This window comes from Deinococcus detaillensis, from assembly GCF_007280555.1.
Classification (GTDB): domain Bacteria; phylum Deinococcota; class Deinococci; order Deinococcales; family Deinococcaceae; genus Deinococcus; species Deinococcus detaillensis.
This window is the reverse complement of sequence record NZ_VKDB01000012.1, coordinates 1-104,476: the sequence shown is the minus strand read 5'-3', so window position 1 is coordinate 104,476 and position 104,476 is coordinate 1. Positions and strand designations below refer to the sequence as shown.

Below are 104,476 nucleotides of genomic sequence, written 5' to 3'. Positions count from 1 at the left end.
TAGCTCAGCTGGTAGAGCACTACCTTGCCAAGGTAGATGTCGCGCGTTCGAATCGCGTCTCCCGCTCCATGTCACAAGCCGTCCCTCTAGTACTAGAGCGGGCGGCTTTTTTGTTGCTCTTCTTCCTTACTCACTGATTTTTCTCAGCGCCCAGGCCGTCAAACGCGGCAGTACGCAGCCGTACACAATAGGAAACAAAAACCCAAGTTTCAAACTCGCCTCCTGCAATGGCATGGGAAGCTGTCGATCTAATTGCTGTTGCCTGTGCTGTACAGCGTCTTGCCGAAGCAAGTGTGCTGGTGCGATCCGGTTCGAGCAGTCCAAAGTTGAGTAAGCTGAGCTCAAGTGGCAGCAGGTAGTCAGTTGGTGCGGCTACCCGTGAGAGAATAAACTAATGTCTGACCTTTCTCCCTTTGAATTCAGGATTCACAGCCGTGATGGCCGCGCCCGAACAGCCCACTTCGCCACGCCGCACGGCACCGTCCAGACACCGATGTTTATGCCAGTGGGCACGCAGGGAAGCGTGAAAGGCATCAGCGCCGACGAGCTGCTCGAAATCAAGTCGCAGATGATTTTGGGCAACACTTACCACTTGATGCTGCGGCCCGGCGCAGAGATGGTAGCGGCTCACGGCGGGCTACCTGGATTCACGGCTTATCCTGGCCCTTTCCTCACCGATTCTGGCGGCTTTCAAGTGATGAGCTTGGGACACATGCGAAAGATCACTGAGGAAGGCGTAGTCTTTAAAAGTCACCTTGATGGCTCGCCAATTCACCTGACGCCGGAGCGCAGCATTGAAGTGCAGCAGCTTCTCGGCGCAGATGTGATGATGGCTTTCGACGAATGTCCACCGTTTCCGGCTGAGGAGCGTTACATCAAAGCCAGTTTGGAGCGCACGGTGCGCTGGCTTGAGCGCTGCTTGACCTTCAAGACCCGTGACGATCAAGCGCTGTTCGCTATCGTCCAGGGGGGTATTCACCCGCATCTGCGTCAGCAAAGCTTAGACGCCACTTTGCCGTTCAGTACGCCCGGTTTCGCGATTGGTGGGCTGGCGGTGGGGGAGAGCAAAGAGGAGATGTTCCTGGCGGTGGCCTTCACGGCGCAGCGCCTGCCCGAAAACAAACCGCGTTACTTGATGGGTGTGGGTCATCCCGAGGACTTGGTGGCGGGTATCGCGCTGGGGGTGGATATGTTCGACTGCGTGTACCCCACCCGCACGGGCCGCTTTGGATACGCCCTGACCGACGATGGGCGGATCAACATGAACAGCGCTGCGCCGAGACAACAACTCATTCCCATTGACGCCGACTGCGACTGTTACGCCTGCACCCACCACACCCGCGCTTACCTTGCCCATTTGGTCAAAGCCGAGGAAATGCTCGCGCCGCGCTTACTGTCGCTGCACAATCTGCGCTACCTACATCGCTTGGTGGAGCGGGCACGGGCGGCGATTGAAGCGGGTGAGTTTCAAGCGTGGGCGACGGAGTGGGGTGAGCGCTACTTTAAGCGTCCTTCGAATGCGGACGGTTCGGCTCAGGCGCTGCCGGAATGGTTTGCCCGTGCGGTGCGTGGGGAGGGTTAGCCCGCTCAGCTTCGGCCAGCGTATTTTTCCACTGGCTCAGCACGGTGGCGATGATCACCAAACCTCCTCCTAGCAAGCCGCGCAGGCCAACACGCTCACCGATCAGCACGAAGCTAAACAGACTGGCAGTGACGGGTTCGAGCGCGTAGATGATGCTGGCCTCGGCGGCGCTGACCCAACGTTGGCCGGTGGTTTGCAGCAAGGTGGTCAGGCTGGTGGCAACGACGCCCAAATACAGCAACCCGCCCCACTGAGCGCTCGGCGGCAGCAGTTCTGCGCCGGAGAGCAGCGCCCATAGCCACGCCAACACGGTGACGCTGGCGAGCTGCACCAAAGTGAAAGGCAGTGCGGCGTGGTGCTGAGCAGTGCGGTCTAAAGTCAAAATAAAACCCGCGTAACTCACGGCGCAGACCAGCGCCCACAAATCACCCACGACCAGCGCCCCGCCTTCCCACGACAGCAGCGCTAAGCCGGTGACGGCCAAAGCCACCGCCGACCAGAGGAAAACGCTCAGCGGGCGGCGCAGAGCAATGGCTTGCCACAGCGGCACCAGCACCACACTCAGGGCCGTGATAAAAGCGGCGCGGTTGGCCGAGGTGGTTTGCAGGGCAATGGTTTGTGTGCCGTAGCCGACGATCAGCCACGCCCCGACCAGCAGCCCGTCTTTCCAGAGTGAGCGCTGAGGCGTGGTGGAGGAATTGGAACCGGCTGAAGGCGTGGGAGAGAAGCGTCGCCAAAATAATAGCAGCGGCAAGGTGGCTAGCGTGCCGATGGTAAAACGCCAGGCGATCAAGACTTGCGGCGAGAGTGTTTCGCCAAGCGTTTTGACGATGGCAAAGGTGCTGCCCCAAATGCAGGTGACGACGATGAGGAGGGCGATTCCGAGGGTATGGCGAGGCATCCGGCTGAGTCTAGCGGCTTTGGTCGGCGGCGCGTTTCTAAAGGTCTGATCGGCTGGGCATCATCTGGGTCATCTGGAAGTTTTTAGACTGGATGAATGAAGATAAAGAAGATGTTCTCCGCTTCCCTCCCGCTGTTGGCCGCCCTGTCGCTGGGTCTGGCGTCGGCTCAGACTGCTCCCGCCGTCGTAGCCGCGCCGATGTCTGCCGCCGAGGCCGCTCAGAAGGCTAGCGACCTCGCCGCCCAGGCCCGCTCCACCTTGCCCAAGGCCGATTGGAACATTGACCGCACGCCCTGGAAACAAGCCGCCGCCGCCGCCGACCAAGCGGTGAACGCCGAGCCGAACAATCCCGACTACTTGCAGCTGCGGGCCAACATCTATACCGATGTGGGTTTTTGGAAGCAGGCCGAGCGCTCGTGGGACACCTATTTGACGCTCAAGCCTGACGACAATGCGGCCCGCATCAAAGCTGCCAGCGTGCAGTACAACATGGGTTACGCCGCTTACAGCCGGGGTGATTTGGTGAGTGCGCCGATGTTCTTCGCAAAGTGCAATCAGTTGCAGCCCAGCGACGTGGCCTGCGTCATTTGGAACGCCCGCGTGGCGCTGGAAGGCGGTGACTACGCGGGTGCCACGGCGCTTTACCAGCAGGCCGCTCAGCTCGCGCCAACCGATAAGACGGTGCCTTACTTTTTGCAGATTGCCCAGAACGCGGGTAAATACGGCCCCGCCGCCACCACCGCTTTTAGCCGGGCTTATGAAGCGCTCGATAAAGGCAACAAAGCCAAGGCCCTGACGCTTTATCAGCAGGCCACCGCCGCCGCGCCTAACTTCCTGACGGCTTGGCGCGAGCAGGGGCGTTTGGCCTTGGAGCTCGGCAATTTGCCCGCCGCCACCGCCGCATACACCGCCGCCGTGACTTTGCCGGAAGCCAGCGCCGCCGACAAGTACAACCTCAGCGTCGTGCAAGAAGCCCAGCAAGTCGGCCTGCCCGCCACCCAAGCGTTTAGGGCTGCTTATACCAAGTACACCTCGGGCGACAAAGCGGGCGCGGAAGCTGGCTTTGTTCAGGCCACTCAGCTGAGTCCCAAGTACGCTAAAGCGTGGGCTTGGGCGGGCCGCCTCGCTTACGAGCGCCAAGCTTATCCGGTGGCCGCCTCGGCGTATGGACAAGCTGCCGCGCTTGATCCGAATGACAAGACCAGCGCTTATTATTTGAAGCTGGCTCAGCAAGGGAAGTAATTGGGAAATGGGGACAGCGCTCTTGGTACGGAGCGCTGTCCCCATTGTTTTCTTTTTACTTTGCCGCTGCCAAAATAGTTTGACGCTCTTCCCAGTACATCCGGCCCCGCACTTCCGATTCGGCTTGCCAGCGCTCCGGATCATGGTCTTCGCCCAAAAATTCCGAGCGGGCGCGGTCATCTTCCTCAGTGGGAAGCCAGGTTCGCACGCGGGTGTGCCACTCACCCAAGATGGCCCAGCCGATAGCACTGAGTTTGTCCGGCACGCTGGGCGAACCCAGGGTTGGGCCGACGTACAAAAATCGGGCTTCCGGCGCGGCGACTTCCGGCAAATGGTCAATCACGCTGGTCGGCCCTCGGCGCGACACCACCAAGTCGTAAGGGCCGCGCAGCATCATTGACAACACGCTCTTGCCGTCCCACACGGCGAAGGCGGCTTGGGGAACTTTTTGGCGGGCGATTTTAATAAACTCTTCCTCGCGGTCGTAGCCTGTCCACGCGGCGGCGTAGCTGCCGAAGCGGGCCGCGTCCTTGCCGTCGGCACAGCCGGCTTCCAGCACCCACATGCCGCCCGCGATCAGGTTCGACAGCAGGGCGTCGTAGATCAACTCGGGGTCGGGGCCGTCGGTGTGGCGTTTCCACGGGTGGTCATAGGTTCCCAACTCGCGGGCTATCTTGGAATACCACTCACGGGAATGCGGCTTCATCACTTTTAAGAGTTTAGCAGCCGTTTGAACTCACAGTCACTTGAACTCAGGGCTGCGTCTCGTTGGTGCTGGCCTTGAAAGGCACGGCAACGACTGGCCCCGCCGCTTGCCGCTGCGCCCAGACTTGGTCGCGGGCATTCAGGACGTGGCCGCTGCGCCGGACCTCACGAATCAGGCTAAGGTCTAAGTCGTGGATGAGCCAGTCCGGGACGTTGAAATCGCCTGCCGCCACGATCCCGCTTTCGGGCAAGCCATTGTCGGCGGGTGCGTAGATGGCGACTGCGCCCACCGCCGTTTCAATGGCGTAACTCCACGGTGCGTCGGCGAGGCAAGGTGCGTGAACAGCGTAGATCTGATTCTCCAAGGCGCGGGCCATGCCGCCTACCCGCACCCGCGTGTAGCCGTGCGCGGAGCCGCTAAAACTGGGAATCAGCAGCACTTCTATACCCGCCGCCGCTTGCTGGCGGGCAAAGTCAGGAAACTCGGCGTCATAACAGATATTGACGCCGAGCTTGCCGTACTCAGTGTCAAAGACTTTGACGCCCTCACCGCTGCCAATACTCCATTCCTCAGCTTCAAAGCGGGTCATCACCAACTTATCTTGAAAGCCGGCTTGCCCGTCCGGCCCGAAGAAGTGAGCGCGGTTGACGAAGTGGCCAGCCGCTGCCTCAACTGGAAAGCTGCCCGCCAACACATAGACGCCGTACTGACGGGCCAAGCGGGCGTGCAGCTCCAAGAAGGCTGGCAAGAAGGTTTGCAGCGGTTCCCGTTGAGCCTGAACATCGTCCCAGAGTGCGGGCGGTAGCAAGCTGATCAGTTCGAGTGAGGCGTACTCGGGAAAGATCAGCACGCCTGCTTGGCCCGCCGCGCCCCGGGCCACCCAAGCGCTGAGCCGAGCTTCGTACTCATCCCAGTGGGAGTAAGGCTGGCAGAGGTAAGCGGCGGCGGCGACACACAGGAAAGTCACTGCCAGAGTCTAGAGCAACGGTGGGCTACGGACGGCCTACGGCTTAAGGTCGGGGCTCCTTAAAAGCGGATATTTTGTTGCAACGTCGAAGCCAGATTGAGCGTGGCGAGGCAGCCCAACGCTCCGTCGTTGAAGGTGGCGTTCAGTGCAAGGGTAGCGGTGTTGGGCGTTGCAGTCCCGTTTTTTGTGACGATGGCCTTGAAGTCGCTCCACTTGGCTTTGAGCATCATGGTGCTGCTGGACACGCTGTAGCCGCTGGCCGTTTTGGTGAGGGTCAAGATGGTGTTGGGGCTGGTGCTCACCGTCTGGCTGCCGCCGCTGTCTTTGACCGTCAGGCTGAGCGTGTTGACGGTCATGGTCAGGGGACTCGCGCCCGGCGCACACGCCAAGGTCACGCCGCTAATCACGATGGGAATATCTAGGCCCGAAGGATTTTGGAGTGCGGAGGGCAAGCTGCTGGGATCGAAATCGCCAAAAGCAATCGCCGAGCTGGTAAACGGCACGGTGAAGAGTGCCTGGGCTTGCAAGCTCAGTGGCGTGGCTCCAGAAGCGCTCATCGTACCCGTCAATTGGGCATTGGCTAAGGGGATCACGCTGACTGCCGTATTGTCGGCCGCGCTCTGAATGATCGAATTGCAACCGGCCAACGTCAACGCGCCCACCAAAACCAAGCCCGCTTGATAGATTTTCACGATTTACTCCCTTTGCTCTCATCTAGAGCACGCAATTTGAGAGTAACAGTGAGTCTGTTAAAAATCTGTTAAATTTTTTGGTATCCGGCCTTACTTTTTCGGGGGTCCAATATCTTAAGGAGCCATGAAGGCATTCACATCAGAGCCCTGAAGACCGCCGCTGTTTAGTGAGACGCCTCTGCTTTTTGGCCCCGTTTGCCGCTGACCTCTTCACGTACTTCGGCCACCAGTAGAGTGCAGGCTTCTGCGCAGGGGATGCCGCCCGGCACGCCGTCAAAAAAGGTTTGGTGCAAGGTTTCGTCCGCCCACAAGCGGGTCTTGAGGCAGCCGCCGCAAATCTCGCTCGCCACCGTTTCGACTTGTTGGGGCGTGGCTTTTTGCACTTTGGCATAAATGCCAGTCTGGCGTCGGGCGGTGGCGGCCCAGGGCGTGCAGCGCAGCGCGTGGTGATGCTGGGCGTAGCTTTCTTCCACCACGGCTGGATACAAAAAGTGTAGGGCGCGGGGAAAGTCTTGCTCGGACAGTACTGCTCGCCAGCCCCGCGCCAAATTCCGCAGTGTGTGAACGGGCCGGTACTCGCCGCCCTCATCCAGCCGAACTTGGTCACGCACGCCTTCAGGAGTGACCACTGTTTTCAGGCCTTCGTTGGCCTTACCTTCGTCGAGGGCGTGACGGATTTCCACCATGCCCGCCATAGAGCGCAGCAGCACCTCGCCGATGCGCAGCGGGCCAACGCTCAGGCGCTGCCGCACGGCGTTCCAAGCGTCTTGGTGGCCGCGTTCGAGGTCGCCGCCTCTGTCGCTGGCTCCGTGCGCTTCCTCGGCGAGTTGCACGATCACTTCGGCTATCGCTGGATGGGTGCCGACGGGCTTGCTGTAATACATGGTTTGCGTCTGGCCTTCGGTTCCAGGCCGCTCAAACACCGTGACCTCTCCGGTCAGGCCGATGTCTTCGGGAATGGTTTCGAGCGTGTGCCAGCCTTCGGAAGCGAAAAACGGCACCAGTACGATGTTTTTGGCTTTGACGTGTTGCTGCCAGCCGGTAATTTTGGGTTCTTCGTCCAGAAAAAAAGCGTGGACTTCGGCAAATTTGCCGCTCTGACGCAGGCGCTCGGCGTTTTGATACACGATTTTGTTGCTGTTTTCGTTGCGGGTGGTGCCGTGTCCCAGCACGATCAAGGCCGTGTCTTCGGCATTGAGATCTGGATAGGCTTCGTGGGCGCGGGCCACGATCACTTCGCTCATGCGCGGATGCACGCCGTAGGGCAAGGTGTATCGCACCGTGCGCCCCCCGATGATGCGGGCCACACCGGACGGCGGCACCGGCCCTTGGTGGCCGAGGCCGAGTTCGCGCGGAATCACCGTTTCAGTGAAGTACCCCTCGCTAATAAACATCGGAATGACGGTGACATCGGTGTATCGCACGGTTCTGAGCACTTGGCGCAGCGACGGCTCTTCTTTCCAGTAGCCTTCCACCACCTCGTCAAACAGGCCGTGACTTCGCAGCAAGTCGGCGTAAGCGTAGACCGCCGCCGCCGATTCGGGATTGAGGTGGGAGCCGTGACCAATGAGCACCAGTGAACGCATAGTGGTAAATCTAGCGCCCAGCCGCGCTCGGCCTTGTGAGATCGGTTGTTGTTTGGGTTATTTGTCCTGCTCGGCGGGCCGTTTTTTGGGTCAGATCTTGGGCTGGATCATCCCTTGGGCGTCGCCACTCAAGTTGCCGCGGCCAAGCTGTCTGCCAGAGCGTGCAGGTAATTGCCCAGCGTTTCGGGGCGCTCCACCTGCTCGTTGGCGTGGGGGCGCAGCAGCGGCAGCGAACCGACCTGCACTGCCCAGCCCGCCACCGACAGCATCGCTTCGTCGTTGTCGCTGTCGCCAAAGGCCGTGACCCGCTCCATCGGGACGCCAAGCTGATGGGCAATGACGCTCAGGGCCGCGCCTTTGTCTGCGCCGCTGGGCGTCACCGTCAAAAAATCGGGGTAAGGCGGCTGGGCACCGGTATACACCAACTGAGCGTGCTGGCCGCGCAGAGTGTCGCGCCAGCTCGCCACTTCGGGGTGGTAAAAGCCCACTTTGATAATTTCGCTCGCCGGAGCTTCGCTGAGCGGGTAGTGTTCCCGCCGCACCAACCATTCGGGGGCAGCGACTCCGGGCGGCATGTCGACGTAAAGGGCGCTGCTGGTAAAGGCGATCACGCGGGCGTTGCCGAGCTGGTGGGCCAGCACCGACGCCAACTCTTCTTCGCTGAAGCGCAGTTCTTGATGCACCCGCCCCGCGAACTCGATGCGCCCGCCGTTGCTGGTGGCCACCGCCGCCGGTTGCGCCGCGTCCAGTACGCCGGAAGGTGGATGGTCGCGTCCGGTAACGATGGCCGTCTGAATCCCCAGACCGCGCAGCCGCCCAAGGGCCGTTTGGGTATGCTTGGGCACGCTCAGGCTGGCTTCCAGAATCAAAGTGCCGTCGAGATCGAAGGCGAGCAGTTGGGGGCGGTGTGTGGGCAAAGACATGGCTTTAAGCTAACGCAAGTGAAGGAGCTGCGGAGCAAGGCGGCGACTGCGCTTCAGATGCGTTCCGGAAAAGAGAGCACAAAAAAAGAGAAAGACCCGGGAGTCTTTCTCTTGAGCTTAAAATATTAAGCCGAGCAATGTTCTAACGAGGTGTTAGAACTTACCAGCGATTGCCGCCGCCACTGCGTGCGAAGTTACCGCCGCCGCCACTGCCGCCGCGATCACTTTCGGGAGCCGCTTTGGTGACCACGATGTTGGCGGCTTGGGGGCCACGACCATTCTTGCCGGGTTCGATATCGAACTCGACTTCATCGCCTTCATTGAGCTTGCGAAAGCCCGTCGCCTTGATGGCGCTGTAGTGCGCGAACACGTCAGGCTGACCTTCGCACTCGATGAAACCGAAACCTTTTTCCGCGTTAAACCACTTTACTCGTCCTGCAGCCATACATCTCCTTGAGTCATTCCAAGTAAAACCACACACTTGTTCGTTGATAGGTGCGGGGTCTCGACCTTTTGGCGAACTTGGAACTTCCACATTTTCACCGCTCTGACGTTCCTACATTGTGGATTACGCTACAAAGTGGGTCATTTGACCCGTACCAGATTAAAAAATCCGCCCTTCTCAGGCGGCGATAAAACCAAGATAGCGTGGTATTCAGGAGAAGTCAAATTCATGCACCGGAAAGTCGCGTGGCAGAGGGCGTTCGGACTTTACTCGACTGACCCGATTACCGCTTTTGCCAGTTCCCGCGCCACGGCTGGCCCCACCAGATCGGCTTTCTCGCCGCCGAGCAGCAGCCAGTGGCGCTCGGTCAGCGGCTCAAACAGCGGCCAGCCCCCTTGTGGGAGGGCTAACCAAGCGCCCGGCACGTCACTGACGCTGCGGCCCAGCTCAAGCGCGGCGGTGCCGAGAGCGGGTAGAACGTCCATGGCCCTCAGCACGTCTTCTAGGGTTTCGCGGCGCAGGCCCACCGGTACGCCGCTCAGTCGCCCGCCAGTGGGCGCGTAGCCGTGCGGGTCGCGGTGATGAACCGGCGGCACGAGGGTCAGGCCCCCGGCGTAGGGCCGCAAGGTCAGGCCCGCCGCCCGGAGAACCGCAGTGGTGTCGCTGGTGGCGACGTTGAGGCGCGGCAACTGCCGGTAAGCCCGCGCATGGTGCGTCACGCTGCCCAGCGCGTTTTCGGCAAGGTGCGGCCCCTCGGCTCCGGCGGCCACGATCACCTGCCCCGCCTCAAGCAGGTGCGTTTCGTGAACGACGATCTGGTGGGTGTTGGTGACGCTGAGGCGGCTGAGTTTGACGCCAGTCTGGATCGGCTGAGCTTTCACGTTCAGCATCAAATCGGCCCCCGTCCGAACGGCGCTCTGGGCGGCGCGAGTGGTCAGCGAGGCGGCGCTGTAACTCAGGGCCAGAGGATCGAGGCGGGCGAAAGGCAAGGCGTCGAAGTCTGCGAGGTCGGCGGGCAGGCCGCGCACTTCACGGCTGGGCCTGCTGCCCTCCACGCTGTTTGCCAGCAGCTCCACCAGGCCGCGCGGTAAAGTCGGCGCGTCGCTCTGGCCGGCCTTGCCCAACCCGCCGTCTTCAGGGCTGAGGTCGCCCGTGAGCAGGCGGCGCGTCCAGTCGGCCTGTGCGCGTTTGCCGGGCGGCACGTCGAGCGCCGTCCAGATGCCGGGAGCCAAAATGGTCGCGCCTTCTTCATTGGGCAGGCCGCCCTGATCGAGCAGCAGCAGCTTGAGACTGGGGCGCTCCAGCATCAAAAAATGCGCCGCCAAGCTCCCCATCCGCCCCGCACCCAGCACCACCACGTCGTAGGGCACCGGCTCAAACGTTTGGCCGACGTGCGCGTAGACGTTACCCATTTTCTCGGCTCAGTGTCTGCTGCATCTCCGAGCAGTATGGCCCGCTCTCACCGGCTGGGGGGCGGTTCTCACGTCATCCACCAACAAAATTGGTTAAGCTAGCCTTCATGCGTCTGCCCCCTGCGCTGCCCATCCTTGCCTTCGCTCTGTTGGCCGCCCCATCTGCCGCCGCCCAAAACGTGCGTATTTTGATTGCCAGCAGCGCGGCGCTGAGTGTCAACACCGCGCCCAGCACCGCCCTTTCTACGTCCACGACCCGCTGGAACATCGGGGTGCGCGGCGGCAAGCTGACCCTCGGCGGCCAAGACACCGGCAGCGAGGTACTGAGTTTGCCGCCCAATGCTGGCGGCACGCTGGAAGTCGCGGGCCACCGCTACCGGGGCGGACTGACCGTGCGGGCGGTGGGAAGCGGGGTGCAGGCCATCAACGTGGTGGACATCGAAGAGTACTTGCGCGGCGTGGTGCCTGCCGAAATGCCGCCGCTGTGGCCGCAGGCGGCGGTGCGGGCGCAGGCCATCATTGCGCGCACCTACGCGGCGGCCCGCATCAATCCGGCTGCGCCTTACGATTTGTGCTCCACCACCCAGTGCCAAGTCTACGGGGGCGTGGCCAAGGAGCACCCGCTTTCAGACGCGGCGGTGCTCTCGACCCGCGCCGAAGTGGTCAGCAGCGGCGGCAAGTTGGCCGACACTTACTTTTCGGCGGATTCCGGCGGCTACACGGCCAGCAGCTTGGAGGCCTGGGGCCGCGACATCTCTTACCTCAGGGCGCAGCCCGATCCGGCGTCGCCCAGCGCTCAAAAACCCTGGGTGATCGTCTCGGCGCTCGGCACGGTGCAGGAGGTGGCGGCCCGCTACGGCGTGCGGCTGGGCAAACTCAGCGCCCTGAGCGTCAGCAAAGCCAGCACCTCGGGCCGGGTGATGGAACTGAATCTGGTGGGTGAGCTCGGCAGCAAGACGCTGGCCGGGGCTAACGCGGGCGGCTTTTTGCGCTCGCTGGGGGCCAAGTCTTCCAAGGTGCGCCTCAGCCTAGACAGCGCGGCCCTGACGCTGACCGGCTCCGGCTCCGGGCACGGCGTGGGGCTGTCGCAGTGGGGAGCGAGGGGGATGGCCCAGAGCGGCAAAAGCGATCTGGCGCTGCTGGACTTTTACTACCCCGGCGCGAGCGTGAGTGTGCTGACCGAGAGCCAAGCCGACGCGCCAGGGCCGCAACTCGGGCCGACGTTGCCGCTCTCAGCGGCGGCGCGGCGCGGCTTTGGGCCTGCTTTGACGGCCTCTGCTGCTGAGCAGTCGAACCCAGATCCTCTCCGTGCGCCTGCGTTCAGTCCATTCGAACTGGCCAACCTGTCCAGCCCTCCGCTTTTCCCGATGTCGCTTCCGGCTGATCTGTGACCCTGTGATCCGTCAGGCCGCGCCGCTTCCCCCGCTGACACCGCGCCCGCACAGCCGCGCCGCTTCGCTGCTGGCCGGTTTGCTGGTGCTTGGCCTCGGCACGGCGCAGGCCCGCACGGTGCGGATTATTCAGGCCGACCGGCTCGAGCTGAGCAAAGTGGACGATCAAGACATCGTGGTGATCAGCGGCGACAGGGTAGAGCTGCGAATAGACGACGACGTGGTGACGGCCACCCGCGTGGAATTTAACCGCAGCCGCCGCACCCTGACGCTGATTGGGCCGGGGCGCTACGACGCGGTGGACGCCAGCGGCGCGGTGCAGCACCTCGGCGGCTCGGATTTGGTGGTCAACCTCGGCAATCAGGCGATCAGCGGCGAAGACGTGATTATCAGCGACGCTGAATTGGAGATTCGCGGTGAGATGGTGGAGCGCATTCCGGGCCAGCTCACCGCTCAGAACAGCTATTTCACGCCCTGCGCCAAGTGTGGGCGCACCCCCGACGATTACGCCTTCAGGGCCAAGCGGCTGCTGCTGTATCCCGGCGACCGACTGATTGGCTACCAGGCCACCTTGCTGCTGGCAGGTACGCCGGTGCTGTACTTGCCGATCGTGGCGCTGCCGCTCAACGACCCCTCGCGCCAGCCTAAGCTCAGCTACACCAACGACAAGGTTGATGGACGCACCTTCAAAGCAGATTTGCCGTTCGCGTTCAGCAGCAATACGCTGGGCACCACCTTCCTGCGCTACTACCAAAACCGCGCTCCGAGTTTCGGCGGCGGCGGCGAATTCACCGTCTACGCGCCGCTGCCGTACTTAGACCGCCTGAACGTCTACGGCCTGGCCGAACCCAACCCCGCCGACGCGCAGGGCAACTTCACCAGCGGTTACGCCATTGATTTCAACTTTGCCGCCAAAGGCCACGCCGACTTGGACAACACCGCGCCGGGCGGCCTGGTGTACAGCGTCTCCGGCGTCCGCAAAGCTATCGGGCTGCTCGACAGCGACCCCAACAAGGGCGTGACCGCCATCAACGCGCAGGCCGACGTAACGGTGATCAATGTCAAGGGTGTCAACAACGTCAAAATCGGTGTGACGGTGGCTGATCAGCGCGGGTTAGATCCGGCCCTGACCTTGGCCGCGCCGCTTAAGAAACCGGAAGTGGTGATCGACCCTGATCCGTATCTGGTGACGTACCGGAGCGGCAGCACCCTCAGCGCCGATTTCAAGTTCACGGTGGGCGACTACGAGGCCGCCAGCAACCCGCTCAGCCGCTCGGCGGTGCTGCAGGGCCCCAACTACGCCGCCGCCCGCCTGCAAGAAGAACACCAGATTACTTATCTGGCCCGCCCCTGGCGCAATGCGGATCTCAATATCAGTAACACCTTCACGGGCCGCTATTACCTGACTGGTCAGCGCACGGTGGATTTGAGTATCGGCGGCAGCTTGACTCAGGCGTTTGGGGTGCGGGCCTCCAGCGGCGGGTACGCGCCTCTCTACAGCGCTTACGGCACGCCGATCAACTTGCCGAGCAGCGCGGGCAGTTTCACCGTCAAATACACGTACTTGCGCCGCGAGGGAGTCAGTCCCTTTGCCTTCGACCAGATTCAGAGCAAGCTGCTTAGCGCTCCGGTGGGCTTCGCGCTCAACCTGACGCCCGCTTCCGGCGTGGCTGTCCGGCTCACGCAGGACTACGATTTGGTGTTGCCTGCCGACAAGCAGCAGCCCGCCGACCTCAACATCAGCGTGGCGCAGGAGCCGCTGCAGCTCAGCCTCGATGTCAAGCACGACTTTTTTGAAGGCCAACTGGAAAGTGTGACTGGGAGCGGTTCATTCGGCGCGTCGGCGGCTCGGGGGCTCAACGTTTCGTTTGCGGGCAGCTACGATTACCGAACCGGCCCCGCGCCTTTTACCACCACCGTCAAGGCGATTGGCGGCGTAAGAACCAACACCTTTGGGGTGTCGCTGGTGCAAGACCTCAAAAAGCGGGAGCTGCAAAGCGTGACGGTCAGCGCGGGCGCGGTGGCCACCCGTGACGCGGTTCTCAATCCGGTGACGCTGAGCCTCAGCGAAACGGTTAATTTGCAGTCGCCCAGCGTGGGCGGCACGCTGAATGTCAACTGGCGCGACTACGCTTTTTCCAGCACCCACAACCTAACCTTGCCCAAAGGCAGCGTGCAGAATCCGGGCACGCCCAATGCCTACACCAACGACACGGTGTATTTCAGCGTGGGCAATTTGCCGGGCGGATACTCGCCCAACCAGAACTCGGCCAGCACCGCGCCCAGCAGCGTGAATTGGAACCTCAAATACGGCGGCCCCTACGATCTGGGCAACACCGAGTGGACGCGCCCCAGTCTCACGGCGGCGCTCACCTCTACCCGCCCGGCTCAGCGCCTGAGCGCCCAAGTCAGTTTGGCGACGCCCGGCAGCTTGCAAAAAGACGCTTTTTATGTGCAGAGTGCCAGCCTCAGCGGCGACTGGCAATTTGGCCGCCGGGTGGCGCTCAGCGGGCTGGCCAGCTACACCCGCGCTCCGGTCTACGGCCCCAATCAGCCATTGAATGAGACCCTGAGTTTGCAGCCGCTGGCCTTCAATTTCACCTTTGGCCGCCAGGACAAACCCGACGCCTCGCTGACCGCCACCTTCCAGCAAACGCTGAGTTGGGTCAACGGGGTGCGCACCGACACCGCCCCGCTGCAACCCGTCTTGCTGCTGACCGTCGACCGCTGCTGCTGGGCTTTTCAGGCCGAGATCAATCCGGTGGCCAAGCGCTTCCGAATCGGATTGGTGATTCCGGGTGCGGGCAGCATCTCGGCGTTTGACAACACCGCCGGGGTCAGCACTTTTCCGGTCTTTAACTTGAACAAGTGAATATTTAAACAAGTGCATCAAGTCTGCTGCTCCACTTTCTCTTTCTTCTTCCTTCCGAAAGGAGCCACCATGCGCCGCTCAATGTTTTTCTTGCCGCTTCTCCTTCCCGCCGTGCTGAGCGCCTGCACCGGCACCACCGAAGACGCCGTGACCATTCGGCTGGCGGTGTTGTCGGGCACCGGCAGCGCGGCCGCGCTCAGCACCGTGGACGTCGGCAAAACGGGGGTGCAGCAAACTGCTGGCGTGCCGAACGCGGTTGACCTGGCAACTTTGCCAGGCGGCAGCAAATTGGCCCTGCTCTACACGGATCACCTTGAAACCCGCGACGCCAACTTGGCCAATCCGGTTTCGCAGCCCAATCCCACTGACGCGGCCTTTAGGCCCTGCTACGTCAAGTTGGAAGTCAGCGCCGCGCTCGACCGTTTGGCGGCGCTCTCGGACTGCGGCAATGGAGCGCTGCAACAGGTGGTGGTGTGGCGCAGCGACGGCAGCGTGTCCTTTAGCGCCACCTTGCCCGCGCCGACGCCCAGCACGCCGCTGCAAACCCGTCTGGCGGTGCAGGGCGACACGGTCTGGGCGGTGCATCCGGCGGTGGGCAGCGGCTCGGAGCTGCTGCGGGTCAGCCGCAACAGCGACGGCAGCAGCAGTCTCGCCTCGCCGGTCAGCGTGCCGACCATCAACGATCTGGCCCTTTTCAAGGGAGCGCTGTACGCGGCGGCGGCCAGTGGGGTGCAGACGCTGAGCAGCAGCGGCACCCTCACGGCGCTGCCCGCCACCACCCAGCTCAACACCCCCGCCAGCAACTTGTACAGCAGTGACCGCTTGCTGGGGGCTTGGCAAAGCGGCTCCAGCGCTCCGCTGCTGATCTGGAACGGCACCAAGACCGGCATCCCCGCTTATTTTAGCGATCTGCGCGACGTAACCTACGCGCCCGACGCCACCCTCTACAGTTTAGACGCCACCACCCTGACCCAGTTTGACAGCGCTTACGGCTTGGCAGGCAACGGCTGGCGCAACGCTCCCCTGGCCACTTTCAACAACCCCCGCGCTGTGACTTGGCTGGTGCCGATCACCGCGCCGGTCAGCCCTCCAGCTCAGCCCTGACTCCGCTCAGCTTTCGGCAGCGCCCTTACCCTGCCCAGCGTCAGGCGGCTGCCCAGTGCCGCGCCCAGCAGATCAAACCACCAATCGCTGATGCCCGCCTCGCGCCCCGGCACGAAGGCCTGGTGAACTTCATCAAAGGCCCCGAACCAAGCCGCCAGCACCCAGCCCAGCGTCCACGAACCGCTGGCGCGGGCGGCGCAAAACCCCAGCGCGGCGTAGCTGACAAAGTGAGCGGCCCAGTCGAGCGGGTGCGGCAAGGGAATGCCGATGGGGTCGGCGCGGCTGCTCAGCACCCAGATCACGGCCATCAGTGCCAGCGTGGGCAGCCACCAGAGGCGGTTGGCGGGCGGATGCGGGGCAGGGGAGAGAGGAGCCGTCACTCGCCCCGCTCCGCCGGATGCTCCACCAGCTCGATGAGGGTGCCGCCGCTCCATTTGGGGTGCAAAAAGGCCACCCGCGTTCCGGCGCGTCCGGCTTGGGGCTCTGCGCTGATAAAGACCGCGCCCAACGTCGAGAGCCGCTGCATTTCGGCTGCCAAGTCACTGACCCGGAAGGCCAGATGATGCAGGCCCGCGCCGCGCTTGGCCAAAAAAGTGGCGATGGGACTGCTCTCACGGGTGGGCATCAGCAGTTCGATCAAGCTGCCGCCGATCTCAAAGGCCCGCACCCGCACCCCCTGTCCCGGCACGTCTTCGTCTGGCCCTTCCGGGCGCAAGTTGAGCGCCAAGTAAGCCGCGCTGCCGCTGTCTAAGTCGGGCGTGGCCACCGCGATGTGGTCTAAAGTCAGGCCGCTGAGATAAGGAGCGGCGAGGGCGCTTGAAGCAGTCATCTGAGCAGTTTAGCGTCTGGGTGGTTGAGTGTCTGGGCCATGTATCTGGGCAGTTGAGCGCTGATTCCCATGCAGAGGAGCCTGCTCAGGATGCCCGGCGCTGACTTTGACCCAGCGTCCGGTTTAAGCACTGAATCTGGCCCAAATACTGAACGGGGGAGCTGGCCGCTTGCCTTTCTCCGGCCCGGCGGGTCAAACTGCTGGCGTGCTCGAACAGCCTGAAACTTCATGGCCGCCGCTCCTGAGCGTCCTCACCGAGCAGCCGCACCCCCTCAATCAACTGGCCGCGCAACTCAACCTCAGCTTGGCCCAACTTGGGGGGCAAGCGGGCGAGCTGCAACATCTGGGCGTGCCACTTGAGCGCTCGGCGGCGGGCTTGGCACTGGCGACCGGCACACCGACGGTGCAGGCGCTGCGGGCGGCGGGCTTCGCGGGCGCTTACCGCTACTTGCCGCAGGTCGGCAGCACCCAAGACGAAGTGCGGCGCTGGGCGGACGACGCGGCTGGGCCGGCTCCGGCGGGCGCGGTGGTGCTGGCCGAGCAGCAACTCGCCGGACGTGGGCGGCGCGGGCGAACCTGGGCGGCGCAGCGGCAACGGGGAAGCGCCCTGCTTTTTAGTGTGCTGCTGCGGCCTGAGCCCTCAACCGAGCTGGCGCTGTGGCCGCTGGCGGCGGGGGTGGCGCTGCGGGAAGCTTGCCTGAGCGTGTTGCCGCCCGGCTCGATTTTGCCGGGCCTCAAATGGCCCAACGACCTCATCACGCCGGATGGCCGCAAGCTGGCAGGCATTTTGCTGGAAGTGGGCGTGCGCGGCAGCGCGGCGCAGCGGGCGGTGCTGGGCATAGGGATAAACGTCACGGTGGCCCCCGAGTTGCCGGCGGCGGATTCGGGCCGCTCGGCGGCGTGCTTGGCCGATTTGCTGCCGCCGCAGACAACTTTTGCCTTCAACCGCGCCGAGCTGCTGGCCACCGTGCTGGCTTCGCTCACAGTTTGGCTCAGCGCTCCCAGGCACACCGTCTTGGCCGCGTGGCGCAGTGCCAGTTTCACGCTGGGCAAAGACGTGCGGGTGCAGACCTCCGGCGGGCCAGTCAGCGGACGGGCGCTGGACCTGAGCGATCAGGGCGAACTGCTGGTGCAAGTCGGCGCGGGCCAGATCCTGACCATCGGCGCGGGGGATGTGGAACTGATCGGTGCGCTCCGCTAGACTCGGGATCTCAGCCCCTGGTTTGAGTGCCCACCCCAAAGGAGAATCATGACCCAGCCTACTTATCCCACTTTATCCAACGTCGCCGTCTCTCAACCCGGCCTGATCCGCAGCGCCGCGCTCGTGCTCGGCGGCGCGGCGCTGGTGGCCGTCTGCGCCCAGATCAGCATTCCGATGTATCCGGTGCCGCTGACCTTGCAAACGCTGGCGGTGCTGCTGGTCGGTGCAGCGCTCGGCAGCCGCAAAGGAGTCGCCGCGATGCTGACCTACTTGGCAGCGGGCGCGGCGGGCCTTCCCGTCTTCGCGGGCGGGGGTGCGTCGCTGCTGAGCGCCAAAACCGGACACCTGACGCCCACGCTGGGCTACCTGCTCGGCTTCGTGCTGGCGGCGGGCTTGGTGGGATTGTTGGTGGAGCGCTTCGCCGCTGACCGTACCCCGCTCGGCACTGCGCTGGCGATGCTGGCGGGCAACGCGGTGATTTATATTCCGGGCTTGCTGCTGCTCGGTATCCTGACCGGCCTCAAAGGGCAAGGCCTGCTGGCGGCGGGCTTGACGCCATTTTTGCTGGGCGACGTCATCAAATTGGCGCTGGGCGCGGCGCTGCTGCCGGGCGCTTGGGCACTTTTGCGACGCCGCTGAGCTCACTCCACCTCAACGTAAATCTCCAAACTTATCCACAGGCTTATCCACAGGGCCTGTGGATAACTTGTGGATAAGGTCAGTGAGGAACTAAAACAGCCGCTTCATCAGAAAGGCTCAAAGCCGTTCCAGACGAATCAAAACCCATTTATTCGCGGCGCTGAACGTTCTCAAAAGTTATCCACAGTGAAACGGAGGGTTGTGGATAACTTTTGTTTAACGGCGCTTTTTGGCCTCCCAGTGATCGTTCAGCGGCTCCTCAGCGCTGACTCGGGCCGTCAGCTCGGCGCACCGCTTCCACGAAAGCCCGTACCAGAGCCGGGTCTTTATGACCGGGGCGAACTTCTAAAGCGCTGACTGCGTCCACCCCAGCCGGACGCAGAGCGCTGATGGCCTGCGCCACGTTGCTCGGCCCCAAACCGCCCGCCAGCCAAGCGCCCGCCGGAAATGCGGGGGCCAGCGCGGGCCAGTCGAGCGGCTGCCCGCTGCCCGGCTGCGGAGCGTCCAACATCAGCGTGATGGAGCTGCCGAGTGCGGGGACATCGATCTGACCCAAGTCGGCGGGGCGCACCACCCGCACCACCGGGTAAAAGCTCGCCAATTCTGCCCACTCAGCGCTGCTGTAGCGGTCATGAATCTGCACGGCGGACAAGCGGGTAGCGTCGGCGAGGCGCAGCACCTCTTCCGAGCTTTGATCCAAAAAGACGCCCACCCGCCCCACGCTCGGCTCCACCGCCAGCGAAATCTGCCGCGCCGCCGCCGCGTCAATGCGCCGCTTGCTGACTGGCGCAAAAATCAGTCCGATGGCGTCCGCGCCCGCCTCAGCCGCGCTTAAAGCGTCACTGAGATTGGTGGTGCCACAGATTTTGACGCGGGTGCGGGCAAAAGACATGGCGAGTAAGCTAGCACACCCGGCGGCCAAGGTGTTGGGGGCATTTGGCTCAGGCCGCGCCGAAGGCCTGGCGCAGCGACAACGCGAACACCTGAAAACTCAGGCCCGGATTGGCGTAAGCTTCCAGCGCTCCTTGTAGGGCTTCGAGGGCCGTGTCTGCCGCCGCCCGCACTGCGCCCGCCTCGGGCTGCCAAACGAAGCGCAGCGCTTCGGGATGAAGCGCTGCCGAGAAGGTTTTTTCCAGCGCGGCGGCGGCCTCAAAAGCGGGCCACAGTCCTTCCCGCACCGCGTCTGTGAGGGTGCGGGCATCGGAGAGCGCCGAACGCACCGCTTCCACATCGCTGAGCAGTCCGGCGCGGCCAGCAGCGAAGGCCAGCAGTTCGGCGTCAACCGCGCAGCCTTCTTGCTGCAAGTACTTTGCCAAATCGCTCTGCGGCGCGGGCGGCACACCGAGGCGGCTGGAGCGGCTCACTAACGTGGGCAACACCGATCGCACGTCCTCGGCCAGCAGCACGAACAGGGCGCGGTGCGGCGGTTCCTCGATCAGTTTGAGCAGGGCATTGGCGGTTTCTGCGTTGAGGTGCTCGGCACCGTCAATGATGACGACCCGCCGCCGGTAAGTGGGACGCACTTCCAAAAACTCGTAGACGTGCTGCTCGTAGTCTTTGTCGCGGTCACGCGAGGCCAGCACCGCGCCGATCGGAATGATTTTGCGCCGGGCAGCTTTGCCGGTGCTGGTGATGGTGCGCGGAGCCAGCACCAGCACGTCGGGGTGAAGGCCCAGTGCGGCGGCGCGGCACGAAGCGCACTCGCCGCACGGCGCTTCCTGAGGCCCCCGCTGAGCGCAGTTGTGCAGCGCCGCCACCACGCTGGCCAGCGCCCGCTTGCCCACCCGCGCCGGGCCGGTCAGCAGCCAAGCATTGCTCTGCGTCTGCGCGAGCGGAGGCAGCAAAGCCGCGTGCGCGTCCGGCAGGCGCGGCAAACGGGGCGGGGCGAGCGTCATGGCTGCATCCATAAGCCGCCTCTCGCCCTTTTTCTGAACATACTCATTTGCCCAAAAACAATCGAGCGCCCAGCACTTCCGGCAGGCCCGCCGCGTTCACGTCGGCCTGCACCTGAGCGATGTCGTAATCGACCCGGAACACCTGGAAGTTATTGCGGGCGCTATCGAAAATGGCGTAGCTGGCCTGCGGATTGCCGTCGCGGGGCTGGCCCACCGAGCCGGGATTCAAAATCACTCTGGCGCTGGGGGGCACCATGTAACTGCCGCCCTGCACGAAAGCCTGGTGCTTGATCCACTCGCCCACCGGCGCATTGAGGGTGGCGTAGACGGCGGGGTGGTGGGTGTGCCCGACAAAAGCCAGCCGCCCGTGCCACCCCGAAAAGGCTTCTCTCGCTGCCGTCACCGAATCGGTGTAGTCGTCCAAGCTGGTGGGGCTGCCGTGGCGGTAGCGTGCGCCGATGACCGGATCGTCCATGCCGTCGCGCCAACTGCGAATCCAGCCCAAATCGCGCTCGGAGAGGCGTTCGAGCTGCCACGCCAGCGCCTGCGACACGATACTGACCCGCATATTGAGACCGTCGGCGCGGTCGAGCAACATCTGGTCGTGGTTGCCCATCATGCACACGGCGTCGAGTGTTCTGAGCGCTTCCAGCACCTCGCGGGGATGCGGGCCGTACCCCAGCGCGTCGCCCAGATGAACAACGTGACTGAAATTACGGCCTTGAGCATCGTTTAACACGGCTTCAAGCGCGGTGTAGTTGGCATGAATATCGGAAATCAACAGCAGCCGCACGTCTGCATCATAGCGGCTGGGCAACGCAGAGATGTCCTGAGTCGCCGCTCTGTGCGCTTATCCGCGTCAGCCGCCCGCTATGCTGAGGCGTATGTCTGCTTTGGTTGTTTCGCCCAGCGAGGTTTGGAGTGATGTCTACGGGGCAGTTCACGCCCGTTTTGAAGGCCGCGTCGGCGGGCATGCTTGGCTCGTCGCCGCCGCCCCTGAAACGGCGCGGGCCACCGCCGACGCTCTGAGCGCCCTGCTCGCGGCAGAGGGCCAGCTCATCAAAGGCCACCTCGAACTGCTCATTCACGACCACCTGACGCCGTTGGAACGTACGCTGAGCGCCCAACCTTTCAGCGGCGTAGTGGTCATCGGCGCGGCTGTGGCGGCTGGCCCAGCGGTGCAGGTGGCTCAGCAGATGCAAGAAGCCGAAAGCGGCCTGAGCTATCTGGAAGGCGGCGCGTTTCCGGCGTGGCAGGCGGCTCTGGTGCTCAGCGGCGCGGGCGAGTCGGGCGAGAACGCCGCCGCGAGTGTCTGCGCCGCGCACAGCGTTGCGGTGGTGGTCTGTCCAGCGCAGCGTTTGGCTGAAGTTTTGCTGCTGTGGGCAGGCGGTCTGCCGCAGGGACTGGCCCAACTCGGCTGAGGGTAAGGCCGAGCGTTCCGCTTTTACGGTTGCTTGCTTCCGCAGCCTCTAGACTGCCCGGCGTGAGCGCCGCCCCCTTGCTGATGACCCAGTTGCCGATGATCCAGTTGCCGCCCGTCAAGCACCTGTATGTGCATGTGCCGTTTTGCCCCAGCATTTGCCCGTACTGCGATTTTCATGTGCTGACGCGCCGCAGCGGGCAAGTCGAAGCCTACCTGGCGCAGCTTGAGCGCGAGGCGGCGTATCTGGCGGCGACCTATCCCACCGATTTGGAGACGGTCTACCTCGGCGGCGGCACGCCCAGTTTTCTCAGGGACGACGAACTCGCCCAGCTGACCCAGACCATTCGCCGTCATCTGGGCTGGGGACGCTTGGAAAACACCTTGGAAGTCAATCCCGGCACCGTTTCAGCCTCCAGGGCACAGCACTGGCGCAGCCTTGGCTTTGACCGCGCTTCGGTGGGCGTCCAGAGCTTGGACGATCCGACCCTCAAATTTCTGGGCCGTCAGCACGACGCAGAGCAGGCCAGCAGCGCGGTGGAGTTGCTGGCAGCGGCGGGGTTCCGGGTCAGCGGTGATCTGATCACGGCGGTGGCGGGGCAGCCCCTAGAGCGTGACATCGCTGGACTCTTGGCGCTGGGGGTGGGGCACGTCAGCGCGTATACCCTCACCATCGAACCCGGTACGCCGTTTGCCCGCCGGGGTGTCAAGGTCAACGAGGATGACGAGCAGATGGGATTTGAGCGCACCGCCGAGCTGCTGACCGATGCGGGGCTGGAGCGCTACGAGATCAGCAATTACGCCCGCCCGGGCGAGCAGTCGCGCCACAACAGCGCTTACTGGCAAAACCGTTTTTATCTGGGGCTGGGGCCGGGCGCGGCGGGCCATTACCCCACCCAGCAGGCCGGACTGAGGGCCGAGCGGCGCACCAATCCGCACCTCCACGACTGGCTGGCCCACGACTTTGCGGCGGGGCCAGCCGCCGAATCAGAAGCGGTAGACGCCGAGGAGCACGTCACCGACGCTCTGTTCATGGGTCTGCGAACCCGTGCTGGCGTGGACTTGGCCGCCTTGTCGCTCTCCAGCGGCTTAGAGGTGACCCAGCGCTACGCAGGGCCGCTGGAGCGCAACCTCAAAGCGGGCCTGCTGACCTTGGACGGCGCGGTGCTGCGGGCCACGGCGCGGGGCTGGTGGCTGCTCAACAAAGTGCTGGGCGATTTTGTCAATGGGTAGCGGAGAGGGTGAGAGGGTCGCCCCGGCTCAGGAAGACACGCTCAGCGAGGCGTTGAGCCATTGCGAAAACTCCGGCGAGGAGCGGTCGACCGGCAGGGCCACGATTTCCGGCACCTCATAAGGGTGGTGTTCTTTGATATAGCGCTCCAGCTCCGGATAGCGCTCACCGTTGGTTTTGATGATCAGCAGGGTTTCGGGTTCCTCGGCCACTTCGTTGCCCCAACGGTAGACGGTTTGCAGACCCGGCACAATATTGACGCAGCCCGCCAAGCGGTGTTCGACCAAGCCCCGCGCCAATTCGGCTGCGCCCGCAGGCGGCACCGTGACCATCACGACTAAAGACATGGCACTGAGTTTAGAGCATCCAGCGGGCCTTTCGGTGAAGTGCCGCTCGGTGAAGCGGGGAAGGATGGAACGGAGTACGAAAAGCTTGACCCGAAAAAATTCAGCGCTACAGGCCAAGCTGTTCGCGCAGCCGCTGGGCGGTGTTGAAGCTGCCCCGGTCATACAGCACCAACCGCACTTCCAATTCAGGAACCTCGTCCAGATAAGCCGCGATGGTTTGGAGAGCGACTTGGCACGCTAGCCCCAGCGGATAGCCGTAAACGCCGGTGCTGATGGCCGGAAACGACACGCTGGCGCAGCTCGCCCGCGTGGCCAGTTGTAGTGAGGCGCGGTACGCCCCGGCCAGCAATTCCGCTTCACCGCTCTCGCCGCCGCGCCAGATGGGGCCGACGGCGTGAATGATGTGCTGCACGCCCCGACTGCTCAGCTCGAAGGCCGGCGTGATGACGGCGCTGCCGGTGGGCGTGCCGCCGATGGCCCGAATGGAGTGCAACAACCCCGGCCCCGCCGCCCGGTGAATCACCCCGTCCACGCCGCCGCCGCCGATGAGTTGCGCGTTGGCCGCCGTGACGAGGGCGCAGGTGCGCTGGGCAGCGATGTCGCCCTGAATGAGTTGAAGTGGCATGGCGGCAGGATAAAGCAGCGGCGGGATTAGAGGCGACCCCAAACGTCCGGACGCGCTAACGTGTCAGGCAAGTCTCGACAGCCCAATTGGAACAAGCTGAAGCGTCACCGGAGGAAGAAAATATGCGTGTACTGCGCGGGGTTGGTATCGTGGTGTTGGTTTTGTTTTTGCTGGTGGCGGGAGCGCTGATTTATTTCAACAGCGTCACCAACCCGGTTTTATCGGGGGCGCTCAAGTTGCCGGGCCTCAAGGGGCCAGTGACGGTGACCCGTGACCGCTGGGGCGTGCCGCACATCGTGGCTGAGCAGTCGGACGCCGACGCCGTCGAAGCACTGGGGTTCGTTCACGCCCAAGACCGCCTGTGGCAAATGGAATTTCAGCGCCGCGTGGCGCAGGGGCGGCTGAGCGAGGTGCTGGGCGAGGCCGCGCTGGATCAGGATAAATTTCTGCGAACCTGGGGCTTTTACCGCGCCGCCCAGAGCATCATTCCGGCCCTCTCGCCGCGCAGCCGGGAAATGATCAGTGCCTACACCCGGGGCGTCAACGCGGGCATCGCTCAGAACCGCTTGCCGCCGGAGTTCCGCATTCTGGGTTTTAAGCCCGAACCCTGGACCGATACCGACAGCGTGGCGTGGAGCAAGCTGCTGGCCTACGACCTCGGCGGCAACTGGGAAGATGAGTTGCTGGGCCAGCAGATCACGCAAAAACTCGGCCCTGACGCGCTCGGCTCGGTGTTGCCGCCGTACCCGAAAGGTGCGCCGACCATTCTCAGCGCGGAGGAACTGGGAACGGGAGCGCGGCGCGGCTCTGTGCCTCTGCTCGCGGCCCGCTTGCCCGCAACCACTGTCCGTGCTTTGCAAGCCCAACTCGCCGCCGCCCGCTCGCTGGGGTTTGTGAATGCCCCGGGCAAAGGCAGCAACGATTGGGTCATCGGCGGCAGCCGCACCGCCAGCGGCAAACCGATTCTGGCCGACGACCCGCATCTGGGCCTGAGTGCGCCGATGCTGTGGTACTTGGCCGACATTAAAGGGCCGACTCTCCACAGCATCGGGGCCAGCTTGCCGGGACTGCCCGCCATCGTGATTGGCCGCAATGACCGCCTCGCTTGGGGCGTCACCAACGTCAATCCCGACGTGCAAGATCTTTACATTGAACCCGAGGGGGCCAAACTCACCACCCGCACCGAGGTCATTAAAGTCAAGGGCAAGCCGGATGTGGAGTTCCCGGTGGCCGAAAGCGTTCACGGCCCAATCATCTCCGGTGTCAGCGGTGACGCGGCGGCGGTTGGCCCGCGTGTGGCCCTCAAGTGGACGGCCCTCGCGCCGGGCGACACCACCCTGGACGCCTTTTTGGGCCTGAACTACGCCCGCAATTGGACGGATTTCACCGAAGCCCTCAAATTCTACGTGGCTCCCAGTCAGAACTTCGTATATGCCGACGTGGACGGCAATACAGGGTACTACGCTCCCGGCAAGATTCCGATTCGGCAATCACCGAGCAGCAACTGGGACGGCAGTTTGCCCACCCTCGGCGACGGCCAGCACGAGTGGACGGGTTACATTCCCTTTGAAGCCTTGCCGCACACCTTCAACCCCGCCGACAACTTGGTGGTGACGGCCAACAACAAAGTCGTGCCGGACAGCTATCCTTATTTCCTCGCCAATGACCGCAACTGGGCCGAGCCTTACCGCGCCGAGCGCATCACCGAGTTGCTGAGTGCCAAAGACAAACTCACGGTGGCCGACGTGAAAGCGGTGCAAAACGACACCGTGAGTCTGGTGTGGCGCGACCTCAAGCCGTACTTGCTGACGGCCAAGCCGGACGGCGATCTGAGTAGCCAAGCTTTAGAGCGTCTGAGAGATTGGGACGGCAACGAGCGGGCCGACGCCGTGCCGCCGCTGATTTTCGAGGCGTGGCTGATGCAACTGCAAAAGCTCAGTCAAGACGAGCTCGGCAACACCACACCCGTCAACAGCTTGGCGGTGCTGAACGCCCTCAAATCGGGCAGCAAGTTGTGCGCGGTGAATGGGCAGGGCGACTGCAACGCTTGGCTGACCTCCACCCTCAAAGCCGCCGTGACCGACCTCAGCGCCCGCCTCGGCTCCAATCCTGACGGCTGGATCTACGGCAAGTTGCACCAGATGACCAACAACCATCAGGCCTTTGGCGGCGTCAAAGCGATTGGCTGGCTGTTTAACCGCGCCGCGCCTTCGTCTGGCGGCACCAATACCGTGGACGTGGGCCGCCCCAACCCCGGCACTTACCGGCAGACCCACGCGCCGAGTTACCGCCAGATTATCGACCTGTCCGACCTCAACAAAAGCGTGTTCGTCGGCACGCTGGGGCAGGGCGGCAACCCGGTTGGCCCGCACTACGCCGATCAATTGCGGCTGTGGCAGCGCGGCGAGTACATTCCCATGAGCAGCGATCCTACCGATTGGGGCCGCACGCGGGTGCTGAAGCTCTCGGGCGAATAAGCGTCCTTCCCACGCCCAAAGAGCTGACCAGATGGGCAATTCTTCCGACTGCTTTTTCGCCGCGCTTGTTTATACTCCTCTGCATGACTGCTCAAAATGCCGCCGAACCCCGTTACGCCGAACTCGTGCAGGAAGCGGCGACCTGCCTTAAGGCCCACGCTGGCCCCATCGTGATTCTGGCCCACATCGACCCGGACGGAGACGCGCTGGGTAGCTGTCTGGGCCTTCAGCGGGCGCTCAGGTCGCTCGGCAAGGACGCTCAGACCTACATGCAGGTGCCGCGTTACCTGACCTTTTTGCCCCAGGAAGGTGAAGTGCTGCCTCAGCTTGAAACGTGGCCGGAAAACGCTCTGGCTGCCGTGCTGGACGTCGACAACACCGACACGGCGCGGGTGGCTGGAGCCGACATCAGCGCCTTTGAGGGGCCAGTCGTCAACATCGACCACCACGGCACCAACCGCCGCAAGGCCGCTGTCAGCGTGGTCGATCCCTCGCAGGCGGCGGCGGCCATGATGGTCAAAGACGTGGTGGACGCGCTGGGTGCGGCGTGGAGTGCCGACATCGCCACGCCGCTGCTGCTCGGCACCAGCACCGACACCGGCTCGTTCCGGTTTTCCAATACAACCCCGCAGGTGCTGCGAACCGCCGCCGACTTGGTGGAGCGCGGCGCGGCCCTCCCGTGGATCAATGACCAGATGGCCCGCAACCCGCCCCGTTATTACTCTCTGCTGCGCGAAGTGCTCGATCAGATGGCCTTTTCACTGGACGGTTTGGTCGTGTCCTCGCACGTCGACGAAGCCGCATTGAAGCGCACCGGCTCAGCTTGGGAAGACGTGGAGTCGTATGTCAACACCATCCGCAACGCCGACGGCACCGAGTTGGCGGTGATGTACAAAGATTACGGTGAACGGGTCAAGGTGTCGCTGCGCTCCAGGGGACTGGTCAGCGCCCAGAATATCGCGGTGGTGCTGGGCGGTGGCGGTCACGTCGCGGCGGCTGGAGCTTCGGTGGCCGCTCCCTACGCCGAAACGGTGGCCCGCTTTGAAGCGGCGGCGGACGCCGAGTTGCGGCGGGTGGGCCTGCGCTGAGAGCGAAAATACCGAACCGGTTCTGGCTTACGGCGGGCGCTTTGGCGGGTCTGGCGTGGCTGGTGACCGAAACCCACTGGCTGCGGGTGGTGCGCCTGCGCTTGGAGTTGCCGTTCTCTTCGGGCCGCTCCGTGCGGGTGGTGCAGCTCAGCGACCTACATGGCCGCGCCCGTTTTCTGAATGGGAGCATCGCCGCCACAGTCAATGCCCTGAAACCGGATGTGGTGTGCATCACCGGCGATCTGGTCAGCCACCAGAGCGACTTGCCGCGTGTGCTGGCCGAGTTGCGGCGGATTGAGTGCGCCCGCATTTACTTTGTGCAGGGCAACTGGGAGCGTGAGACGCTTTCAGGCTTTCGCAAACGCCTGCTGAGCCAGTCGGAAAGCGCCGCTCTGCTCACCGCCGTTTCCAGCGTGGCGCGGGTGCTGCTCAATGCGGGCGAGAGCATTACGGTTGGCGGTCTGCACCTGCGAATCTACGGCTACGACAACAGTGCCTGCGGCCTTGAGCGTCCCGACTGCTTTTCCGGCAAGGCGGATGTGCGGCTGCTGCTGGCCCACTCTCCCCAGATCATCGAAAGCGTGCGGCGTGGCGCGGTACCTTTCGATCTGCTATTGACCGGACACACCCACGGTGGACAGATTCGGCTGTTCGGCCTGACGGTGGCACGGGGGCGGCGCTGGCACACCGGAGCACGGCGCGAACCCGGTAACGGTTTGTTTTACGTTTCACGCGGGCTGGGCACTACACGGCTGCCGCTGCGGCTGGGCAGTCCGCCGGAAGTGCTGTGCGCGGACTTGGTGGGCTGCCAACCTCATTTACATCGGCCACCCTATTTTCTAAACTTAGAATAGGCTTATCATGAAACTGAAAGCTTTCTTAATATGGGTTTTGTTTGTTCTTAGTCTGATAAGTTTTCTTTTTTCAGCACTCTTTGCCGCAATGGCCTGCTTATCTGCTGGACAAGGTTCAGGTAAAATAGCTGAAGCCCAATGTAATGAAACCTCGAACGTGGTTGCTGGCTCGGTAGTTGTCTTTCTGGTATGCGCTGTCAGCTTGTGGAATATCTATATAACAAGGTCTCTGCGTCACAGATCAGACTCTAAAGACGACCAAAACGTCTAAACCCTCAATCCCAGTCCCACTTGCGCCAGTCGGCTGGCTTGGCAATGCTGCCCTTCCCCTTTTTGGCCTTTGGATCAGGCGCGTAAGGATCGGGGAACCACTCGTAAGCCCCGGCCAGCGCCGCTTCCAGCCGTTTGAGGAGGGCCGCCCGCAAATCTTTTTCCTCACTCTCGCTGAGCGGCTTGGGCTTGGCGGGCTTGCTTTTGCTGACCTTTCGTTTGGGCGCGGCTTCTGGTTGAGGGTCGGGCGGCTGGTGGGCAAAGCCGCGCTTGATCTCGGTGAGCAGTTGCTCCAGGCCTTCCAGATAAGGAGCGCGGGCTTTTTTGACGGCTCCCTTGCGCAGCGCTTCCGGCACGATCACGGGGGTGTAGCGCTCGGCGGCGGCGTCGAGCAGAGCGGCGCGTTTGGCTTGGCGGGCGGCTTTGGCGACCTCGGCGCGTTCGCGGGCCTGCATGGCGCGGTGCTGGGCCAGCAAAAAAGTTTCCTCGCGCTCGGCTTCCTCCACCCGCGTTTCCAAGTACAGCTTGACCGGCGGCAAGCGTCGGCGGCCCATCTTGAGGCCGTTGGGACGGGTCTGGTCGTGATCGCCCAGAAATTCGGCGATCAGGCGCGGTGTCCAGCCCCGGTCTTTGAGGTCTTGGGTGGCCAGAAAGCCGCTTGGGTTGAGCGCCGAGCCCTTGTTCGTGGCTGCTGGCATATTTGCCGTGCCCTGAGCCGAAAAGTGTGCCACCTCCCCAGCTTAAGCCTGCTCGCCGCCGCCGAACTTAAGCGATTCTTCCCATTCACGCCGCAGCAGATCGAGCCGCACGCTGGCGTAACGCTTGCCCTGCCACAGCCGCGCTTCGCGCACGCGGGCGCACTCGGCGTAACCGACCCGCGTTGCAGCGCGAATCATCCGGGCGTTGCCGCTCCAGGTGCTGAGGGTCAGCACGTGCGCCCCAGTTTCCTGAAAAGTCAGGGCCGTCCAGTCGCGCAGCGCCCGCGTGCCGAAGCCGCCGCCCCAGTGCTGCGGATCGTAAATGAGGATGCCCAGTTCCCACCAGCCGCCGCTGCTGGGCGCTTCGGGTGTGCGGGTCACCAAGCCCACCGCTTGCTCACCTACAAAAATCAGGCGTTCGTGGTGGCTTTGGTCGGCTTCTCCGTCTTCCGCTTCTTCTCTGTGTCCGTCCGGCGCTGGCAGCAAATACGGCGCGTCCCACTGCCGCCACTCGGCTGCTGGGTCGGTCAGCCACAACGAAAGCAGCAGCGCTTCGCGGGCGGTTTGGGGACGTAGGGTCAGGGGCAAGGGGGTTGATGGTGGACGGGCCATTGCTGTTAGCTTGCCACAGCCTGCTACCCTGAGCGGTATGACCGCGCGGCAGCATGTGATGTGGCAAAGCCTGGATGAGCAAAAGCTGGGCTTGGAACACCTGCTGACCGGCCAGGGCTGGGCCAGCGGAACAGTGATCGGTAAAGCGCCAGAAGGCCCGTTTACCCTGCGTTACCGCCTTGAGGTCGACGGCAAAGGCTCCTTGGTGGCCGCCGTGCTGAGGCTCTCGGGTCAGGCCTCGCTGACCCTGACCCGCAGCGCCTCGGGGAGGTGGCACGGCAACGGCGGCGAGGAACTGAGCGACTTGAGCGGCTGCACCGACCTCGACCTCAATGTCACGCCCTACACCAACACGCTGGCGTTGCGCCGCCTCGATTTGCATCCCGGCGAAGCGGGAGAAATTCTGGCCGTGGTGGTCGAGGTGCCCAGCCTGACCCGCCGCGTGACCCGTCAGCGCTACACCCGCCTCGGCCCGCACACCTACCGCTACGAAAACCTCGGCGCAGGCTTTAGCACCGAACTGAAGGTAGACGACGATCTGCTGGTGCGCGAGTATCCGGGCCTGTTCGTACAAATCTGAAAGCAGGGCTGTCGGGTATATGTATTAAGTGGTGGCAAAAAGAAAAAGCAGAGCCTTCGCCCTGCCTCCTTTGCCCCATTTAAGTTTAGAATCCGCCGCCCAAGGCTTGGCCGTTGACCGTTCCTGCGCCGCTCTCGAAAGCCATGTCGCTGACCAAAAGGGTGCCTTCGCGCTTAAGCATTCCGGCCTGAATCATGCCGTCGAGGTTTTGAACCGCTTCGGGAGCGAGGTTGGTCAGCAGTTCGCGTAGGGCCGCTTCGGGAGCCTTAAACTGGGCCTGCAACTTGGCGAGGCCCAGCGCGGCCAGCGGGGAAGCGCTCAGCATTTCCACGTTCTCGCTGCTGAGTTCGGCGGCTCCGGGCAATTCGGCCTTGCCCGTCAGTACAATCTCGCCGCTGGGCTGCGTCAAGCTGACGCGGTCGACCGACAGTACCGGCTGGGATTTGAGCAGCGCCACCGCGTCGTCCAGCATCGCCTTTTGCTGGGCGTCGCTGACATCGGGGGTTTGGTTGGGGTTGGCCTGACTTTGCTTGCCGAGTTCGCTGAAGGTCTTGGCAAGTCGCGAGAGCGGCTCGCGGCTGAGGTGATTCATGCTGAGGTGAAGCTGGACATTTTTGTAGTTTTGCGCGGAGCTGCCCGGCATCTCGAGAGCCAGTTGTCCGATGTCGTAAAGCAGGGCCGCATTGTAAAAGCCGCCGTCCAGCGTACTTTTGCCGCCTGCTTTGAGGTCGCTGAGCGTGAAGTTGCCTTTGGCCTCGCCCGACGTGCTGCTGTAGGTCAGGCTTTTGAGGGTCATGGTCTGGTCGCCCACGCCCAGCAGGTCGTCGGCGTTTTGCTTGCGGGTGGTGCCGCTGCCGCTCAGGCCGCTGAAGGTCAGGTTGCCTTCCGGCGAGGTGACTTTGAATTCGGGCCAGTCTATCCGGCTACTAGCGCTCAGGCCGTTGCTCACGTCGCCGGTCAGCGGCTGCCAAGTGATCGCCGCGCCCTGATCGCTGAATTGGCCCTTAGGCACCTCGAAATGGGTATTGGTGCTGCCGTCGAGACCCACCACCGTGCGAATGACGGGCTGCTGGCCGCCGAGGGCTTCTTCTACTTTTTTCTGCAAAGCGGCATCGGCAAACTTGACTTCGGTATCGATCAGGGCGTTGCCCACTGTTTTGAAGCCCGGCAGCGGCCCATGCTGAATGCGGTTGGTGATGATGATCGGCACGCTGCCCGCCTCACCTTCTTTGCCCAGCATCACGTTGAGCACCTGCGTGCTGGACAGGAAGCCGCGCTGATAAGTGCTGCTGGTCACGCGGGCGTAGCCGCTGGCGTTGACCTGCGCTTTGAGGGTGCTGGCCAAGTCTTCTTGGGTCTGCACGGTTTGGCTTCCGGTGTAGGCGGTGGCTCCGGCGAGTGCGCCCAGCACCACCAGCAGGCCAATCCCGAGGGCAGGCAAACCGGAGCGGCGGGGGCTGTCTTTGAGACGAGTCATACATTTAATGTAGCGCTTAGCCAAAGCCGGATGATAGGTACTTTAGGATGACAAAACGGGAGTAAGCAACTTGGCTGATCGAGGTGCAAGTCCAGTCGTTCAAGAATAGAAGGCGCTAAGCTGCCTGAAATCAGTGCCGAGTTGGTCAGCCGTCTGATCGCTGGTCAGTTCCCGCAGTGGGCCAGCTTGCCGGTAAAGCCAGTAGAGGTGAGCGGCTGGGACAACCGAACCTTCCGGCTGGGCGAGCGGATGAGTGTCAGACTGCCCAGCGCCGAGGGGTACACGCCGCAAGTCGCCAAAGAGCAGCGCTGGCTGCCGTTCCTTGCGCCACTCTTGCCGCTGCCGATTCCGACGCCGCTGGGATTGGGCGCTCCTGCTGAAGGCTATCCTTGGCCCTGGTCGGTCTACGGCTGGCTGGAAGGGGAGAGCGCGGTGAGTGCGCCTATCTCCGATTTGGCGCGTGTGGCCTGGCAAATGGCCCATTTTCTGAACGTCCTGCAAAGCCTTGATGCCGAGAGCGGGCCAAGATTCGGGCCGCACAGCTTTTACCGGGGCGGCCCACTGACGAACTACGACGCCGAGACCCGTCACGCCATCGGTATTTTGGGCGCTGAAATAGACGCTGCCGCCGCCCTCGCGGTGTGGGAGGCGGCAGTGTCTGCCACGTGGCACGGCCCGCCGGTCTGGTTTCACGGCGACGTGAGCGCTGGCAATGTGCTGATTGACGGAGGCCAGCTCAGCGCCGTCATCGACTTCGGCTGCGCGGGCGTGGGTGATCCGGCCTGTGACACGGTGATTGCATGGACGCTGTTTGAGGGCGAGAGTCGCCAAGCCTTCGTGAACGCCCTCGCGGCAGATGCGGCGACTTGGGCGCGGGGACGCGGCTGGGCGCTGTGGAAGGCGCTGATTGTGCTGGAAGAGCACTGCGCCTCAGACGCGGTGAAGGCGGCTGAGGCGCGGCGGGTGCTGGGCGAGGTGCTGAGAGGGGAAGTGGTGAGTGGGAGTGGGTGAATGCCGTGAGGCTGTAAAAGTGGTGGTGCTTAGAGCATTCGTCACAAAAGAAGCTCTTTTGTGACCGACCAGAGGGAGTGGAATGCTCTAGGCTTCTGCCGTTCCCAAATACGCGCTCGTCACCGCCGGATCGTCGGCGAGTTGCTGGGCGGGGCCGCTGAGCTTCACGTCTCCCGTTTCCAGAACATACCCGTGATCGCTGCACGCCAAAGCCGCCCGCGCATTTTGCTCGACCAGCAGTACGGTGACGCCGCCCTCGCGCAGCGACTCCACGATCTTGAAAATCTCGCGCACGATGATGGGGGCCAGGCCCAGAGACGGCTCGTCCAGCATCAAGAGTTTGGGTGAGGTCATCAGCGCCCGCCCGATCGCCAGCATCTGCTGCTCGCCGCCCGATAAGGTTCCGGCCAGTTGCTTGCGGCGCTCCAAGAGTCGCGGAAAGCGGACGTACACACCGTCGAGGTCGGCCTTGACGTGGCTGCGGTTGCGGCGGGAAAACGAGCCGAGGAGCAGGTTGTCGGCCACCGTCATCGAGCCGAACAGTTCGCGCTTCTCCGGCACCATCACCAGCCCCCGGCTGACCCGCTCTTCCACGCTGACCCCGCGCAGAGACTCACCCTGATACGCCGCCTCGCCGCGAGACGGCAGCACGCCCGCCAACGCCGAGAGCAGGGTGGTTTTGCCCGCACCGTTGGGGCCGATCACGCTGACGATCTGGCCCGCGTCCACATCCAACGAAACACCGTGAAGGGCTTCCACCCGGCCATAATTGACGTGCAAATCTTGAACAGAAAGGAGGCTCACGCCGCGCCGCCCAAGTAAGCCTCGCGCACGGCGGGGTGCTGCTGAATTTCTCTGGGTGTGCCCTCGGCCAGCTTCTCGCCGTAATTCATGACCACCAAGCGGTCAACCACGTTCATCACCAAATCCATGTCATGCTCCACGATCAAAATGGTGACGCCCTCACCCTGCAACTTGCGCAGCAGCGCCGAGAGTTCACGCTTTTCGCCCACCCGCAGGCCCGCCGCCGGTTCGTCGAGCAGCAGTAACGTCGGGTCGGCCACCAGCGCCCGAGCGATTTCGAGGATGCGCTGCTGGCCCAGCGGCAAATTGCCCGCCAGTTCAAACACGTTGCCGAGGCCCACCCGCCCGAGTTGCTCGGCGGCGGCGTGTTGCAGGGCCGCTTCCTCACTGCGCTCCAAGTGCAAGAGGCTGCGGGTCATTCCGGCGTGGGCGCGGGTATAGCCGCCCATCATGGCGTTGCCGAGCAGCGTCATCTCCGGAAACAGCCGGACGTGCTGAAAGGTGCGGGCCATGCCCAAGCGGGCGATCTGGCGCGAGGCGAAGCGCGAGATGTCTTTGCCGTGCAGGGTGACTTTGCCGGACGTCGGTGGCAGTACCCCGGAAATCACGTTGAAGAGGGTGGATTTGCCTGCGCCGTTGGGGCCGATCAGGCCCAGAATCTCGCCGCTACGCAGGCTAAACGACACCTCGTTGACGGCTTTGAGGCCGCCGAAGTGCTTGGAGACACCTTCCAGCTTGAGCAGTTCTTCACCGGAAGCGGGTTTGACGTGCAGGGGGAGGCGCTCGGTTCCCGGCATCAGGGTTTGAGAAGGCTTGGGAAGAATGCGTTCCAGCAGCGGCCACAGCCCCTCGCGGGCCACCTGAAGCATCAAAATGACCAGGATGCCGAACACGGGGGTCACGAAGTCGCCGGACTGGCCCAGCAGTTTGGGCAGGAGGTTTTGCAACTGGTCGCGCAGCAAAGTAATCAGCCCCGCGCCCAGAATCGCTCCGCCCACCGAGCCGGAACCGCCCACCACGGCCATGAACAGAAATTCGATGCCCTGCGAGAGCCCGAACGGCGTGGGGTTGATAAAGCCCTGCCCGTGCGCGTAGAGCCAGCCCGCCACCGCCGCCAGCACCGCCGAGAGCAGGAAGGTCTGCACCCGCAGGGCGTAGGTGTTGACGCCGAAGCTCTCGGCCACCGTGACGCCGCCCCTCAGCGCTCGCATGGCCCGTCCGGTGCGGCTTTGCAGCAGGTTCTGCGTGACCCAGGCGCACAGCGCCAGCACCGCCCAGACCAGCCAGTAAAAGCGGTTGGGGGTGTTGAGGTCGAGGCCGAACAGCGAGATCGGCGGCACCCCGGTCAGGCCGGTAAAGCCGCCCGCGAACGGCGCGTTGCCGAAGGTGTAGTACAGGCTCAGGCCCCAGGCAATCGTCGCCAGCGGCAGAAAGTGGCCCTGCATCCGCAGCGTGATGGCCCCCAGAATCAGCGCCACCACCCCTGTAACCGTTACCGCCGCGAATAGAGTCAGCCAGGGCGAGAGGCCGAATCTGAGGCACAGCACGGCGCTGGTGTACGCCCCGACGCCCATGAAGGCCGCCTGCCCGAAGCTGGTGCTGCCTGCCACGCCGGTCAGCAGCACCAGCCCCAGCGCCACCAGCGCGTAGATGCCGACGTTGCCGAGCAGGGTCAGGTAAAAGGTGGGCAGCAAGAAGGGCAGCACGGCGATGACTGCGAAGAAGGCTAAGGCCAGCCAAGTTCTCGCGCCGAACTTCATTCCTCTTCCTCAGCGTGGCGGGTGGTGAGCGAGCGCCACAGCAGCACCGGCAAAATCAGCCCGAACACAATCACTTCCTTCCAGGCGCTGAAGCTGAACGAGGCGAAGCTCTCCAGCAGGCCCACCAACAGTGCGCCGAGCGCCGCCACCGGATACGACACCAAGCCGCCGACGATGGCCCCCACGAAGCCCTTGAGGCCGATCAGAAAGCCGCTGTCGTAACTCAGCGGGGTGGAGGGGCCGATCAGCAGGCCGCTGAGCGCTCCGATGGTGGCGGCCAGCGTGAAGCTGACGTAGCCTGCCCGCACCGGACTGATCCCGCTGAGCCTCGCGCCCAGCCGGTTGACGGCGGTGGCCCTGAGCGCTTTGCCTGCCAGGGTGCGGTCAAAGAAGAAATACAGGGCCAGCATCAACGCGGCGCTGACCAAAATAGTCACGAGGCTCTGGGCGCTGAGCTGCACCTGTCCCAGCGTGACCTGGCCCTCGGCAAAGGCGGGTGTGCGCGAGCCTTCCGCCCCGAAAAAGGCCAATCCCAGCCCGCTGAGCACCAAGTGCAGGCTGACGGCGGCGATCAGCAGAACGAGCGTGCTGGCTTCCCGCAGCGGCATGAAGGCCAGCCGGTAGCTCAGCGGCCCCAGCGGCACGACCAGCAGCAGGGTCAGCAGCACTTGCAGCGGCAGCGCCAGCTTGAGCGGTGCCAGCCAGGTCAGCAGCGCCCACAGGCCCGCACCGATGGCAACCGCAGAGAGCAGCACCAGTCCGGCCCGCCTCGCTTGGCCCTGCCGAACTTGCGAAATGCCTTCCACCACCGCGCTGATCGCCAGCAGCGCCAGCACCAGCCACAGCGTGCCGGGAACCTTGCCGAGTTGCAAGCTGGCCAGCGTCAGCGCTCCGAACGAAACGAACTCGCCCTGAGCCACGAAGATGACCCGCGTGACGGCGAAGACCAGCACCAGTGCGAGGCTGAGCAGGGCGTAGACCGCGCCGTTGGTCAGGCCGTCGGCAGCGAGAACGGGGAAGATGGCGGGGTCAAAGATCTGGGCTAAGTCCAAGGGGGTGGCCTCCAGTGTGAGTTTGGGGAAGAAGGGCAAGTTTGCTGGCGCTCACCACCCCCTAAAGAGAGAGGGGGCAAAAGCTAAAAAAAGAGGGGGTGAGTTGGGCGAAGCGGTTGCCCTTCCTTCCCCCTCCAAAATTCAAAAAAGACGGCCCGAAAGCCGCCTCTTTTTTGACATCCAATTACTTCAGCAGTTTCCAAGTGCCGTCTTGCACGACGACCATCACGCGGGAGCGGGCGTCGAGGCCGAGGTGATCGGTGGCCGACATGTTGAAGATGCCGTGCGCCCCGATGACGTTGCGGGTGCCTTCGATGGCGGTGCGGAGCGCCTCGCGGAACTCGGGCGTGCCGGGTTTGGCAGCTTTGAGCGCTTTGGGAATGGCCTTTTGCAAAATCAGGCCGGCGTCGTACATATGCCCCCCGAAGGTGCTGACTGAGCCTTTGCCGTAGACCGCTTCGTACTGGTTGACGTAGCTCAGGCCGACTTTCTTGTTGGGGTTGGTGTCGGGGAGTTGGTCGGCCACCAAAATCGGGCCGGCGGGCAAGATCGCGCCTTCCACATCCTTGCCGCCCACGCGCAGGAAGTCAGGGTTGGCGACGCCGTGCGTTTGGTAGATTTTGCCGGTAAAGCCCCGGTCACGCAGCGCTTTTTGCGGCAGCACGCCCGGCACGCCCGAAGCGCCGATCAATACGGCGTCGGGTTTGGCTGCCGATACCTTGAGCGCCTGCGCCGTGACGCTGGTGTCGGTGCGGTTGTAGCGCTCGGAGGCCACAATTTTGATGCCCTTGGCAGCGGCGTTTTTCTGGAGTTCGGCAAACCAGCCTTCGCCGTAAGCGTCGTTGAAGCCGATGTATCCCACCGTCTTGACCCCGTTTTTGGCCATGTGATCCACGATGGCGGCGGCCATGATCGCGTCGGTCTGCGGCGTTTTAAAGACCCAACTGCGCTTGTCGTCCACCGGCTTGATGATGCTCTCGGAGGCCGCGAGGCTGATCATCGGCACTTTGGCCTGCGCCACCACGTCGATCATGGCGAGGCTGGCGGGCGTGGTGGTCGTGCCGATAATCAAATCGACTTTGTTGTCCTGAATCAGCTTGCGGACATCGGTAACGGCGGTGGTGGTGTCGGAGGCGTCGTCGAGGATGATGTAAGTGACGTCTTGCCCGGCGATTTTCTTGGGCAGCAGGGCCACCGTGTTCTTTTCGGGAATGCCCAAGCTGGCGGCGGGGCCGGTGGCGCTGATAATCACGCCGATGCGGATTTCGGCGCTGGCACTGGTCAAAAGAAGGGCGGTCAGGGAAAACAGTAGGGTGCGTTTCATGAATCTCCTTGCGGGTAAGCGCGGCCAAGGTGAGTGTGCCCGCCGCTGAACTGTGGATGAAGGAAGTATAACCTAACGGGTGTTAGTTTGGGCCGCCTTTACCGCAAAATCAGCTCTCCGTCTTTGACGCCCACCGTCACCGCGCCGCCGCCCTTCAAGCGCCCGAACAGCAGCTCGTCAGCCAGCGGGCGCTTGAGCTTGTCCTCAATCACGCGGGCCAGCGGACGAGCGCCCATTGCCGGGTCGTAGCCGAGCTTGGCGATCAGGGCGCGGGCGGCGGGTGTGACGCTCAGGGTGACGCTGCGCTCCGCAAGTTGGGCGTCCAACTCGGCCAGGAACTTGTCCACCACCTGCGTCATCACCGTTTCTGAGAGCGCGGCAAAGGGAATCACCGCGTCGAGGCGGTTGCGGAACTCCGGCGCGAAGCTGCGTTTGACCGCTTCCATCAGCTCACCCTCGCGGCCCGTGCGCCCGAACCCCAACGCGGGCCGCGAGGCGTCGGCGGCTCCGGCGTTGGTGGTAAACAGCACCATCAAACCGCGCCCGTCGATCTTCTTGCCCGCGTGGTCGGTCAGGGTGCCGTGATCGAGCAGTTGCAAAAACAGGTTGTAAACGTCGGGGTGGGCCTTTTCAATTTCGTCGAGCAGCAACACGGCGTGCGGCTGCTTGGCAATCGCGTCGGTGAGCAGGCCGCCCTGATCAAAGCCCACATAGCCGGGAGGCGCACCGATGAGTCGTGCCACCGTATGCGCCTCCTGATACTCGCTCATGTCGAACCGCAGCAGTTCCACGCCCAGCCGCTCAGCGAGGGCGCGGGCCAGTTCGGTTTTGCCCACCCCGGTTGGTCCTGCGAACAAAAAGGCTCCCTGCGGTTTGCGCGGATCACGCAGGCCAGCGCGGGCCAGCTTGACGGCGCTGGCAATGGCTTTCACGGCGGCGTCTTGGCCGTAGACGCGAGCGCTCAGATCGGTTTCCAACGTCGCCAATGACTGCACTTCCTCGGCCTTGACTTGTCCCACCGGCACACGGGCGATGCGGGCCACCGTCGCCTCGATGTCAGCCTCACTGATCTCGCCGCCCTCGCCGCGCACCGAGCGGGCTGCCCCCGCCTCGTCGATCACGTCAATGGCCTTGTCGGGCAAAAAGCGGTCGCGGATATAGCGGGCCGAGAGCTTCACGGCGGCGTCTAGTGCGGCGTCGCTGTAACTGACTTTGTGGTGTTCGGCGTAGCGGCTTTGCAGCCCCCGCAAAATGTCTAGCGCGTCGGCCTCGCTCGGCTCCGGCACATCCACCACACCGAAGCGCCGCCACAAGGCACGGTCTTTTTCGAGGTGGCGCAACTCCTGCGGCGTGGTCGCGCCCAGCACCCGTAGGCTCCCACGCGCCAGCGCGGGCTTGAGCAAGTTGGCCGCGTCCATGCTGCCGCCCTCGGTGGCTCCGGCCCCGACCAGCGTGTGGAGTTCGTCGATAAACAGCACGGTATTCTGGCCTTCCAGCGCCCTCAGCACGGCCTTGAGGCGCTGCTCGAAGTCGCCCCGGTAGCGGGTTCCGGCGATCAGTGCGCCCATGTCCAAGGCGTAGATGCGGGCCCCTTTGAGGAAGCCTGGAGCCTTGCCGCTCACCACATGCTGTGCCAACCCCTCGGCCAGCGCGGTTTTGCCCACGCCCGGCTCGCCCACCAGCACCGGATTGTTTTTGCTGCGGCGGGCCAGAATGTGCAGCATTCTCGTCAGCTCGTTCTCGCGGCCAATCACCGGGTCAAGCTCTCCGTCCTCGGCCTGCTGGGTCAGGTCAGCGGTGTAAGCGGCCAGCGGGTCTTGAACCGTCTCAGCTTCGGGGGCCATTCCGTCTATCCCCGCGATTTCCTTCTCCCCGTTGCCGCCGTGACTCACGTACTCCAAGAGCGCCAGACGGGTCACGCCCTGAGCTTCCAACGCGGCGCGGGCGAAGCTGTCGGGCTGCTCCATCAGTTCCACCAGTACTAGGTCGCCGGTCACGTCCTGATTGCCCTTGCCGCTGGCGTGGCGCTGCAAGATGGCGTCTTGCACCACTTCCTGCACCGTGAACGTCAGCTCGGGGGCTTCATCGACAGTCTCAAAAGTCGCCAGCACTTCATTCAAATCGGCTTTGAGACGCTCCAAGTCGGTGCCGCTGGCGCTCAGCGCGTTTCTGGCGTCGGGGTCGTCGGTCAGGGCATACAGCAGGTGCTCAAGCGTGACGTATTCGTGGCTGCGCTCAGCGGCGAGGTCAGCGGCGCGTTGGAGGGTGTTGCGGAAGGGTTGGGCAAGCATGGGGTGTCCTCGGGGGCGCTGTGAATAAAGTTTGGAGAGAAGAAAAGTGAAGCTGCTTTACGCGCTCGGCTCCGGCTCGGCCACCACCCGCAGCGGATAGCCTTCGCTGCGGGCGTGCTCTATGACCTGCGCCACTTTGGTTTCGGCCACTTCGCGGGTATACACCCCGGCCACGCCCTGCCCCTTGCGGTGAACGGCCAGCATGATCATCTCGGCGTCGCTGTCCGACTTGCGGAAATAGCGGCCCAGCACCATCACCACGAATTCCATCGGCGTGTAATCGTCGTTGAGCAGCAGCACCCGGTACAGGCGCGGGCGGGTAATTTGGGTGCGCTCCAGGGTTTGGGTATTGGACTGGTCGTTGAAACGGGGATCGGCGGGCGTGCGGCGGGTCATTGCCTGCATGCTACCCCCCTGCGCGGCTGGGCAATGGCATCAGCACAACGTATCGGGCCAGCAAACTGACCGGGCCATCTGACTGAGCTGTCTGACCAGGCCGTGAGAAGTTATCCCCCCTCCCTTGACCCTCTGCGTCAGGCTCGCGTCAGTGCCCCGCGTCACACTGCGGACATGAAAAAGACCCTGATCTCCGCCGTCACCCTCGGCCTTTCGCTTGGTCTCCTGAGCGCTCCCGCCCACGCCGCGCCCAAGATCAGTGCCCAGAGCATCATCGTCAACCCGCTTCCGGCCTCGCTCTCGGTGCAGGTCTGGACGGACCGCGACACCTCCGGCTCGAAGGTGCCCAACTACAAGGTCAACGACAAGATTCGCATCTACACCCGCGTCAGCAGCGACGCGTACGTGTACCTCTTCAACGTTGACCCCAACGGCAAAGTGGACATGATTTTGCCCAACCGCTTTGCCAGCGGCGCGAACTTCGTCAAGGCCAACACCGTCAAGGCGTTCCCGGCCGCCGGCGATCAGTTCACCTTCGACATCGCCGCGCCCTACGGCCTCAACAAAGTCTTGGCGCTGGCCAGCTTGACCCCGCTCAACACCTCCTCGATTGCCAGCTTCAGTGACAGCCAGAGCAACTTTGCCGTGAGCAACGTGCAGGGCCAGCAGCAGCTCGCCCAGGCGCTGAGCATCGTGGTCAACCCGGTTCAGAACCCGATTCCCCAGAACAGCTGGATCAGTGACGTGGCGTACTACAACGTGGCCTACGGCTCCACCGGCAACGCGGCTCCGGTCTACAACTCGCCCGTCGTGACGCTGCCGGCTTGGAACACCCAGCCCGTCTGGCGCACCCAGTTCGAGAGCCAGCAGACCACCGCTCAGATCTACATCCAGTACGCCAACGAACTGCAAAGCAAGGGCTACCGCTTGGTCAACCGTGACGAGCGCGGCAACACCGTCAACGCCCGCTTTCAAGGCGACGACAGCGCCCAGCTGATCATCAGCGTGCGCGGCGGCAAGTTCGACGTGCAGATTATTCGCCGCTGAATTAAGCTCAAAGGTAAAGGTGGCCTCCCCAACTTGTGGGAGGCCACCTTTACCTTTGGCGGGTGCTTAGCCCTTGGTCATTTTGATCGCGGCGCACACCGGCACGACGCTGGGATCGCTGGCGTAGTGGACGTTGATGTAAGCGCCCATGTCACCGGCGATCTTGGTCATGTCGGCGCTCAGCATCACCGTGGCGCTTCCGGCGGCGTCAGCGGTGAAGTTGGGGAACCCGACGCTGACGGGGCCGTTAGACGCACACGGATTAGTGCTCGAATCCGGGCCGAAGGCGTGGTAGTGGGCAATGTAGGCTTTGCCGGGCGTCAGGCCGCTGAGGGTCAGGGTGGTTTTGCTCATGCCGGCGCTATCGGCCATGACGGCCGCCGTGCCCATCGCCGACGGATCCGCTGCCACTGCGTTGTGCTTGAAGGTGTAGGTGGTGGGCTTGGCCATCATCATGGCGCACGATCCCAGCATCGACATGGCCGCCATTCCCAAAATAACTTTGCTTGCTTTCATCATAATCTCCTTGTCTTCTCTGAATCTCGGTGCATTTGACGCCCGCTGTTAGCGGTTGGTCACAGTGATGGTCCCGCTCATGCCTTCATGGTACGAGCAGTAAAACAAATACGTGCCCGCCTGTTTGAAGGTAAAACTGTAGGTATCGCCGTGGTGCAGGTCTCCGGATTGAGGGCCGGCGGCGGTGGTGGATTTGACGTTGTGGGTAATCTGGCCGTCGTGCGTCCAGGTCACGGTGTCGCCCACCTTGATACTGAGGGTAGGCGGGCGAAAGGCATTGTCGATGATGCTGATCTTTTGCAAGCTGACCGGCGCGGGCGCGGCCTTTGCATTCACGGGCGCGGCCTTGCCATTCAGTACGGCGACCTTGAGTACGGCGGCGCACAGCGGCACGCTGGCCGGGTCACTCGCCAGGTGGACATTGACATACGCGCCCGCGTTGCCGGCCAGCACATTCGGCGCGGCGCTCAGCTTGACGCTGGCCCGCCCCTGCGCGTCAGCTTTGAAGGCGGGAAATCCCAACGTCACCGGGCCGTCAGAGTCGCACGCCGAGGCCCCGGGTTGAGCGCCCAGCGCGTGATAGTGGGCCATGTAAGCGGTCTGGGGCGTCAGGCCGCTGAGACTCAGCAGCGATTCGGTGCGCCCAGATGCCAGTGTCTGCACCGTCAGTTGACCGGCAGCCTGAGGCTCAAGGGTGGGGGGCAGATTGTGACGGAACGGATAAACGGCGGCGGGCGCGGCCAGCGAGAAGCCCAGATTCAGGGCGGCACAACCAACGAGGATACGGGCAAATAACCTGGGCAGCATAGGAGTGACCTCAGTGAGTAATACGCCTGATTGTACTCGCTTGGATGTCGGGGCCAAAAAATAAAGCTTGTCTCAAGGACTCGGCAAAAGCCCCACCACCCGTCCTGCCTCCAACTTCAAATGGTGCGTCATTCCTACCGGGGCGTCCTCCTCGCGGTGGGCGATCACCAGCAGGTGGGTGCCGCCCGCCATCATCTCGCCGAGCAGGGCCAGCACCTCTTTTCGGGCGGCGACGTCCAGAAAGTCCAGCCCCTCGTCGACGATCAGGAGTTTGGGGCGGTGAATCAGCGCCCGGCCCAGCAGCAGCCGCCGGAGTTGGCCCTGCGACAGCGTTTCGGCGGAGCGGCTGAGCAGGTCGGCGGCTCCGAGGCGCTCGGCCAATCCTTCGACCTGCTCCTGCTGCTCGGCGCTCAGCGGGTGGGTAAACCCCTCGGTGCCGCCAAAAGCCGAGCCGATGACTTCTCTGCCGCTCCAGTCGCGGCGCTGGCGAATGGCGAGTTCGGCTCCCAGCAGGCCGATGTGCTGCTGGCGCTCGCTGAGCAGATCGCGTCTCAGGAAAGGTCGGCTGACCCGGCCTCCGAGCGCCGGGTGAAATTCTCCGGCCACCAAACGGGCCAGGGTGCTTTTGCCGCAGCCGTTTTCGCCGGTCACCAGCCAGTGCTGTCCTTCGCGCCACGTCCAAGTGATGGGGCCGAGGGCGTGGTGGCCGTTGCGGTAGACCTCAGCCTGTTCGAGTTGCACCAGAACACGGCCCTTTTCTTGGGCGGGCGCAGTCAATTCAAAGGCGGCGGGTCGGCTGGGCAAGGCAGGCGGCGGCGCGTCCACAATCAGTTTTCCGGCGGCGATGTGGGCGTGTTTCCAGGCCAACTGGGGCGCTTCTTCAGGGCGGTGCGTGACCAGCACCACCGCCACCCCCTGCGCCGCCACGCTCTCCAGCACGCCGCGCAGTTCCCTGCGGGCCGTGACGCTCAGGCCGTCGGTGAATTCGTCGAGCAGCAGGGCAGCGGGGCGCGGCATCAGGGCGCGGCCCAGCAGAGCGCGGCGGCGCTGACCGTGACTGAGTGTTCTAAAATCGCGCTCCAGCAATGCTTGTAAGCCGACTTGCGCCGAGACTTCGGCCAGCCGCGCCGCCGCTTCGGGGGAAGCCTCCCACAGCCTGAGGGTGTCGCCGCTGTAACCGGAGAGCAGCACGTCGGCCACCGTCTGCACCCAGTCGCGGGTCAGGTAAAAGGCTTCTTGCTCCGGCGAAACGAGGGCCAGCGCTTTCATGGCCCGCACCGCCGACGTTCGTGGCTGACCGCCCAGAAAATAGCTGCGCTTGCCCTGCGTGGGCGACAACTCGCCGCGCAGCAACTTAAGAAAAGTGCTTTTGCCGCCGCCGTTCGGGCCGGAAATGAGCCACGCCTCACCGGGTCTGAGGCTAAACGTCACGTTTTGCAGCGGCGGCACCCCGCGTCCGGTGGAGACACCGATCAACTCGGCCAGCGGCTGTTCTGGACGGGCCTCGGCCCGCTGCGCCGTCATTTGGCCGCCACCGTGAGCTGCACCGTCACCCGGTCAAGGGCGCGGACACCGTCAGGCAGCACCAGGCTGGGCTGTGCGCTGAAGGTGCCGGGTCGGTAGACGACGCTGGCGGTCACGCTACTGATGCGGGCCAGCGTCTCGGCGGGGCCGATCAGCCGCACGGTGGACGGCTCGACGTTGGACGAAAGCACGCTCAGATTGCTCGGCACCCCGCTGAGCCTGACCGGCACGCTGCGAATCGGCAAATTGCCGCTGTCGATCCGGTCCACCGTGATGCTCGAAGGTGTCAGGCGCACGTCCACCGTTTTGCCTTTGGCGTCCAGCGCCAACAAACGGGCCTCGGTCTGGTTGCCCTGCGAGAGCGTCACCGGCTCGGTAATCACCCGCTCGACGGTGCCGACCACCTGACTCGGCCCGCTGACCGTGACCTGGCGCGGCGCGAGAACGTACCTCGGCACGCTGTCGCTGGGCGGCGCGGTGACACTGAGGATCACCGGCTGGGTGCGGCTCAGCTCGGCGTCGATGCGGCCCTGCGCCACCGTCGGCGCGACCTTGAGGCTGCGGGTGGCGTCGGGGCCGACCACCCGCACGGTGCGGCTGAATTCGCCGTCGGGCAAGTCGGTGATGTCCACGAACGCCTGAATATCGCTGGCATTCAGGGCCGCGAGGCGCTGGCGGCTACCGCTGAGGGTCACGATCACGCTGGCCGGATTCAGGCCGCTGACCGCCCGTTTTTCGCTGCCCCCGGTGGTGTCGCGCACGTCGACGGCCACACTAAAATTTTGCTGAATGCTGGCGCGGCGGTCTTCGGTGGCCACGAACCACAGCGCAAAGGCCAGCAGCAGCGCCAGAAACTTCTGCGGCAAGTTGTGCAGCAGGCGCTGCCACCAGTAGCGCACGAAGTGGGAAACCCGGTTCACACTCAGGGCAGGGCGGCTCACGGCGTTCTCCATTTCATTCGTACACCAACTCGCGCAGGCGGTCGCGCAGTTCCGCGCCGGTCAAATCAGCGCTCAGCCGCCCACCAGTCGCCAGCCGGATGCTGCCGCGCTCCTCGCTGACCACCAGCACCACCGCGTCGGTGAGTTCCGATAGACCAATCGCGGCGCGGTGGCGGGTACCGTAGCGCCGGTAGATGCCGTCGCTGGCCTGGAGGGGAAAGAGGCAGGCGGCGGCCAGCACCCGGCCTGACTGCACGATCATGCCGCCGTCGTGCAGCGGGGCGTTGCGGGCAAACAGCGCCTCGATAAAGGGAGCGCTGATCTGGGCGTCAAGCTTAACCCCGGTGGCGGCGTACTCGCCCAGCGGCGTGCGGCGCTCGATAGCGATGAGCGCTCCGGTTTTGCGCTCGGCCATCCGCTCCATCGCCCGCGAGATGTCTTGCAGCGCCGCGCCGCTGGCTCCCACGTCGCGCACGCGGGTGCGCCCGATCTGCTCCAAAGCCGCCCGCAACTCGGGCTGAAACACCACCACCAGCGCAAACAGGCCCACTGGAGCGATGCGCCCGAGGAGCGAGTTGAGCGCCGTGAGCTGCAAGAAATTGGACACGGCCCACGCCAGCACAAAGACCAGCACGCCGCGCAGCACGTTGACGGCGCGGGTGCCGCTGAGCAGCATGTACCCCTGATAAAACAGCGTCGCCACCAGCACGATGTCCAGCAAGTCTTTGAGAGATGTGGTGAGTAGCACAGTCAGAACCCCTACACCGCCACTATACGGGGCGGCCCTCTGAGAAGGTTGGCAAAGGGGCCGGGTAGGAGCAGTTAGCGGCCTTGTATACCTAGCGGCCCTGCATATACAGCAGCGCTTCCGGCAAAGCGTTTTGCCACGTCACCCAGTTGTGGCCGCTGGGGTATTCGCGGTACTGATGGCGAATATTCAGGTCTTGCAGCGCGGCGGCCATCCGGCGGTTGGGCGAGAGCAGCCATTCCAGCGTGCCGGTATCGAGGCTGAGCTGGAGGTCTGTCGGCGGCCTGAGCTGGAGTTGCTCGCGCAGCCACTCGCCCGCCGACGTGGTGTCAATGGTGCTGCCTTGCCTGCCATCTGGCGCGGCAATGAAGGCCCCGCTGTGACTGATGACTTTGCTGAACACGTCGGGGTGCTGCCAGGCGGTGTAAAGGCTGATCAGGCCGCCCAGCGACGCGCCCCACAGCCCGCGCCCAGCGGCCTCGCGGCTGACCGAAAAGCGCTGCTCGACTTGCTCCAGCACTTCGCTCTGCAAAAAGTCGAAGTAGCGCTCATTCAGGTAATACTCGGCGTTGCGGTCGAGCGGCTCCACGAAAACTAGGATGGCCGGATCAATCAAGTCTCGTACCAGCGCTCTATCCAGCAGTTCGCTCAGCTTGCCGGTGCGGTAAAACGCCACGCCGTCTTGGATGTAGTACACCGGATAGCTGCGGGCCGCGTCATAGCCCGGCGGGGTGTAGACGTAGCCCCGGCGCTTGCCCGAAAAGACCCGGCCTTCCCAGGCCATCCGGTGCGCTTCGCCGCGCTGGGCAGGGTTGTTGGTCGCGTCACCTTGCCACAGCCAGTGGCGCGGGTACTCGCCCACTTCGGCGGCGCGGGGGTAATTCCACCACGGATTGAGCGACTTTTGCGAATTGTCGGGATCGGCAAACGGTTGGCCTGCCGCGTCCAGCCAAGCGTATTCCACCCATGCGCCGCGCGGCAGCGTCAGGGTGATGGGTTGGCCGCCCACCACCGGCAGCGGCGGCTGCTTGAGCCAGTCGGTGAAATCGCCCAGCAGCGCGGTTGCGCCTGTGGGCGGGGTGAAGGTGACGTGGGTGCCTGCAACGGAAACGGCCATAAAGGGGAGTCTAGAGCAGTCAGCTGTCTTTGACAGAAGTTTGACGGGCTTTTGATGCCTGCTGGACTAAGTTCAGGGCGTCCGGGAATCCTTGGTTCCAGCCGCCCTTCTTGCCGATTAGAGGAGACTTTATGCAGCAGCAACGCTCTGAGAACATCAACATTTCCCGCCAGGCCCTCTTTTCTTTGGTGGGTGCGCTGACTGGCTATCCCAACCCCGACGACTCCAATGAGCCGCGTGGCCCTTGGGGGCCAGTCATCCGGCAGGCGCGGGACAAACTCCACGTGATGGGGTTGCAACCGGAGCCTTGGCGGGCTGTGACGCTCAATCCGCAGCCGCTCCCGCCGCGGTGGGCCGCCGCCTCCGCGCTGGCCGAGGTGATACTTGACCGGGTGGATCACTTGGAGATGCTGGCGGCCGCTTTGCCCAAGGAGGCCGGGGCCAGTCTGCGGGCCTACGGCAGCGACATGATCCGGCGTTTCGTGGACGACTACTGCGGCAACGGCATCATCGTCATTCATCTTCCCAAGCACGGGCCTTTTCCGCCCGGCGGCGATGAACCCCAGCCGATTGGCCCCCTAGAATTGCTGGTGGTGGGCATGAAATTTACCGGCGCGGCTGAGCTTTCAGGTGATGTGAGCGCCGCCGGAGAAAAACTGATTGAGGTGGGCTTACAGCGGATGCAGGGGCAAGGCTGAGCAGACTGCTCTAAACTTCCTTGTCCGGCATCCGAATGTGATCGACCTGTGCGCCGTAGCGCAGCAAAATGGTTTTGAGGCGCTGCACCGCCGCACTGGCTTTCTCGCGGTCCTGGGGCAAAAAGGCCAGCGTCACCTGCCCGTCTATGCCGGAGCGAGGCTCCAGAACCCGGACTTGCAGCGGCACGGCAAAAGCCGGATCCTGCGTGATGTCGCGCAGCACGCGGGCAAAGCGCATCTCGTCCATGTCTTCAAGGGTGAACTGAATGCCCAGCACTTCTTGTTCCGGAACGCGGTGGTAAGGCGCGGGGATTTGGTCGTCGCTCATGGGTGCAGGCTAGCAAAAAGCGCTCAGCGCTTAAACTAAACAGTATGACCCTCCTCGTCACCGCCCAAGTTCAAGACCTGCTGACGCGGGAGCGCACCTTGCTGGCCGACCTGCAAGCCTTTTTAGAGTTGCAAGGTGCCCCGAGCGCCGCCACCGAGCAGGCCCGCCAGAGTGTTCGCAACCTCGACGAAGCCTTTTTGCTGGTGGTGGTGGGCGAGTTCAACGCGGGCAAGAGCAGTTTCATCAATGCCCTCTTGGGCGATCAGGTGCTGCCCGAAGGCGTGACGCCCACCACCGACCGGATTTATGTGCTGCTGCACGGCGAGAAAAGGGACGGACTGGAAGGCCAGATGGAAGCCACCAGTGATCCGTTCGTCAGCCGTCTGCGGGTGCCGCTGAGCGTGCTCGAAGGCGTGGCGCTGGTCGATACCCCCGGCACCAACGCCATCATCCGCCAGCATCAGGCGCTCACCGAAGGCTTCTTGCCCCGCGCCGATCTGGTGTTGTTTCTGACCAGCGCTGACCGGCCTTTCACCGAGTCGGAGCGGCAATTTCTGGAACTGGTGAGGCGCTGGGGCCGCAGCGTCATCATGGTGGTCAACAAAGCCGATCTGCTTGAAACTGCTGAGGCCCGTGAGCAGGTTCGCGCTTTTGTGGAAAGTGGAGCGCGGGCCACGCTGGGCCTGACGCCGCCGACCTTTTTGGTCTCAGCGAGAGCCGAGCAGCGCGGCGGCGACGCCGGATTCGCTGCCCTGCGCGAGGTGCTCAAGATGCGCTTATCCGAAACCGAGCGCACCCGCCTCAAGCTGGCTTCGCCGCTGGGGGTGGCCGCCGAACTGCTGGGTGCGGAGAATGTCCGCTCTGCCGAAGCCCGCCGCGCCCTCAAAATTGATCTGTCCACCCTGACCCGCTTGGAGGAGCAGCGCGAGCGTCATCACGGCAGCATGCAGGCCGAACTCGACGGGCAGCTCAACCGGATGAACTGCTTGTTGGGCGAATTTGAGGTGCGGGCCGACAAGTTCATCGACAAAGCCCTGCGAATCGGCAACGTGCGCCAGCTGGTCAACGCCCGCGAGCTGGAGGCCACCTTTAAGCGAGAGGCGGTGGCCGATTTGCCGGAAGCCATCGAAAAGCAGTTCGGCAGCATGATCGACCGCTTCGTGGAAAGCAATCTGCACTTTTGGGAAGACGTGCAGGCCGACTTGACGCGCCGCCAAGTCGAGCAGCCGTCCGAGACAGGGCAAAATCTGAACCGCCCCCGCTTTTCGTATGACCGCGCCGCGCTGGTCGAGGGCATTTCTGGCAGCGCTCAGCGCCACTTGGCCGAGGGCACCCAGGAAGCCCTGATGCGCCAGCTCTCGCAGGACGCCGAGGACGCCCTGAAAGGCGTGATCGGCTTCGGCGCGGGCGGAGTGGCGATCGGCACCGTCACGGCGCTGGCCCTCGGCGGAGCGCTGGCCGACTTTACCGGCGTGCTGGCCTTCCTGACCGTTGGGAGCCTCGGGCTGTTCGTGCTGCCCCAAAAGCGGCTGGCGGCTCTGCGGCAACTCCGCACCCGCCTGGCCGCTCTGCGCGAGAGTTTAGACAGCATCGTGCGGCGCGAGTACCAGCGCGAGCAGGAACGCGCCGACGCCCGCTTGAGTGACGCCACCTTGCCGTTTACCCAGTTTACCCAGCAGGAGCAAAGCCGCCTCACGCGGGCCGAGCAGCGCAGCGGTGAGTTGCAGGCAAGATTAGAGCAACTCAAAAATGAAGTTCAGCAGTTTCCAATCTGATGAGCCGCTGCATTTTGACTACAAAAAGTAAAATGCAATGAATCCACCGGGTTTTTGGTGAAGTTGTAAGGCGAAAGTGAGATCGGGCATTCTACATTAAAGCCACGCTGAGCCGCGCCGGATGCTGTGAAGAAGGCGGGCAAGAGGAGGCTTTTTCCTTGAAACGTTCCCTTACCGCTCTCGCCTTGATTGTGCCGCTGCTCTGTCAAGCGGCGCAGGCCCGTTCATACGCTGATATTCGCAGCAGCGGCACGCTCCGGCTGGCCACCAGCGTCGATTTCGAGCCGTTTAATTATTTGAAGGGCAACACATTCGCCGGATTTGAAGTTGACCTGGGCGAAATGATTGCCAAGCAACTGAGGCTGAAAGTGGTCTGGGTCAAAGGCGATTTTGATTCGCTGCTCAAAAACTTTAAAGATTATGACTTGGTGATCGCTTCGCATGCCATCACTTCGACCCGCGCCAAACTGGTGGATTTTACTCAGCCGCATTACTGCACTGGCGGTGTGTCGCTGGCGCAGCCGGGCGGCCCCCTGACCAGCAAGGCGATGGCAGGCCAACTGCTGGGAGCCGAATCGGGCAGCACCTACATGGGCTTTATTCAAAAGTTGCCGTTTGAAAAGCAGCTCAAAGTCTACGGCTCGTCGCAGGCCGCCATTCAGGCAGTGGCCACGGGTCAGGTCAGCGCCACTGTGACCGACAAATTCGCCGCCTTAAAAGCGCTCCGAACCTACAACAAAGCCAACTTGCAAATGGGTGATCTGTTGTGGCGAGAGAGCATCGGCATGGCCGTGCAAAAAGGCAATTCGGAGCTGCGCCAAGCCGTCAACGGCGCACTGGCCACGCTGCTCAAAAACGGTGAGTACGACGCGCTGTCCAAAAGTTACTTCGGCCAAGACGTGCGCTGCTGAAATGGGGTTTGAGGCTCAGAAAAAGGGAAGGTTGAGGGCGCGTTACAATTCGTATTGAAACAGGCAACGAACAAAACCAATAAGCAAAAGCCCCAGCACTTGGCTGGGGCTTTTTAGTGAGAGCGGGGGTTTAGCGCTTGGGGGTGATGGTGATGGTGCCGCCCTGCGACACGTTGTAGTTGTTGACGAAGGTGTTGTAACCCGGCGCGATCAGCACGATTTCGTGTCCACCGCGCGGCAAGTTGAGGTCGAGGCCGCCGTTTTGAATGGTGCCGACTTGGCGTCCGTCCACGAAGATCAGTGCGCCGTTGACGCTGCTGCGGATATTGACCGGCGCAGTGTTGCTCACAGGCGGGGCGGGCGTCACGACGGTGTTGAATTCCACGTTGACGTTGGTGGTGGCGTTGGCGCGTACCGTGATGGTGGCGCTGTAATCGCGGTAGCCGGGGGCGGTGATCCGCAGCGGGTAGTTGCCGGGACGAATGGCGCTGAAAGTCTGGTTGGCGTCACCGAGACGCTGACCGTTCAGGTAAACGACCGCGCCGGAGACGTTGGTGCCGACAAAGACGTTGCCGGTTTGGCTTTGCTGCTGCGAGGCGACGTTGTAAAACGCGGTGTCGCTGACCCAGCTGTTTTGAGGAATCGGGCTGACCACGATGCTCAGGGCCTGAGCGAGCTGCTGCTGGCCTTTGGCATTCACGTCGGCAAACGAGTCCTGCTGGCTGGAGAACTTGCTGAGGTCGCCGAGGTTGAGTTCGGTTTTGCTGGCCAGCACCAGCACTTTGTTCAGGCCCACCGGGCCGGCGATGTCAAAGGTAAACTGATCGCCCGCTGCGGGGAAGGTCTTGACGACGTTGGCCTTGACGAAGTTCGCGCCGTTGGCGTAGCGGTTGGGGAGAAGCTGATCGACCTTGCCGGTGCCGTCCACGTTAAACAGGTAAACGTAGGCGTCCTGGCTGGAGCGGACGTTGAGGGTGATCTTCTCGTCGATTTTGTAATTGGGGATTTGGGTGCCGTCGGGGTTCTTGTCCGTCCAGACCGAGACGCTGAGGTCAGGCTGAACCGGGTTGACGATAATGCTCTGGGCGCTGATCTTGGGTGCCGCCATAGCGCTGCTGAGCAGCAGAGCGGCGGGCAATACGAGTAGTTTTTTCATTGGAGCCTCCTGAAAAGAAGCCTAAACTGCAAAAGGTGACGTCCCATGAGGGCGAGAGGAGAAACCCTTTACCAAGGTTCAGGCTTGCATCAGCTTTGCAGAGCGTGATGGGTGTGAGAAACAAAAAAACACGCGCTGAGTTTTGTATCAGCGCGTGCGTTGGTTGGGGCACATGGATTCGAACCATGATCACCACTTCCAAAGAGTGGTGTCCTGCCGTTGGACGATGCCCCATCACCTCTTCCCGCTTGGTGCTTGGCCGGGGAAGCATAGAACGGGGGAAAGTATACCAGCGGGGCGGGGCGTTGGTCAAGTGAGGCGGCAGCGGCAAAAGGCGAGGAACTTCGCAGCGCCTGCACGCACTGAGGCGCTGGCGCTCGGCCCAAAAAAACCCAGCTCAATCCGGTTAAGGAGAGCTGGACTTTTTGAGCTGAAGGGTGCTTAGCGGCGGCGGCGAGCCGGTTGTGGCCCCACACGCCCGCCACCCACGTCGCTTCTGGCCATATCACTTCTGCCCGCGTCATTTCGGGGTGTGGCATTGCGGCTATCAGCAGGGCGGCTCTGGCGCTGGCCACCGCCGCCCTGCCCGCTTTGACCGCCCTGGCTTCCTGCGCCGCCGCTGCGGGCCTGTGTCTGCCCACCGCCGCTCCTTTGACCGCCTTGCTGGCTCCTGCCGCGTCCACCTTGAGCGGGGCGGGGCTGCTCCAACTTGCCTTCGACTTTGGCGTGGTAATCAAAGCCTTCCAGGTTACGGCGGGTCAGGGTGCGCTTGGTGAAGCGCTCGATGCTGCGGATCTCGTCTTCTTCCTGTGGGCTGACCAGGGTAAAGGCGGTGCCGCTCTTGCCGGCGCGGGCGGTGCGGCCAGCCCGGTGGACGTAGTCCTCGGCGGCCACTGGCACGTCGAAGTTCACTACGTGGCCCAGCGAATCGATGTCGATGCCGCGTGCGGCGATGTCGGTAGCGACCAGCACCCGGTATTTGCCGCTCTTGAAGCCCGAGAGCGCTTCGGTGCGGGCATTTTGCGAGCGGTTGCCGTGAATGCGCTCGGCGCTGATTCCGGCGTTGACCAGTTGCTCGGCCAGGCGGTTGGCGCGGTGCTTGGTGCGGGTAAACACCAGCACGCTGTCCATGTTGACCTCGGCGTCGGCCAGCAGGCCAATCAGCAGCTTGGACTTGAGTTCGCCGTGAACCGGAAACAGCGCCTCGGCGATCTTGTCGTTGGTGCGGCCCTGGTGCTTGACGCCCACACGCACCGGGTTGTGCTGAAACTCGCCGGCCAACTTGAGGATGCTGTCGGGCATGGTGGCCGAGAACAGCAAGGTCTGACGCTTGTCGGGCAACACGCGCAGCACCCGGCGGATGTCAGGCAAGAAGCCCAGGTCGAGCATTCTGTCAGCTTCGTCGAGCACCAGCACTTCGAGGGCGCTGAAATTGATATTGCCCTGCCCGATGTGGTCGAGCAGGCGGCCCGGCGTGGCGATCACGATGTCGGTGCCGGCCCGCAGCGCTTTTTGCTGGGGCCCCTGCGACACGCCGCCGAAAATGCTGACGACCTTGAGGTGGGTGTTGGCGATCAGGACGCGGGCGACTTCTTCGATTTGCGCGGCCAGTTCGCGGGTGGGAGCCAGCACTAGAGCGCGGGTGCCGCGTGCCCGCTGGGTCAGCAGGCGCTCGATCACCGGCAGCAAAAAGGCCACGGTCTTGCCGGAACCCGTCGCGGCGGTGCCCAGCACGTCCTTGCCCATGCGGGCGGGCGGCAGAGCCAAGCCCTGAATCTCGGTGGGGACGGTGTACTTCAGTGCGTCAATGGCCTCGCGCAGCGGCGCGGGCAGCTGCATCTCCTGAAAGGTGAAGGAAACGGCGGTGCTGGGTGCAGCGGCATCATTGGTGGGGCGGGGCGCGTCTAAAACAGTCATTTGAACCTCACGAACAGAAACCCGCCCTGCGGCGGTGAATTGTTCGGTTTATGTGAAAGCGGCAAAATTTCGCCAGCCCTGCGGCGAAGGGGGTGTGCCATATGGTCAACACGGTGAACGCGGGACGTTCATCTGGCCGCAGTGTTGTGTGAGGGGTACAAAAATAAATCAGGGCAGCGGCCCACTTGCAAAAGAGTCTAGCGCATCTCGGGGCACAGTTTCGGCCTGCTACTCAGGCAGGAACACCCCAGCACAGCACGCCAGTTCTTTAAGCTGATCGGCCTAGCTTGCACCGCCGGGGCAGCGGTGTTAAACTGTCTAGGCTTCCGAAGTTCGCTGGTGGCGACCGAGAAGTACAGGCGGGGGTTCTTAGCTCAGTTGGTAGAGCATCGGTCTCCAAAACCGAGGGTCGTAGGTTCAAGTCCTGCAGGGCCCGCCACAAAAGTAAAATGCCCCGCTGCGTGCGGGGTTTTTTCGGTTATGAGCTGGATGCTACCGCTCTTCCAGTGCTTTGACCCGTTCTTCGAGTGAGGCTACTTTGCGCAGTAGCGCCGCCAGCAGCAGGGCGTAGTGGTCATACAGTTTGGGGCGCTCCATCTTGAGATCGCCCGCCATCCAGCCCGACAGCAATCTCTCGGCCCCGGCCAGCACTTCGTCGTCGCTGACGGCGCTGGCGCTTCTGCCCTGCAAGATTTCTTTGGCAAAATTGAGTTCACGTTCTTCCATCCCCCCAGTGTGCCACCGAGTAATGGGGTTGAGGGCAGGGGATCTCAGCACTTTTCTTCATTCGGGCCGCTTAGACTGTGAAGTATGACCAGCAGCAGCAACAACGGCCCCCTTCCCGCTCAGCACGGCCAGTTCCGGGTCGCCAGCTTACCCACCGGCCCCCTCCAGGAAAACGCCGTTCTGGTGTGGGACGCGGCCAGCGCCGAGGGCTTTTTGATCGATCCGGGCGATGAGGCCAGCAAAATTTTGGCGTGGGTGATGCGTCACGGCGTCAAGGTGCGGGCCATTTTGCTGACCCACGCGCATTTCGACCACATCGGGGCGGTGCAGCCGCTCAGGGAAGCGCTGAATGTGCCGGTGTGGCTGCACGAGGCCGATCTGCCGATTTACCGCGCCGGAGCGCAGAGCGCCGAGCGCTGGAATCTGCCGTTCGTGCAGCCCGCCGACCCCGAACACTTTATGGAGCAGGGGCAGGTCTTTAAGGCGGGCAAACTCGAACTGATTGCCCGCGAGCTGCCGGGCCACGCGCCGGGGCATGTGGTGCTGCTGGGCGAGGGGCTGGCCATCGTGGGCGACACGCTGTTTCAGGGCGGCATCGGGCGCACCGATTTGCCGGGCGGCAGCCACCCCCAACTGATGCAGGGCATCAAAGCAGAGCTGCTCAGCTTGCCGGAGGGCACTGCCATTTACCCGGGTCACGGCGGCAGCAGCAGCATCGGGGCCGAGAAAGCCAGCAATCCGTTTTTGCTTTGAGATCGGGTGTGGGAAAAGAAAGGTGAGGCCACTTGTCTTCCATTTGGTCGGCCCACCGGGGAGTGGCAAGCGAACCATCGGCTTGGTGCTGGCTGAACTGACCGGCGCGGTTCTCCTCGACAATCACCTGTTCAATGACGCGGTGTTTAGGCCTTACGGCGCAGACGGACTGCGGCCCATTCCCGATGAGATTCACGCGCTGGCGGCGCAAGTTCGCAAGCTGGGGCTGGAAGCGGCCTGCCTCGCGCCCCCGGACGTAAGCCATATTTTCACGAGCTATCTGACGACTCGTCCGTCAGGGCCAGCGGCCATTCAGGCCAGGCGTGACTTGGTGGCGGTGAGATCAGCCATCTATGTTCCTGTCTGGCTGGAGTGCAACCTGAGCGAACTGGAACGCCGGATGACCCTCCCTGAACGGTTGGAACGAGCGAAGATGCGCGATGTGGCGATGCTCCGCGCTACGCTCTCCTCAGCCGACCTCCTTCCCCCGCCGCCTGACGCGCTGGTGCTGTATACTTCCGCCTTTCAACCCGCAGAATCCGCCCGGCAAATCGTGGAATTTGCCCACCGCCAAGCCCAAGCTGACAGCCCCCTGACCTAAGCTGCCAGAATAAAGGGCGTGAGCCATGTGGTGGTCATTGAAGACGAGAGCACCGTTCAGGGCGTGCTGAAATTTCACTTGGAGCGGGCCGGACTGCGGGTATCGGCGTTTGGCACCGTGGAAGACGCCCTGCCTAGCCTTACTGCCGCCGACGCCCTGGTGCTCGACTGGATGTTGCCCGGTGAGAGCGGCCTGAGTTTTTTGCGGCGGCTGCGGGCGGATCAGGAACTCAAAAAGCTGCCGGTGCTGATGCTCACCGCCCGCGCCGCCGAGGCCGAGCGGGTCGAGGGCTTAGAAACGGGAGCCGACGATTACCTCACCAAGCCGTTCTCGGCCGCCGAGCTGGTGGCGCGGGTGCGGGCGCTGCTGCGGCGCACCCAAGCCGAAATGCCGCAGGTCATCGCGCTGGGGCCGCTCAGCATCGACGTGCCCGCCGCCGAAGCCAAGAAAGACGGCGCGGCACTCAACCTGACCCGCCGCGAGTTCGATCTGCTGACTTTTTTGGCGCTCAACGCTGGGCGGGTCTACTCGCGCACCGAACTGCTCGATAGGGTCTGGGGCGCGGACTTTTTGGGTGGTGAGCGCACGGTGGATCAGCACATCACCCAGTTGCGTGCCCACCTCGGCGACGATCCGGCCAGCCCCAGGTTTCTGGAAACGGTGCGCGGCAAGGGCTACCGGATGCGGACATGGACGCCCTGAGCGCCGGGCGCTCGCCGGACGCCCTTCCTGAGTCTGATGCCTGGCAGGACGCCTTGCCGCAGGCGGTGGTGCGCTTCGAGGAAGGCCGAATCACCCACCTGAACGCCGCCGCCGCCCGGCTGTGGGGGGTCAGTAACCAGAAAGCGGCGGGGCGCACGCTGCTCGAAGTGCTGCGCCGCCACACCCTCGAAGCGCTGGCCGAGCGCGGCGGCGAACTCGAACTCGACGTAGCGGGCCGCACCCTGCGCTGCGTGGCGGTGCCGGGTGCATTGATTGTCGAAGACGTCACCGACCACCGCCGCCGCGAAGCCGAGTTGCGCGAAGCCACCGCCATCTTGTCGCACGAGTTCCGCACCCCCGTAACCGGCCTGCGCGGGGTGTTGGAAGCGCTGGAATACGCCATGCCCACCGAGATGCAGCAGAGCTTTGTCAAACAGGGCCTGCAAGAAGTCGAGCGCCTTGCCCGCTTGGTCGAAGACTTGGCGGTGGGTTTCAGGCCGACCCGCGCCCGCACCGTGCCGCTCAGCGAGGTCTTTTTGCGGGCCGAGCGGCTGCTGCTCCCCGAACTCAGCGCCCACGCGGCCCAACTCAGCTTCGGCGATGACCATCTGGTGCGGGCCGACCCCGACAAGCTGCTGCAAATTCTGCTCAACCTCACCGAAAATGCCCTCAAGTACGGGCCGCGCGGCGCGGCCATCGAGGTGCGGGCGGCGGCGCGGGGAAGCTGGGTGGAAGTCTCGGTCAGCGACGAAGGTGAGGCGCTCAGCAGCACCGAGCATCTGTTTCAGGCCCATACACGCGGCGATCACGCGCCGGGCCTCGGCAGCGGCATGGGGCTTTATATCGTCCGCAGCATCGTGCAGGGCTGGGGCGGTCAGGCCTGGGCCGAGCGCCGGGAAGGGCGCAACGCCTTCGTGTTCACCTTGCCGGGCGTGGCGGGCTTGGTCTGATAAGAATTCCGGTCAATCAGTTATGAAATAACTGTTGACCCGACTGGAGGGAGTAGGAAAAAATACGGATTCCAGAATGGAGTTGGCTTTCGGTACTTTTCCGAAAGAGAACAGAATGGCCGGAATCCGTATGAGCGGGAGTAACGCCCGAGCCGCAAGCAGACAAAGCCCTGACATCCGCCTCTTACGGTCAAGGGGATTAAAGTAGGGTCTCTAAGGAGCCGGTATGCGTGAAGTGTTGGAACAAGATTTGCAAAAAGTGCTGCGTGACGCCCTCGAAATGCTCAGTACGGTAGAGCGGATGCTGCCGATTGCCGCTGACGTGCTGCTGCACCAAAATGTCAAACGCCTTCCCGAAATTCGCTCGATTGACCGCGAAGTCGACGCGCTGGAAACCCAGATCGAAGCCGAGTGCCTGCGGATTATCGCCCTGCACCAGCCGGTCGCCCGCGATCTGCGCTTGGTGGCGCTTGTCCTCAAGAGCTTATCGGATATCGAGCGGATGGGCGACTACGCCGTTCACGTGGCCGCCGACAGCGCGGAACTGGCGCAGGCCGCGCCCCTCAAGCGCTACGTCAACTTGGGCCGGATGCTGGAGCGCCTGCAAGAAATGAGCGTGCATCTGCGCACGGCCATCACCGAGCGAGACGTGAAGAAGGCCAACGAAACCTTGCAGATGGACGATGAAGTCGACGACCTCTACGAGCAGACCCAGCGTGAACTCGTCACCTACATGCTCGAAGACCCGCGCAACATCTCCAAGAGCTTGACCCTGATGCGTGTGGGCCGCAGCTTGGAGCGCATCGGCGACCACATGGAAAACGTGGCCGAGCGCCTGAATTACTGGATCACCGGCCAGCGCGAAACGCAGATGCGTGACTGAAGGACTGGGGAGCGGAGATAGGGGAGTGGTCAGTGGTTGAACAGCTTTTGGCGCTGTTTCCACTGACCACTTCCTACTTCCCACCAACCACTCCCTCTGACCCGAATTCCGCTTCAATCGCTCCCCAGCCTGCCTGCTAAGCTGCGGCCATGACGCCCGTTTCACCGCCTGTTCCCGCGCCGTCCTCCCGCCTCGACGCCCTGAGTCTGGGGGCCATCTGCATCACTATTTTGTTTTGGGCTTCGGCGTTCGCGGGCATTCGGGCGGGTTTACAGGTCTTCTCGCCGGGCCACCTGACGCTCTACCGCTTTCTGGTGGCCTCAGCCGTGCTGCTCGTCTACGCACTCATTACCCGAATCCCGCTGCCCAGCCGCGCCGACGCGCTACGAATTTTTGGGCTGTCATTTTGCGGCATCACGCTGTATCACGCGCTGCTCAATTACGGCGAACAGAGCGTGCCCGCCGGAACCGCCAGCCTCATTATCGCGGCGGGGCCAGTCATCACGGCGCTGATCGCTACCCGCTTTGCCGCAGAAAAGCTGACTCTGCTCGGCTGGCTCGGCACCTTCATCAGCTTGGCGGGCGTGCTGCTGATCGTCTTGGGCGGCGGGCAGGGCGTGTCGTTTACCGGCGGCGCGATTTTGATTTTGCTGGCCGCGCTGTTTACCAGCATTTACTTCGTGTTCCAGCGGCCCATTCTCGGGCGCATGAAGCCGCTAAATTTCACGGTTTGGAGTTTGCTGCTGGGCACGCTGCCGATGCTGATTTTCCTGCCGGGCTTCGCGGGCGAGTGGCGGGCCGCGCCGCTGAGCGCTCACTTGGCGGTCATTTATTTGGGGATTTTTCCCTCGGCGCTGGCGTACCTGACATGGACATTTGCGCTTTCGCGGGTGAGTGCCAGCGCCACCACCAGTTTCTTATTTGTCAGTCCGGTGCTGGCCACCCTGATCGCTTGGCTGTGGCTGGGCGAGGTGCCGGGAGGAATTTCGCTGATCGGCGGCGCGGTGGCGCTTATCGGGGTGCTGTTGGTCAACACTTTGGGCCGCCCCGCGCCTGCCCGCATCCAGTCTGATCCAATCGCACAACCTGACTCAACCGCCCAGCCCAGCGCTGAAACCCGCAGGCTTTCATGACCCCGCTGTCTGACCAACCGCTGCCCAATCAACCGTTACCTGAGCCAGCAGCCCCTCATCCACCCGCTGAGCTGCCGCAAGTTGATGTCAGGGGCAGCGTCTCCGGCACGGCGGCCATCGAACTTCAGGATGTGAGCTTGCGCCTCGGCGGGCGCGAGGTGCTCAGCGGCGTCAATCTGGAGGTGCGGCGCGGCGAGTTCTTGGCAATCATCGGGCCTTCGGGCGGCGGCAAAAGCACGCTGCTGAGAATCGTCTCAGGGCTGCTCCGCGCCGATTCGGGAGAAGTGGCGGTGCGCGGGCGGCCCGCCTACGTCTTTCAAGACGACCGCTTGTTGCCGTGGCGCTCGGCCCTCAGAAACGTCTCGCTGCCGTGTGAACTCGGCTCGGGTGGGGTGCTGACCCCCGGCGAGGCGCTGAAGTTGGTGGGCATGGCGGCTTACGGCGATTACCTGCCAGCCCAGCTCTCCGGCGGCATGCGGGCGCGGGTGGGGCTGGCCCGCGCTCTGGCGCAGTCGGGCGACATTTTGCTGCTCGACGAGCCGTTCGCCGCTCTCGACGCTCTGGTGCGCGAGCGCTTCAACGACGAGCTGCGCCATCTGCACGAAAAAACTGGCCAGACCACCTTGATGGTCACGCACTCGATTCGTGAAGCGGTGCTGCTGGCCGATAGGGTGGCGGTGCTGCGCGGCGGCAAAATCGTGGCGCTGCTCGAAACGCGCGGTCAGGGGCGGCTGAGCGCTTACACTGAGGGTACCGAAGCGCAGTTGCGCTCACTCCTCGGCAGCGGGGACAGCACCCACAACTGGTCGCCGCCGCCAGCAGAGCGCAGCAAATCCGAATGGTTGCCGGTCTTGGCGCTGGCGCTGGGCCTGCTGATCTGGCAAGCGCTGGCGGTGCGAATCGACGCCGATTACCTGCTGCCCACCCCGCTGAGGGTCTGGCAGGTGTTCTGGCAAAACCGCGCCGATCTGCTCTCGCAACTCGGCTACACCGCCGCAGTGGCCTTGCTGGGAGCACTGCTGGGCAGCGCTTTCGGCGTGCTGATCGGCTACCCGATGGCGCGTCTCCGGTGGCTGGAGCGCTTTTTGAGCCCGCTGCTGATCGCCAGCCAGAGCACCCCGACGGTGGTGCTGGCTCCGGTGCTGCTGCTGTGGCTGGGCTTCGGGATTTTGCCGGGCATTCTGGTGAGCGCCCTGACCGCTTTCTATCCAGTGCTGGTGTCGACTCTGGTCGGCGTGCGCGAAGTCGACCGCACTTACCAAGAACTCTTCAGCACCCTGCGGGCCACGCCGCTTCAGCGCTTGCTGCACCTCGAACTTCCCGGGGCTCTGCCAGTGCTGCTCGGCGGGCTGCGCTTGTCGCTGAGTCTGGCGCTGATCGGCGCGGTGGTCTGGGAATTTACCAGCAACCAGCGCGGGCTGGGCTTTGCCATCAATCAGGCGCGGCAGTCGTACCAAACGCCCAGAGTCTTTGCGGCGATTGCCCTACTGGTGCTGCTGGGCGTGGCCCTCTACAGCGTGGTGGCGTGGCTGGAGAGGCGCGAACAGCGGCGGCGCGGGCGCTGAGCTGAGCAATGGGATCGGGCTGAGCACTGACCTTGGCAATGGAGCATAGCAAAAAGCAGCCGGAAGAAAAATCTCTTTCCGGCTGCTGGCTTATTGATCGGTTGTTCAGAAGCTGCTGTTGTAAGCGACGCCCACCACCGGCACATTGAAGCTGGTCAGAACCTTGTCGCCGGAAGTCAGGGTCACCAGGCTGTCGGCGTTGACTGCCACGCTGAGGTCGCTGCGGGCCACCGAGACGGCCAGCACCGCGTAATTGCCGTCTTGCGAAACGCCAGTCAGGGCGATGCTGGTGCCTTCGGGCAAACCGCTGGCACTCAGGGCAAGGTCGCTGGGAATGGTGCCGCCGAGTTCAGAAACCGGCACTGTCAGGGTCATCCAATCGGACTCGGTGTACAGCGGGCTGTAGGAAGCGCCGCTGATGGGGGCGGGCATGGTCGAAGCAAAAGCGGTACTGGCGGGCACGAAGCTCAGGGCGGCGGTCAGGGTCAGGACGCTCAAAATGGACTTAGGCATGGTGGTTCTCCTTTGAAGGGATGATTGAGGGTAAGGGGTTTGTTCGGCTGGCTTGCGTTGGGCGGCTTTACTCCGTCCTTGAACAAAGAATGCGACGCTGCGTTGCAGGCTGAGCGCAGAACAAATGGAGATTGTGTGCAGCCCCAGTTGCTGTGCTGAAACGCCCCAAACCCGCTTCCTGACGCGCTCCTGACTGCAAACACAGCCCAGCGCCTTCACCATTTCTGCGAAAAATAAAAGGCGTCTCAAGGCCGCTTCCCGCGCCGCTGTGCGTGCGCTATACTTCGGGCCGCTTGTGGGCCGGGATGGCGGAATCGGTAGACGCACTCGACTTAAAATCGAACGCTTCACGGCATACGGGTTCAAGTCCCGTTCTCGGCACCAAGCAGGAAGCCTAAACCTCGTCTCGTGGCGGGGTTTTTCGTTTGGTGTCCGGCGGGCCTCGCTCCGTTTTTGAAGCGGCGCGAAGTGGCCAGCAGAGCAGCGCGGATCAAATGTGGGGCCTGCGGAGACGGTGCGACAAAGCCAGGCAAAAAAATGAGGCCTGCTCTCGTAAAAGGGTGATCGTGGAGCATTCCAAAGCGCGGGGCTTCATGCTGGACGATTTGACGATGACATGTTGTCCTCAGGCCGCATATTGGGGGCCCCTGACTCGGTGAAGGGGCCTGTAACAAAAGAAGAAGTTTGGCAAAACAGGTTTGCGCTAAAACAAAGTGCATGTCCCCGCTCCACCCCATCCTCGCCGATCTCCTGCTGCTGGCTCTGGCTGCGCTGCTCCTGCGGAGTGGAGCACGCCAACTGCATTACCGAGACGCTCCTTACCTGTTCCGGAGGCGTCGACTGCTGTGGGGAGCACTGAGTTTGCTCTTTCACGGAGTGGCCCTCATCGGTGTCATGGCCCTGCTGATCGAGCTCTACTCGCCGGTCTGGTGGCTGGCGATTCTGATAGGCAGTGTTCCGGTTCTGCTGATTTTCGTTTACGCCCTTCGGGTCATAAGCAATCCGAGGCGAATGGCCATGCTCAACAAACGCCACTGGAAGGGGCCTGAGCTCGTTCCCTGAGGTTTAACTTTCTGGCCCGTATACCGCTCCGCTGAAATACAGGCCGTGCGCCGGAACATTGGCGGCGGCCCGTGAACGCTGGCGCGAGGCCAGCACCGCCTGCACCTGCTCGGCGCTGAGTTGGCCTGCACCGACTTTGAGCAGCGTGCCGACGAGGCCGCGCACCATATGGCGCAAAAAGCTCTCGCCCGCCACTTCAAATTCAAGCAGCTCGCCCCGCTGGATCATGTCCAAGCGGCGCAGCTCCCGCACAGTCTGGCGCTCTTCTTGGGTGGCAAACGCAGCAAAGTCGTGCTGACCAATCAGCAGCGCGGCGGCCCGGCGCACGGCGGCCAAATCGAGCTCCGCCGGATGGTGCAGCGCCCGGCCTTCCCAGAGTGGGCGGCGCTGCGGCGTGTTGAGCACACGGTAGACATACCGGCGCTCGGTGCAGGTAAAGCGGGCGTGGAAGTGAGGCGGTGCGGGCGATATCTCGGTCACGGCCAAGTCGGCGGGCAGGTGAGCATTCAGGGCGCGGGCGAGCTGGGCGGGTTTAGGCTTTAAGCTCCCCAGCCGCAGATCAAGGTGGGCCGTCATCGCCTCGGCGTGAACGCCCGCGTCGGTGCGGCCCGCTGCCACCGGGCGAAAAGCGTCCTCGGGAGCGCCCAGCAGCGGCCCGAACGCTTGCCACAGTGTATCTTGCACGCTGCGGGCGCTGGGCTGCGATTGCCAGCCGACAAAGCCCGCGCCGTGCCAGCTCAGCGTCACTCGCCAGCGCTCAAAGTCCTGCGGTGGGCGGTGCCTTCTCCGGTCATTGGTCTCAGCCTGCATCACATTCACCAAACACCCGCCGATTTTAGCGACAATACGGGTCTGTGTTGGGAGAAACCGTGTCGAGACCGCGCAAAAAAAGTCACCCCGTATGGGGTTTGGTGTGTGCCAGCTTGCTGTTGTGTTGGAACGCACAAGCAGCGGGTACCTATACCGTCCAGGCAGGCGACAACCTGACCCTAATCGCCAAGCGCACCGGCCTCAGCGTGGGGCAACTGCGGGCGGCCAATCCGCAAATCCGTGATCTCAATGCGGTGCAGGCCGGAAAAAGCATTCGCCTGCCTGACGCCCACAAAGTGGCCACCAGCCACCGCGTCAGGAGCGGTGAAACGCTGAGCAGCGTCGCCGCCCGCTACCGGCTCAGCTTGTCTCAGTTGGTGCGGGCCAACGCTGGCCTGAGCGCCGGTAGGCCGCTCCTGGCCGGAAAAGTGCTGTACATTCCGGCCCGCCGGGTGGTTGTCGCGGCAGCCAAAGCCAGAGGCCCAAGTCCCCAGGCCGTCATCAAAACCGCCAGCTTGCGTCCGCTGGCTCCTGCTTCCGGTTCCCGCAGTTGGAACTGGCCGGTGCAAGGCTGGGTCAGCAGCGGCTACGGCGAGCGCAACATCGACGGCGACCAGGAAATGCACTACGGTGTGGACATCGTGGTTCCCGAAGGCACATTGGTGCGGGCTGCCCGGGGAGGCCGGGTGACCGAGTCGCGGGCCGACTTCGCCCGTGGCTGGGGCTGGACGATCATCGTGGATCACGGTGACGGTTGGAAAACCCGTTACGCCCACCTCAGCCGTAATCTGGCCCGCGTGGGCGACAGCGTGGTGCGCGGCCAGGTCATCGGGCGCAGCGGCGACACTGGGCGCTCCACCGGGCCGCACCTGCATTTCGGCACCTATTTGTGGGACGTGCCCAAAAACCCGCTGAGCTTGCTGTAGGAAGGCAAGAAGCCGATTGAGCAGGGAGTGAATGCAGGTTTTATCGTTCGCCACTCCCGCACCGCCGCATCACGCCTTGCTGGATTGACAGCTCCGAGTGGTCAATCTCCGCTTCAACCGTGCCGTTTGATGCTGCATGCACCTGAGCGCGGGCGTAAACTGACGGACATGAACAGTTCGTTCCTTGCCCCCGCCTTTGAGGTCACCGACCTCGGCTTGGTTGATTACCAAGCGGCGTGGGACATTCAAAAGCAGCACCATGCGCGGGTGGCTTCCGGTGGGCGGCCCACCTTGCTGCTGGCCGAGCACCCCGCCGTGCTGACGCTGGGCCGCAAAGCCCAGGCCGGTGAAAACATCGTCGTGACCCGTGAGTATCTGGCGGCGCAGGACATCGGCGTTCACGAGATCGAGCGCGGCGGCGACGTGACCTATCACGGGCCGGGCCAACTGGTGATCTACGCCATTTTTCCAGTGGGCCGTAAAGTCCGCGATTTTTTGCGGCTCTTGGAAGAGGCGACTTTGCTGGCTCTGGCGGCGCTGAACCTGCACGATACCCGCCCCAATCCGGGTTACGCGGGCATCTACGTGCCTGACCGCGAAGTCAACGGCCTGATGCGCCACCAAAAAATCGCCAGCATCGGCGTGGCGATCAAGCGGCACGTGGCGCTGCACGGCGTGGGCCTGAATATCAGCACCAACCTGGATCACTTCGACTTGATCGTGCCGTGCGGGTTGACCGACACCCAGATGACCAGCTTAGAACGCGAGTATCAGTTGCGCGAGATGGGTCAAGCCCCCAGTATGAGCGCCGTCAAACAAGCGGTCGCTGAGGCGTTTGCTCAAACGTTCAAAGACTATGATTGGACGCTGCCCGTATTGCCGTTTCAGAGCATTCAAACCCAAACAATTCCAAGCGTTGGAGGCCCCGCATGACCCGAGAAAACAAGGCTCAAGAACCCAAGTTCATCAAAAACGGCATCTACCGCAAAGACAGCACCCCTGTGCGCGATCAGAAACCAGCGTGGCTCAAAGTCCGCATTCCGACCGGCGAAACCTTCAAAGAAGTGCGCTCTATCGTCAAGGAACACCGCTTGCACACCGTCTGCGAGGAGGCCATGTGCCCCAATATCGGTGAGTGCTGGAGCCGGGGCACGGCCACCTTCATGCTGATGGGCCATATCTGCACGCGGGGCTGCCGCTTTTGCGCCGTTGACACCGGCAATCCGATGGGCAAACTTGACCTCGACGAACCGGCGGGCGTGGCCGACAGCGTGCGGCTGATGGGCCTCAAGTACGTGGTACTGACCTCGGTTGACCGCGACGATTTGCCTGACGGCGGCGCGTACCATTTTGCCAAAACTGTGACGGCCATCAAAAAAGTCAACCCCGGAACCCGCGTGGAATCGCTGACACCCGACTTCAGCGGCAACACTGCCTGTGTGGACTTGGTGCTGGACAGCGGCGTGGACGTGTATGCCCAGAACATCGAAACGGTGCGCCGCCTGACCCACCCGGTCCGCGACATTCGCGCCAGCTACGACCAGACCCTGAAAGTGCTCAAGCACGCCAAGGCCAGCCGACCCGACGTGATCACCAAAACCAGCGTGATGCTGGGCCTCGGTGAAACCCGTGAAGAAGTGATCGAAACCATGCGCGATCTGCGGGCCGCCGACGTGGACGTGGTGACGTTCGGCCAGTACCTGCGCCCCACCATGCATCATCTGGTGGTTGAGCGCTACGTGACGCCCGAGGAGTTCGACGAATTCCGCGAGATCGGCCTGTCGCTGGGCTTTCTGGAAGTGGTGTCGGGGCCACTGGTCCGCAGCAGCTACAAAGCCGAGCAGATCGTGATGAACCGCCCCCGCGCCATGCCCGCGCACCTGAGCCACCTCAACGCCGAAGACGGATTGAGCCTGCTGTAAGACTTCGTTCCCACTGCCTCAGCGTCGAGCGTGGATTTGCTCAAACGTGCTGGGGCTTTTTCGTTGTTGCCAGGCCGCCATAATCCTGGCCGCGTTATCCTCCGGCGCTCCCAGCGAATCCACTTCAAAGTCGTAACCGCTGAAAGTATGTACCCGCTCATAATCTTCGCGGGCGTCACCGATGCGGCGGTCTCCCCGTGCCCGTTCGCGGCGCTCCAGCTCCGGCAAGGGGCAATGCACGCCCACAAAAAATACGTCGAAAGGGGCAAGCAGCCGCGCCAGATCGTCCAACGTGTCTTTTGTTTCCAGCACGTAGTCGGCGATCAGGTGGTTGCCCGCAGCAGCGAAGGCGGCCAGCGAGCGGTGGTAGCCGTCAAAGAGTTTGGGACGCTGCCGCGACCACTCGAAAGCCTCCACGCCGGGCCACTTTGCGATGACGCCCTCGCCAAACAGCAGCAAATCGAGCGCGAAATATAAAAACGGCTGCGGCAATTGGGCTTGCAGGTGTCGGCAGAGTGTGGACTTTCCAGCACTGGACGCTCCGTTGAGCAAGATGATTTGGGCGGGTTGCTGAGCCATTGGTGTTCAGTATGCTGCCCTCACAGCCAGCCGAGGCGCGGCGTGAAAGCGGGGCGCGGTGCGGGCGCGGCGTTCTGGCCGAGGCCACTGAGTTCGTGCAGCAGCCAGGTGTCCACCTTCGGCAGGCCCAGCGCCAGCGGCAGGCAGAAGTTTCTCGCGGCCTGCGCCGCCGCCGAGGTGGTGGCGAGCAGGCGAGTTTGCAGTTCGGTCAGCCTGACGGTGTGCTGGCCGCGTGCCCAACGCTGACGGCTTGAGCGCTCCTCGGTGCGGGTGATCAGGCTGTGGGCCGCGCTCAGACCGTCCTCGATCCCGTGATTCATGCCGCGTGAGCCGACGGGTGACTGCGCGTGGGCGGCGTCGCCGATCAGCATGACCGGGCCGCTGGAACGCTGGGCCGCCACGCGGTGCTGCACTTCAAAGGTGGACTGGCCCAATACCTCCAGCACCCGCGTGCCCTCTGGCAACTCGCTGAGGAGTTCAGGCGAGGTCGCCAGGATGTGATGCAGGCCGTTGCCGTAGCAAAAGGCCAGCAGCGCTCCGCCGCGCCGCGTGAAGACCTGGGCCTCCTCATGGCCGTACGCCCAGTCCAGGCGCACATCGGCCAGCGCCCACTGGCCCGGCAACGTGTGGCCGACAAAGGGAATGCCCAGCGTCTGCCGAACGAAGCTGCGAACGCCGTCGGCAGCGATCAGGTGGGGAGCGGTGAAGATTTCTGCGCCCGCCGCGCCTCCGATAATCCCGCTGGCCTGCCCGCCGGCGACTTCAAGCTGGGTCAGGGTGCGCCCGCGCTCCACCTGCACGCCGTACCCGTTCAGGGCCTGTTCCATCAAGCGCTCGGTTTCGCTCTGGTGCAGCGTCAGCAAGAAGTTGTGCTTGACCGGCAACTTGCGGTAATCCAGTTTGAGGCGGCGTTCACCCAGATGCACGTTGAGCGCGCCGACCCGCTGCCCCGCCGCCACCAGCTCGGCGCTGACCCCAAACGAATCGAGCAGCCCCAGCGTCCGGCTGTTGATGCCGATGGCGCGGGAATGGGCGCTGCGCTGAGCGTGGTGGTCGATGATCCGTACGTCCCGCCCAGCGCGGGCCAGGCCGAGCGCGGCGGCGAGTCCAGCCGGGCCAGCGCCGACAACCAGAATGGGAGCAGAGGGCAAAACGGACATAGAACCTCCCGTTCACGGCAGTAGAGAAGCTGTGAAGCGTGGGTGTTGGAAACGTGAGGGGGCGGAGAAGTTCGGCGCGGGGGTCTGTCTGTCCGCGAGGTCTGAAAGGTTATATGCACGCTCGGTCAGTCCAGATGTCACCTGAGCTTGGGTAAATCCCTACGGAGCTCACCATTTGGGCGGCCCACCATTCAGAAAGGACGGAACTGGGAGAAACACTCAATCTGGCGGCGTTTGGCAGCGTGGCGGTCGAGCCAGCCACTGAAGAGGAGCGCCGCTTCATATGCCTGCGCTAAGCTGCCCAGACTGAGTTTGGTAAGGAGAAAGCGCGTGGCAAACAACCGTTGGCGACTGAAGTTGAGCACTGGGGCAATGTTGGCTGGCGTGCTGGGCGCGTCTTTGAGTTTGGCCGTCAGCGGGCCAATCCAGCAATCCGCAGTCCGGCAAACCCCAGTCCGGCAAGCCGCAGTCCAGCGGCCCGCCACCAAGCATCCGCCGCTCGGGCGTGCACGGCCCACCCCGCTGCTGAGCCGTGCCAGGGCTCCTTTCGTGATCGAGCTCCGGCTTAGGGGCAAGGCGCTGACCGCTACCCAGCAAGCCACCTTGCAGGCCGCTGCCAACCGGGTGGCCGGACTCATCACCTCCAATTACCAGCCGGTCATGCTCGACCTGCCCGCCAACGATTGCGACAAAGGTTTTCCCACCATAAAGGAGCGGCTGAACCACTTCGTCGCCTACATCACGGTCAAGGATTTGGGCGACGACGTGTACGGTGACTCCGCGCCTTGCTCGCTGCACGACAAGACCTATTTACCGATCTACGGTGCGGTGGATCTCAATTCACGCGGCCTGAGCGACCTCGCCGAGCCGGAACTGCGCGACACCATCATCCACGAGCTGCTGCACGCCCTCGGCGTCGGCACCCTCTGGACGGTGGATGAGCGGGTGTCACTGAGCGGCGAGAGCGACAACAAAAACTTGATTGCTAAGCGCAGCGGCAAGTGGTATTACACCGCTCCACGCGCCTTGGCCGCTTATCAAGCGCTCGGCGGCAAGGGCAAGGGCATCTTGCTCGACCCCGATCAGGGCCACTGGGCGGGCGAAGTGGTGTGCTCCGAAATTCTGTCGGGCAGCGCGGGCGACGTGACCGACCGGGTCAACCCCATTAGCGCCCTCACGCTGGGAGCGCTGGCTGATCTGGGCTACAGCGTCAATCCCAAGCTGGCCGACAAATACGCCCTGCCCAAGGGCCGCTGCCCACTGAATTGACGCTCAGTAGTGTGGGAGCTGGCAGAAATTTTTAGCCGAAGATATCCGCTTGACAAAAATAATTTTTACCATCAGAATGTTTTTACAGTCTTCATTTTTACTTTTCAGCTCTTCATAACCGCGAGGAAGCCGCTTCAGTCGGCTTTGTCCGGTTTCGCCTTTCTTGTATCGGCAACATTCAGGAGGCCCCACTTGACGCAAGCGCTGGTTTCCCGTTCATTCGTTTCTGGCGGTGCACTGGGCCGCATTCGGCTTCAGGCCGACAACCTTTCGCCCAGCTTGCGGCGGGTGGCCGACCACGTCCTGCAAGACGCCGAGAACGTGGTGCATCAGACCATCACCGAGCTGGCGACCAATGTGGGGGTGGGCGAGGCGACCATCACCCGGCTGTGCCGCAAACTGGACTTTGCCGGATTTCACGCTTTCAAAATCGCGCTGGCCGCCGACGTGCTGGGCCGTGAGAGCAAGGCCATGCCGCAGGAAGGCGGCCCCAGGGGACAGGCCACCGCCCTGGCCCGGCAGACTGCCCAGACCCTCGACGACACCGCCCAACTGCTTGACCCTGCCGTGCTGGAGCAGGTGGCCGAGCGCCTCGCCCGCGCTCCCAGAGTCGATCTCACCGGACAGGGCAACAGCGGCCTGCTGGCGATTTACTTCGCTCACCGCTTAATGCGAATCGGCGTCACGGCGGTGGTCCACACCGATCCTCACCTGGCAGCGGTGGCCATCAGCAGCCTTCCCAGGGGCGGCGTGGTTATCGGCCTGAGCAGTTCCGGCAGCACCATCGACACCGTGCAGCACCTGAGGCTGGCGCAGTCGCAGGGTCATTTCACGCTGGCGATCACCCACCGCGCCCGAAGTCCGGTTACGCGCTACGCCAGCGCGGTGCTGTTTACCTCCACCCAGGAAGACCCGCTCAGCGACAGCGTGCTGGGCACCCTGACCTCGCAGGCGCTGGTGCTGGAAATGCTTTACCGCTCCCTCTTAGACCGCCGCCCCGAAGCCCACGCCATGCTGCGCGTGACCGCCGAATCGGTGGTGGAAAAAAAGTACTGAACTGACGCCTCACCTTTCCCCGTTTTTTTCCGGCCCCATTCGGGCCAGTTCATAAGGAGACACCATGAAGACCAAGACCAAGACCGCTGCCCGCTTGCTGACCCTCGGCCTGAGCCTCGCCCTCGGCACCGCCGCTGCCCAATCGCCTGTCGAAGTGCAGTTCTGGACCTGGTATCTCAGCCCCAAATTCGACGGCTACATCAAAGACACCATCACCGCCTTCGAAAAAGCCAACCCCAACATCACGGTCAAGTGGTTTGACAAGCAGGACACCATGGTGCAGGACTTTATTTCCAGCGTGAACATGGGCAGCGCCCCCGACGTGGTCAACCTCAACATCGACGAAACCTCCAAGGCCGCCCAAAACAGCTTCCTCAAGCCGGTGGACACCCTGACGCCGATGAGTACCCTCAAGTCGGTGTATTACCCGCAGACGCTGGCCAACTTCACCATCGGCGGCAAAGTCTACGGCTACCCCTGGTACGGCTCGCTCAACGAAGGCGTGCTGCTCTACAATCCCGATTTGATGACCAAAGCGGGCGTCAAAGCGCCGCGCAACATGACTGAGCTGCTCAGCATGGTCAAGACCATCAAAGACAAAACCGGCGCTTACGCCTGGGTTCCGGCACTCAAAGATCCGGGCGGCGCGTCGTTCCTGGGCTACTTTTTCTCGGACGGCCTGCCGATTTACGACGCCAGCGGCAAAGCGGCGTTCAACAGCGCGGCGCACGTGGCTCTGCTGCAAAAATACGTCGATCTGTTCAAGGGCGGTTATTTCCCCGAAGACGGGCTGCGTAAAGAAGCCTTCCAACTCGCCACCGAGCTGTACGCCCAAAACAAAGTCGCCATGATCGTGGGCGGGCCGCAGGCGCTCAACCGCATCAAAGACACCAACCCCAGCTTGTACGCCAAAACAGTCGTGACCACTGCGCCGCTGGGCAAGGCCCAGGTGCAGACCGGCACCAGCATGGGCCTGGTGATTCCCAACGCCAGCAAACATCCCGCCGAGGCCGCCAAACTCGCCGCCTTCTTTACCAACAACGCCAACCAGATCGCCTTTGCCAAGATCGTGCCGATTGTGCCGACCACCGCCGCCGCCAAAAATGACGCTTACTTCAAGAAGGTCAGCACCGATCCGATTGCCAAGGCGACCAGCCTGGTCGGCGCGTCGGGCCAGTACATCAACCCCGGCTTCAAGGCTCCTGGCAACAGCGACGACCTCTACAAGAACTTCAGTGACAACATCGAAGCGGCCCTGCTCGGCAAGAAAACGCCCAAAGCGGCTCTGGACGACTCGGTAACGTACTGGAACGCCAACATGAAGAAATAAGCTCTGCCGACTTGGTGAAAAGCCCACCGCCTCCCCTAGGTCAGGTGGGCTTTCTCGGCAATTGAAATGAGGTGGTTTGATGACCGTATCCCGACGCCATAAAGCGCCCACCAAATCCAAATACTCACTGCGCGACACCTTGATGTCTTACGCCTTTCTGGCTCCGGCCCTGATTTTGCTGGCGCTGTTTACCTTTTACCCGCTGGCTTACGGCAGTTATCTCGGCTTCACCGAATACGGCGGGGCACGCTTCGGACAGGGCCTGCCGCCCAAGTGGATCGGCCTGGACAACTTCCGCACCTTGATTGCCGACCCTCTGTTTCTCAAGTCGATGGTCAACAGCGTCAAATACCTGATTATCGTTCCGGTGCTGCAACTCGCCTCGCTCGCGGTGGCGGTGCTGGTCAATAAAAACCTGCCCGGCATGGCTTTTTTCCGGGCGGCTTACTACGTGCCGGTGGTTACAAGCATTTCGCTGGCCGCCGTGATGTGGGACTGGATTTACAACAAAGACGGCACCCTCAACTGGATTTTGACCAACGCCCATCTGATTGCCAAAGACAGCACCTTCGGCTGGCTCAACAACGAGCTGACCGCCTTCTGGGCCGTGATGCTGGTCACCTTTTGGCGCGGCTTCGGCTACTACATGGTGCTGTATCTGGCGGGTCTGCAAGGCATTCCTGAAGAACTGGAAGAAGCTGCCGTGCTGGACGGCGCGGGCGCTTGGAAGCGTTTTTGGAGCATCACAGTACCGCTGATGAAGCCCACCATCTTGTTGTGCAGCTTGCTCTCGACCATTGCTGCCCTGCGGGTGCTGGAAGAAGTGCTGGTGTTGACCAACGGCGGGCCGCTCAACAGCACTTACACGGCGCTGATGTACGTCTACTCCAAAGCGTTTCAGGGCTTTAACTTCGATTACGGCCTAGCCAGTGCGGCGGGTCTGGTGGTGGCGGCGGTGGCCTTGCTGCTCTCGGTTATCAATTTCCGGGTCTTCCGCGACGACACAGGAGGCGGCAAATGAGTCTCGTCCAGCAGGGCGCTCCCGCACGCGCCACGTTTTCCCCCCGCAAAAACCGCAAGTGGGGCCGCTTGGTGGTGCGCTACGCCGTCTTGATCGCCGTTCTCTTGTTCGCGGTGTTTCCTTTTTTGTGGACGCTAGCGATTGCCGTTACCGACAAGCACGGTGGCGGCAGCATCTATGATTTTCCGGCCAGCCTCTTTCCCAGAGCGGTGACCTTGCGCAACTTCGTGGAAGTCTATAACCAGTTCAGCCTCGGTAAATACATCTGGAACAGCGTCTCGATTACTGGCCTGACCGTGATCGGCACTTTGCTGGTCTCGGCGTTGGCGGCTTATCCGTTGGCCCGCTTCAAGTTTCCGGGCCGCGACATTATTTTCGCGGTGATTATCGCCACGCTGGTGCTGCCCGGCGAAACGACCTTCATCGTCAATATCCTGACCCTCAACAGGTTGGGGCTGCTGGGCACCCACTTGGGCGTGGTGCTTCCCACCATTGCCGGAGCCTTCGGCATTTTCCTGATGCGTCAGGCCTTTTTGGGCATTCCGCAGGCGCTGATCGAGGCCGCCCGCATTGACGGAGCCAAAGAGCTGACCATCCTGACCCGCATCATGTTGCCGCTGACCAAGCCTTCGCTGGCGGCGCTGGGCATTTTTACCTTGGTGGGCGCGTGGAACGCCTACTTCTGGCCGATGCTGGTGCTGTCTTCAGCCCCCGACAAAGCGCCGCTGAGCGTGGCGGTGCTGCGGCTCAAGGGGCAATTCAACTACGACCCGTTCAACATCGCCGCCGGTTCGCTGATTATGATGGTGCCGGTGCTGCTGGTCTTTTTGGCGGCCCAGAAGCTGTTTATGCGCGGGATGGAAGGCGCGGTCAAGTAGGGGGAGGAGCCAACTCTTCCAACAAATGATGAATCACCTTTCACAAGCCCCTCGCAAGGAGAACCCCCACTGTGCCCCACTTCTCGGCCCGTACCCTCATCACCGATTTGCCCGGCCCCGATCTCACCCCTGAGCAGGGCCGCTTTCTTGAGCGCTCCGGCTTCGGCGGCGTGTGCTTGTTTGCCCGCAACTTTTCGTCGCTCCAGCGCACCGCGAGGCTCGTCGCCGATATTCGTCAGGCGCTGGGCCACGACGCGCTGATCGCCACCGACCAGGAAGGCGGAGCAGTGCTGCGGCGCTTGGACGTGCCAATGCCGCCGACGCCGCAAGCCTTGGGCGTTATCGGCAGCGAGGCGGCGGCGTTTGAAGCGGGGGCCGTCGCTGCACGCGGCCTGCTCGAACTCGGCATCAACTGGAACTTTGCGCCGAGCTTAGACGTCAACATCAACCCGCTTAATCCGGTGATCGGCGAGCGGGCGTTCGGCGCTGATCCGAGCGAGGTGGCCCGCTTGGGCGTGGCGTGGGCACTGGGCAGCGAAAGCGCGGGGGTGATGAGCGCCGTCAAACACTTTCCTGGTCACGGCGATACCGCTGTGGACAGCCATTTGGGTCTGCCAATCGTCGACAAGTCTCGCTCTGAGTTGGAGCAGACCGAGTGGCTGCCCTTCAAGGCGGCGGTGGCGGCGGGCGTGGGCAGCATCATGACCGCCCACATTGTCTATCCGGCACTCGACGCTCTGGAGCCTGCCACCCTGTCGCGCCCAGTGCTGACCGGTTTACTGCGGGAAGAATGGGGCTACGGCGGCGTGATCGTCACTGACGCCAGCGATATGCAGGCGATCACCGACCACCATCCGCACGGGCAGGCGGCTCCTTTGGCCCTGGTCGCCGGAGCGGACGCGGTGCTCAACTGCGGTCACGGCGACCTTGCCACCCACACCGAACACGCGCAGGCGATAGAGCGGGCACTTGAACGCGGCGAACTTTCACAGGAGCGGGTGGCGCAGGCGGTGTCCAGACTTTCGGTGGCGGCCCTCCGTTTTCCCGGCCAGCCCCGCCCTTACACAGCTGAGCAGCGCCGCACCGACGAAAGCAGCGTGGCGAATTGGGCGCGGCAAGCGCTGGAGTGGGTCGGCACGCCGCCGCGCCTCGATCCCAGTCAGCCGGTGCTGCTGTTGGTGCCGAGTGCGGCAGAAGTGGGCGGCCCTTACGGCGACTCGCTGAGCGGTGAAGCGCTGGCGGGGTCGTTGCGAACGGTCTTTCCGCACCTGTGGGTCGCTCTCCTCGATGAAGACTCGCATTTTGCCCTCAGCTTACTTTCCCGCTTTCCGAACGCTCCGGTGCTGCTGGCGACGACGGGGCGCTGGACCTTGCCAAACGTGCTGAGGCAACTGGCTGCAGAACTGCAAAACCGCCCCGCTCTCCATCTGGCCCTCTGGAACCCCGAACATGTGGCGGCGCTGGGGTTGCCTGCCGTCATCACCCACGGGTTCAGGCCCGCCAACTTGCAAGCGTTGGCGGCGGCGTTGGTGGGCGGCTGAGGTTGTTGAAGCTTAGCGGGTCTGAATGTTGCGAACGGCGTCGCCGCCGCTGATCGTCACGGTGGCCTCGCCGCTGCTGATGACATTGTCGACGGTCAAAGTGGCCTTCAGCGTGTAAGTCCCGGCCACCAGATTTTTGATCCGGTAAGTCACACTCTGAATAGGCGGCGCGTCCTTGCCGGTCGTGGTCGCGGTGCCTGCCAGCGCGTCGCCGAGGAAGGCGTCTACCCGGAGGCTGTAGGGCACGAAGGGCACTGGGACGATTCCGCCGCCGTAGGCAGACGCCGCTTGAACAGCAGCGCCTACATTGAGCAGTCGGCCACCGGTTACCGTTTCGGCGGTCGCGGTCAGGATGCCCCTGATCTGTTTGACCTTCAGATCGGGCCGCAGGGCGCGGAGCAGCGCCGCCGCGCCGCTGACTTGCGGGGCCGCTTCGCTGGTGCCCGCCCGCAGGGTGTAGCGGCCCTGAGCGGTGGTGGCCAGCGTCAAGATGTCGTACTCACTGCTCTGGTAGCAGTTGGGCGTGCCGCTGCCCGCGTTGCCGCCGGGAGCCACCAGGTCGAGCCCCTTCTGACCTGCGGCGGGCCGGGCGCTGTAACACGCCAGAGCGTCGGTTTTGGCGAGTGCTCCGATGGCCATCACGTTGGGGTCGCTGGCGGGGTAGTACAGACCCTGATTGGGCGTATTGCCCGCGGCGGCAATGAGCAGCACGTCGGCAGCAGCAGCGTCAGCAACCGCTTTGGAAAGGGCCGGATCAGTGCTGGCTCCCACCAGACCGAGGCTCATGTTGATGACTTTGGCTCCCTGCGCGACAGCGTACTTAACCCCGGCGGTCAGGCTGGCTGTCGTTGCACCTGAGTTCGCGCCGCTGGCTCCAAAGACCTTGACTGGCAAGATGGTTTTGCCGCTCCAGGTCAGGGCCGCGATGCCTTTGCCGTTGTTGGTGGCCGCTCCAATCAGGCCCGCGCTGGAAGTGCCGTGCCCGGCTTCGCTGCCCTGCGTAAGGTCGCTGGGGTCGCTGTCTTCGCCGCTGCAATTGGTGTTGCCCTGCGCGTCGGTCACAAGTGACGAGCAAAAGTCGCGGCCCGGCAGCAAGCGGCCCGCCAAGTCTTCGTGAGCGGTGTCTACACCGGTATCCAGCACCGCTGTGAGTGCGCCGACGGGCGTTTTGCCGAGGGCTTCGAGCTTGTCCCAGCCGCCCTGGGCGTTGATGCGGGTCAGGTAATCCTGGTCATACAGTGCGCCACCAACGCTGATACCCGCGTTGATCGGATAGCCGGGGTCGTTGGGTGCGCTCAGCGCTTGGTAGCGGTAATTGGGCTGCGCCGCGAGGCCGCTGGCCGCCAGCGTGGCAGCAAATTCAGCGTCCGTTTGTCCGGCGGGCGTGTAGGCAACTGTCAAGCCTGCGCTCGGCAAGCTCTGGGTACGCACACCCGACAACGCCGAAAGCGCGGCTGGACTCAGGCTTTGGGCGCTGAGATTTTGGGCAGTCAGCAGCACTTGGCCGCCGACGTGCGGCGCACTCCAGTTCATCCCTTGAACGCTGAGCGGCGTGACGCCACCAGCTCCCGGCGCAAACACCTTGCCGCTGAGGGTATACACGCTGTCGACGGGCGGCGAGGGCGGCGTGCAAGCACTCAGGAGAACCAAGCCACAGCCCAGCAGGGCAAAAGCGCGGGGAAGCTGTTTCATGTCGTCATTTTGCCGGATTGAAACTGATCTTGCTTGAGGGCTGAAGTCGAGTTCGTCTCAGCCGACTTGCCGCTGCACTTCAAAGGCCGCCGCGCCCGCTGCCACTGCCAAATTCAGGCTGCGGCCCCCACCAGGCTGCGGCAATTTGAGTTTGGGGAGGGCGTCGCGCAGCCACACCGGCAAGCCGCGCGATTCCGGCCCGAACAACAAGTAATCGCCCCGCACAAACTGGGCGTCGCTGTAAATGTCAGTGGCGTGGGTGGAAAAAGCCCAGACCCTTGCCGCGCTGCTCAGGGTATTTTGAAAGGCCGTCCAGGAATCGTGCTGGTGCAGCGTCACGCCTTCCAGGTAATCCATCACGGCGCGGGCAAACTCGCGGTCTTGGAGGTGGAAGCCGTAGGGCCTGATCAGGTGCAGCTCGGCCCCCAGCACCGCGCAGGTGCGGGCCACGTTGCCGACATTGCCGGCTTTTTCGGGTGAATACAGCACCACATGGCAAAGTGATACCGGGAGCTGAGGATTTTCAGTCATAGCCGAACCAAAAGGATGGTGGCGCGGGCCTGAATGTGGTCGGGCGCGAGGCCTTCGGAGGTCTTGAAACTCACGCCCACCTCGCTGGAATCGAGCCCCAGCAGCTTGGCGATTCGCTGAGCGATTTCAGTGCGTTTGCTGCCGAGTTTGGGGGTATCCAAGGTAATGACCAAGGCGGCGTTGGCGGGTGCGTAGCCGCGTTCGCGCACCAACTCAAGGCAGCGCCGCAAGATGTCTGCCGAATTCAGGCCCGCCCACTTTGGGTCGGTATCAGGAAAATACTGGCCGATGTCGCCCAGCGCGAGGCCGGAGAGTAGGGCGTCGGAGAGGGTGTGCAGGGCCGCGTCGCCGTCGCTGTGGGCCACTGGGCCGCGCTCAGCGCCAGTAATTTCGACGCCGCCGAGAATCAGAGGCCTTCCAGCAGCGAGGCGGTGGGCGTCTTCTCCGTAGCCGATTCGGTAGGGGAGCGGTTGTGCTGACATAGACAGGAGTTTAGCCGGCCTGACTCTTTAGCCGGAGCCGCCCGCCAACTTCAGCAGTTCCACATACACCTTGGCCGTCGCCGCAGCGTCTTCCAGGGCGTTGTGGGCGGCGTACTCGATGCCGAAATGCTCGGTGAGTTGGCTGAGCGGTGTGCCGATTTGATGCGGCAACGCTCCGGCGTGAATCAGAAACTGGGCGCTGAGTTTGGTGTCCACGTAGCCGCTTCTGAAGACTTTGCGTAAATCTGGCAGCAGCGGGCGCAAGAAGCCCAAATCGAAGTTGAAATTGTGGCCGCCAAGCATCACCCGCCCCACTTCGGCGGCGTATTCACGCACGGCGGCGGCCACCGCTTCGGGCGGCTGGGCGGCGGCGTCGTGGGCCTCCAGATCAATGCCGTTGACCTCCATCGCGCCCGCTTCCACCTCGTAGTGATCGTGCTTGACCAGCAGGTGCAGCGGGCGGCTGATCTGACCGTCCAGGCCAAGTGTCACCAAGCCGATGGTCAGCAGCGGGTGGCGCTTGGGGTCGCGGCCTCCGGTTTCGGTATCCAGAAAAATGATCGGCTGGCGCAGCGGAAAAGGGGTCATGGCGTTTCTTCTCCAAAAGCTGCCCCAGCCAAATAAAGCGCGTGGGCGCTGACGCCTTCGGGCCAGTCGGCAGCGAAGATCAGCGTTTCAAAGCGCTCACGGTCGGCGGCGTAAAGGGCGCGTTGCACGTCTTCCAATCCCGCTTGATCGCCCGCCATCACGGTGAGAAAGTGGCTGGCAGCGTCGCGGGACGCTCTGGCGCGGGCGGCTCCGGCTTCAGTTTTGCGGGCGGCGTCCACTAAGCGGCGCAGGGTGGCCGACTTTCCGCTGGGCTGGGCCTGCAGCCACTCCCAGTGGCGCGGCAACAGGTTGACTTCTTGTACGGCGGCCTGCGGATCGGGGGCGGGCGGGGCGGCTCCAGCCAATATCTGAGCGGCGCTGCCCTGAAAATTAAAATCCACCTGCGCTCCGGTCTGGTCATCAAAAATCAAGATGGGCAAGGCCCGTTCAGAAGAATCCAAGTGCCGCTTGACCTGCTCCAAGACTTCTGGCAGCGGCGCGGTGATCAGGCGCTCCTGTCCGAGAAAGGCGGTGTAGGTCTGCTCACGGACAGCAGTTTCATTCACAGCGGCCTCACTTTGGCATTGACCATCTGGGTGCGGCGGCGCACCAAGGGGTGGGGGTCTTGTTGCAGGAGCCTTAAGACTTCCGGCGGCAGGGTGGGGTGAGCCGCCAGCGAGAGCCGCACGCCGTAATCGGGGTCGGCGGCGAGGCTGGCGAGCACTTCGGCGGGCAAATCGGGGTGCTGGGCCACCGCCGCCCGCAGTTGCCATTCGCCTCTGGCGGCCAGTTGGCGCAGCCGGGTTTCGCTCAGCGCGGCGCGGCCTGCCACCGCCCACTGCGCCTGCGGGTCGCTGTGACGCATGGCCAGTTCTTGAATCCACTCGGGAGCGGCGTCCACGGCGGCGAGGCGGGCCAAGCTGCGGCCCGTCCAGCGCTGAATATGCTGCATTTGGGCCAGCCTGAGAAGTGGCAGCGCTGGGTTGGCAATCACCGCTTCGGGAAAGTCGGCGGCGAGGCTGCCCAGCACTTCGGCGGGCGTGTTGGGATGGCGGGCCGCCGCTTCGCGGACGTGGGGCGGGCCGCTGCGGGCAAGGCGGGTGAGTTCCTTGGCAGTGGCGCTGGGCGCGGGCAGGCCGGTTTGAAGATCGGGCGCGGTCATGGCCTTATTCTGAACGCCCCGCGTTGTCCAGTGTGAGCGGAAGGGACACCAAGTCCAGCCAGCGCCCGAATGTGTACCCGACCCGCAACGGCTTCAGCAGGGCGCGGCCCACTTGGCCGCCGCATGCCGCTCCGCCGACATAGACGCTGTTCGAGTCGCTAGCCAGAGTAAGTTTATGTATGTTCCCCTTGAGCTTTGACACCCCGCCTAAGGGTCAGCTCAGGCGGGGTGTTTATTGGGCGGTGCAAGTTTGCAACGCTCAACTACTCAGCTTGTTTGGAGTACGACCACCTGAGCTGGTGGGATGTTCAACTGTGCCGCTTTCTCGCTGGGTGTCACGAAGTAAAACGCCAGTGCCAGCAGCAAATACACCGCGATCAGCATCACGCCTTCAAACCAGGTCGCCTCGCCGTCTTTGGTGACAGTCGTGACGATCAGCGCCACTGCCACAATCGCCACCAGTTCCAGCGGACTGGAAAACACCAAGTTCATCGGCTTGCCGATCAAATACGAAATAATCACCAGCAGCGGCGCGGTAAACAATGCCACTTGAATGGTCGCGCCTATGGCGATATTGATGGCCAGCCCAATTTTGCCTTGCCGCGCAAAGTAACTGCCCGCGATGTACTCGGCAAAGTTGCCTACCACCGCCAAAACAATAATGCCCAGAAAAAACGGACTGAGGCCCAGCGCGGCGCTGCTGGCGTCCAGCGCACCGGAGAGCATCTCGGATTCCAGCGCGATGATGGCCGTTGCGCCCAGCAGCACTGCCGCCGCTTTCCAAGTCGGCCAGAGCGTGCCTTGATGCTCCTCTTCTTCCAGCGCAAACACGTCTTTGTGCGTCACCAGCGTATAAACCAAGTTCAGGCCGTAGACCAAGATCAGCACCACCGCCACGCCCAAACTCAGATATTCGTCTAAGTTGTTGCGGGCGGCGGCGCTTCCGGCTTCAAAGGCAGGCAGGCGCTCGGTCAGGTCAAACAGGGCGGGTAGCAGCAAGGCCACCACCACCAAAAACAGCATCGAATTGAGCTGCCCAGCGTTCTCGCCGCTGAATTTCTGGCGGCTGCGGCCAAAGCTGCCGATCAAGATGGCCAGCCCCAGCCCCAGCAGCCCGTTGCCGATGATGCTGCCGGTGATTTGCGCTTTCACCACAGCGGTGTTGCCCGCCAGCAGCACGAAAATGGCAATAATCAACTCGGCGAGGTTGCCAAAGGTGACGTTGAGCAGCCCGCCGATGGTCTGTCCCGCGCGGGCGGCGACCTGTTCGGTCGCCTTCCTGAGCCAGTCGGCCAGCGGAATAATCGCTACCGTGGACGCGCCGAACACCCACAGCGGCGGCGCGTGAAAGACGTATTCCAGCAGCAGACTGATCGGGATAAAGGCCAGCAAGAGATTCATAGCGCTGACAATAGGGGATGGACAGGGGCGGCGCAGCAGATTAAAGGGTTGCTATCTGGCCGCCCGGCAACTCGCCTGACTTTCCAGCCACTGGGTTGCGGCGATCAGCGTGGGGTCGCCCGCTTCCCCGAAGTGGCTCCATTCCGCCGTGACCACGTCGGGCGCGATTGGCCCCTCGTACTGATGGCCCTGCCGGTCTACGCTGACGCCCTCGGTGAGCCGAATGCTCGCGCCATCGGGGAGGCGGATTCCAGCATTGCCGGTTGGCACCCCATAAGTGGCCGCGCCAAAAAAGCGGGTCAGCGGGCGTCCGTGAAAGGCCACCACCAACCCTTCCGCCGCGCTGGCGGTGAAGCTGCCCTGCAAGACGGCAACCGGCGGGTTCTTGACTTTCAGGGTGACGGGGTGGGGGAGCGCAAAGATCAAGCCCAGATCACGCGGGCGGCCCGCCACCACTGCCTTGACCTGGCCCTCTTTGTAAATGACTTGCTGGCTGAGTGCCGCTTGCCGCTGAGGCCAGTACGTCATGACAGAGCCGTCGCCCAGTAAGGGGCCAAGCGCCAGCATCATCGCGCCGGTGTTGCCGCCCTCATCTCGCCGCAAATCAAGAATCCAGCCGCACCGGGCCGTCTGGTCAGCGCTCTTGAGCTGCGCTTGGGCCTGCGCCGCGTACTTGATCTGCAAGGTTGGACTTGCCCACGGCATGTTGGAATACAGCTCCAGCGTTCCCAGATGGTTCGGCAGCGCCCGCCCCACCGCTGGCACAGGTGAGGTGTTGGGTTGAAGGGGCCAAGTGGCTGTATGGGTAGTTCGCTCGCCGCTATGCCGCCAGGTCAGGTGGCGTGACACGCTGCCGTTGTTCTGGTACGAGACGATCAGATCGCCCGCCCGCAACCCAGCTTGGGCTGCCCGACTGCCCGCGAACACGGAAGAAACCCGGTGCAGCCCGTCAAGCGTCGCCACCGCCAAATATCCGGCGTCGGGTTTGCCCAGATTGTTGAGCAGCAACCCTTCATCGGTGGGAGTCTGAAAAGCGCTGTGGTGGTCGCCGAGTTCACGAATGACTTCCCGCAAAAAGGGGTAGAGCTGGGCGGTGGTCGTGGTGGTCTGGGCCAATCGCTGCGCCTCGGCCTGAGTCTTGGGCCAGTCCACCCGGCTGCTGTAGAGCGCGTGGGTTTGAATGTAGGTCAGCGCTTTGCTCAGGTAGAGAGCGTTGGTCAGATTGAGTGGGGGAGAGTTGAGGGCGGGCGGCTGGCTCTGGGCCGCTCCCAAACCACTCAGCACCATTCCCAGCAACAGCCCCCGCCAAACCAAGCGCTTTTTCATACCCATCACGCTAGGCCGGGAACCACAAGCCCACCTGAAATTTGGCCTGAGAGGACTCCCCCTTTCTCTCCCGCCTCCCTGCTCTAGAATCTTCCTTGATGCCTGCCCAAACCCGAACCCTCGCCAGCGGCCTGACTGTGGCCTTTGAGCGCCGCGCCACCCCCGGTTTTTCCTTCCATTTGCGCCTGCCGCTGGGCAGCGCCCACGACCCCGCAGGGCAGGAAGGCACGGCGGGCTTGGTGGAAGAATGGCTTTACAAAGGTGCGGGCGCGTTCAGCGCTCGGCAATTTCAAGACGCCCTGGACGACCTCGGTGTGCGGCGCGGCGGCGGGATAGACGCCGAGGCAACCTACTTTTCGGGTAGCGGCCTGAATGAAGACCTCGCCGGAGCGCTGCGCCTGTACGCTGATCTGCTGCGCCGCCCCCACCTTCCCGCAGGCGAGTTGCCGGTGCTGCTCGATCTCGCCCGCCAGGATCTGGAAAGTTCGCAGGACAACCCCGCTGAGCGCCTGGGCCTGGAAGCGCGGCGAATGGTCTTTGGAACAAGCGGCTACGCCCACCCCACCAGCGGCACGGCGCAGGGCCTCAGTCAGATCACCCCCGACACTGCCCGCGCCTTTTGGCAGCGCTACGGCGCGGACGGCAGCATCCTGAGCGTGGTGGCCGACACGCAGGCCGAAGCAGTCTTTGATCTGGCCGCCGAATTGTTCGGAGACTGGCAAACAGCAGACACCCAGCCAGTACCGCTGACGCCGATTCTGGGTACCACCTCGCACCTCAAAGGCGACAGCCAGCAGACCCACTTCACCTTCACCGGACGGGGCATTTCGCCGCTCTCGCCGGACTGGTTGGCTTGGCACCTCTCGCTCACCGCTTTGTCGGGCGGGAGCGCCAGCCGCCTGTTTCAAGCAGTGCGCGAAGACCGGGGGCTGGCCTACAGTGTCCACGCTGGCCCGCAGGTGGTGGGCGGGGTAGGCCTCATCAGCGGCTACGCGGCCAGCACTCCCCAACGCGCTCCCGAAACGCTGAGCGTGATGCTCGGCGAACTGCGCCGCTGGCAAGCCGGACTGACGGGGGCCGAGTTTGACCGCGCCAAAAACGCCTTGATGGCCAGCACGGTTTTCGGCTCCGAGAGCATCCGTGCTCGCAGCGGCGGGATGGCCCGCGACTTGGCCGTTTTCGGGCGGGTGCGCGAGGCCAGCGAAATGAGAACCGAAATTGCCGAGTTGACTTTGGAGCGTGTCAATACCTTTCTAGCGGGTTACGACTTGGGCGAACTCAGTTTGGCGTCGCTCGGCCCGGTGCCTTTGTCACTCAAAACGGAGGCGGCCCATGTCTGATCCCACGACTCAAGCGGGCCTCAAGCCCACCAAGCATGTGTTGAGCAGCGGCCTGACCGTGTTGCTGGAACGCGATCCCGACGCCCAAACGTTAGCGATGGGCTACTTCGTGGGCACTGGAGCCAGAGACGAGCGGCCCGCCGAGCTGGGCGCGTCGCACTTTTTGGAACACCTGATGTTCAAAGGCTCCGAATCCGTCAGCGCCCTCGATCTCAACACCCGCTTGGACGCGCTGGGCGGGCAGGCCAACGCCTTTACCAGCGAGGAAGCTACCGTGTATCACGCGGCCAGCTTGCCCGAACAAGCCGGCGAGCTGCTCAGCGCCCTCAGTGTGCTGCTGACGCCGGCCCTGCGCCCTGAGGAAGTCGGCACCGAGCGCGGAGTGATTTTGGAAGAAATCGAGATGTACGCCGATCAGCCCGACTCGCGCCTCATGGACATCCTGAACGCCGAATACTGGGGTGAGCATCCGCTGGGCCACTTGGTGCTGGGCACGGCGCAAACGGTCAGCGCTTTGACGCCCGAGGTGCTGCGCCGCAACTTTGCCGAGCGCTACGCTGCGCCGAATATCACGCTGGCGGTCTGCGGCCAATTTGACGAGCAGGCTGTGCTGGACGCCGCCGAGCAAGTCTGTGCCGAGTGGCCCCGCCATTCGTTCGAGCGGCAAATCACGCCCCACGTTCCTCAAAGCGGCCTGAGCGTGACGCCTGACGCCGAGCTCAGCCGCGCTCAGGTGGCGCTGGCCGCACCGGGCCTCAGCAACGCCGACCCGCTGCGCGAAGCGGCCCACGTGCTGACCGAGATCATCGGCGGCGAAAACGGGCGGCTCTACTGGGCCTTGGTGGACACCGGCCTGTGTGACAGCGCCGACCTTTCACACGCCGAGTACGACGGCGCGGGCATGTTTGTGGGCGGCTTTTCCTGCGACCCGCCGCGCACCCAAGAAGTTCTGGACGCTTACCGCGCCGTGCTGGGTGAAGTGCAAAATGGCGGCATCACCGACCTCGAAGTGCGCCGGGCTGCCCGCAAAATCGCGGTGGGGGCGCTGCTGAGAAGTGGCACGCCGCAGGGCCGTTTGTTTAGCCTCGGCATGGATTATCTGGCACGCGGCGAACTCATCAGCGCCTCGGAGAGCGTGCGCCGTTACGCCGACGTGACGCCAGGGCAAGTCCGCGCCGTGCTAGAGCGCAGGCCGTTTGATGTATTGCGGGTGGCGGTGCTGGGGCCGGTTGGGGAATTGGTCTAGGGGCTTACTCATCCAGCCAAGGAAAGCCCCAAGGATCGTCGGCGCACAGAGCGTCCACCCGCGCCGCATCGTGAAGCCGCACGGGTAGGGGGAAGTCGGCGGGTGTGACCGGTATGCACAGGAGCGGCGTAACGGGATTGGGATTGACCCAGTGCGGTTCCAAGACCGTTCCCAGCTCCGGCCAGTCGTAGGCAGGCATCTGCTCAAAGCCGGCGCTGGGCAATACATAGACAAAACCGGATGTTAGCGGTTCGTGCCCGGTGGTAGTGCTGAGTTCACGCAGCGAAAACGACAGGAAATAAACTGTCGGCGACCAATCTGCCGCTTCTTTGAATTGCAGCGCCAGATTGAGGATTCGCTTGACTTTTCCCCGGTCTTTGAGCGCGTACATCATGGCCCAAATCCCATCAGAAGCTGCAAACACGCCCGTGCGTTTGCTGAACTCATCTGGACTGAAATCAAAGGGCGTGCGCGGCTCAAATTGAGTGATGTCGCCCTGCTGTGAGCCGTGCAGCAAGTATCCCTGCTCTGCCAACCACTGCAAAAACAGCCATCGCGGAACATGTTCCGGCAACAGCGCCATGTCACACGCCGCCCAAGCTTTTGCAAAGGCTTCGCGGGTCGCTGCCGATGACTCACTATCTGGGGCTTCCAGCATCCAGGGGCGCATACGCCCAATTTAGCCTAGCCGTGCACGGCTTTGTGCGAGTTGAAGCTTGCTAATTCGGAGCCCACTCCCCCAGCAAATACGCCAGCCGCGTCTGCGCTCCTTCCTGACTTCCGTATACGCTCCGCAGCAGTTCGCCGCCCGGCGCGAAGGCCAGCCAGTGCGGCGTGCCCTCGGTGTGCCAGAACTCGGCCACCGAGCCGTCCAAATCCAGCGCGACGGGAAACGGCAACTTGGCGTAGTCACGGGCAAATCTAAGCAACTGCGGCTCAACCTGCTCACGCGCATACAAGCGGTGGCCCCGGCTGGTGTGAATCGCCAGCAGGTTCACCGAATTCCCAAACTCAGCGTGCAGACGCCGCATAAACGGAATGCCCCGCGACACGCAGGCTGGGCATTCCAAGTTAAAAAACTGCACCAGTCCGGGCCGCGTCCACTCGGTAGGGTCGGGTACGGCGTTCAGATGCACAAATTCGGTGGGAGCAGGCCAGCGCACAGAAGCAGTATCCCACGCGCTAGCATGCTCAGCATGTTACGTTCCCTGCTCGCGTTGTCGGCGCTGCTGCTCATTCCAACTTCTCTGGCGACCAGTGTGGCCGAAGTCAAGAAAAAAGGTGTGCTGGTGCTCGGCACCGATCCCACCTTTCAGCCGTTTGAATTCAAGGGCGAAGACGGCAGCATTCAGGGCTTCGACATCGACATTGCCAAAGCGGTGGCCAAAGATTTGGGCGTCAAACTCCAGATTCAGGCGGTGGGCTTCGGCGCACTGATGCCGCAGTCGGTCACCTCGGGGCGGGTGGACATGGCCATGAGCGCCATTACCATCACATCTGAGCGGGCCAAAGTGGTGAGTTTCAGTTCGCCGTATTACCGAAGTGCCCAAGTCTTTATCGTCAAGGCCGGCAATCCGAGTAAGTTCGCTTGGCCTGCCGACGTCAAAAACATCAACATCGGGGTGCAGGCCACCACCACCGGCCAATTCGCGGCCAACGATACCCTCAAGCCCAAGGGAGCCAATCTCAAGGTCTATGACGACTTCGCGGCGGGCCTCGCTGACGTGCAGGCGGGCCGAATCGTGGCGCTGATCGGCGACGCGCCCACAGTCACCGACCTTAAAAGGCGCTTGCCCGGCCAGTTTGATCAAGCCGGCAAAGCGCTGGTGGCCGAAGATTACGGCGCTGTGTTCAAGAAAGGAAGCGACCTCGCCGCCGCCGCCGACAAGACCTTGGCCCGCATGAAAAAAAGCGGCGAATATCAAAAGCTGCTCGACAAGTGGATTGTCCAAAAGTGATTTGAGCCGCGCTCTGAGGATTCCTCACCCGCAAGGCTGCTAGATTGACGACCGATGTGGTTTCGTGTCTTTTTGCTGCTGGCTCTCGCGGGTCTGGCGGCGCTCATTTCTCCGGCTGTGCCCGCACTGCTCAAGTACGGCGCTGTTCCTTCGACTCCTGTGCGCCCGGTCAACGTGCTGCTGGCGGGCGTGACTCCCAACTACGATGAAGCGTCTCCGGTCTGGCCCTATCCGGCCAAATCAGAAGACTACACTGGACTGACCGACACCATCATTCTGGCGCAGCTGCGGGCGAGCGGCGAGGTGGAGCTGCTCAGTATTCCCCGTGACACCTGGGTCAACATTCCTTCTGTTGGGGGCAGTCAGGCGGGCTACGGCAAAATCAACGCCGCCAACCGGCGCGGCGGCCCCGAAGTGCTGGTTCAAGCGGTGCAAAACCTGACTGGCCTGCCGGTAGACGGTTACGCCCTGCTGAGCCTCAACGCCCTGCGCGACCTGACCAACGCTTCCGGCGGCGTTGATGTGAATGTGCCGGAACGGATGCAGTACGACGACAACGCCGGAAAGCTGCATGTGGATTTGCAGCCGGGAATGCAGCACCTCAGTGGCCCGCAGGTCGAAGGCTTTTTGCGCTTTCGCCACGACAATCTGGGCGATATTGGCCGCGTGACCCGCCAGCAGCTTTATTTGCAGTCGCTCAGCCAAAAGCTGACGAGTCCGCTCAACGTCTGGCGCTGGCCCAGCGTGATCGGGGCGCTTGACCGCAACACCAAAGCGGGCCTGAGCCGCGAGGTGATTTCGCACACGCTCGGCGCACTGCTCTCCGGCCCCAAAATCAACACCCACACCTTACCCGGCGATTTTGGCCCGTCAGGAACGTGGACGGCCAACCGCAGCGAGATTCGCGCCCTCATTTCCAAGTCGTTTAGTGATCCCAGCGACCCCAGAAGCCGCAGCGTGGCGATTGCCAATATCGACGCTCCAGCAGGCGCGGCCCGCGCCCTCCAAGACAAATTGGCGGCGGCGGGTTACAGCAACGTCTGGATCGTGAATTTGCAGCGCGGTCAAGCGCCGACCACCTTCATCGCAGGCGCGGCGGGCGCGGCGCTCAGCGGCCTCAGGGCGGATCTGGGTTATGGTCAGGTACAGGCGGCAGGCGGCGCGGCGGGCGCGGATCTCACGATTTTGCTGGGCAGCGACACGCCGGTGCCGAACTGAGGGAAGGTAAGAACCGCCGCCTCTGCCTCAAACTGGCAGCTCGTACAGCGCCACATCGTACCCGTGCACCACTTTGCGCCCGCGCACTTCAAAGCCAAATCGCTCGTAAATGGCCCGCAGTTTGGGACGGTTCCAAGTGGTGTCCAGCCGCAGGAAGGTGCAGCCCTCCGCTTTCGCTTCGCTAACTGCCGCTTCCAGCATTCGCCGCGCCAACCCTTGCCCCTGAAACTCAGGTGGCACGCCGAGCTTGTGGAGGTAAAGCGCTTCTCCCTCCGGCGCATCGGGCCAAAAGTCGGGGTCGGCGGCCAGCAGCACCATGGTGGCCGCCGCTTGGCCGCCCAGCCAGCCGAGGCGAAAGCCAGCAGGCGGATACTGCGCTGCCAAGCGCTCCACCGTCATGGCGGAGTGCGGCCAGAGGGCTTCGCCGCGTGCTTGCAAGTCGCGGGCGGCAGCTTCCAGAATGCCGGCGCACAGCGGGAGTTCAGTCAGTTGAGCGGGCCGGACAGTCCAACCGAGCATGCTGAAGTGTAGAGCAAACCAGCCGCTTCAGTTCCGTCCGCACCTTGCTTATGTTCCCAGCGGCGGAGGAGCCTCGATCCCCGTGGCCCACAGCGCCGCGCCGCGCCGTTCCAGCCGTACACGCGGCAGCGGAGCGCGGGCCTTGCCGAACACCGCTTCACCCGAGCGCAGCGGATCGAAGACGCTGAAATGGCAGGGGCAACCGAGCCGGGGCATATTGTCCGGCGGGCGGTAACTGAAGCTGAAGGCCAGCACTTCGGGGTCTTTGACCAGGTTGACGGTGCAGCCCAAATGGGTACAGATTCGGCTGAAGGCGGCGTAGTGCTGCCCGTCCACTTCCAAGCTGCCCAGCGTGGCGGCGGGCAAGCGCAGCAGGATGCAGGGCCGCTTATCGTAGCTAAATGCTTGCTGCCCCCACTCGCCGCTGAGCGCCGTCAGCGCCGCCACGCGCACGGCTGTTCCCGTCACAAAGTCAGGCGCACTGGGCTTTTCTTTGCCAAACGTGATGCGGCTGGCGTAGTAGCCCATGTAGCCGAAGACGCCCACCGTCGCCCCGACCGGCAGCAGCCACCATTTTTCTAAAAGCTGACGGCGGGTGGGCATCAGCGAAGCTGCCCTTCGGCCCCGCTCACTTCTGCCAGCCTTCCAACTTGCTCACCAGCGCTTCCAACTCTGCGCCCTTGATGTTGGGATAAGCCGGCATAGCTCCCTTGCCATTTTGAATGACCGATTTCAGCTCGGCCCTGCTGAGGCGGCTTTCGTGCAAGTTGGGGCCGAGGCCGCCGCGCCCGCCCGCGCCGTGACAACTGGCGCAGTTGGCCGCGTAGATTCGTGAAGCCGGGTCGGTTTGGGCCGTGCTGGCCCGCAGGGTGGCGATCAAATCGTCGGCTTCGCGTCCGGTGGGATCTAAGCTCTGGTAGCGCTCCAGCGCGGTGAGGGCCAGCTTGGACTCGCCAAAATTGTTGAACGCGTAGCCGAGCAGCAACTGGCTTTCGGGGTCGCTCGGCGCGAGTTGAGCGGCAGTGCGAACCAGCAAAAAGGCCTGCGAGGCTTGCTGCTCGTTGGTCGGGGCGCTGCGGCCTTGTCCGGTCAGCAGCATGATGCCCAGCCGCCGCAGCGCTTTGGGCTGCTTGGGATTGAGCCGCAGCGCACTGGCGTAAGCGGCGCTGGCTTGGTCGTATTGTCCGGCAGTAAAGGCCGCGTCGCCCCACGCCAGATAAGCGGCTTGGGTTTGGCCGCGCTGCGCCTGCGCCTGCAAGCTCGGCAAGCTCAGGGCACTTTTGATGGCTGTTCCTTCGCCGCTGTCGAGCGCGGCCAGTTGCCACTGCGGCACGAAGCTGAGTGCGCCCACGCCCACCACCGCTGCGGCCAGCACCACGCCGGTCAAAGCCGGCGCGAATACGCTGCCGGATTTGGGTGCGGGCGGTAAGCCGTCAAGGGCACGCAGGCTGCGGGCGGCGCGGTTTTCCAAGTCTGGGCGGCGGGCTTCATCCTTCAGGTCAATCAGTTCAGCCGTCAAAGCGTCGCGCTCACCTTCCAGACGCAGGCGCTCGGCAGCGTTGGGGTCAGCGGCGTTGCGGGCCCGCAGCGGCGAGATCACTGCCAGCAACGCGGCCAGTCCCAGCAAGACCAACAGCACGATCAGCAAAGTGTTCACGACTCGCCCCGCTGCTGCTCACGGCCAGTTTGGACTTGGGCGCGGATTTCGGCCAGATAGGGGTCTTCGGGTTCGTCGGCGTTGAGGGCGGGGTCAGCCGCCGTTTTGACGGGAGCACCCGCGCCGCGCCGCTGACCGACCAAATAGCCCGTCAGCGCCCCGCCGCCCAGCAGCAGCGCCAGAGAAGGCAAAAGCCACAGCAGTTTTCCGGCAAAATCATTGGACGGCCTGAGCAGCACCCGCTGGCCGTAGCGCTCGCGAAAATAATCGTAAATCTGCGCGTCCGTCTGTCCAGCTTGTGTCTGGGCACTGATTTCTGAGAGCATCTGCTTGCTGATGTCGTTGCCGCTCTCGGTGATCGGCAGCACGTCGCGGCAAATTGGGCAGCGAATGCTGTTGCCGACGCGTGAAACTTGGCTTTGCTGCGCGGGGGTCAGCGGAGCGGCCAGCGCAGACGAAGTGAGCAGGAAGGCGGTCAGTAGGCGCTTGAGGGCCGACATTAGAACGTCACTCCGATGCTTTGCAGGCCTGCCGAGAGCCGCTCACGGGTCAGGCCGCCCCGGTCAACCGACTTGATCAACCCGTCCGTGCCGATAAAAAAGGTTTCCGGCACACCAGTAATGCCGTAATTGATCGACGTTTTGAGGTCGCTGTCGAGCAAGTTGGGGTAGGCCAAGCCGTAATCGGCAATGAACTTGCGCATCCGCGTTTTGTCGGGGTCTTGAAACAGGACGCCCACCACGTTGAGGCCAGCCGCGCTCTGCTTTTCGCTGGCTTCGCGCAGCAGCGGCGCTTCGTCGCGGCACGGCACGCACCACGAGGCCCAGAAATTGAGCACCAGCGGCTTGCCTTTGAGCTGCTCCAAGCTTACCGTGCCGCCGTCCAGCGTTTTGAGGACGAATGTTGGGGCGGCCTTGCCCAGCAGCGGATCGCCCACGCCGCTCGAAGCGTCTTTGGGCCGCAGCAGCGCTACGCCCAGCGCGGCCACCAGCGCAAAGGCAATGCCCGGAGCGATAAAGCGCCGCCAAGCGGGAGGAGTGGAGTTGAGTTTGGTCATGAAGCTCCTTGAACGTGGCAGGTGGTGAGTGGGAAGGGCAATCGCTGGCGCTCACTTCATTTCTCTCTCCGCTCCTGCCACTGAGAGAGGCGCTAAAAAGCGGAGTCCTTGTCTTTCTTAGGAGCGTGGAGTGAGCAAAGCGAATATCTTTCCCCGCTCCTCAGTCCGCCGCCACTGCCCCGCCCGTCACCTTGCGCACAGCGGGCCGCGCCGGAGACAGCAAGGTGACGCCCGCGCCCAGCACGATAATCAAAGTGCCGACCCAGATCCACGACACCAGCGGTGATTTGATGAGGCGGATGCTGGCCCATTTGCCATTTTTGTCGATGTTGGTGGTCACGAGGTAGGTGTCACCCAGCACGCTGTAGCGCACGGCGGGGGTGGGAAACGGGGTGCCGGGGTCTTGGGCATAGACGTTCATGCGCGGCGCAAAACTCTGGCCGTTGACCCGAATCTGGGTGATGGAGCTGGAGCCGTAGTCATACTTGGCCTCGCGCAGGCTTTCAAGCCGCAGTGTGTCGCCCAGCACTTGTTTGTCTTGGCCGAGGTTGAGGGTGGTTTCGCCGCTCTCTTTGTACGCCCCCGAAAAGGCCAAGCCCAGCGCCAGCACCACCAAACCGAGGTGAGCGGTATACGCTCCGTAGCGGCGCGGCTGCTCGCTGAGCAGGGCCGTGAGGCTGCCGCGCTGTCTGGCCGCCCGGAGGGTCAGGGTGGCGAGTCCGGCGACGTTGTAAGCGCACAGGGCCAGCGTCAGCAGCACCGCCACGCTCCGGACGCCCAGTACGGCGGCGATGATGGCCGCCAACACCCCCGTTCCAACCGGGAGCCGCAGGGCCATCAGCAAGCTCTCGCCGTCAGCCCGACGCCAGGGCAGCAGCGGCCCGACGCCCATCAGCAGCAGCAAACCGAGGCCAATCGGCACGCTGAAGGTATTGAAAAACGGTGCGCCGATGCTGCTCTTGCGGCCCGTCACGGCTTCCACGATCACCGGAAACAGGGTGCCGAGCAGCACCACGGCGCTGAACACCAAAAACAGCCAGTTGCCCGCCAGAAACGCAGCTTCGCGGCTGAGCGGTGCGGGCGCTTCACCCAGGTCGCGCAGCTTGGGAGTGCGCCAGGCAGTCAGGGCCACGCCGCCGATCAGCAGCAATGCCAGAAAACCCAGAAACACAGGGCCGACTGGCCCGCCCGCGAAGGCGTGGACACTCTGCACGATGCCGCTGCGGTTCAGGAAGGTGCCCAACACGGTGGAGGTGTAGGCCAGCACAATGAGCCAGATGTTCCAGCCGCGCAGCAGATTGCGTTTTTCCTGAATCTGGATGCTGTGCAAAAAAGCGGTGGTCAGCAGCCAGGGAATGAAGCTGGCATTCTCGACCGGATCCCAGGCCCAGTAGCCGCCCCAGCCCAATGTTTCGTAGCTCCACCAACCGCCCGCCACAATCGCGGCGGTCAAAAAGACCCAAGCCATCAGCGTCCAGCGGCGGGTCACGCTCAGCCAGTGATCTGAGAGCCGCCCAGTAATGAGCGCGGCCACCGCATAGGCGAACGGCACGCTCAAGCCCACGAAGCCCAAATACAGCAAGACCGGGTGAACGGCCATCATCCAGTGGTTTTGCAGCGCCGGATTCGGCCCCTGCCCCTGCAATGGAATCTGTGCCAGCGGAGTGAACGGTGAAGCCACTCCTGCCACCACGCCCACGAAAAACAGCAGCGAAACGAACATCGCTCCCAGTGCCCAAGGCCGCAGAGCGTCGCGCCGCAGCGTTAGGCTGAGAATAAAAGCGTAGCCCGCCAGCAGCCAGGCCCACAGCAAGATGGAGCCTTCCAGCGCTCCCCACAGCGAGGTGATCTTGACCCAGGTCGGTGAGGTCGTCATCGAGTGCTCGGCCACGTAGCGCACCGAGAAGTCGTCGCGCAGCAGAGCCGAGAGCAGCGCCAGAATCGCCAAACTGACGAAGGCGAACACCGCCCAAACGCTGCGGCGGGCCGCTTCGGTGCTGCGCGGGTCGCTTCGCAGGCCGCCCAGCACCGAGAGCCACAGCCCCGCCAGCGTAAAGGCCAGCGCCAGCAGCATGGCGACTTGGCCCAGCGCGGCCAGAGGACTGGACTGAAATGAAATCAGATTCAGCATGATCGTGGCTGCTCCTTACTGCCCTTCGGCGTTGGCGTCTTTGGCATTTTTCAGCATGTCTTTGAGTTCGCTCTGGCTACGCGGGATGCGGTACTCCTCGCTGTGCTTGACGATCAGTTCGTTGGCGTGAAAGACATTCTGGGCATTGAAGGTGCCGCGCACCACCACGCCCTGATTTTCCTTGAACAAGTCCGACACCGCGCCCTGATACACCACCGGAAACGTCGCGCTGCCGTCGGTGACGTTGAAATTCAGGTCGAGCGAATTGCGGTCATACTTCACGGCCCTGACGAGGCCGCCGATTCTGACGGTGTGGCCCTGCAAGCTGGCGGCTTGGGCCTTGTACTCGGTGGGCGTCACAAAATATTCGATGCTCTGAGCGAGGTTGCCGAAGATGATGTACGTCAGCAAGCCGGCGAGGGCCACGCCCGCCAGCACATACGGCAGCGGGTTTTTCCTGCGCCTTCTGGCCTGCGGGAGTTGAGGAGACGAGGGCGCACTCACAGTTCCCGCTCTTCTTGCCGCAGCCGCCACCAGACCCAGCCCAGATAGCCGATCAAAATGACGAACGTAACGACGTAAGTAATGAGGACGTAGCCCGAATACTTATCCACGGCGCACCTCGCTCTGGCCCAGCGGTTGGTTCAGGGGCGGCAATTCAAATTCGCGCTCTTCGCGGCGCTCCTGTTTGGCTGCCAAGATGCCGCGCACCCGCAGCAAGTAAACGTAAAGCAAGGTAAAGGCGAGCGTCATGACGGTCAGGGCGATGCCGTACACCGGAGCCGCGCCCCACTGCATTCCGCCGAGCAACTTGAGGGTCTGGGTCTGGTGAACCCCGCGCCACCACTCCACCGCCATGTAATTGACCGGAATATAGAGCGTGCCGACCACGCCGATCACCGCCGAAACGCGGGCGCGGCGCTCGGGGTCGTCGATCAGGCCGCGCACCAGCAGATAAGCGCCGTAGACCACCAGCGAGAGGGCGGTGGTGGTCAGCCGGGCGTCCCACACCCAGTAGGTGCCCCAGGTCGGCTTGGCCCACAGCATGCCGCCCACGATGGTCGCTACCGTGAACAGCACTCCGATTTCACCGCTGCTCATGGCGAGGCGGTCGTAGCGGCGCTGGCGGGTGATGAGGTACAGCAGCCCAAACAACCCGGTGCCGCCGTAAGCGAGGTAGCTCAGCCAAGCGGTCGGCACATGCACGAACATCAGCCGCACGAGGAGGCCCTGATTGACGTCGGCGGGTGCGGTGAGACTCAGCCACAGGCCGGCCAGCACACTGAGGGCCGTCACTGCGCCGAGAATGGGGGTGAGACGGTCTTTTTTCGAGCCTGTTTTGCTGAACGTGGTCACACTGGTCATTGTGTCTCCAAACGGGCGGAGCGAAGGTAAGAGAAGGCGGCAAAAAGGCCGAGGGGAGCGGGCAATTCCAGCTTGGAGAAGCTCGCCCTGAAGAGAGCTTAAGCATGACGTTTTGGTGGCGCTTGGGCAAGTGCGAGTGTCCCCCGGTTGCCGCCCCTTTGGCGCTCCACGGGCTGCATTTTCCTCAAAGCTTTCATCAGAATGAAATCAGAAAATGATAGAGGCCAGTTCACGTTTGTGAGCGAAATGACGTGGCAAGATAAGGTCTTCAGCGCTTTTAACGGGCCCAGTTTCGCCATCGGAGCGGGGTGTTCGTCCAAAGAGATCCGCCAAAGCCGGTTGGCCGGTGGCGGTGCGGATGGGTAGAAATGGGAGGTCAGTTTGAGTCATCGCTTAATACCCGCAGTGTGTGTCAGTGCCGGCTTGGCCGTCATTTCGGGATGCACGCCGACCATCAACGCGGCCAATGTGACCACCGAAGGTGTCGAAGTGACGACCAGCAGCGCCGATGCGGTCAATACCACTTACGGCTTCATCGGCAAATGGATGATCGACCCTGACGGCCAACCGGCCCGCTGGCTGGGCTACCAACTGGACGATCACAACTTGCGCGAGCCGGTCAATGTCATCTTGGTCGATAAAGTCGCCAAGACGCCGCAGGAAGCCGCCTCGCGCCTCGTGAGCGCGATGCAGGCGGCAGGCTACGGCCCAAAAGGAGGCCACAGCGTCGGCTACAAGGGCCTCATCCTGGGCCAGCTGTACGGCCAGCAACCCGGCGGAAAAGACGAGGCCTTCAGCGACGGCGCGTGGTGGCAATCCAATAACCACGGACGGGTCTTTGGCCCCGCGCCGATAGACAGCGGCGGATATCTCTGGACAGCCGCGTTTAGCCGTGAAGACTTTGAATTGATTTCATCCATGCACCACCCCTACAACTCCTTTAAGGTGGCCCGCGACGACCTCAGCGCCAAGTTGAGCGCTGCAGGCACTTTCAAGCGGCTGGACACGCTGAAGCTGGACAATGCCCTCAATACCCCCACCCTGACCACCGATGACCACGACGGCGGCGCAGCGGTGTTGGTGGCCGACAAATAAGCACAGTGCGGCCCCGTGTGCTCCAGCCGTGTTTGCTCCGGCTCTGCTTACTCCACCGCGAACGGAAACAGCAACGTGCAGACAATCAAAGTGCCTATGTCAAAGGCGGTGAGGAAGCTCAGCCATCCGGCCACTTCCCCTGACCAGCCGCCGTCTAGGAGCAAACTGGTGGATTTGACGGTGGCCAGCACCACCGGAACCAGCAGCGGAAAAGCGAGGGCGGGCAGCAGCGCCTCGCGGGCCCGCAAATTGACCGTGATGGCAGCGTAAAAAGTGCTGCTGGCCGACAAACCCGTCACGCCCAGCACAGCGGTGAGCAGCAGCGCGGGCCAGGGCAAGGCCTGACCGCCGCCCGCCGCCCCGAACAGCAGCAGGCCCAGCGGCACAATCACGGCCGCCAGCACCAGCAGTTGCAGCCAAGTGCCCAGCCATTTGCCCAAATACAGTGCGCCGTGCGGCCCCGGATAAAGGGTCAGTTGCTCCAAGGCTCCGGCTTCTTGCTCCTGGGCAAACGCCCGACCCGAAGCGATGGCCGACGACAGCGCCAGTGAGGCCCACACCGCTCCGGCGGCGGCGGGGCGCAGGCGGGCGTCATCCGGCCCGAGGGCGAGGCCCAAAACGAGCAGCACCAGCGCGGCGTAAAACAGCGTCGCCAGCAAAGTGTCGCGGGTGCGTCCGGCGAGGCGGGCGTCTTTGCGGGCAATTGTCAGGATGTGCTGCCAGCCTTCGTTCACGGGCTGTCCGTCAGGCTTCCAGCGCTCAGATGCAGGGCGCGGCCCGTGACCTGCGCGGCGAGGTCGGGTTCGTGGGCGGCCAGCAGCAGGGTCTGTCCTCTGCCGGTGACCTCGGCCAAAACTTCGAGCGCCAGATACCTGCCCGCCGCATCCAAGTTGGCAAACGGTTCGTCGACCAAAGTCAATGGGCGGGCCAGCAGCGACAGGCGGGCCAGATTCAGGCGCTTCCGCATCCCCGCCGACAAAAAACGGACTCGGCGCTCGGCGGCTTTCTCTAAGCCGACTCGCCTGAGTGCCGCGCCGGTATCACCGCTGAGCCGGTGCATCTGAAGGGCAAAGTCCAGATTCTCGGCCGCTGTCAGATCGGGGTAGGTGCCGCCTTCGACCGGCATCAGATGCACGTGGTCGCGTACCGAACGCGAGTCGCGTAGGTCGTAGCCGTGAACGCGCCCCTCGCCACGGGTCAGCCGCAAGCTGGAGGCCAGCAGCCGCAGCAAGGTGGTTTTGCCCGCGCCGTTTTCGCCCAGCAAGGTGACGCCCTCGCCCGCCGCGATGTCCAAATCCACGCCGCGCAAAATCACCTCGCGGCCCAGTCTCAGCCAAGCCCCGCGCAGCTGCACGGCGTATTCGGCGGCGGGCGTGCTCAGAGGCGCATCCATTCGGGCATCACTGAAAAAGCCCAGCTCGCCAGCAAGGTAAAGCGGCCCGTGACCATCAGCAGGCCCACCGCAATCAGGATTACGCCGCCGACCTTCTCAAAAATTCCGGCGTACTTGTTTAAGCGCCGCAAGTTGAGCCGCTCCCACAGCAGCGCCGAGAGGAGAAACGGCACGGCGAGGCCCAAAGTGTAGACCAGCAGCAGGCCCACACCTTGCCCGAGGCTCTGGGTGCTGGCGGCCAGTCCCAAAATGCTGCCCAGCACCGGCCCGAGGCAAGGGCTCCAGCCGAAGGCGAACGCCGCGCCGAGAGCGACGGGCCCATATTGATCGGCGGCGCTGAGTTCGCGGGTGTCGCGCATCATGAACGGCAGCCGAATCACGCCCAGCATCACCAGCCCGAAGAAAACAATCAGCACGCCCGATAAGCGCGATAAGGTAAAGCGGTAAGCGTCCAGCAGCGAGCCGAGGCCGCTGGCGGTGGCCCCCAGCGCCACGAACACCAAGCCGAAGCCCAAAATAAACCCCAGCGCCCGTGGGAGCGGCGCTTTGCCGCCGATGACGCCCAAATAACTCGGCACCAGCGGCAGCACGCACGGCGACAAAAACGAAATCAGCCCCGCCACGAAAGCGATGGTGAGGCTGGGGGCGCTGATATTCATGGTCTGAGTTTAGCGCCGTAAGGCAGGGCGGGCGTCCTGAGGTCTACAGCTTGGCCGCCGCCGTAAAGTCCCCTTCCCAAGCGTTCAGCACCCGCCCCCCGCGCACCAGCAGCACCGTCGGATACGCGCTGACCTTGAGGGCGCGGGCAAAAGCGGTGGCGTCGGGGCCGCGCCAAACGCTCAGCCCTTTGGGAGCGGGCGAGGCGACCTCCTCGGCATTGACGGCGTGAACCGGCAAGCCTGCTTGCAACACCGCGCTCCAAAGGTCGCCGAGGTCGCCGCAGTCGTGCGAGTACAGCACCACCAATTCGCGCTCGTCCTCGTCGTCACGGCTCTGTGCCCACGGGTGAGCGGGCAACGCGTCGCCGAGGCGCACCACCGCGCCCGCCGAAGTCAAACTGCCTGCGCCCAGGGCGAGCAGCAAGGTGAGCAGGGGGGCTGTGCGGTTCATGCCCTGCATCTTGACGCGTGCGGGTGGCAAATGGATGAAAAGGCGGGTTGTTTTACTTTGCCGAACTTGCTGCTCGCCGGGCGCGGAAGCTGCCGATTTCTTGCAAGCTCAGGCCCAGCACGTTGAGGGCGTAGAGCACCACCAAGAAAATCAGCACGCCGCTGGCGCTCAGCGGGCCGGGCAAATACGGCAGCGTCAGCCAGCCGCGTGCAGTGAGCAGGTTGCCGATGGCCGCCGCCCAGCCGAGCAGCAGCACCGCGCCCCACGCGCCGTCGAGTAAAGCGCTGCCGGGCAGCAGCAGGGCCAGCAGCCGGAAGAGGGCGGGGCGTCCGGCGCGGCCGGAGGGATCAGATGAGGGGGTCAGCAGCCACACCACGCCCAGCGCGTAGGCCAGCAGCAGCAGCGCGACCCAAACAGCTTGCAGCGGCGTGCTGAGCTGAGTGGGCGTGGCCATCAGAGCGCTCCAAGGATTGAGAAGTAAGGCGCGGAGTTGCCCGGCCAAGCTGCCGCCGAGGGCACGCACCAAACTGCGCTGATCGGGGTAGCACAGCCTCGGCGCGGCGCGGTACTCCCTTTGAAAAGCCGCTTCGGGGGCGCTGGGTTGCAGGCCCAAGTTGTAAGCGGGCGCGAGCAAATCCGGAGCCGCCGAGAGTGAGGCTTGCCATAGTCCTCGGGCTTGGGCGTTGTCGTCTCTGTTTTCGGCCAAGACGCCCAAGTTGTTTTGAGCGCAGGGCAGCGGCGAAGTGCCCACCTCGTAGCTGCTGCGGGCCGCCGCGTCATCACCGTCGAGTTGAGAAGACAAGCCGCGCAGCAGGGCCGTGTCGCGGCTGGGCGTGAGTTCCAGCTCATCGAGGCCGCCGTAAAACCAAGCGCCGCCGTAAGTGCCGATATTGAGTGCGGGCGCTTGCAAGCGGGTTTCGGCGCGGGCCGCCCAAGTCCAAGCCGAGAGGCTCAGCAGCAAAGCCGAGAGCAGTGAGAGCATCACCAGCTTTTCGCCAAACCCCCCGTAAGCCACCACGCTGCGCCGGAGCCGCGACAGCGGACGCTTCAGCCAACTGCCCCAGCGTCCGCCCAACTCGGCGGTGTCTTGGCCCTGCACCCGCCAAGCGCGGGCGGCGAGCGTCAGGTAAGCGGCCAGCCAGCTCAGCAGCAGCGCGAAAGCGCTGACGCGGGCGGCGTCGCGCAAGGTCAGCACCGCGTCTGCGCCGAGGTTATACAGCGTGCCGGTGCTGAGCGTCCGGGCAAAGGCCCGCCACTCCTCGGCCTCGCCGCTGCGGTTTTGAGCATCGAGCAGCGCGGCGTAGCGGGTGTATAAGCTCAGCGAGCCTTCAAAGCGCGGTGAAGTCTGGCGCAGGTAGCGAATCCACACGTCGGCGCGTTCGAGTTTGTTTTGGCTCAGCAGCGTTTCCAACTCGCCGAGCGGGTCGCCGTAAGCGTTCAGGGCGGCGCGGCTCACCGGCAAAGCCGGGTCGTAGCCGCGTGCCGCGTAGTCGCGGGCCGCGCGGCTGAGCAGCAAATTGGCCGCCGCAGGCGAGTTGAGCGCTTCCATCTGGGCGGCGAGTTGCAGAGAGGCTGGAAAAGCCAGCGGCAAACTGGCCGCCCGCTGGGTTTCACTCAGGGCCGTGAAGCGGTCGCCGCGTTGCCGAGCCAGCGCGGCGCGGCGCAGGGCCAAAAATGGATTGGTGGGGTCTTGGAGGGCGGCCTGCGCGACCTGGCTGTCCGGCGTGAGCGCGGCGGCGCGGCGCAGCCAACCGGTGACCCGCGCGTCCGGCACCAGCACCACCCGCTCCTGAATTTGCCCGCCGACGACGCTGTAAGTGTCCTGCGCTCCGCTCGGCCCCGCCGTGACCCGCAGCACGCCGCCGCTGGCGTCTACGGCGCTCAGCATGTTGGAGAAATCAAGGCGGGTGGTGGCCACGCCCAAAGCGTCGAACCCGTAGAGCGAAGGCCCGACGCCCAGCCAAGTGGTTTCGCCCTGCGTGACCGGGCCGCTGAGGTCGCCCAGCGCCTCGGGATAGATCAGTACTGTCAGGGTTTTGCCACCTTCCTCAAAGGTGAGGCTTCGCCCGTTCAGTACGGCGGCGGCTTGGCTCATGCTGCCCAATGTGAGCAGCAAGCCCAGCGCTGCGCTTGTCCAGCGCCCCGCCTTCACGCCGGTTTTTTTCCGAGCTTGCCATCTTCGATCAGCAGTTGCACCGACCTGACCGCCATCCCCAGGCCGCCCGCGACCAGCGCCAAGGTGCCCCCCAGCCAGAATGAAGCGGCCACGCTGATCGGCAACACCACCGCCGACATGAAGGGAATGGCGTTGAGGCCAACTCTTTTTTGGATGGTGGCTTTATAAAGCGGCATCACGATGAGGGAAAGCAGCACCATCAGCAGTAGGGTTTTGGGCGCGACGATCAGCAGTGCACCCAGCATCGGGGCAATGCCGCCGCCGCCGTTGAAGCGGAAAAACACCGGATAGCAGTGGCCGATAATCACCAGAAACATGGCCGCCCATTCCCACCCCGGTGCAAAATGCAGTGCCAGATAAGCTGCCAGCACGCCTTTGAGGATGTCCAGCACCGAAATAGTCACTGCTGGAACGAGGCCGTATTGCCTAAACATCCCGCTGCCGCCGGGCATGTCGCGCCCGCGTACATCGTCGCCGCGCAGGTGCGAGTAAATTACACCGAAGACCACCGAGCCGAGCAGATAAGCCGACAGCAGCACCAAAAAGACAGTCACGCGGGCATTCTAATACGAACGCAAACCTCAGCCGCAGCCCGAGGCGGCGGGCAGGCATCCTACAAGCCTATAAAACCGCAAAGATAAAAAGTGCTCCCCTTTCCGAGATAGGAGCGGGATTTGATCAAAGTCGGGCCAAAGCGGGGGCTGAGGCGCGTAAACTCTCAAAGTGTGAACCGATCATCCAGTTGAGAGAAATTTGTGTAAAAACGAAATTACCTTTCGCTAATTAGCTTAAAACGAACCGATTCGCTTTCTGGACTGAACTGACTTGCATTGCCCTACCGCTTCACTCAAGATGAAGGGGAACTTGAACACCTTAAGTGCGTGACCGCTTTTTGAAAGCTAAAAATGCGGCGCTTTTTGATTCGAGTTTTCATTTTGAAGTTTTTACCGCTCTGACCCTAACCGTGCTGATGCACGTTTTCAATGGAGGACACCGCCGTGACTGCTGCTCTGCGCTATATCATTACCCGTCCGTGCTTATCTGAAGGCACACTGACGGTGGCCAAATACCTCCGGGCTCTCTTTTCTGCTGACTTGGCTGGGCAAACGCTGCACCTGACTGACGAACAAGAGCGCGATTATCCAGTTCAGATGAGCGAAAACGCCAAAAAATTGACGGGCCTGAGCTCGCTCTATCACGACCACAACCTCGATGTGAATGACGTGCTGATGCTCTCGCCGGTCAGTGAAGGCCGCTACCGCGTAAGCTGCGTGATCAAGCCGCACACCGACCGCCTCAATACGGCCCTGGCGGCCAAGCCCGACCCGGCCCCGCGCCGCGTGGTCATCAATGCCACACCGCACGTCCGCGAAGTCCGCATGGAGCGCTCCCAGCCCAGCGCGGCTCAGGCGGCGGTCACTGAGAGCCGCAGGCCGGATCAAAGCAAAGAAGAGCAGCGCTCAGGCAAGACAACAGACCTGCCTGAAAACAAAGCAGTGCAAGTTCACGCCGAGTCTCTTCACACTGAGCCCGCACGCCGCGATTCGGGGGTGAAAGTGGGTGTGGGCCGCTACGCGGGGCCGTCCGGTGAACCTCAGGCCAGCAGCCAAACGCCCTCCGAGAGGGCAGCTGAACCCAAACGCTCCGAAACCAAACGTCCAGAGCCGCTGCGCCCAAGCGCTTCGGGCGCGGCCCCCAAGTTGGCGTCTTCCGCCGCGCCCGAGTTGGCGGCTTTAGAGACGCTGGCCGATCAGCTCGGTGAGCTGGCCCGCCTGACTGGCTACCAAGTCGAGTACCTCGGCGGCGCGGAAGCTGGCCCGGTGCGGCTCAGGGCCGATCTGGGCTCACACGGCTACGACGTGGTGCTGGCCCTCAGCGAAGCCGAGCAGCAGCATCCGGCTTTCCAGCAAAGCACTTACCGCGCCCTGCTGACCTGGGAAAAAGACCTGTCCACCGCCGCGCCGCGCTTTACCCGTGAAGCCCTTGGCGCACTCCTCGAACATGCCCGCCTCGCGCCGCTGACTCCCATCGATTTGCGCGGTTACTGGAACACCTCCAGCTTTGATCTCGATAGCGTGGCCAGCCTCGCCGAGTTGGTCAGCGCCCATCTGGTGCAGCGCGGCACTTTTAGCTACGTGCTGGGCACCTTGGCGCAGCAGCCTGCCCACAGCATCGTCGATCCGTCCCGCTTGGCTGAGCGCCTCGGCAGCGGAGTCAACACCGCCGAGCTGCGCTCGATTCTGGAGACGCTGTGCCGCGCTCCCTTTATGGCTTTGCTGCCGCTGCCGGGCGGTCAGTTTTACCTGCGCTCCGACGTGCCGACGCTGCTCGCTGAACTGTCGGAGTACGCGCAGGGAGTGTCCAAGCGGCTTTCGCCCAGCCGCGCTAGGGCTTAAGCCCACCACCTCTGACAAAGAAAAACTTAGGCTTTGCAGCGCAGATTTTCGCCAAAATATTTGGTGCTCAGCTGCGCGTAGCGGCCATCTTGCATGGACTTTGCCAGTGCGCCGTTGAGGGCCAGTCTCAAGCTGTTGTCGCCGTCGGACAGCATCGCGCCAATTGGAATGCTCCACTGTACTGGGCCGTAGAGAAAGCCAGCTTTGGGATAAAGTTTCATCATAATCGGCCCCGACACCTTATAGCTTAGTGTGGCGTCCACCTTGCCGGTGGCAATGGCATAGATCAGGTCGTTGACCGTGGCAAATACTACGGCTTTTTTGGGAAACGGTAGTTTTTGGACAAAAGACTGAATGGTGCTGCCAGAAAGTACCCCAACAGTCTTATTTTCTAAATCAAAGCGGGTCTGAATGGCCGGGTCACGTGACACCACCGACATCCCAGCGCACAAAAAGGGACGGGTAAAACCCACTTGATTTTCGCGGGTGCTGGTAATCTCTAAGCCGCCAATCGCGGCGTCAACGCGGCCTTCTTTCAAATCGTTGGCGATGGTATCGAGCAACATGGGCGAAAAGTCGGTTTTCAGTCCTAAATCGTTAGCCAGCATGGTGATGAGTTCTGTTTCAAAACCGGTATAGCCGTCCGTTGTCTTGTAGCTGAAGGGTGGTAATTCGAGGCTATTGACGTGCAAGACGCCCTCTTTTTTGATGTCTTTGAGCGTGCGGGCTTGGGCCAGCGGAAGAATCATCAAACTGCACAGTGAAAGAAGTAAACTGGAACGGAAGAGCGTAGACATAGTGTTCTCCTTTTATGAGATCCGGTTACCAGTAGAGGAACCGGAGTTGAAGACAATCGAACAAGTGTTCATCTGTCTCAGAACAACTGAGACTTGAGAGGGCGCTTCTCTTGGGGCATTTGTCAAAAAAGAAGCTCTTTTTGGTGGACTAACTGGAGCGAAACAAAAAACGTATCTGATTAGCGGCTTGTAGAAGGTCAGCAGCGCAAGGACATCAAGACGTCGACGGGATCCTGACCCCGCAGACGGGCGGTTTCCACGGTGGAC

105 protein-coding genes and 3 tRNA genes are annotated in these 104,476 nt (G+C 63.2%); 43 read left to right on the top strand and 65 right to left on the bottom strand.

The window, feature by feature from the left end; all coding sequences use genetic code 11:
• Positions 1 to 394: 394 nt before the first annotated feature.
• Positions 395 to 1,582, top strand: a complete 1,188-nt coding sequence (gene tgt, locus FNU79_RS11800) for a tRNA guanosine(34) transglycosylase Tgt (RefSeq protein ID WP_143721030.1) — start codon at positions 395 to 397, stop codon at positions 1,580 to 1,582.
• On the opposite strand, the gene FNU79_RS11795 is transcribed toward tgt, so the two are convergent.
• The gene (locus tag FNU79_RS11795; protein ID WP_143721029.1) at positions 1,503 to 2,483 is read right to left on the bottom strand and encodes a DMT family transporter; all 981 of its coding nucleotides are present in this window, start codon (positions 2,481 to 2,483) and stop codon (positions 1,503 to 1,505) included. The genes tgt and FNU79_RS11795 overlap by 80 nt on opposite strands.
• 96 nt (positions 2,484 to 2,579) lie before the next feature.
• Here FNU79_RS11795 and FNU79_RS11790 point away from each other — a divergent pair, with 96 nt between their 5' ends.
• Positions 2,580 to 3,725 (top strand): tetratricopeptide repeat protein, encoded by a 1,146-nt coding sequence (locus FNU79_RS11790; RefSeq protein ID WP_225430036.1) that lies wholly within the window; start codon positions 2,580 to 2,582, stop codon positions 3,723 to 3,725.
• A 55-nt stretch (positions 3,726 to 3,780) separates the two neighbouring features.
• Here the strand turns inward: FNU79_RS11790 and FNU79_RS11785 are convergent, their stop codons facing one another.
• From FNU79_RS11785 to FNU79_RS11755, 7 genes are all read right to left on the bottom strand, one after another.
• A complete protein-coding gene (locus FNU79_RS11785; RefSeq protein WP_143721028.1) occupies positions 3,781 to 4,431 on the bottom strand; it encodes a class I SAM-dependent methyltransferase in 651 nt (216 codons plus the stop codon).
• A 46-nt stretch (positions 4,432 to 4,477) separates the two neighbouring features.
• Positions 4,478 to 5,398, bottom strand: coding sequence for a carbon-nitrogen hydrolase family protein (locus FNU79_RS11780; protein WP_143721027.1), 921 nt, complete (start codon positions 5,396 to 5,398; stop codon positions 4,478 to 4,480).
• Between the two features lie 59 nt (positions 5,399 to 5,457).
• On the bottom strand, positions 5,458 to 6,090 hold the full coding sequence (locus tag FNU79_RS11775; protein ID WP_143721026.1) for a hypothetical protein: 633 nt from the start codon (positions 6,088 to 6,090) through the stop codon (positions 5,458 to 5,460).
• Between the two features lie 164 nt (positions 6,091 to 6,254).
• Entirely contained in the window at positions 6,255 to 7,676 is a 1,422-nt protein-coding gene (locus FNU79_RS11770; RefSeq protein WP_143721025.1) for a DR2241 family protein, read from the bottom strand.
• A 128-nt stretch (positions 7,677 to 7,804) separates the two neighbouring features.
• Complete coding sequence (locus tag FNU79_RS11765; RefSeq protein ID WP_143721024.1) at positions 7,805 to 8,599, bottom strand: HAD hydrolase family protein; 795 nt, start codon at positions 8,597 to 8,599, stop codon at positions 7,805 to 7,807.
• 160 nt (positions 8,600 to 8,759) lie between these two features.
• Entirely contained in the window at positions 8,760 to 9,044 is a 285-nt protein-coding gene (locus tag FNU79_RS11760; protein WP_124870906.1) for a cold-shock protein, read from the bottom strand.
• A gap of 266 nt (positions 9,045 to 9,310) precedes the next feature.
• Complete coding sequence (locus FNU79_RS11755; RefSeq protein WP_143721023.1) at positions 9,311 to 10,456, bottom strand: FAD-dependent oxidoreductase; 1,146 nt, start codon at positions 10,454 to 10,456, stop codon at positions 9,311 to 9,313.
• 107 nt (positions 10,457 to 10,563) lie between these two features.
• Here FNU79_RS11755 and FNU79_RS11750 point away from each other — a divergent pair, with 107 nt between their 5' ends.
• The 3 genes from FNU79_RS11750 (at position 10,564) to FNU79_RS11740 (ending at position 15,823) form a co-directional block, all read left to right on the top strand.
• On the top strand, positions 10,564 to 11,847 hold the full coding sequence (locus tag FNU79_RS11750) for a SpoIID/LytB domain-containing protein (RefSeq protein WP_143721022.1): 1,284 nt from the start codon (positions 10,564 to 10,566) through the stop codon (positions 11,845 to 11,847).
• Between the two features lie 4 nt (positions 11,848 to 11,851).
• A complete protein-coding gene (locus tag FNU79_RS11745; protein WP_143721021.1) occupies positions 11,852 to 14,719 on the top strand; it encodes an LPS-assembly protein LptD in 2,868 nt (955 codons plus the stop codon).
• Positions 14,720 to 14,788: 69 nt separating this feature from the next.
• Positions 14,789 to 15,823: a hypothetical protein gene (locus FNU79_RS11740; RefSeq protein WP_143721020.1), complete on the top strand. Its 1,035-nt coding sequence runs from the start codon at positions 14,789 to 14,791 to the stop codon at positions 15,821 to 15,823.
• On the opposite strand, the gene FNU79_RS11735 is transcribed toward FNU79_RS11740, so the two are convergent.
• Together FNU79_RS11735 and FNU79_RS11730 are read right to left on the bottom strand one after the other, a co-directional pair.
• A complete protein-coding gene (locus FNU79_RS11735) occupies positions 15,814 to 16,203 on the bottom strand; it encodes a VanZ family protein (RefSeq protein ID WP_318636146.1) in 390 nt (129 codons plus the stop codon). The two genes, FNU79_RS11740 and FNU79_RS11735, sit on opposite strands and share 10 nt — an antisense overlap.
• Positions 16,200 to 16,652, bottom strand: coding sequence for a VOC family protein (locus FNU79_RS11730; protein WP_143721018.1), 453 nt, complete (start codon positions 16,650 to 16,652; stop codon positions 16,200 to 16,202). Before FNU79_RS11730 ends, FNU79_RS11735 begins: the two co-directional genes overlap by 4 nt.
• Positions 16,653 to 16,857: 205 nt before the next feature.
• Between FNU79_RS11730 and FNU79_RS11725 the strand changes: the two genes are divergently transcribed.
• Positions 16,858 to 17,853, top strand: a complete 996-nt coding sequence (locus FNU79_RS11725; protein ID WP_143721017.1) for a biotin--[acetyl-CoA-carboxylase] ligase — start codon at positions 16,858 to 16,860, stop codon at positions 17,851 to 17,853.
• 48 nt (positions 17,854 to 17,901) lie between these two features.
• On the top strand, positions 17,902 to 18,492 hold the full coding sequence (locus tag FNU79_RS11720; RefSeq protein ID WP_143721016.1) for a biotin transporter BioY: 591 nt from the start codon (positions 17,902 to 17,904) through the stop codon (positions 18,490 to 18,492).
• A gap of 259 nt (positions 18,493 to 18,751) precedes the next feature.
• Here FNU79_RS11720 and FNU79_RS11715 read toward each other — a convergent pair whose 3' ends face one another.
• The 3 genes from FNU79_RS11715 to FNU79_RS11705 are packed head-to-tail and all read right to left on the bottom strand — an operon-like array spanning position 18,752 to position 21,180.
• Complete coding sequence (locus FNU79_RS11715; RefSeq protein WP_143721015.1) at positions 18,752 to 19,384, bottom strand: phosphoribosylanthranilate isomerase; 633 nt, start codon at positions 19,382 to 19,384, stop codon at positions 18,752 to 18,754.
• Between the two features lie 49 nt (positions 19,385 to 19,433).
• Positions 19,434 to 20,387, bottom strand: a complete 954-nt coding sequence (locus FNU79_RS11710) for a DNA polymerase III (protein ID WP_143721014.1) — start codon at positions 20,385 to 20,387, stop codon at positions 19,434 to 19,436.
• 43 nt (positions 20,388 to 20,430) lie between these two features.
• Complete coding sequence (locus tag FNU79_RS11705; RefSeq protein WP_143721013.1) at positions 20,431 to 21,180, bottom strand: metallophosphoesterase family protein; 750 nt, start codon at positions 21,178 to 21,180, stop codon at positions 20,431 to 20,433.
• 91 nt (positions 21,181 to 21,271) lie between these two features.
• Between FNU79_RS11705 and FNU79_RS11700 the strand changes: the two genes are divergently transcribed.
• Both FNU79_RS11700 and hemW read left to right on the top strand, forming a co-directional pair.
• Positions 21,272 to 21,808, top strand: coding sequence for a hypothetical protein (locus tag FNU79_RS11700; RefSeq protein WP_185974693.1), 537 nt, complete (start codon positions 21,272 to 21,274; stop codon positions 21,806 to 21,808).
• An 83-nt stretch (positions 21,809 to 21,891) separates the two neighbouring features.
• Positions 21,892 to 23,040 (top strand): radical SAM family heme chaperone HemW, encoded by a 1,149-nt coding sequence (gene hemW / locus FNU79_RS11695; protein WP_143721041.1) that lies wholly within the window; start codon positions 21,892 to 21,894, stop codon positions 23,038 to 23,040.
• A gap of 27 nt (positions 23,041 to 23,067) precedes the next feature.
• On the opposite strand, the gene cutA is transcribed toward hemW, so the two are convergent.
• A complete protein-coding gene (gene cutA / locus FNU79_RS11690; RefSeq protein ID WP_124870939.1) occupies positions 23,068 to 23,385 on the bottom strand; it encodes a divalent-cation tolerance protein CutA in 318 nt (105 codons plus the stop codon).
• A 106-nt stretch (positions 23,386 to 23,491) separates the two neighbouring features.
• Positions 23,492 to 24,010: a macro domain-containing protein gene (locus FNU79_RS11685; protein ID WP_143721012.1), complete on the bottom strand. Its 519-nt coding sequence runs from the start codon at positions 24,008 to 24,010 to the stop codon at positions 23,492 to 23,494.
• A 122-nt stretch (positions 24,011 to 24,132) separates the two neighbouring features.
• Here FNU79_RS11685 and FNU79_RS11680 point away from each other — a divergent pair, with 122 nt between their 5' ends.
• The 3 genes from FNU79_RS11680 to FNU79_RS11670 all read left to right on the top strand — a co-directional run bounded on the left by FNU79_RS11680 (position 24,133) and on the right by FNU79_RS11670 (position 28,429).
• Positions 24,133 to 26,487 (top strand): penicillin acylase family protein, encoded by a 2,355-nt coding sequence (locus FNU79_RS11680; RefSeq protein ID WP_143721011.1) that lies wholly within the window; start codon positions 24,133 to 24,135, stop codon positions 26,485 to 26,487.
• 83 nt (positions 26,488 to 26,570) lie between these two features.
• Positions 26,571 to 27,575 carry a DHH family phosphoesterase gene (locus tag FNU79_RS11675; RefSeq protein ID WP_143721010.1) on the top strand — a complete coding sequence of 335 codons (1,005 nt, stop codon included), beginning with the start codon at positions 26,571 to 26,573 and terminating at the stop codon, positions 27,573 to 27,575.
• A 62-nt stretch (positions 27,576 to 27,637) separates the two neighbouring features.
• Complete coding sequence (locus tag FNU79_RS11670) at positions 27,638 to 28,429, top strand: metallophosphoesterase (protein WP_185974692.1); 792 nt, start codon at positions 27,638 to 27,640, stop codon at positions 28,427 to 28,429.
• Positions 28,430 to 28,704: 275 nt separating this feature from the next.
• Here FNU79_RS11670 and FNU79_RS11665 read toward each other — a convergent pair whose 3' ends face one another.
• Positions 28,705 to 29,397, bottom strand: a complete 693-nt coding sequence (locus FNU79_RS11665; protein ID WP_143721040.1) for a hypothetical protein — start codon at positions 29,395 to 29,397, stop codon at positions 28,705 to 28,707.
• A gap of 42 nt (positions 29,398 to 29,439) precedes the next feature.
• Entirely contained in the window at positions 29,440 to 30,009 is a 570-nt protein-coding gene (locus FNU79_RS11660) for a GNAT family N-acetyltransferase (RefSeq protein ID WP_143721008.1), read from the bottom strand.
• Positions 30,010 to 30,046: 37 nt separating this feature from the next.
• Here FNU79_RS11660 and FNU79_RS11655 point away from each other — a divergent pair, with 37 nt between their 5' ends.
• Complete coding sequence (locus FNU79_RS11655; RefSeq protein WP_143721007.1) at positions 30,047 to 30,589, top strand: putative glycolipid-binding domain-containing protein; 543 nt, start codon at positions 30,047 to 30,049, stop codon at positions 30,587 to 30,589.
• Between the two features lie 85 nt (positions 30,590 to 30,674).
• Here the strand turns inward: FNU79_RS11655 and FNU79_RS11650 are convergent, their stop codons facing one another.
• Positions 30,675 to 32,066, bottom strand: coding sequence for a YdgA family protein (locus tag FNU79_RS11650; protein ID WP_143721006.1), 1,392 nt, complete (start codon positions 32,064 to 32,066; stop codon positions 30,675 to 30,677).
• A 141-nt stretch (positions 32,067 to 32,207) separates the two neighbouring features.
• Between FNU79_RS11650 and FNU79_RS11645 the strand changes: the two genes are divergently transcribed.
• Complete coding sequence (locus FNU79_RS11645) at positions 32,208 to 33,077, top strand: aminoglycoside phosphotransferase family protein (protein ID WP_225430035.1); 870 nt, start codon at positions 32,208 to 32,210, stop codon at positions 33,075 to 33,077.
• A gap of 87 nt (positions 33,078 to 33,164) precedes the next feature.
• Here the strand turns inward: FNU79_RS11645 and FNU79_RS11640 are convergent, their stop codons facing one another.
• The 6 genes from FNU79_RS11640 to clpS all read right to left on the bottom strand — a co-directional run bounded on the left by FNU79_RS11640 (position 33,165) and on the right by clpS (position 40,704).
• The gene (locus tag FNU79_RS11640; RefSeq protein WP_124870966.1) at positions 33,165 to 33,881 is read right to left on the bottom strand and encodes an ABC transporter ATP-binding protein; all 717 of its coding nucleotides are present in this window, start codon (positions 33,879 to 33,881) and stop codon (positions 33,165 to 33,167) included.
• Positions 33,878 to 35,641 carry a branched-chain amino acid ABC transporter ATP-binding protein/permease gene (locus FNU79_RS11635; protein WP_143721004.1) on the bottom strand — a complete coding sequence of 588 codons (1,764 nt, stop codon included), beginning with the start codon at positions 35,639 to 35,641 and terminating at the stop codon, positions 33,878 to 33,880. The genes FNU79_RS11640 and FNU79_RS11635 overlap by 4 nt, the downstream gene beginning before the upstream one ends.
• Complete coding sequence (locus FNU79_RS11630; protein WP_225430034.1) at positions 35,638 to 36,693, bottom strand: branched-chain amino acid ABC transporter permease; 1,056 nt, start codon at positions 36,691 to 36,693, stop codon at positions 35,638 to 35,640. Before FNU79_RS11630 ends, FNU79_RS11635 begins: the two co-directional genes overlap by 4 nt.
• Before the next feature lie 184 nt (positions 36,694 to 36,877).
• Entirely contained in the window at positions 36,878 to 38,017 is a 1,140-nt protein-coding gene (locus tag FNU79_RS11625; RefSeq protein WP_143721003.1) for an ABC transporter substrate-binding protein, read from the bottom strand.
• 98 nt (positions 38,018 to 38,115) lie between these two features.
• Positions 38,116 to 40,308, bottom strand: coding sequence for an AAA family ATPase (locus FNU79_RS11620; RefSeq protein WP_143721002.1), 2,193 nt, complete (start codon positions 40,306 to 40,308; stop codon positions 38,116 to 38,118).
• Positions 40,309 to 40,365: 57 nt separating this feature from the next.
• Positions 40,366 to 40,704 carry an ATP-dependent Clp protease adapter ClpS gene (clpS, locus tag FNU79_RS11615; RefSeq protein WP_164473455.1) on the bottom strand — a complete coding sequence of 113 codons (339 nt, stop codon included), beginning with the start codon at positions 40,702 to 40,704 and terminating at the stop codon, positions 40,366 to 40,368.
• Positions 40,705 to 40,878: 174 nt separating this feature from the next.
• On the opposite strand from clpS, the gene FNU79_RS11610 reads away from it, so the two are divergent.
• A complete protein-coding gene (locus FNU79_RS11610; protein WP_143721001.1) occupies positions 40,879 to 41,751 on the top strand; it encodes a DUF4384 domain-containing protein in 873 nt (290 codons plus the stop codon).
• A gap of 66 nt (positions 41,752 to 41,817) precedes the next feature.
• On the opposite strand, the gene FNU79_RS11605 is transcribed toward FNU79_RS11610, so the two are convergent.
• The 6 genes from FNU79_RS11605 to FNU79_RS11580 form a co-directional block, all read right to left on the bottom strand.
• Positions 41,818 to 42,270 carry a CHRD domain-containing protein gene (locus FNU79_RS11605; protein WP_143721000.1) on the bottom strand — a complete coding sequence of 151 codons (453 nt, stop codon included), beginning with the start codon at positions 42,268 to 42,270 and terminating at the stop codon, positions 41,818 to 41,820.
• A 45-nt stretch (positions 42,271 to 42,315) separates the two neighbouring features.
• Positions 42,316 to 43,074: a cupredoxin domain-containing protein gene (locus FNU79_RS11600; RefSeq protein WP_143720999.1), complete on the bottom strand. Its 759-nt coding sequence runs from the start codon at positions 43,072 to 43,074 to the stop codon at positions 42,316 to 42,318.
• Positions 43,075 to 43,146: 72 nt separating this feature from the next.
• Positions 43,147 to 44,598: an ATP-binding cassette domain-containing protein gene (locus FNU79_RS11595; RefSeq protein WP_143720998.1), complete on the bottom strand. Its 1,452-nt coding sequence runs from the start codon at positions 44,596 to 44,598 to the stop codon at positions 43,147 to 43,149.
• Positions 44,595 to 45,539, bottom strand: coding sequence for a CdaR family protein (locus tag FNU79_RS11590; protein ID WP_185974691.1), 945 nt, complete (start codon positions 45,537 to 45,539; stop codon positions 44,595 to 44,597). The genes FNU79_RS11595 and FNU79_RS11590 overlap by 4 nt, the downstream gene beginning before the upstream one ends.
• 13 nt (positions 45,540 to 45,552) lie before the next feature.
• The gene (gene cdaA / locus FNU79_RS11585) at positions 45,553 to 46,287 is read right to left on the bottom strand and encodes a diadenylate cyclase CdaA (RefSeq protein ID WP_225430033.1); all 735 of its coding nucleotides are present in this window, start codon (positions 46,285 to 46,287) and stop codon (positions 45,553 to 45,555) included.
• Between the two features lie 91 nt (positions 46,288 to 46,378).
• Complete coding sequence (locus tag FNU79_RS11580) at positions 46,379 to 47,404, bottom strand: alpha/beta hydrolase (protein WP_143720995.1); 1,026 nt, start codon at positions 47,402 to 47,404, stop codon at positions 46,379 to 46,381.
• Positions 47,405 to 47,535: 131 nt separating this feature from the next.
• Between FNU79_RS11580 and FNU79_RS11575 the strand changes: the two genes are divergently transcribed.
• Complete coding sequence (locus tag FNU79_RS11575) at positions 47,536 to 48,102, top strand: hypothetical protein (protein WP_143720994.1); 567 nt, start codon at positions 47,536 to 47,538, stop codon at positions 48,100 to 48,102.
• A 10-nt stretch (positions 48,103 to 48,112) separates the two neighbouring features.
• On the opposite strand, the gene FNU79_RS11570 is transcribed toward FNU79_RS11575, so the two are convergent.
• Entirely contained in the window at positions 48,113 to 48,430 is a 318-nt protein-coding gene (locus FNU79_RS11570) for a hypothetical protein (protein WP_143720993.1), read from the bottom strand.
• Between the two features lie 44 nt (positions 48,431 to 48,474).
• Between FNU79_RS11570 and FNU79_RS11565 the strand changes: the two genes are divergently transcribed.
• Both FNU79_RS11565 and FNU79_RS11560 read left to right on the top strand, forming a co-directional pair.
• Positions 48,475 to 50,205 carry a dynamin family protein gene (locus FNU79_RS11565; RefSeq protein ID WP_143720992.1) on the top strand — a complete coding sequence of 577 codons (1,731 nt, stop codon included), beginning with the start codon at positions 48,475 to 48,477 and terminating at the stop codon, positions 50,203 to 50,205.
• 158 nt (positions 50,206 to 50,363) lie between these two features.
• Positions 50,364 to 51,116: an ABC transporter substrate-binding protein gene (locus FNU79_RS11560; RefSeq protein ID WP_143720991.1), complete on the top strand. Its 753-nt coding sequence runs from the start codon at positions 50,364 to 50,366 to the stop codon at positions 51,114 to 51,116.
• Between the two features lie 130 nt (positions 51,117 to 51,246).
• Here the strand turns inward: FNU79_RS11560 and FNU79_RS11555 are convergent, their stop codons facing one another.
• From FNU79_RS11555 to FNU79_RS11545, 3 genes are all read right to left on the bottom strand, one after another.
• A complete protein-coding gene (locus FNU79_RS11555; protein ID WP_143720990.1) occupies positions 51,247 to 52,272 on the bottom strand; it encodes a DUF4384 domain-containing protein in 1,026 nt (341 codons plus the stop codon).
• Between the two features lie 160 nt (positions 52,273 to 52,432).
• Positions 52,433 to 52,506, bottom strand: a tRNA-Gln gene (locus FNU79_RS11550).
• A gap of 207 nt (positions 52,507 to 52,713) precedes the next feature.
• A complete protein-coding gene (locus FNU79_RS11545) occupies positions 52,714 to 54,189 on the bottom strand; it encodes a DEAD/DEAH box helicase (protein WP_225430032.1) in 1,476 nt (491 codons plus the stop codon).
• A gap of 363 nt (positions 54,190 to 54,552) precedes the next feature.
• On the opposite strand from FNU79_RS11545, the gene FNU79_RS11540 reads away from it, so the two are divergent.
• Positions 54,553 to 54,628: transfer RNA gene (locus tag FNU79_RS11540), tRNA-Trp, on the top strand.
• A 53-nt stretch (positions 54,629 to 54,681) separates the two neighbouring features.
• Here the strand turns inward: FNU79_RS11540 and FNU79_RS11535 are convergent.
• Complete coding sequence (locus FNU79_RS11535; protein ID WP_143720989.1) at positions 54,682 to 54,915, bottom strand: hypothetical protein; 234 nt, start codon at positions 54,913 to 54,915, stop codon at positions 54,682 to 54,684.
• A gap of 84 nt (positions 54,916 to 54,999) precedes the next feature.
• Here FNU79_RS11535 and FNU79_RS11530 point away from each other — a divergent pair, with 84 nt between their 5' ends.
• From FNU79_RS11530 to FNU79_RS11500, 7 genes are all read left to right on the top strand, one after another.
• On the top strand, positions 55,000 to 55,668 hold the full coding sequence (locus FNU79_RS11530) for an MBL fold metallo-hydrolase (protein WP_124871018.1): 669 nt from the start codon (positions 55,000 to 55,002) through the stop codon (positions 55,666 to 55,668).
• A gap of 22 nt (positions 55,669 to 55,690) precedes the next feature.
• A complete protein-coding gene (locus FNU79_RS11525; protein ID WP_225430031.1) occupies positions 55,691 to 56,269 on the top strand; it encodes an AAA family ATPase in 579 nt (192 codons plus the stop codon).
• 18 nt (positions 56,270 to 56,287) lie between these two features.
• Positions 56,288 to 56,971: a winged helix-turn-helix domain-containing protein gene (locus FNU79_RS11520; protein WP_143720988.1), complete on the top strand. Its 684-nt coding sequence runs from the start codon at positions 56,288 to 56,290 to the stop codon at positions 56,969 to 56,971.
• Positions 56,959 to 57,921: a sensor histidine kinase gene (locus FNU79_RS11515; RefSeq protein ID WP_143720987.1), complete on the top strand. Its 963-nt coding sequence runs from the start codon at positions 56,959 to 56,961 to the stop codon at positions 57,919 to 57,921. The genes FNU79_RS11520 and FNU79_RS11515 overlap by 13 nt, the downstream gene beginning before the upstream one ends.
• 226 nt (positions 57,922 to 58,147) lie before the next feature.
• The gene (gene phoU, locus FNU79_RS11510; RefSeq protein ID WP_143720986.1) at positions 58,148 to 58,804 is read left to right on the top strand and encodes a phosphate signaling complex protein PhoU; all 657 of its coding nucleotides are present in this window, start codon (positions 58,148 to 58,150) and stop codon (positions 58,802 to 58,804) included.
• 149 nt (positions 58,805 to 58,953) lie between these two features.
• Positions 58,954 to 59,937 (top strand): DMT family transporter, encoded by a 984-nt coding sequence (locus FNU79_RS11505; RefSeq protein WP_143720985.1) that lies wholly within the window; start codon positions 58,954 to 58,956, stop codon positions 59,935 to 59,937.
• Positions 59,934 to 61,502: an ABC transporter permease subunit gene (locus FNU79_RS11500; RefSeq protein ID WP_143720984.1), complete on the top strand. Its 1,569-nt coding sequence runs from the start codon at positions 59,934 to 59,936 to the stop codon at positions 61,500 to 61,502. The genes FNU79_RS11505 and FNU79_RS11500 overlap by 4 nt, the downstream gene beginning before the upstream one ends.
• 105 nt (positions 61,503 to 61,607) lie before the next feature.
• On the opposite strand, the gene FNU79_RS11495 is transcribed toward FNU79_RS11500, so the two are convergent.
• Positions 61,608 to 62,015 carry a hypothetical protein gene (locus tag FNU79_RS11495; RefSeq protein WP_143720983.1) on the bottom strand — a complete coding sequence of 136 codons (408 nt, stop codon included), beginning with the start codon at positions 62,013 to 62,015 and terminating at the stop codon, positions 61,608 to 61,610.
• Positions 62,016 to 62,314: 299 nt separating this feature from the next.
• Here FNU79_RS11495 and FNU79_RS11490 point away from each other — a divergent pair.
• A tRNA-Leu gene (locus tag FNU79_RS11490) sits at positions 62,315 to 62,399 on the top strand.
• A gap of 333 nt (positions 62,400 to 62,732) precedes the next feature.
• Positions 62,733 to 63,077: a hypothetical protein gene (locus FNU79_RS11485; protein ID WP_143720982.1), complete on the top strand. Its 345-nt coding sequence runs from the start codon at positions 62,733 to 62,735 to the stop codon at positions 63,075 to 63,077.
• 3 nt (positions 63,078 to 63,080) lie between these two features.
• On the opposite strand, the gene truA is transcribed toward FNU79_RS11485, so the two are convergent.
• Complete coding sequence (truA, locus tag FNU79_RS11480) at positions 63,081 to 63,887, bottom strand: tRNA pseudouridine(38-40) synthase TruA (protein WP_143721036.1); 807 nt, start codon at positions 63,885 to 63,887, stop codon at positions 63,081 to 63,083.
• A 59-nt stretch (positions 63,888 to 63,946) separates the two neighbouring features.
• Between truA and FNU79_RS11475 the strand changes: the two genes are divergently transcribed.
• The 3 genes from FNU79_RS11475 (at position 63,947) to lipA (ending at position 66,735) form a co-directional block, all read left to right on the top strand.
• Positions 63,947 to 64,813 carry a peptidoglycan DD-metalloendopeptidase family protein gene (locus FNU79_RS11475; protein ID WP_225430030.1) on the top strand — a complete coding sequence of 289 codons (867 nt, stop codon included), beginning with the start codon at positions 63,947 to 63,949 and terminating at the stop codon, positions 64,811 to 64,813.
• Between the two features lie 168 nt (positions 64,814 to 64,981).
• Positions 64,982 to 65,746 (top strand): lipoyl(octanoyl) transferase LipB, encoded by a 765-nt coding sequence (gene lipB / locus FNU79_RS11470; RefSeq protein WP_143720981.1) that lies wholly within the window; start codon positions 64,982 to 64,984, stop codon positions 65,744 to 65,746.
• Positions 65,743 to 66,735 (top strand): lipoyl synthase, encoded by a 993-nt coding sequence (lipA, locus tag FNU79_RS11465; RefSeq protein ID WP_143720980.1) that lies wholly within the window; start codon positions 65,743 to 65,745, stop codon positions 66,733 to 66,735. Before lipB ends, lipA begins: the two co-directional genes overlap by 4 nt.
• 18 nt (positions 66,736 to 66,753) lie before the next feature.
• Here the strand turns inward: lipA and FNU79_RS11460 are convergent, their stop codons facing one another.
• Positions 66,754 to 67,314, bottom strand: coding sequence for a chloramphenicol phosphotransferase CPT family protein (locus FNU79_RS11460; RefSeq protein ID WP_143720979.1), 561 nt, complete (start codon positions 67,312 to 67,314; stop codon positions 66,754 to 66,756).
• A 20-nt stretch (positions 67,315 to 67,334) separates the two neighbouring features.
• Entirely contained in the window at positions 67,335 to 68,474 is a 1,140-nt protein-coding gene (locus FNU79_RS11455) for an FAD-dependent oxidoreductase (RefSeq protein ID WP_143720978.1), read from the bottom strand.
• Between the two features lie 330 nt (positions 68,475 to 68,804).
• Here FNU79_RS11455 and FNU79_RS11450 point away from each other — a divergent pair, with 330 nt between their 5' ends.
• The 6 genes from FNU79_RS11450 (at position 68,805) to FNU79_RS11425 (ending at position 75,569) form a co-directional block, all read left to right on the top strand.
• Positions 68,805 to 69,743: a hypothetical protein gene (locus FNU79_RS11450; protein ID WP_143720977.1), complete on the top strand. Its 939-nt coding sequence runs from the start codon at positions 68,805 to 68,807 to the stop codon at positions 69,741 to 69,743.
• Positions 69,744 to 69,935: 192 nt separating this feature from the next.
• The gene (locus FNU79_RS11445) at positions 69,936 to 70,799 is read left to right on the top strand and encodes a MurR/RpiR family transcriptional regulator (protein WP_143720976.1); all 864 of its coding nucleotides are present in this window, start codon (positions 69,936 to 69,938) and stop codon (positions 70,797 to 70,799) included.
• Positions 70,800 to 70,863: 64 nt separating this feature from the next.
• Positions 70,864 to 72,129, top strand: a complete 1,266-nt coding sequence (locus FNU79_RS11440) for an ABC transporter substrate-binding protein (protein WP_143720975.1) — start codon at positions 70,864 to 70,866, stop codon at positions 72,127 to 72,129.
• Between the two features lie 79 nt (positions 72,130 to 72,208).
• Entirely contained in the window at positions 72,209 to 73,150 is a 942-nt protein-coding gene (locus tag FNU79_RS11435) for a carbohydrate ABC transporter permease (RefSeq protein WP_143720974.1), read from the top strand.
• Positions 73,147 to 74,028, top strand: coding sequence for a carbohydrate ABC transporter permease (locus FNU79_RS11430; protein WP_143720973.1), 882 nt, complete (start codon positions 73,147 to 73,149; stop codon positions 74,026 to 74,028). Before FNU79_RS11435 ends, FNU79_RS11430 begins: the two co-directional genes overlap by 4 nt.
• A 71-nt stretch (positions 74,029 to 74,099) precedes the next feature.
• On the top strand, positions 74,100 to 75,569 hold the full coding sequence (locus FNU79_RS11425; RefSeq protein ID WP_143720972.1) for a glycoside hydrolase family 3 N-terminal domain-containing protein: 1,470 nt from the start codon (positions 74,100 to 74,102) through the stop codon (positions 75,567 to 75,569).
• A gap of 12 nt (positions 75,570 to 75,581) precedes the next feature.
• On the opposite strand, the gene FNU79_RS11420 is transcribed toward FNU79_RS11425, so the two are convergent.
• The 8 genes from FNU79_RS11420 to FNU79_RS11385 form a co-directional block, all read right to left on the bottom strand.
• Positions 75,582 to 77,261 (bottom strand): S8 family peptidase, encoded by a 1,680-nt coding sequence (locus tag FNU79_RS11420; protein WP_318636144.1) that lies wholly within the window; start codon positions 77,259 to 77,261, stop codon positions 75,582 to 75,584.
• Positions 77,262 to 77,318: 57 nt separating this feature from the next.
• Complete coding sequence (locus FNU79_RS11415; RefSeq protein WP_143720971.1) at positions 77,319 to 77,792, bottom strand: tRNA (cytidine(34)-2'-O)-methyltransferase; 474 nt, start codon at positions 77,790 to 77,792, stop codon at positions 77,319 to 77,321.
• Entirely contained in the window at positions 77,789 to 78,274 is a 486-nt protein-coding gene (gene ispF, locus FNU79_RS11410; RefSeq protein ID WP_143720970.1) for a 2-C-methyl-D-erythritol 2,4-cyclodiphosphate synthase, read from the bottom strand. The genes FNU79_RS11415 and ispF overlap by 4 nt, the downstream gene beginning before the upstream one ends.
• A 27-nt stretch (positions 78,275 to 78,301) precedes the next feature.
• Complete coding sequence (locus FNU79_RS11405; protein WP_143720969.1) at positions 78,302 to 78,862, bottom strand: 3'-5' exonuclease; 561 nt, start codon at positions 78,860 to 78,862, stop codon at positions 78,302 to 78,304.
• Positions 78,859 to 79,428: a DUF2239 family protein gene (locus FNU79_RS11400; RefSeq protein ID WP_143720968.1), complete on the bottom strand. Its 570-nt coding sequence runs from the start codon at positions 79,426 to 79,428 to the stop codon at positions 78,859 to 78,861. The genes FNU79_RS11405 and FNU79_RS11400 overlap by 4 nt, the downstream gene beginning before the upstream one ends.
• Positions 79,425 to 80,024 (bottom strand): hypothetical protein, encoded by a 600-nt coding sequence (locus FNU79_RS11395; RefSeq protein WP_143720967.1) that lies wholly within the window; start codon positions 80,022 to 80,024, stop codon positions 79,425 to 79,427. Before FNU79_RS11395 ends, FNU79_RS11400 begins: the two co-directional genes overlap by 4 nt.
• Positions 80,025 to 80,291: 267 nt before the next feature.
• Positions 80,292 to 81,425 (bottom strand): calcium/proton exchanger, encoded by a 1,134-nt coding sequence (cax, locus tag FNU79_RS11390; RefSeq protein WP_143720966.1) that lies wholly within the window; start codon positions 81,423 to 81,425, stop codon positions 80,292 to 80,294.
• A 51-nt stretch (positions 81,426 to 81,476) separates the two neighbouring features.
• A complete protein-coding gene (locus FNU79_RS11385) occupies positions 81,477 to 82,751 on the bottom strand; it encodes a S41 family peptidase (RefSeq protein ID WP_185974690.1) in 1,275 nt (424 codons plus the stop codon).
• Positions 82,752 to 82,849: 98 nt separating this feature from the next.
• Between FNU79_RS11385 and FNU79_RS11380 the strand changes: the two genes are divergently transcribed.
• Entirely contained in the window at positions 82,850 to 84,091 is a 1,242-nt protein-coding gene (locus FNU79_RS11380) for a M16 family metallopeptidase (protein WP_143720964.1), read from the top strand.
• Positions 84,084 to 85,337: a M16 family metallopeptidase gene (locus tag FNU79_RS11375; RefSeq protein WP_143720963.1), complete on the top strand. Its 1,254-nt coding sequence runs from the start codon at positions 84,084 to 84,086 to the stop codon at positions 85,335 to 85,337. The genes FNU79_RS11380 and FNU79_RS11375 overlap by 8 nt, the downstream gene beginning before the upstream one ends.
• Positions 85,338 to 85,341: 4 nt before the next feature.
• On the opposite strand, the gene FNU79_RS11370 is transcribed toward FNU79_RS11375, so the two are convergent.
• Both FNU79_RS11370 and FNU79_RS11365 read right to left on the bottom strand, forming a co-directional pair.
• The gene (locus FNU79_RS11370) at positions 85,342 to 86,007 is read right to left on the bottom strand and encodes a hypothetical protein (RefSeq protein ID WP_225430029.1); all 666 of its coding nucleotides are present in this window, start codon (positions 86,005 to 86,007) and stop codon (positions 85,342 to 85,344) included.
• Positions 86,008 to 86,056: 49 nt separating this feature from the next.
• Positions 86,057 to 86,500, bottom strand: a complete 444-nt coding sequence (locus tag FNU79_RS11365) for a peroxiredoxin family protein (protein ID WP_143720962.1) — start codon at positions 86,498 to 86,500, stop codon at positions 86,057 to 86,059.
• A 33-nt stretch (positions 86,501 to 86,533) separates the two neighbouring features.
• Here FNU79_RS11365 and FNU79_RS11360 point away from each other — a divergent pair, with 33 nt between their 5' ends.
• Both FNU79_RS11360 and FNU79_RS11355 read left to right on the top strand, forming a co-directional pair.
• Positions 86,534 to 87,295 (top strand): ABC transporter substrate-binding protein, encoded by a 762-nt coding sequence (locus FNU79_RS11360; RefSeq protein WP_124871102.1) that lies wholly within the window; start codon positions 86,534 to 86,536, stop codon positions 87,293 to 87,295.
• Positions 87,296 to 87,349: 54 nt separating this feature from the next.
• Positions 87,350 to 88,513 (top strand): LCP family protein, encoded by a 1,164-nt coding sequence (locus FNU79_RS11355; RefSeq protein ID WP_143720961.1) that lies wholly within the window; start codon positions 87,350 to 87,352, stop codon positions 88,511 to 88,513.
• A gap of 27 nt (positions 88,514 to 88,540) precedes the next feature.
• On the opposite strand, the gene FNU79_RS11350 is transcribed toward FNU79_RS11355, so the two are convergent.
• The 9 genes from FNU79_RS11350 to ccsA form a co-directional block, all read right to left on the bottom strand.
• Positions 88,541 to 89,032: a GNAT family N-acetyltransferase gene (locus FNU79_RS11350; RefSeq protein WP_143720960.1), complete on the bottom strand. Its 492-nt coding sequence runs from the start codon at positions 89,030 to 89,032 to the stop codon at positions 88,541 to 88,543.
• Between the two features lie 48 nt (positions 89,033 to 89,080).
• Complete coding sequence (locus FNU79_RS11345; protein ID WP_143720959.1) at positions 89,081 to 89,635, bottom strand: QcrA and Rieske domain-containing protein; 555 nt, start codon at positions 89,633 to 89,635, stop codon at positions 89,081 to 89,083.
• 25 nt (positions 89,636 to 89,660) lie between these two features.
• A complete protein-coding gene (locus FNU79_RS11340) occupies positions 89,661 to 90,689 on the bottom strand; it encodes a c-type cytochrome (protein ID WP_225430028.1) in 1,029 nt (342 codons plus the stop codon).
• On the bottom strand, positions 90,686 to 91,189 hold the full coding sequence (locus tag FNU79_RS11335; RefSeq protein ID WP_143720958.1) for a cytochrome c-type biogenesis protein: 504 nt from the start codon (positions 91,187 to 91,189) through the stop codon (positions 90,686 to 90,688). Before FNU79_RS11335 ends, FNU79_RS11340 begins: the two co-directional genes overlap by 4 nt.
• On the bottom strand, positions 91,189 to 91,746 hold the full coding sequence (locus FNU79_RS11330) for a TlpA disulfide reductase family protein (protein ID WP_143720957.1): 558 nt from the start codon (positions 91,744 to 91,746) through the stop codon (positions 91,189 to 91,191). Before FNU79_RS11330 ends, FNU79_RS11335 begins: the two co-directional genes overlap by 1 nt.
• 160 nt (positions 91,747 to 91,906) lie before the next feature.
• A complete protein-coding gene (locus FNU79_RS11325) occupies positions 91,907 to 93,877 on the bottom strand; it encodes a heme lyase CcmF/NrfE family subunit (RefSeq protein ID WP_143720956.1) in 1,971 nt (656 codons plus the stop codon).
• Between the two features lie 15 nt (positions 93,878 to 93,892).
• Positions 93,893 to 94,381: a cytochrome c maturation protein CcmE gene (ccmE, locus tag FNU79_RS11320; protein ID WP_143720955.1), complete on the bottom strand. Its 489-nt coding sequence runs from the start codon at positions 94,379 to 94,381 to the stop codon at positions 93,893 to 93,895.
• Positions 94,378 to 94,491, bottom strand: a complete 114-nt coding sequence (ccmD, locus tag FNU79_RS11315; protein WP_124871125.1) for a heme exporter protein CcmD — start codon at positions 94,489 to 94,491, stop codon at positions 94,378 to 94,380. Before ccmD ends, ccmE begins: the two co-directional genes overlap by 4 nt.
• Positions 94,484 to 95,242: a cytochrome c biogenesis protein CcsA gene (gene ccsA / locus FNU79_RS11310; protein WP_143720954.1), complete on the bottom strand. Its 759-nt coding sequence runs from the start codon at positions 95,240 to 95,242 to the stop codon at positions 94,484 to 94,486. The genes ccmD and ccsA overlap by 8 nt, the downstream gene beginning before the upstream one ends.
• 381 nt (positions 95,243 to 95,623) lie before the next feature.
• On the opposite strand from ccsA, the gene FNU79_RS11305 reads away from it, so the two are divergent.
• Entirely contained in the window at positions 95,624 to 96,337 is a 714-nt protein-coding gene (locus tag FNU79_RS11305; RefSeq protein ID WP_143720953.1) for a hypothetical protein, read from the top strand.
• A gap of 47 nt (positions 96,338 to 96,384) precedes the next feature.
• Here the strand turns inward: FNU79_RS11305 and FNU79_RS11300 are convergent, their stop codons facing one another.
• From FNU79_RS11300 to FNU79_RS11275, 6 genes are read right to left on the bottom strand one after another with little or no spacing between them, the layout of a single operon-like run.
• On the bottom strand, positions 96,385 to 97,071 hold the full coding sequence (locus tag FNU79_RS11300; RefSeq protein ID WP_124871134.1) for a heme exporter protein CcmB: 687 nt from the start codon (positions 97,069 to 97,071) through the stop codon (positions 96,385 to 96,387).
• Positions 97,068 to 97,730 carry a heme ABC exporter ATP-binding protein CcmA gene (gene ccmA / locus FNU79_RS11295; protein WP_143720952.1) on the bottom strand — a complete coding sequence of 221 codons (663 nt, stop codon included), beginning with the start codon at positions 97,728 to 97,730 and terminating at the stop codon, positions 97,068 to 97,070. Before ccmA ends, FNU79_RS11300 begins: the two co-directional genes overlap by 4 nt.
• A complete protein-coding gene (locus FNU79_RS11290; RefSeq protein WP_143720951.1) occupies positions 97,715 to 98,389 on the bottom strand; it encodes a cytochrome c biogenesis CcdA family protein in 675 nt (224 codons plus the stop codon). Before FNU79_RS11290 ends, ccmA begins: the two co-directional genes overlap by 16 nt.
• A gap of 43 nt (positions 98,390 to 98,432) precedes the next feature.
• Positions 98,433 to 98,849, bottom strand: coding sequence for a penicillin-binding protein (locus FNU79_RS11285; protein ID WP_124873096.1), 417 nt, complete (start codon positions 98,847 to 98,849; stop codon positions 98,433 to 98,435).
• Between the two features lie 43 nt (positions 98,850 to 98,892).
• Complete coding sequence (locus FNU79_RS11280) at positions 98,893 to 100,935, bottom strand: hypothetical protein (protein ID WP_225430027.1); 2,043 nt, start codon at positions 100,933 to 100,935, stop codon at positions 98,893 to 98,895.
• A 53-nt stretch (positions 100,936 to 100,988) separates the two neighbouring features.
• On the bottom strand, positions 100,989 to 101,570 hold the full coding sequence (locus tag FNU79_RS11275) for a glycerol-3-phosphate acyltransferase (RefSeq protein WP_143720950.1): 582 nt from the start codon (positions 101,568 to 101,570) through the stop codon (positions 100,989 to 100,991).
• A 444-nt stretch (positions 101,571 to 102,014) separates the two neighbouring features.
• Here FNU79_RS11275 and FNU79_RS11270 point away from each other — a divergent pair, with 444 nt between their 5' ends.
• On the top strand, positions 102,015 to 103,412 hold the full coding sequence (locus tag FNU79_RS11270; RefSeq protein WP_143720949.1) for a hypothetical protein: 1,398 nt from the start codon (positions 102,015 to 102,017) through the stop codon (positions 103,410 to 103,412).
• Between the two features lie 26 nt (positions 103,413 to 103,438).
• Here FNU79_RS11270 and FNU79_RS11265 read toward each other — a convergent pair whose 3' ends face one another.
• Positions 103,439 to 104,161, bottom strand: a complete 723-nt coding sequence (locus tag FNU79_RS11265) for a substrate-binding periplasmic protein (RefSeq protein ID WP_225430037.1) — start codon at positions 104,159 to 104,161, stop codon at positions 103,439 to 103,441.
• Between the last annotated feature and the right edge of the window lie 315 nt (positions 104,162 to 104,476).

Excerpts from the sequence above, each read along its gene's own strand:
- tgt (WP_143721030.1), top strand. The coding sequence starts at position 395 with ATGTCTGACCTTTCTCCCTTTGAATTCAGGATTCACAGCCGTGATGGC.
- FNU79_RS11795 (WP_143721029.1), bottom strand. The coding sequence starts at position 2,483 with ATGCCTCGCCATACCCTCGGAATCGCCCTCCTCATCGTCGTCACCTGC.
- FNU79_RS11790 (WP_225430036.1), top strand. The coding sequence starts at position 2,580 with ATGAAGATAAAGAAGATGTTCTCCGCTTCCCTCCCGCTGTTGGCCGCC.
- FNU79_RS11785 (WP_143721028.1), bottom strand. The coding sequence starts at position 4,431 with ATGAAGCCGCATTCCCGTGAGTGGTATTCCAAGATAGCCCGCGAGTTG.
- FNU79_RS11770 (WP_143721025.1), bottom strand. The coding sequence starts at position 7,676 with ATGCGTTCACTGGTGCTCATTGGTCACGGCTCCCACCTCAATCCCGAA.
- FNU79_RS11765 (WP_143721024.1), bottom strand. The coding sequence starts at position 8,599 with ATGTCTTTGCCCACACACCGCCCCCAACTGCTCGCCTTCGATCTCGAC.
- FNU79_RS11760 (WP_124870906.1), bottom strand. The coding sequence starts at position 9,044 with ATGGCTGCAGGACGAGTAAAGTGGTTTAACGCGGAAAAAGGTTTCGGT.
- FNU79_RS11755 (WP_143721023.1), bottom strand. The coding sequence starts at position 10,456 with ATGGGTAACGTCTACGCGCACGTCGGCCAAACGTTTGAGCCGGTGCCC.
- FNU79_RS11750 (WP_143721022.1), top strand. The coding sequence starts at position 10,564 with ATGCGTCTGCCCCCTGCGCTGCCCATCCTTGCCTTCGCTCTGTTGGCC.
- FNU79_RS11740 (WP_143721020.1), top strand. The coding sequence starts at position 14,789 with ATGCGCCGCTCAATGTTTTTCTTGCCGCTTCTCCTTCCCGCCGTGCTG.
- FNU79_RS11730 (WP_143721018.1), bottom strand. The coding sequence starts at position 16,652 with ATGACTGCTTCAAGCGCCCTCGCCGCTCCTTATCTCAGCGGCCTGACT.
- FNU79_RS11720 (WP_143721016.1), top strand. The coding sequence starts at position 17,902 with ATGACCCAGCCTACTTATCCCACTTTATCCAACGTCGCCGTCTCTCAA.
- FNU79_RS11715 (WP_143721015.1), bottom strand. The coding sequence starts at position 19,384 with ATGTCTTTTGCCCGCACCCGCGTCAAAATCTGTGGCACCACCAATCTC.
- FNU79_RS11710 (WP_143721014.1), bottom strand. The coding sequence starts at position 20,387 with ATGACGCTCGCCCCGCCCCGTTTGCCGCGCCTGCCGGACGCGCACGCG.
- FNU79_RS11700 (WP_185974693.1), top strand. The coding sequence starts at position 21,272 with ATGTCTGCTTTGGTTGTTTCGCCCAGCGAGGTTTGGAGTGATGTCTAC.
- hemW (WP_143721041.1), top strand. The coding sequence starts at position 21,892 with ATGACCCAGTTGCCGATGATCCAGTTGCCGCCCGTCAAGCACCTGTAT.
- cutA (WP_124870939.1), bottom strand. The coding sequence starts at position 23,385 with ATGTCTTTAGTCGTGATGGTCACGGTGCCGCCTGCGGGCGCAGCCGAA.
- FNU79_RS11685 (WP_143721012.1), bottom strand. The coding sequence starts at position 24,010 with ATGCCACTTCAACTCATTCAGGGCGACATCGCTGCCCAGCGCACCTGC.
- FNU79_RS11680 (WP_143721011.1), top strand. The coding sequence starts at position 24,133 with ATGCGTGTACTGCGCGGGGTTGGTATCGTGGTGTTGGTTTTGTTTTTG.
- FNU79_RS11675 (WP_143721010.1), top strand. The coding sequence starts at position 26,571 with ATGACTGCTCAAAATGCCGCCGAACCCCGTTACGCCGAACTCGTGCAG.
- FNU79_RS11665 (WP_143721040.1), bottom strand. The coding sequence starts at position 29,397 with ATGCCAGCAGCCACGAACAAGGGCTCGGCGCTCAACCCAAGCGGCTTT.
- FNU79_RS11660 (WP_143721008.1), bottom strand. The coding sequence starts at position 30,009 with ATGGCCCGTCCACCATCAACCCCCTTGCCCCTGACCCTACGTCCCCAA.
- FNU79_RS11655 (WP_143721007.1), top strand. The coding sequence starts at position 30,047 with ATGACCGCGCGGCAGCATGTGATGTGGCAAAGCCTGGATGAGCAAAAG.
- FNU79_RS11650 (WP_143721006.1), bottom strand. The coding sequence starts at position 32,066 with ATGACTCGTCTCAAAGACAGCCCCCGCCGCTCCGGTTTGCCTGCCCTC.
- FNU79_RS11635 (WP_143721004.1), bottom strand. The coding sequence starts at position 35,641 with ATGAAGTTCGGCGCGAGAACTTGGCTGGCCTTAGCCTTCTTCGCAGTC.
- FNU79_RS11625 (WP_143721003.1), bottom strand. The coding sequence starts at position 38,017 with ATGAAACGCACCCTACTGTTTTCCCTGACCGCCCTTCTTTTGACCAGT.
- FNU79_RS11620 (WP_143721002.1), bottom strand. The coding sequence starts at position 40,308 with ATGCTTGCCCAACCCTTCCGCAACACCCTCCAACGCGCCGCTGACCTC.
- clpS (WP_164473455.1), bottom strand. The coding sequence starts at position 40,704 with ATGACCCGCCGCACGCCCGCCGATCCCCGTTTCAACGACCAGTCCAAT.
- FNU79_RS11610 (WP_143721001.1), top strand. The coding sequence starts at position 40,879 with ATGAAAAAGACCCTGATCTCCGCCGTCACCCTCGGCCTTTCGCTTGGT.
- FNU79_RS11605 (WP_143721000.1), bottom strand. The coding sequence starts at position 42,270 with ATGATGAAAGCAAGCAAAGTTATTTTGGGAATGGCGGCCATGTCGATG.
- FNU79_RS11600 (WP_143720999.1), bottom strand. The coding sequence starts at position 43,074 with ATGCTGCCCAGGTTATTTGCCCGTATCCTCGTTGGTTGTGCCGCCCTG.
- FNU79_RS11595 (WP_143720998.1), bottom strand. The coding sequence starts at position 44,598 with ATGACGGCGCAGCGGGCCGAGGCCCGTCCAGAACAGCCGCTGGCCGAG.
- FNU79_RS11580 (WP_143720995.1), bottom strand. The coding sequence starts at position 47,404 with ATGGCCGTTTCCGTTGCAGGCACCCACGTCACCTTCACCCCGCCCACA.
- FNU79_RS11575 (WP_143720994.1), top strand. The coding sequence starts at position 47,536 with ATGCAGCAGCAACGCTCTGAGAACATCAACATTTCCCGCCAGGCCCTC.
- FNU79_RS11570 (WP_143720993.1), bottom strand. The coding sequence starts at position 48,430 with ATGAGCGACGACCAAATCCCCGCGCCTTACCACCGCGTTCCGGAACAA.
- FNU79_RS11565 (WP_143720992.1), top strand. The coding sequence starts at position 48,475 with ATGACCCTCCTCGTCACCGCCCAAGTTCAAGACCTGCTGACGCGGGAG.
- FNU79_RS11555 (WP_143720990.1), bottom strand. The coding sequence starts at position 52,272 with ATGAAAAAACTACTCGTATTGCCCGCCGCTCTGCTGCTCAGCAGCGCT.
- FNU79_RS11545 (WP_225430032.1), bottom strand. The coding sequence starts at position 54,189 with ATGACTGTTTTAGACGCGCCCCGCCCCACCAATGATGCCGCTGCACCC.
- FNU79_RS11535 (WP_143720989.1), bottom strand. The coding sequence starts at position 54,915 with ATGGAAGAACGTGAACTCAATTTTGCCAAAGAAATCTTGCAGGGCAGA.
- FNU79_RS11530 (WP_124871018.1), top strand. The coding sequence starts at position 55,000 with ATGACCAGCAGCAGCAACAACGGCCCCCTTCCCGCTCAGCACGGCCAG.
- FNU79_RS11515 (WP_143720987.1), top strand. The coding sequence starts at position 56,959 with ATGGACGCCCTGAGCGCCGGGCGCTCGCCGGACGCCCTTCCTGAGTCT.
- phoU (WP_143720986.1), top strand. The coding sequence starts at position 58,148 with ATGCGTGAAGTGTTGGAACAAGATTTGCAAAAAGTGCTGCGTGACGCC.
- FNU79_RS11505 (WP_143720985.1), top strand. The coding sequence starts at position 58,954 with ATGACGCCCGTTTCACCGCCTGTTCCCGCGCCGTCCTCCCGCCTCGAC.
- FNU79_RS11500 (WP_143720984.1), top strand. The coding sequence starts at position 59,934 with ATGACCCCGCTGTCTGACCAACCGCTGCCCAATCAACCGTTACCTGAG.
- FNU79_RS11495 (WP_143720983.1), bottom strand. The coding sequence starts at position 62,015 with ATGCCTAAGTCCATTTTGAGCGTCCTGACCCTGACCGCCGCCCTGAGC.
- FNU79_RS11485 (WP_143720982.1), top strand. The coding sequence starts at position 62,733 with ATGTCCCCGCTCCACCCCATCCTCGCCGATCTCCTGCTGCTGGCTCTG.
- truA (WP_143721036.1), bottom strand. The coding sequence starts at position 63,887 with ATGCAGGCTGAGACCAATGACCGGAGAAGGCACCGCCCACCGCAGGAC.
- lipB (WP_143720981.1), top strand. The coding sequence starts at position 64,982 with ATGAACAGTTCGTTCCTTGCCCCCGCCTTTGAGGTCACCGACCTCGGC.
- lipA (WP_143720980.1), top strand. The coding sequence starts at position 65,743 with ATGACCCGAGAAAACAAGGCTCAAGAACCCAAGTTCATCAAAAACGGC.
- FNU79_RS11460 (WP_143720979.1), bottom strand. The coding sequence starts at position 67,314 with ATGGCTCAGCAACCCGCCCAAATCATCTTGCTCAACGGAGCGTCCAGT.
- FNU79_RS11455 (WP_143720978.1), bottom strand. The coding sequence starts at position 68,474 with ATGTCCGTTTTGCCCTCTGCTCCCATTCTGGTTGTCGGCGCTGGCCCG.
- FNU79_RS11440 (WP_143720975.1), top strand. The coding sequence starts at position 70,864 with ATGAAGACCAAGACCAAGACCGCTGCCCGCTTGCTGACCCTCGGCCTG.
- FNU79_RS11435 (WP_143720974.1), top strand. The coding sequence starts at position 72,209 with ATGACCGTATCCCGACGCCATAAAGCGCCCACCAAATCCAAATACTCA.
- FNU79_RS11430 (WP_143720973.1), top strand. The coding sequence starts at position 73,147 with ATGAGTCTCGTCCAGCAGGGCGCTCCCGCACGCGCCACGTTTTCCCCC.
- FNU79_RS11420 (WP_318636144.1), bottom strand. The coding sequence starts at position 77,261 with ATGAAACAGCTTCCCCGCGCTTTTGCCCTGCTGGGCTGTGGCTTGGTT.
- FNU79_RS11415 (WP_143720971.1), bottom strand. The coding sequence starts at position 77,792 with ATGACTGAAAATCCTCAGCTCCCGGTATCACTTTGCCATGTGGTGCTG.
- ispF (WP_143720970.1), bottom strand. The coding sequence starts at position 78,274 with ATGTCAGCACAACCGCTCCCCTACCGAATCGGCTACGGAGAAGACGCC.
- FNU79_RS11405 (WP_143720969.1), bottom strand. The coding sequence starts at position 78,862 with ATGACCCCTTTTCCGCTGCGCCAGCCGATCATTTTTCTGGATACCGAA.
- FNU79_RS11395 (WP_143720967.1), bottom strand. The coding sequence starts at position 80,024 with ATGACCGCGCCCGATCTTCAAACCGGCCTGCCCGCGCCCAGCGCCACT.
- cax (WP_143720966.1), bottom strand. The coding sequence starts at position 81,425 with ATGAATCTCTTGCTGGCCTTTATCCCGATCAGTCTGCTGCTGGAATAC.
- FNU79_RS11385 (WP_185974690.1), bottom strand. The coding sequence starts at position 82,751 with ATGAAAAAGCGCTTGGTTTGGCGGGGGCTGTTGCTGGGAATGGTGCTG.
- FNU79_RS11380 (WP_143720964.1), top strand. The coding sequence starts at position 82,850 with ATGCCTGCCCAAACCCGAACCCTCGCCAGCGGCCTGACTGTGGCCTTT.
- FNU79_RS11375 (WP_143720963.1), top strand. The coding sequence starts at position 84,084 with ATGTCTGATCCCACGACTCAAGCGGGCCTCAAGCCCACCAAGCATGTG.
- FNU79_RS11370 (WP_225430029.1), bottom strand. The coding sequence starts at position 86,007 with ATGCGCCCCTGGATGCTGGAAGCCCCAGATAGTGAGTCATCGGCAGCG.
- FNU79_RS11360 (WP_124871102.1), top strand. The coding sequence starts at position 86,534 with ATGTTACGTTCCCTGCTCGCGTTGTCGGCGCTGCTGCTCATTCCAACT.
- FNU79_RS11355 (WP_143720961.1), top strand. The coding sequence starts at position 87,350 with ATGTGGTTTCGTGTCTTTTTGCTGCTGGCTCTCGCGGGTCTGGCGGCG.
- FNU79_RS11350 (WP_143720960.1), bottom strand. The coding sequence starts at position 89,032 with ATGCTCGGTTGGACTGTCCGGCCCGCTCAACTGACTGAACTCCCGCTG.
- FNU79_RS11345 (WP_143720959.1), bottom strand. The coding sequence starts at position 89,635 with ATGCCCACCCGCCGTCAGCTTTTAGAAAAATGGTGGCTGCTGCCGGTC.
- FNU79_RS11335 (WP_143720958.1), bottom strand. The coding sequence starts at position 91,189 with ATGTCGGCCCTCAAGCGCCTACTGACCGCCTTCCTGCTCACTTCGTCT.
- FNU79_RS11330 (WP_143720957.1), bottom strand. The coding sequence starts at position 91,746 with ATGACCAAACTCAACTCCACTCCTCCCGCTTGGCGGCGCTTTATCGCT.
- FNU79_RS11325 (WP_143720956.1), bottom strand. The coding sequence starts at position 93,877 with ATGCTGAATCTGATTTCATTTCAGTCCAGTCCTCTGGCCGCGCTGGGC.
- ccsA (WP_143720954.1), bottom strand. The coding sequence starts at position 95,242 with ATGACCAGTGTGACCACGTTCAGCAAAACAGGCTCGAAAAAAGACCGT.
- ccmA (WP_143720952.1), bottom strand. The coding sequence starts at position 97,730 with ATGGATGCGCCTCTGAGCACGCCCGCCGCCGAATACGCCGTGCAGCTG.
- FNU79_RS11290 (WP_143720951.1), bottom strand. The coding sequence starts at position 98,389 with ATGAATATCAGCGCCCCCAGCCTCACCATCGCTTTCGTGGCGGGGCTG.
- FNU79_RS11285 (WP_124873096.1), bottom strand. The coding sequence starts at position 98,849 with ATGCAGGGCATGAACCGCACAGCCCCCCTGCTCACCTTGCTGCTCGCC.
- FNU79_RS11280 (WP_225430027.1), bottom strand. The coding sequence starts at position 100,935 with ATGAGCCAAGCCGCCGCCGTACTGAACGGGCGAAGCCTCACCTTTGAG.
- FNU79_RS11265 (WP_225430037.1), bottom strand. The coding sequence starts at position 104,161 with ATGATTCTTCCGCTGGCCCAAGCCCGCACGCTCAAAGACATCAAAAAA.